95 protein-coding genes and 8 tRNA genes (1 of these 103 running past the window's edge) are annotated in these 112,375 nt (G+C 48.8%); 58 read left to right on the forward strand and 45 right to left on the reverse strand.

The genetic code is table 11. From position 1 onward, the window contains the following. The 7 genes from D515_RS13305 to D515_RS13335 all read right to left on the reverse strand — a co-directional run. On the reverse strand, positions 1-1,076 hold the 5' portion of the coding sequence (locus D515_RS13305; protein ID WP_002539197.1) for a multicopper oxidase domain-containing protein. 394 nt of this gene lie to the left of the window's left edge; 1,076 of the gene's 1,470 nt are visible here — the first part of the coding sequence; the start codon lies at positions 1,074-1,076; its stop codon lies off the left edge, out of view. A 218-nt stretch (positions 1,077-1,294) separates the two neighbouring features. After that, positions 1,295-2,482 (reverse strand): M20 metallopeptidase family protein, encoded by a 1,188-nt coding sequence (locus D515_RS13310; RefSeq protein ID WP_002539198.1) that lies wholly within the window; start codon positions 2,480-2,482, stop codon positions 1,295-1,297. Continuing rightward, the gene (locus D515_RS13315; RefSeq protein WP_002539199.1) at positions 2,483-2,932 is read right to left on the reverse strand and encodes a hypothetical protein; all 450 of its coding nucleotides are present in this window, start codon (positions 2,930-2,932) and stop codon (positions 2,483-2,485) included. It lies immediately after the preceding gene. Between the two features lie 3 nt (positions 2,933-2,935). After that, a complete protein-coding gene (locus tag D515_RS13320) occupies positions 2,936-3,760 on the reverse strand; it encodes a DUF3100 domain-containing protein (protein WP_002539200.1) in 825 nt (274 codons plus the stop codon). Between the two features lie 299 nt (positions 3,761-4,059). Beyond that, positions 4,060-5,376: an ABC transporter substrate-binding protein gene (locus tag D515_RS13325; RefSeq protein ID WP_002539201.1), complete on the reverse strand. Its 1,317-nt coding sequence runs from the start codon at positions 5,374-5,376 to the stop codon at positions 4,060-4,062. A gap of 10 nt (positions 5,377-5,386) precedes the next feature. Beyond that, entirely contained in the window at positions 5,387-7,360 is a 1,974-nt protein-coding gene (locus D515_RS13330; protein WP_039850096.1) for a methyl-accepting chemotaxis protein, read from the reverse strand. A 378-nt stretch (positions 7,361-7,738) separates the two neighbouring features. Further along, positions 7,739-8,494 (reverse strand): hypothetical protein, encoded by a 756-nt coding sequence (locus D515_RS13335; protein WP_002539204.1) that lies wholly within the window; start codon positions 8,492-8,494, stop codon positions 7,739-7,741. Positions 8,495-8,813: 319 nt separating this feature from the next. Between D515_RS13335 and cysB the strand changes: the two genes are divergently transcribed. The 3 genes from cysB to D515_RS13350 all read left to right on the forward strand — a co-directional run bounded on the left by cysB (position 8,814) and on the right by D515_RS13350 (position 11,801). Continuing rightward, positions 8,814-9,788, forward strand: coding sequence for an HTH-type transcriptional regulator CysB (gene cysB, locus D515_RS13340; protein WP_002539206.1), 975 nt, complete (start codon positions 8,814-8,816; stop codon positions 9,786-9,788). An 81-nt stretch (positions 9,789-9,869) separates the two neighbouring features. Then, positions 9,870-11,078 (forward strand): methyltransferase, encoded by a 1,209-nt coding sequence (locus D515_RS13345; RefSeq protein WP_002539207.1) that lies wholly within the window; start codon positions 9,870-9,872, stop codon positions 11,076-11,078. After that, positions 11,079-11,801 (forward strand): sulfite exporter TauE/SafE family protein, encoded by a 723-nt coding sequence (locus D515_RS13350; RefSeq protein WP_002539208.1) that lies wholly within the window; start codon positions 11,079-11,081, stop codon positions 11,799-11,801. It abuts the gene before it with no gap. A gap of 65 nt (positions 11,802-11,866) precedes the next feature. On the opposite strand, the gene D515_RS13355 is transcribed toward D515_RS13350, so the two are convergent. Both D515_RS13355 and D515_RS13360 read right to left on the reverse strand, forming a co-directional pair. Further along, positions 11,867-12,754 (reverse strand): DUF3943 domain-containing protein, encoded by an 888-nt coding sequence (locus D515_RS13355; RefSeq protein ID WP_002539209.1) that lies wholly within the window; start codon positions 12,752-12,754, stop codon positions 11,867-11,869. A 149-nt stretch (positions 12,755-12,903) separates the two neighbouring features. Beyond that, positions 12,904-14,091, reverse strand: coding sequence for an aromatic amino acid transport family protein (locus D515_RS13360; protein WP_002539210.1), 1,188 nt, complete (start codon positions 14,089-14,091; stop codon positions 12,904-12,906). Positions 14,092-14,365: 274 nt separating this feature from the next. On the opposite strand from D515_RS13360, the gene D515_RS13365 reads away from it, so the two are divergent. Continuing rightward, positions 14,366-15,622: a CinA family nicotinamide mononucleotide deamidase-related protein gene (locus D515_RS13365; protein WP_002539212.1), complete on the forward strand. Its 1,257-nt coding sequence runs from the start codon at positions 14,366-14,368 to the stop codon at positions 15,620-15,622. A gap of 49 nt (positions 15,623-15,671) precedes the next feature. Here D515_RS13365 and glsA read toward each other — a convergent pair whose 3' ends face one another. The 6 genes from glsA to D515_RS13395 all read right to left on the reverse strand — a co-directional run bounded on the left by glsA (position 15,672) and on the right by D515_RS13395 (position 22,934). After that, entirely contained in the window at positions 15,672-16,610 is a 939-nt protein-coding gene (gene glsA / locus D515_RS13370; protein WP_002539213.1) for a glutaminase A, read from the reverse strand. Continuing rightward, on the reverse strand, positions 16,607-18,166 hold the full coding sequence (gene gadC / locus D515_RS13375; protein WP_002539214.1) for a glutamine/gamma-aminobutyrate antiporter GadC: 1,560 nt from the start codon (positions 18,164-18,166) through the stop codon (positions 16,607-16,609). The genes glsA and gadC overlap by 4 nt, the downstream gene beginning before the upstream one ends. Before the next feature lie 72 nt (positions 18,167-18,238). Beyond that, complete coding sequence (gene gad / locus D515_RS13380; protein WP_002539215.1) at positions 18,239-19,618, reverse strand: glutamate decarboxylase; 1,380 nt, start codon at positions 19,616-19,618, stop codon at positions 18,239-18,241. 226 nt (positions 19,619-19,844) lie between these two features. Beyond that, a complete protein-coding gene (locus D515_RS13385) occupies positions 19,845-21,131 on the reverse strand; it encodes a TRAP transporter large permease (protein ID WP_192815509.1) in 1,287 nt (428 codons plus the stop codon). A 9-nt stretch (positions 21,132-21,140) separates the two neighbouring features. Further along, positions 21,141-21,611 (reverse strand): TRAP transporter small permease, encoded by a 471-nt coding sequence (locus tag D515_RS13390; protein WP_002539218.1) that lies wholly within the window; start codon positions 21,609-21,611, stop codon positions 21,141-21,143. 324 nt (positions 21,612-21,935) lie between these two features. Continuing rightward, positions 21,936-22,934 (reverse strand): C4-dicarboxylate TRAP transporter substrate-binding protein, encoded by a 999-nt coding sequence (locus D515_RS13395; protein ID WP_002539219.1) that lies wholly within the window; start codon positions 22,932-22,934, stop codon positions 21,936-21,938. A 263-nt stretch (positions 22,935-23,197) separates the two neighbouring features. Here D515_RS13395 and D515_RS13400 point away from each other — a divergent pair, with 263 nt between their 5' ends. Together D515_RS13400 and D515_RS13405 are read left to right on the forward strand one after the other, a co-directional pair. After that, the gene (locus D515_RS13400) at positions 23,198-23,920 is read left to right on the forward strand and encodes a glycerophosphodiester phosphodiesterase family protein (protein ID WP_002539221.1); all 723 of its coding nucleotides are present in this window, start codon (positions 23,198-23,200) and stop codon (positions 23,918-23,920) included. Between the two features lie 32 nt (positions 23,921-23,952). Then, on the forward strand, positions 23,953-24,684 hold the full coding sequence (locus D515_RS13405) for a DeoR/GlpR family DNA-binding transcription regulator (protein WP_420835373.1): 732 nt from the start codon (positions 23,953-23,955) through the stop codon (positions 24,682-24,684). A gap of 63 nt (positions 24,685-24,747) precedes the next feature. Here the strand turns inward: D515_RS13405 and D515_RS13410 are convergent, their stop codons facing one another. The 5 genes from D515_RS13410 to ubiG all read right to left on the reverse strand — a co-directional run bounded on the left by D515_RS13410 (position 24,748) and on the right by ubiG (position 30,332). After that, positions 24,748-25,038, reverse strand: a complete 291-nt coding sequence (locus D515_RS13410) for a 2Fe-2S iron-sulfur cluster-binding protein (protein ID WP_002539225.1) — start codon at positions 25,036-25,038, stop codon at positions 24,748-24,750. After that, complete coding sequence (nrdB, locus tag D515_RS13415) at positions 25,035-26,168, reverse strand: class Ia ribonucleoside-diphosphate reductase subunit beta (protein WP_002539226.1); 1,134 nt, start codon at positions 26,166-26,168, stop codon at positions 25,035-25,037. The genes D515_RS13410 and nrdB overlap by 4 nt, the downstream gene beginning before the upstream one ends. Before the next feature lie 67 nt (positions 26,169-26,235). Beyond that, positions 26,236-28,515, reverse strand: coding sequence for a class 1a ribonucleoside-diphosphate reductase subunit alpha (nrdA, locus tag D515_RS13420; RefSeq protein ID WP_002539228.1), 2,280 nt, complete (start codon positions 28,513-28,515; stop codon positions 26,236-26,238). 401 nt (positions 28,516-28,916) lie between these two features. Continuing rightward, positions 28,917-29,573 (reverse strand): HAD family hydrolase, encoded by a 657-nt coding sequence (locus tag D515_RS13425; RefSeq protein WP_002539229.1) that lies wholly within the window; start codon positions 29,571-29,573, stop codon positions 28,917-28,919. Between the two features lie 45 nt (positions 29,574-29,618). Beyond that, on the reverse strand, positions 29,619-30,332 hold the full coding sequence (ubiG, locus tag D515_RS13430) for a bifunctional 2-polyprenyl-6-hydroxyphenol methylase/3-demethylubiquinol 3-O-methyltransferase UbiG (RefSeq protein ID WP_002539231.1): 714 nt from the start codon (positions 30,330-30,332) through the stop codon (positions 29,619-29,621). Between the two features lie 712 nt (positions 30,333-31,044). Between ubiG and gyrA the strand changes: the two genes are divergently transcribed. Beyond that, positions 31,045-33,678, forward strand: a complete 2,634-nt coding sequence (gene gyrA, locus D515_RS13435) for a DNA topoisomerase (ATP-hydrolyzing) subunit A (protein WP_002539234.1) — start codon at positions 31,045-31,047, stop codon at positions 33,676-33,678. A 255-nt stretch (positions 33,679-33,933) separates the two neighbouring features. Further along, a complete protein-coding gene (gene serC / locus D515_RS13440; protein WP_002539235.1) occupies positions 33,934-35,016 on the forward strand; it encodes a 3-phosphoserine/phosphohydroxythreonine transaminase in 1,083 nt (360 codons plus the stop codon). Between the two features lie 58 nt (positions 35,017-35,074). Here serC and D515_RS13445 read toward each other — a convergent pair whose 3' ends face one another. Then, complete coding sequence (locus tag D515_RS13445; protein WP_039850110.1) at positions 35,075-35,830, reverse strand: MBL fold metallo-hydrolase; 756 nt, start codon at positions 35,828-35,830, stop codon at positions 35,075-35,077. Between the two features lie 303 nt (positions 35,831-36,133). Here D515_RS13445 and D515_RS13450 point away from each other — a divergent pair, with 303 nt between their 5' ends. The 9 genes from D515_RS13450 to pyrF all read left to right on the forward strand — a co-directional run bounded on the left by D515_RS13450 (position 36,134) and on the right by pyrF (position 45,538). Continuing rightward, positions 36,134-37,513, forward strand: coding sequence for a uracil-xanthine permease family protein (locus D515_RS13450; protein WP_002539237.1), 1,380 nt, complete (start codon positions 36,134-36,136; stop codon positions 37,511-37,513). Positions 37,514-37,684: 171 nt separating this feature from the next. After that, positions 37,685-38,785: an ion channel gene (locus tag D515_RS13455; RefSeq protein ID WP_002539238.1), complete on the forward strand. Its 1,101-nt coding sequence runs from the start codon at positions 37,685-37,687 to the stop codon at positions 38,783-38,785. Positions 38,786-38,888: 103 nt separating this feature from the next. Next, positions 38,889-40,172: a 3-phosphoshikimate 1-carboxyvinyltransferase gene (gene aroA, locus D515_RS13460; RefSeq protein WP_002539240.1), complete on the forward strand. Its 1,284-nt coding sequence runs from the start codon at positions 38,889-38,891 to the stop codon at positions 40,170-40,172. A 165-nt stretch (positions 40,173-40,337) separates the two neighbouring features. Beyond that, positions 40,338-41,024, forward strand: a complete 687-nt coding sequence (cmk, locus tag D515_RS13465) for a (d)CMP kinase (RefSeq protein ID WP_002539241.1) — start codon at positions 40,338-40,340, stop codon at positions 41,022-41,024. Positions 41,025-41,127: 103 nt separating this feature from the next. Further along, positions 41,128-42,798, forward strand: coding sequence for a 30S ribosomal protein S1 (gene rpsA / locus D515_RS13470; protein WP_002539243.1), 1,671 nt, complete (start codon positions 41,128-41,130; stop codon positions 42,796-42,798). 75 nt (positions 42,799-42,873) lie between these two features. Beyond that, positions 42,874-43,155, forward strand: coding sequence for an integration host factor subunit beta (gene ihfB / locus D515_RS13475; RefSeq protein WP_002539244.1), 282 nt, complete (start codon positions 42,874-42,876; stop codon positions 43,153-43,155). 220 nt (positions 43,156-43,375) lie between these two features. Continuing rightward, complete coding sequence (locus D515_RS13480; RefSeq protein ID WP_002539246.1) at positions 43,376-43,660, forward strand: LapA family protein; 285 nt, start codon at positions 43,376-43,378, stop codon at positions 43,658-43,660. A 6-nt stretch (positions 43,661-43,666) separates the two neighbouring features. Next, entirely contained in the window at positions 43,667-44,836 is a 1,170-nt protein-coding gene (gene lapB / locus D515_RS13485) for a lipopolysaccharide assembly protein LapB (RefSeq protein ID WP_002539247.1), read from the forward strand. A 6-nt stretch (positions 44,837-44,842) separates the two neighbouring features. Beyond that, the gene (gene pyrF / locus D515_RS13490; RefSeq protein ID WP_002539249.1) at positions 44,843-45,538 is read left to right on the forward strand and encodes an orotidine-5'-phosphate decarboxylase; all 696 of its coding nucleotides are present in this window, start codon (positions 44,843-44,845) and stop codon (positions 45,536-45,538) included. Between the two features lie 57 nt (positions 45,539-45,595). Here the strand turns inward: pyrF and D515_RS13495 are convergent, their stop codons facing one another. The 6 genes from D515_RS13495 to pspF form a co-directional block, all read right to left on the reverse strand. Further along, the gene (locus D515_RS13495) at positions 45,596-46,402 is read right to left on the reverse strand and encodes a peptide ABC transporter ATP-binding protein (protein WP_002539251.1); all 807 of its coding nucleotides are present in this window, start codon (positions 46,400-46,402) and stop codon (positions 45,596-45,598) included. Then, complete coding sequence (locus D515_RS13500) at positions 46,386-47,396, reverse strand: peptide ABC transporter ATP-binding protein (RefSeq protein WP_002539252.1); 1,011 nt, start codon at positions 47,394-47,396, stop codon at positions 46,386-46,388. The genes D515_RS13495 and D515_RS13500 overlap by 17 nt, the downstream gene beginning before the upstream one ends. Continuing rightward, positions 47,396-48,283: a putrescine export ABC transporter permease SapC gene (sapC, locus tag D515_RS13505; protein ID WP_002539254.1), complete on the reverse strand. Its 888-nt coding sequence runs from the start codon at positions 48,281-48,283 to the stop codon at positions 47,396-47,398. The genes D515_RS13500 and sapC overlap by 1 nt, the downstream gene beginning before the upstream one ends. After that, the gene (locus D515_RS13510; RefSeq protein ID WP_002539255.1) at positions 48,270-49,232 is read right to left on the reverse strand and encodes an ABC transporter permease; all 963 of its coding nucleotides are present in this window, start codon (positions 49,230-49,232) and stop codon (positions 48,270-48,272) included. The genes sapC and D515_RS13510 overlap by 14 nt, the downstream gene beginning before the upstream one ends. Before the next feature lie 3 nt (positions 49,233-49,235). Continuing rightward, a complete protein-coding gene (gene sapA / locus D515_RS13515; RefSeq protein ID WP_002539256.1) occupies positions 49,236-50,855 on the reverse strand; it encodes an ABC transporter substrate-binding protein SapA in 1,620 nt (539 codons plus the stop codon). Between the two features lie 111 nt (positions 50,856-50,966). Beyond that, positions 50,967-51,977 carry a phage shock protein operon transcriptional activator gene (gene pspF, locus D515_RS13520; protein WP_002539258.1) on the reverse strand — a complete coding sequence of 337 codons (1,011 nt, stop codon included), beginning with the start codon at positions 51,975-51,977 and terminating at the stop codon, positions 50,967-50,969. 186 nt (positions 51,978-52,163) lie between these two features. Between pspF and pspA the strand changes: the two genes are divergently transcribed. The 6 genes from pspA (at position 52,164) to tyrR (ending at position 57,776) form a co-directional block, all read left to right on the forward strand. Then, on the forward strand, positions 52,164-52,829 hold the full coding sequence (gene pspA / locus D515_RS13525; RefSeq protein WP_002539260.1) for a phage shock protein PspA: 666 nt from the start codon (positions 52,164-52,166) through the stop codon (positions 52,827-52,829). 25 nt (positions 52,830-52,854) lie between these two features. Then, positions 52,855-53,085 carry an envelope stress response membrane protein PspB gene (gene pspB, locus D515_RS13530; protein WP_002539261.1) on the forward strand — a complete coding sequence of 77 codons (231 nt, stop codon included), beginning with the start codon at positions 52,855-52,857 and terminating at the stop codon, positions 53,083-53,085. Further along, on the forward strand, positions 53,082-53,468 hold the full coding sequence (pspC, locus tag D515_RS13535) for an envelope stress response membrane protein PspC (protein ID WP_002539262.1): 387 nt from the start codon (positions 53,082-53,084) through the stop codon (positions 53,466-53,468). Before pspB ends, pspC begins: the two co-directional genes overlap by 4 nt. 79 nt (positions 53,469-53,547) lie before the next feature. After that, complete coding sequence (locus tag D515_RS13540; protein ID WP_002539263.1) at positions 53,548-54,942, forward strand: YcjX family GTP-binding protein; 1,395 nt, start codon at positions 53,548-53,550, stop codon at positions 54,940-54,942. An 8-nt stretch (positions 54,943-54,950) separates the two neighbouring features. Beyond that, complete coding sequence (locus D515_RS13545; protein ID WP_002539265.1) at positions 54,951-55,964, forward strand: YcjF family protein; 1,014 nt, start codon at positions 54,951-54,953, stop codon at positions 55,962-55,964. Between the two features lie 273 nt (positions 55,965-56,237). Then, complete coding sequence (tyrR, locus tag D515_RS13550; protein WP_002539268.1) at positions 56,238-57,776, forward strand: transcriptional regulator TyrR; 1,539 nt, start codon at positions 56,238-56,240, stop codon at positions 57,774-57,776. Between the two features lie 17 nt (positions 57,777-57,793). Here the strand turns inward: tyrR and D515_RS25330 are convergent, their stop codons facing one another. Then, complete coding sequence (locus tag D515_RS25330; RefSeq protein ID WP_002539269.1) at positions 57,794-58,264, reverse strand: methylated-DNA--[protein]-cysteine S-methyltransferase; 471 nt, start codon at positions 58,262-58,264, stop codon at positions 57,794-57,796. A 29-nt stretch (positions 58,265-58,293) separates the two neighbouring features. Here D515_RS25330 and rimJ point away from each other — a divergent pair, with 29 nt between their 5' ends. Beyond that, entirely contained in the window at positions 58,294-58,881 is a 588-nt protein-coding gene (rimJ, locus tag D515_RS13560; protein ID WP_002539270.1) for a ribosomal protein S5-alanine N-acetyltransferase, read from the forward strand. Then, the gene (locus D515_RS13565) at positions 58,874-59,479 is read left to right on the forward strand and encodes an HD domain-containing protein (RefSeq protein WP_002539271.1); all 606 of its coding nucleotides are present in this window, start codon (positions 58,874-58,876) and stop codon (positions 59,477-59,479) included. Before rimJ ends, D515_RS13565 begins: the two co-directional genes overlap by 8 nt. A gap of 48 nt (positions 59,480-59,527) precedes the next feature. Here D515_RS13565 and pyk read toward each other — a convergent pair whose 3' ends face one another. Together pyk and D515_RS13575 are read right to left on the reverse strand one after the other, a co-directional pair. Further along, the gene (gene pyk, locus D515_RS13570; RefSeq protein ID WP_039850101.1) at positions 59,528-60,973 is read right to left on the reverse strand and encodes a pyruvate kinase; all 1,446 of its coding nucleotides are present in this window, start codon (positions 60,971-60,973) and stop codon (positions 59,528-59,530) included. A 132-nt stretch (positions 60,974-61,105) separates the two neighbouring features. Next, positions 61,106-61,960, reverse strand: coding sequence for a MurR/RpiR family transcriptional regulator (locus D515_RS13575; protein WP_002539273.1), 855 nt, complete (start codon positions 61,958-61,960; stop codon positions 61,106-61,108). 316 nt (positions 61,961-62,276) lie between these two features. On the opposite strand from D515_RS13575, the gene D515_RS13580 reads away from it, so the two are divergent. The 9 genes from D515_RS13580 (at position 62,277) to D515_RS13625 (ending at position 68,870) form a co-directional block, all read left to right on the forward strand. Then, entirely contained in the window at positions 62,277-63,113 is an 837-nt protein-coding gene (locus tag D515_RS13580; RefSeq protein WP_002539275.1) for an NAD-dependent epimerase/dehydratase family protein, read from the forward strand. Between the two features lie 539 nt (positions 63,114-63,652). Further along, positions 63,653-64,330, forward strand: coding sequence for a TetR family transcriptional repressor PsrA (gene psrA / locus D515_RS13585; protein WP_002539277.1), 678 nt, complete (start codon positions 63,653-63,655; stop codon positions 64,328-64,330). Positions 64,331-64,381: 51 nt separating this feature from the next. Then, a complete protein-coding gene (locus tag D515_RS13590; RefSeq protein ID WP_002539279.1) occupies positions 64,382-66,676 on the forward strand; it encodes an acyl-CoA dehydrogenase in 2,295 nt (764 codons plus the stop codon). A gap of 153 nt (positions 66,677-66,829) precedes the next feature. Further along, on the forward strand, positions 66,830-68,032 hold the full coding sequence (gene fabV, locus D515_RS13595; protein ID WP_002539280.1) for an enoyl-ACP reductase FabV: 1,203 nt from the start codon (positions 66,830-66,832) through the stop codon (positions 68,030-68,032). A gap of 274 nt (positions 68,033-68,306) precedes the next feature. Then, positions 68,307-68,380 (forward strand) — tRNA-Cys (locus tag D515_RS13605). A 4-nt stretch (positions 68,381-68,384) separates the two neighbouring features. Continuing rightward, positions 68,385-68,460: transfer RNA gene (locus D515_RS13610), tRNA-Gly, on the forward strand. Positions 68,461-68,523: 63 nt separating this feature from the next. Further along, positions 68,524-68,600 (forward strand) — tRNA-Met (locus tag D515_RS13615). A 3-nt stretch (positions 68,601-68,603) separates the two neighbouring features. After that, positions 68,604-68,679: transfer RNA gene (locus tag D515_RS13620), tRNA-Gly, on the forward strand. Positions 68,680-68,783: 104 nt separating this feature from the next. Next, positions 68,784-68,870, forward strand: a tRNA-Leu gene (locus D515_RS13625). 116 nt (positions 68,871-68,986) lie between these two features. On the opposite strand, the gene D515_RS13630 is transcribed toward D515_RS13625, so the two are convergent. Next, positions 68,987-69,616 (reverse strand): DUF2238 domain-containing protein, encoded by a 630-nt coding sequence (locus D515_RS13630; protein WP_002539283.1) that lies wholly within the window; start codon positions 69,614-69,616, stop codon positions 68,987-68,989. Between the two features lie 913 nt (positions 69,617-70,529). On the opposite strand from D515_RS13630, the gene D515_RS13635 reads away from it, so the two are divergent. The 4 genes from D515_RS13635 to D515_RS13650 all read left to right on the forward strand — a co-directional run bounded on the left by D515_RS13635 (position 70,530) and on the right by D515_RS13650 (position 76,348). After that, entirely contained in the window at positions 70,530-73,430 is a 2,901-nt protein-coding gene (locus D515_RS13635) for a pyridoxal phosphate-dependent class III aminotransferase (RefSeq protein ID WP_002539286.1), read from the forward strand. Positions 73,431-73,478: 48 nt separating this feature from the next. After that, a complete protein-coding gene (locus D515_RS13640; protein WP_002539287.1) occupies positions 73,479-74,723 on the forward strand; it encodes a carboxynorspermidine synthase in 1,245 nt (414 codons plus the stop codon). 65 nt (positions 74,724-74,788) lie between these two features. Beyond that, a complete protein-coding gene (nspC, locus tag D515_RS13645) occupies positions 74,789-75,922 on the forward strand; it encodes a carboxynorspermidine decarboxylase (RefSeq protein ID WP_002539288.1) in 1,134 nt (377 codons plus the stop codon). 192 nt (positions 75,923-76,114) lie between these two features. Further along, positions 76,115-76,348: a hypothetical protein gene (locus D515_RS13650; protein WP_002539289.1), complete on the forward strand. Its 234-nt coding sequence runs from the start codon at positions 76,115-76,117 to the stop codon at positions 76,346-76,348. Here the strand turns inward: D515_RS13650 and D515_RS13655 are convergent, their stop codons facing one another. Continuing rightward, positions 76,349-77,053 carry a DNA alkylation repair protein gene (locus D515_RS13655; protein WP_002539291.1) on the reverse strand — a complete coding sequence of 235 codons (705 nt, stop codon included), beginning with the start codon at positions 77,051-77,053 and terminating at the stop codon, positions 76,349-76,351. A 637-nt stretch (positions 77,054-77,690) separates the two neighbouring features. Here D515_RS13655 and D515_RS13660 point away from each other — a divergent pair. From D515_RS13660 to D515_RS13690, 7 genes are all read left to right on the forward strand, one after another. Next, a complete protein-coding gene (locus tag D515_RS13660) occupies positions 77,691-79,484 on the forward strand; it encodes a chitinase (protein ID WP_002539293.1) in 1,794 nt (597 codons plus the stop codon). Between the two features lie 430 nt (positions 79,485-79,914). Continuing rightward, positions 79,915-81,375, forward strand: coding sequence for a chitinase (locus tag D515_RS13665; protein ID WP_002539294.1), 1,461 nt, complete (start codon positions 79,915-79,917; stop codon positions 81,373-81,375). Positions 81,376-81,720: 345 nt separating this feature from the next. Next, positions 81,721-82,764, forward strand: coding sequence for a GMP reductase (locus D515_RS13670; protein WP_002539296.1), 1,044 nt, complete (start codon positions 81,721-81,723; stop codon positions 82,762-82,764). Positions 82,765-83,243: 479 nt separating this feature from the next. Then, complete coding sequence (locus D515_RS13675; protein WP_002539297.1) at positions 83,244-83,963, forward strand: hypothetical protein; 720 nt, start codon at positions 83,244-83,246, stop codon at positions 83,961-83,963. After that, complete coding sequence (locus D515_RS13680; RefSeq protein ID WP_039850103.1) at positions 83,941-84,924, forward strand: ParB N-terminal domain-containing protein; 984 nt, start codon at positions 83,941-83,943, stop codon at positions 84,922-84,924. The genes D515_RS13675 and D515_RS13680 overlap by 23 nt, the downstream gene beginning before the upstream one ends. Before the next feature lie 95 nt (positions 84,925-85,019). Continuing rightward, positions 85,020-85,592 (forward strand): hypothetical protein, encoded by a 573-nt coding sequence (locus tag D515_RS13685; protein WP_152442374.1) that lies wholly within the window; start codon positions 85,020-85,022, stop codon positions 85,590-85,592. 380 nt (positions 85,593-85,972) lie between these two features. Then, positions 85,973-86,692, forward strand: coding sequence for a hypothetical protein (locus D515_RS13690; protein WP_002539302.1), 720 nt, complete (start codon positions 85,973-85,975; stop codon positions 86,690-86,692). Positions 86,693-87,243: 551 nt separating this feature from the next. Here D515_RS13690 and D515_RS13695 read toward each other — a convergent pair. Both D515_RS13695 and ppk2 read right to left on the reverse strand, forming a co-directional pair. Beyond that, the gene (locus D515_RS13695; protein ID WP_002539303.1) at positions 87,244-87,492 is read right to left on the reverse strand and encodes a hypothetical protein; all 249 of its coding nucleotides are present in this window, start codon (positions 87,490-87,492) and stop codon (positions 87,244-87,246) included. Between the two features lie 14 nt (positions 87,493-87,506). Then, on the reverse strand, positions 87,507-88,379 hold the full coding sequence (ppk2, locus tag D515_RS13700) for a polyphosphate kinase 2 (RefSeq protein WP_002539305.1): 873 nt from the start codon (positions 88,377-88,379) through the stop codon (positions 87,507-87,509). Between the two features lie 154 nt (positions 88,380-88,533). Between ppk2 and D515_RS13705 the strand changes: the two genes are divergently transcribed. Further along, positions 88,534-89,421, forward strand: a complete 888-nt coding sequence (locus D515_RS13705) for a LysR family transcriptional regulator (RefSeq protein ID WP_039850105.1) — start codon at positions 88,534-88,536, stop codon at positions 89,419-89,421. A gap of 43 nt (positions 89,422-89,464) precedes the next feature. Here D515_RS13705 and D515_RS13710 read toward each other — a convergent pair whose 3' ends face one another. Next, on the reverse strand, positions 89,465-90,568 hold the full coding sequence (locus D515_RS13710) for a calcium-binding protein (RefSeq protein WP_083939905.1): 1,104 nt from the start codon (positions 90,566-90,568) through the stop codon (positions 89,465-89,467). Between the two features lie 235 nt (positions 90,569-90,803). Here D515_RS13710 and D515_RS13715 point away from each other — a divergent pair, with 235 nt between their 5' ends. Both D515_RS13715 and D515_RS13720 read left to right on the forward strand, forming a co-directional pair. Continuing rightward, positions 90,804-91,568 (forward strand): helix-turn-helix domain-containing protein, encoded by a 765-nt coding sequence (locus D515_RS13715; RefSeq protein ID WP_002539311.1) that lies wholly within the window; start codon positions 90,804-90,806, stop codon positions 91,566-91,568. Positions 91,569-91,688: 120 nt separating this feature from the next. Continuing rightward, entirely contained in the window at positions 91,689-93,776 is a 2,088-nt protein-coding gene (locus D515_RS13720) for a VIT and vWA domain-containing protein (RefSeq protein ID WP_002539312.1), read from the forward strand. Positions 93,777-93,839: 63 nt separating this feature from the next. Here the strand turns inward: D515_RS13720 and D515_RS13725 are convergent, their stop codons facing one another. The 4 genes from D515_RS13725 to D515_RS13740 form a co-directional block, all read right to left on the reverse strand. Next, a complete protein-coding gene (locus D515_RS13725) occupies positions 93,840-94,580 on the reverse strand; it encodes an SDR family NAD(P)-dependent oxidoreductase (protein ID WP_002539314.1) in 741 nt (246 codons plus the stop codon). A 33-nt stretch (positions 94,581-94,613) separates the two neighbouring features. Further along, positions 94,614-95,303, reverse strand: coding sequence for a hypothetical protein (locus D515_RS13730; protein ID WP_002539315.1), 690 nt, complete (start codon positions 95,301-95,303; stop codon positions 94,614-94,616). A 182-nt stretch (positions 95,304-95,485) separates the two neighbouring features. Then, on the reverse strand, positions 95,486-96,136 hold the full coding sequence (locus D515_RS13735; protein ID WP_002539317.1) for a response regulator: 651 nt from the start codon (positions 96,134-96,136) through the stop codon (positions 95,486-95,488). 302 nt (positions 96,137-96,438) lie between these two features. Next, positions 96,439-97,809: a cache domain-containing protein gene (locus D515_RS13740; RefSeq protein ID WP_002539320.1), complete on the reverse strand. Its 1,371-nt coding sequence runs from the start codon at positions 97,807-97,809 to the stop codon at positions 96,439-96,441. 232 nt (positions 97,810-98,041) lie between these two features. Here D515_RS13740 and D515_RS13745 point away from each other — a divergent pair, with 232 nt between their 5' ends. The 3 genes from D515_RS13745 to D515_RS13755 all read left to right on the forward strand — a co-directional run bounded on the left by D515_RS13745 (position 98,042) and on the right by D515_RS13755 (position 101,082). Further along, positions 98,042-99,097 carry a TRAP transporter substrate-binding protein gene (locus D515_RS13745; RefSeq protein WP_002539321.1) on the forward strand — a complete coding sequence of 352 codons (1,056 nt, stop codon included), beginning with the start codon at positions 98,042-98,044 and terminating at the stop codon, positions 99,095-99,097. A 70-nt stretch (positions 99,098-99,167) separates the two neighbouring features. Further along, complete coding sequence (locus D515_RS13750; RefSeq protein ID WP_002539322.1) at positions 99,168-99,710, forward strand: TRAP transporter small permease subunit; 543 nt, start codon at positions 99,168-99,170, stop codon at positions 99,708-99,710. Next, on the forward strand, positions 99,697-101,082 hold the full coding sequence (locus D515_RS13755; protein WP_002539323.1) for a TRAP transporter large permease: 1,386 nt from the start codon (positions 99,697-99,699) through the stop codon (positions 101,080-101,082). The genes D515_RS13750 and D515_RS13755 overlap by 14 nt, the downstream gene beginning before the upstream one ends. 88 nt (positions 101,083-101,170) lie before the next feature. Here D515_RS13755 and D515_RS13760 read toward each other — a convergent pair whose 3' ends face one another. From D515_RS13760 to ltaE, 4 genes are all read right to left on the reverse strand, one after another. Then, positions 101,171-103,546, reverse strand: coding sequence for a Lon protease family protein (locus D515_RS13760; RefSeq protein ID WP_002539324.1), 2,376 nt, complete (start codon positions 103,544-103,546; stop codon positions 101,171-101,173). Between the two features lie 179 nt (positions 103,547-103,725). Continuing rightward, on the reverse strand, positions 103,726-104,493 hold the full coding sequence (locus D515_RS13765) for a 3-hydroxybutyrate dehydrogenase (RefSeq protein ID WP_002539325.1): 768 nt from the start codon (positions 104,491-104,493) through the stop codon (positions 103,726-103,728). Positions 104,494-104,587: 94 nt separating this feature from the next. After that, the gene (locus D515_RS13770; RefSeq protein ID WP_002539326.1) at positions 104,588-105,511 is read right to left on the reverse strand and encodes a DUF808 domain-containing protein; all 924 of its coding nucleotides are present in this window, start codon (positions 105,509-105,511) and stop codon (positions 104,588-104,590) included. 69 nt (positions 105,512-105,580) lie between these two features. Next, a complete protein-coding gene (gene ltaE / locus D515_RS13775) occupies positions 105,581-106,591 on the reverse strand; it encodes a low-specificity L-threonine aldolase (RefSeq protein ID WP_002539327.1) in 1,011 nt (336 codons plus the stop codon). Positions 106,592-106,736: 145 nt separating this feature from the next. Between ltaE and D515_RS13780 the strand changes: the two genes are divergently transcribed. Further along, entirely contained in the window at positions 106,737-107,468 is a 732-nt protein-coding gene (locus D515_RS13780; RefSeq protein WP_002539328.1) for a sulfite exporter TauE/SafE family protein, read from the forward strand. 63 nt (positions 107,469-107,531) lie between these two features. Here D515_RS13780 and D515_RS13785 read toward each other — a convergent pair whose 3' ends face one another. Together D515_RS13785 and D515_RS25705 are read right to left on the reverse strand one after the other, a co-directional pair. After that, complete coding sequence (locus D515_RS13785) at positions 107,532-108,575, reverse strand: ABC transporter substrate-binding protein (RefSeq protein ID WP_002539330.1); 1,044 nt, start codon at positions 108,573-108,575, stop codon at positions 107,532-107,534. A gap of 66 nt (positions 108,576-108,641) precedes the next feature. After that, on the reverse strand, positions 108,642-108,938 hold the full coding sequence (locus tag D515_RS25705) for a hypothetical protein (RefSeq protein ID WP_152442375.1): 297 nt from the start codon (positions 108,936-108,938) through the stop codon (positions 108,642-108,644). A gap of 38 nt (positions 108,939-108,976) precedes the next feature. Here D515_RS25705 and D515_RS13790 point away from each other — a divergent pair, with 38 nt between their 5' ends. The 6 genes from D515_RS13790 (at position 108,977) to D515_RS13815 (ending at position 112,235) form a co-directional block, all read left to right on the forward strand. Continuing rightward, positions 108,977-110,260, forward strand: a complete 1,284-nt coding sequence (locus D515_RS13790; RefSeq protein ID WP_002539331.1) for an NAD(P)/FAD-dependent oxidoreductase — start codon at positions 108,977-108,979, stop codon at positions 110,258-110,260. A gap of 114 nt (positions 110,261-110,374) precedes the next feature. Continuing rightward, positions 110,375-110,983 (forward strand): 2OG-Fe(II) oxygenase, encoded by a 609-nt coding sequence (locus D515_RS13795; protein WP_002539332.1) that lies wholly within the window; start codon positions 110,375-110,377, stop codon positions 110,981-110,983. Positions 110,984-111,071: 88 nt separating this feature from the next. Further along, the gene (locus D515_RS13800; RefSeq protein ID WP_002539333.1) at positions 111,072-111,680 is read left to right on the forward strand and encodes an alpha-ketoglutarate-dependent dioxygenase AlkB family protein; all 609 of its coding nucleotides are present in this window, start codon (positions 111,072-111,074) and stop codon (positions 111,678-111,680) included. A 157-nt stretch (positions 111,681-111,837) separates the two neighbouring features. Continuing rightward, positions 111,838-111,911, forward strand: a tRNA-Cys gene (locus D515_RS13805). A gap of 4 nt (positions 111,912-111,915) precedes the next feature. Next, positions 111,916-111,991, forward strand: a tRNA-Gly gene (locus tag D515_RS13810). A 167-nt stretch (positions 111,992-112,158) separates the two neighbouring features. Further along, positions 112,159-112,235 (forward strand) — tRNA-Met (locus D515_RS13815). Positions 112,236-112,375 lie beyond the last annotated feature (140 nt).

The following is a 112,375-nucleotide window of genomic DNA, read 5'->3' on the forward strand; positions in this document are numbered from 1 at the left end:
GGTAACGCAGATGCTAGCGCCTCGAGCGAGCTGTCAACCTTGAGTTCAAGAACAGATTGGCTTTCTGAAAAAGGAATGAGGGCAGCGTTAAATCCGTTGTAGTTCATGGGTAACAGCTTTGCCAGCACCCTCTGGTTTTCGACGGCTGACATATCAACGACGATGTCATTACGTTCTCCAGGTGCCATTTTCAAAGATGTTAATTCTACCGGAGAGGCCAGCAAGCCGCCTTCTGTCGCTATTTTATAGAAAGGTTGGTCGCCTTCCAGATAGAACTCATAAGAGCGGGCATTGGAGCCGTTGAGTAAACGCAATCTGACAAAAGATTGAGGTACCAGCGTGTAGGGGTTGATGGTGCCATTGATCACAAGTGTGCCTTCTCTCAGATCCTCAGGCATATCGTTAGTCGAGTATGGCGTCATCTTTCCATCAACAAAGTTTCTGTCCTGAATGACCAAAGGAATATCATCAACGCCGTAGGTGTTTGGTAGCCCCAAAGACAGTGAATGCTCATCCTCGATAAGATAAAAACCCGCCAGTCCAGAATGAACCTGTTTGGCAGTGGAGCCTTTAAGGTGTGGGTGATACCAGTTAGTAGAGGCCTGTTGCACGACAGGAATGGTTACGTTCCATGTGTCTCCGGGCAGGATTTTGTTTTGTGGTCCACCATCAATCTTTCCTACAACGTGTAAGCCATGACCGTGAATATTCGTTGGTTCATCAAGATGGTTGGTAAACGCAATGGCTGTACTTTCGCCTTTGTACATTTTTATTGTTGGACCCAGATAGCCACCATTGTAGCCACTGGTCTTACTCTTAACCCCGGGATAAAACTCGTGCTCACCTTCTTTGATATCGATGACTATCGGGCCATTTTGAGTTCGGCTGTCAATGAGTGTTGGAATACTCAAGGGTGTTACTGCTGCCGTAGTCGGTGGAGAAGCGCGCAGAGCAGCGCTGGCAGCAATAGCTGCAAAAATCAGTGCGGAGACCAGTAGCATGACTAAGGCCACGCGTCGGCTGGCAAAACCTTTCTGGCGCTTATATGCACCTTTCTTTTGTCTGAAGCAGGTCATCCTTTTCCCTAAATTACTGAAATATGTTTTGGTGGCGGATTATTTAATATCAGACTGCGTTCGTCCATTTAGAGCCTAGCTCAAAAGTGATACAAACAAGAAAAGACTACGGGTTGTCCAGATTTCCACGTCTTTAGGTATAAGAAGTTGTAGATAATAGAAAAAAGGCCAGAGCAAAAAGCATCTGGCCTTTGGTTTTTTTATGGGGGAAGTGAAGATTAGTGGCAGGCGATATGGATAAAAATCTGCGCACCGACTAAGAGGAAGTCGTCATCCACGTAGTAAGGATTTGAGTGCAGGTAATTACAGATGCCTGCCTCTTTGTTACCACTACCGAGGAAGAACATCGCGCCTTTGCGATCTTCTGCTGCATTCACCATCAGGCTGAAATCTTCAGAACCTGTCATTGGGTTGCCGTTAGGATCCAGACGGTCAGCAGGCACGATAGCGCGCGCTGCATCCACCACGCGCTGGTAAGCGTCTGGGTGGTTGATGACTGCTGGGTAGCCTTCGCAAACCATGGTGGTTTTGAAGCCACGGATTTCACTTTCTTTTACGAAAGTTTCAAAGCTGTCTTTCAGGATCTGATCAGTGTCGGCGTCCATTGCGCGGATGGTGCCGCGAGCCTGCGCGTAGTCAGGCACAGCGTTAGGAATGCTGCCGCCGTTGAACATACCACAACCGAATACAGCAGGGCTGAACGGGTTAGTGCGCTTGGCGACGATGTAGTCCATGTCCATGATGATACGGCTGGCTTCGCGGATCGCATCCAGACCTTTCTGTGGGGTTGAACCGTGAGCAGAAACGCCATGAACGTCCAAAGTCCACGCAGAACCATAAGATGACATGATGCCGTTGTTAATTTTTACGAAGCCGTATTCCAGAGCCGCGTCATTGTGCAGTGCATACACTTCCGCGACGCCTTCCATACAACCCAGCTCAACCATTTTGCTGGCGCCCGGAACACGCATGTCTTCTTCCGCCATTTGGAAGATGAAGCGCACGTTGTGTTTCAGTTCGGCTTGGTTTTCGGCCAGGTATTTCGCTGTGGTTAGGATGATTGCCATATGGGTATCGTGACCACAGTTGTGTGAGCGGCCTTCATGGGTCGAACGGTATTCGTTGTCCGTCATGTCGTCCATTTCCAGTGCGTCCATGTCCGCACGGAAGCCAACACGTTTCCACTCAGGGTTTACGGTCAGATCAGCGATGAAGCCAGTGAAACCTTCGTAAGTGGTCAGGCTGTAACCCATCTCAGTCATCAGCGCCTGGCAGTAAGCCGTGGTTTTGAATTCTTCACCGGAGATCTCAGGGATCTGATGCAGGTCACGACGTGTGTTGATGCTGAACTCATGCAGGCCAAGCAGCTTGCTGTCCAGATTGAAGTTTGAGTACTTAGCCGACATTTAGATAATCCCTTTCATTTGGAAGCCGATTTGTGCAATTAAAGACGCGCCGAAGAAACAGCTGGTCGCTACAATCAGGAAGATAACGATAACTTTCCAAGACATCTTTTTCAGCTCTTCCATCTGTCCGCCAACAGACAGACCTGCAAATGCCAGTAGCGGCACACACACAGACAGGAACTGGATCTTACCCACTGATTCCAGGAAGTAAGTGCGAACCGGCGTCTCAGGCAGACAAATCAGAATACCGATAATGGTCGCGTAGGCGAACGTTGGAAGTGAAGAAGGAATGAACTTCTTCGCAACCAGAGAGAGGAACACAATCACAGACATAGCAATGAAGCTGTGTACCATCTCAGTCGGCGCAGTGCCGTTGGTCAGAAATTGGGTAAAGCCAGCCAGTACAATCGCAAGCGAGACCAGCTTCATGTCATTCATAATCACTTTCATGGCTTATTTACCTTTATTGCAAATTTTGTACATCAGCTCAGCCAATGGCAGACCAAGGAAAGTCAGCGACAGTGCGCCCAGAACAGATGACAGCAGGTTAGATGCCGCAGCAATACTCAGCACTTGTTGTGCCAGCGCTGGCTCGAGACCTGATACCAGTGCGCCTGATGCAGCGCTCAGCATTGAGCCAGAACCTACGCCTGAACCTGCAGCCAGTGCCAGTGGGTGAAGACCCGTCAGCGGCGCGATACTGCCCAGTACAGAGAACCACAGGGTGCCGATAACAGAACCACACAGGTAGATAGCCAGTACACCAACGTACTCTGGGCTGCCTGTGCCGAATTTACCCTGTATAACTGCGATAGAAGGCTCACGGCTGATCGATGAACATGCGCCGATTGCTTTGCGGTCGAACTTGAATTTCACCGCCAAAGGAATGGCAATCAGGATTGGAAGCAGGTTACCCAGCTCTTGGAACAGCAGTGGAACACCCGCATCGATGATCATGTCCAGGTTAGGGATAATCATGCCCGCGTATTGGGTACCCAGCACCAGCAGGCAGTAACCCACCATCTTGCCGCAGAAACCTTCTTCTTTCTCAGTGAAGACTTTGCCCCACGCTTTGATCTTGGACTTGGTCCAGTTTACTGACAGTGCCATACCGAACATCACGGCAAACAGCATTGGCAGGATAGAAATAGTGGCAAACCCCAGATCAATCTTCTTGGTACCGATAACAAACTGGGATAGGAAAATCAGTGCGGATACCGCGATGACACTGGTCATGATGACGCGTGCCTGACCGCTTTTGTTTTCTTCTGTGCTCATAGTTATTCAACAGTAAAAGTGGAAATCGACGCTGATTATAGGGAGGGATGAAAAGCGAAACGTGAACAAGATCAACGGTCGGTATCGGGATCTAGATGAAAACTAAATATGATATTCCCTTACGGAATTAGTGGTTATAAGCCGGTAAAATGCACTTAGGTTTGGTGTTGTAACTGTTGGTTTTCAGTGTCATTCGGTAACCGGATTAACCGTCCAGCTCAGCTTGGATAACAAGAGTGGCAAGCCCTAGAAAAAAGAAAACCCGGCGCGAGGGCCGGGTTTGAGTTCGTCAATATTGATTACAACAAAGGCGCACAGTTACAGTTGCCGTTGCCGTTGCCGTTGCCGTTTGAGGCACTTTGCTTGCTTTCTTTCTGAGGCTGATACCATTCCTCAAGGCCATCTTGCAGTTGCTTAGCGGCTTGAGCAGCGCTCATTTGGCCTGTCATCACACCCACGCTGGTTTCCCAAATTTCAAGTTCGAAGTTTGGCTCTCCACGGGACAGAACCTGTGCCGAGTTACGGATGGTCGAATCACACTGGTCGCGCCAGGAGATCATCTCCTGAGCAATCGGGTCTTTCACATCAAAGAAGTGGTTAGATAGCGAGAAGAAGCCAGAGATTTCGTTGGTTAGAAGCTCTGCGAACTCTGCGGTGGTCATCCATTTCAGGAAGGTCTCAGCCGCTTCTGGGTTCTTAGACTTTGAGTAGATGCCCATACCAAGGTCAGTGTGGTCGCTGAAATAACAAGCATCGCCGCGTTTCTCAACTGGTGGCGGGAACACGCCCATGTTGACTTTTCCACGGAAAGTGCCGATATCCCAAGAACCTGCTGGGTATACCGCCGCTTTGCCATCAGCAAACATTTTGATCGCGTCGTTATAGCCGCGCTTATCAAAGTCATCGCCCATGTAGCTTGCCCATTTACCGAGCTCGCGGAAGGTATCGCGGTAAGGTTTACTGTCGACGCGCTCTTTACCGGTTAGCAGGCCATCACGGCCATCTTCACCTTTCCAGTAGGTTGGACCAATGTTCTGGAACCCCATAGTCGCGGCTTCCCATTTGTCCTTGGTGCCCATTGCCAGCGGCAGGTAACCTGCGCGCTTGGCTTTTTCCAGCGCCCAGTAGAAATCGGCTTTGGTCACTGGCTCATTTACGCCGACTTCTTTAAAGATGTCTTTGTTGTAAAAGAAGCCATGAATAACAGATGCCATTGGCAAACAGAACGTCTGTGCGCCAGAGTCCGTCTGCCAAGGTGCCAGAGCAAAACTCGGGAAGTTCTCCATGCCTTCCATTTCGGTCACTTCTTTCAAAAGACCGCGCTCGAAAAGACCCAGCGAGCCATCAAAAGGGCGGCAGGCAATTAAGTCACCCGCGGATTCACTTTTAAAACGTGCTTCCATGTCACCGTTCCACTTGGAGGCATCCAGGTCTGGTGGTGAGCGGTATTCCACTTTGATGTTTGGGTAGTGTTTGTTGAACGCTGGGATGATTTTCTCGTTCCACACTGCGTCATCACTACGCCATGAATCAATCACCAGCGTGGTTTGTGCATTCGCCAGCGTTGAAGCGGCAAAGGTCAGTGCTGCGATAGGCAGCAGGGCTAATTTCTTCATTCTCTGCTCCTTAAACGCGGAAGTTTGCAATCAGGTTTTGCTGGTCTTGGGCCAGGTCTGCCAGCGCTTCACTGCTCGAAGCTGATGCGCGTGCATCTTTCTCTGCTTCGTAGGCAACGTGCGCGATACCGTTGATGTGTTCTGCGACATCATGGCTCACCTTGATCTGCTCTTCGGTGGCTTGAGCAACATGCACTGCCATCTCATGGATAGACTTCATGCGTGACACGATGTCTTGCAGGGTTTCATCCGTCAGGCGCGTCTGGGTCAGACACTCTTCCATTTGCTTCTGACTGCTGCTCATGGTTTCCGCCATACGTGACGCATTACCTTGCAGGTTGTTGATCATCAGCTGGATTTCTTCCGTCGACTGCTGGGTGCGAGTCGCGAGAGCGCGCACTTCGTCTGCAACCACCGCAAAACCACGGCCATGAGAGCCTGCACGTGCTGCTTCAATCGCTGCGTTGAGTGCCAGCAGGTTGGTTTGCTCTGCGATGTCTTGAATCACGTGCAGGATTGAGCCGATGTTGTTGGAGTACTGGTTCAGCTGTTGGGTGTTGTTCACGGCTTCTTCAATGTTGCCAGAGAGCTGTTCAGTCAGCTGACGGCTGCGGGAGACCTGTGAACGACCACTGTTCGCCGCATCGTTAGTGCTTTCTACTTCTGATACGGTCAGCTCAGTAGAGCGGGAGATTTCCTTGGCGCTCACTTCCATCTCAGAAATCGCCGCAGCGACTTGGTCGGTACGGGATTTCTGGTCTTCCACGCGTGACATGGCACTTTCGCTAACGTTCGCCGCGCGACTTGCTTCATCCAGTAGGTGCTGTGCGCCATCGCCGAATTTTGCCAGCGTTTGTGACATGGTGTTCGCCAGTTCATCTATTGAGCGGCTCAGCTCACCGAACTCATCCTGTGCGTTGTAATTCGCACGGGTGCGCATGTCGCCGTCGGTCATTTTGTCCAGCACGTTTCGGATCAGTGCCAGTGGTTTTTGAATACTACGCGTGGTGCTGACGCCAACCCAAAGGCTGACAACAGCGGCAATGGAGGTCATCAGGAATACATAGAAAAACGCTTCGCTCACCGCGGATTCTGCATCTTCACGGCTGCTGGTCGCCAGTTGTTGTGCATACTGAGCGTAACCTTCAAGCTGGCCTTGAATATCATCCATCAAACGGTTTGTGCGTTGGTTCTCTTGCTGGAGACGCGCGTTGATTTGTTGTTGTTGGCTCAAGACATCAATCAGGCCCTTGTCTCCCAATGTTAGGGATTCAACTTTCTTCAGATTGCGTGAGTAACGGGCTTTAACATCATCTTCTACGTTAATCAGCTCAAGGCGTTTGAACGCGATTTCGATGTCCTTTGCCATGGTGGCACGAAGCTTATCAAGGTTGGTGTCTTGATCAGCTCGGCGCAGCATTTTCAGGTCACGGGCAATACCACTGGTAATGAGTTCTGCGCGGTTGTGCAGTGAGCGCTTCACAGAAGCTTTTTGCAAAAGAAGGTTAGCAGCCCACTGGTAGGTATCCTCTAAACGCAGGAATTTAAGATCCAACGCTTCTCGTTCAGCGATCAGCTGGTTGGATTGCTTCTGCAGTTCAATCAATACCTTTGCTTGCTCAAAGTAGCCATTTGACGCCTGAGCGATCGCATTTAGTTGCTGACGTTCAGCGTCAGTTGGGCGGCCCTGTTGAGCAGTATTGAGCGTGTCGAAGAAGCGGCGTTTTTGCTCTTCGAACGTTTGGTCAATCTGACTCGCTTCAGATGGGTCGTTATGAAACGTTCTGACCAACAGATTGGTGTGCATCAACTGAGTGATCAGGTTTCCGGATGCGACCACCATTGGAGTGGATTGGTCGGTGATTTGTTCAACTTTGCCCTGTAGGGTCTTGGCGTTGAACAGGCTAACGCTGCTAAGTAATGCCATTAATACGAACATTAAGACAAAACCTGCAACTGTTCTCTGTACGACGGACAACTTCATTGTTCTCTCACTCTACGACAGTCTGGCGATGGGGATTCAAACACTGCGCGGCATAGCACGGCAGCCTTGAGTCACAACGGCTTCCAAATTTTTGCCTCTAAATAAAGGCTTAGGAGAAACCAAAAAAAAGGCCGGGGATTGTGACATCAAACATTCATATCGGCACACCGTACGTTGTTCTTTAATGAAAAAATGCTATCTGACGCACAAATAATTCGCGGATTAAAATAAATACTGAACAAGTGTATCGAAAGTGATTCTTGTGTGTATGGATTACTGGCCGTTTAGTCTGGAGGTGTATGGGTTTGCGGTGACGAGTGACAGGCACAAAAAAAGCCCCTTGTACGGGGCTTTTTAATAAGAAAGGGGGTTAATGTGTTACCACTTTTTCTTAGGCGCAAACAGTTCGTCCAACTCGTCGCCTTCTTTTTCTTTTGGTTGTTGGGCAGCAGTGGTTTTATTCAGCGCGGAATTGACATCTTCCAGCATAGCGGAGAGGCTTTCTTTCGCTGATTGACAGTATGGGTCATTCTTAGCGCTCACCACATCCAACGCCTTTTTCAGCAATTGTTGGGCAGTGCCCATCTGGCCTTTGATCTTCGCATCGTTTACGCGTTTCAACACATTCTCGATGTTGATCTTCATTTGCATCTGCTCGAGGCGCGAGTTTTCTGCCACGAACGCTTGTGTTTGCATGCGACCTTTGGTGTGCTCAGCTTTGATGACTGCGCGCAGACGTTTGACCAGTTTCAGCATTGAAATCGCTTCGCGATCGCTGTCTGGTACGCGGAAAGAGGTGGACTCTTTGTTTTGGTAAGCCTGTTTGATTTGGTTAATTTGCTGCTGCACATCTGCGATGCGTTGAGGTAGGGAACGATCGCTCTTGTCTATCTCATGCATGGTTTTAAGGGCGTCGAGAATTTTCTGGTTCAGACAAACCAGCAGGGTTCCGCTATAAGGCAGGTTGTGTGCGTTACCGATCAGCTCTTCAGTGGCATCAATAACTGCAATATATTTAGCCATTTCTTGGCGCTTTGATGACTCTACGCGCTGGCGCTGTTGGGCCATGATGTTGTAGCCAACAATAAGACCAAGCAAAATGACGCAGAGGCCAACAATTAAGGCGATATTCATAAGTGAGCGTCGATAATCCCAGTTAAAACGATGACTGCCTAAGATACACGATCTGCAGATAGGGTCATAGTTTGTTAGTACTATTTTCGATCTTAGCTAAATTCTGACGTAGCGTAACCCTTTTCTCCAACTTACTGCGTTTGAACGCACGTTTATTCACAGCGCTATCATTAAGTTATTTCCCACATTCCTTGTTTATAAAGCCTGACCGGACAAGGTATTTTGGGCGCTGTATAAAGGTTACGTGCTATAAGGCTACGCCTCCGCTAATTTTAGCGCTATAACAGCATTAGTCCCATTTATTGCTTGCTGCAACATTATGAAATTACAACAACTAAAATATATCGTCGAAGTGGTTAACCACGACCTCAATGTTTCTTCTACCGCAGAAAGCCTCTATACCTCCCAACCCGGCATCAGCAAGCAAATTCGTTCGCTAGAGGATGAACTGGGTGTGCAGATTTTTGGTCGCAGTGGGAAACACCTGACCAAATTGACGCCAGCAGGCAGCCAGATTGTCGAGATTGCGCGGGATATACTCTCCCGCGTCGACAGCATTAAATCGGTGGCGCAGGAATACACCAATCCAGAGCGTGGCCAACTGAACATTGCAACAACCCATACACAGGCAAGATATGCCTTGCCCGACGTGATTTCACGATTCGTGAAGCGTTATCCGAAAGTGTCCCTACACATGCATCAAGGCGCGCCGAGTCAAATTGCGGATTTTGTTTTAAAAGGTGCGTCTGACTTTGCCATTGCGACGGAAGCATCACATCTTTATGAAGATCTATTGATGCTGCCCTGTTATCACTGGACGCGTTCTTTGATCGTTCGGAAAGATCACCCACTGGCGCAGCGATCTTCTATATCTATTTACGATATTGCTCAGTACCCGCTGGTGACTTACGTGTTCGGTTTTACCGGGCGCTCTAGTTTGGATACAGCGTTCAACAAAGCCAAACTCAAGCCGAATATTGTGTTTACCGCCACCGATGCGGATGTGATTAAAACCTATGTGCGGTTGGGTGTCGGTATTGGTGTGATGGCTCGAATGGCCTATGACAATGAATTAGATAGGGATTTGGTGGCGATAGATGCCAGCCATATTTTTGATGCCAGCACGACACGTATTGGGTTTAGAAGGGGCACTGTCCTTCGCAGCTATATGTATGACTTTATCGAAAGTTTCGCACCACACCTGACGCGAGAAACCATTGAAAAAGTGATGCAGATGAAAGACCCCAACGAGGTCGAGCGGTTCTTCGACCAGTTTGACCTCCCTGTGCGTTAGCCAGCTCTGCATCTTCAGCTTGTTTGGGTATATACTTCGCCTGTTTTTCCGGTGATCCCGCATTGCGGGTGGAGTACTTTCTTGTCAGTGCCCTTCGATGTTCTCTCTGAACGCTTTACTCAATTAGATACTTTACTGTCTGCGCACAAGGCGTTTTGGCAGGGCGTCCCCTTTGATTGTCTCGACTTACCGTGGCGTGAGAGCCACCCAGAACTTTGCGAATGGTTGGATGCACAATCTCTCGATGAACTGGAAAACTGGAAAGCAGACCCTGCAGCGTTGTCCAAGGTGCTCAGCAAATGGCTTCCTGATGCAGAAGCGCTGGTTGGCTTATCTGCAATAACGCCTCAAAATTCTAGTAGTGTTCCTTGTGACGCCCATTGGTCGACTGGCGTTCCCGGCCGTAAATGGTCACAAATCAGCACGTTTACCTCGGCTGTGCATGGTGGAGAGGGAGAGCGTTGGCTGGAATGGTGCGCGGGGAAAGGATATCTCGGGCGTATTCTCGCGGTGACGAAAAATGCCAATGTTACCAGCCTGGAATGGCAACAAGCGCTTTGTGAAGATGGGCAGGCATATGCCGACAAACATAAGCTGCCGATGCAGTTTGTTCAGGGCGACGCCTTTGCAAAAGAAAGCCAACAGCTGGTAGACAACTGTGATCATGCGGTGGCGTTACATGCCTGCGGCGATTTACACGTGACACTGTTACGTCACGCAGTGGAAGCCAAACCGACTTCGGTGTCGATTTCGCCATGTTGCTACCACCTGATCCAGAGCAAGCAGTATCAGCCTTTATCTTCGTTAGCAAAAGCATCCGAATTGTCGCTCACCAAACATGACTTAAAGCTTCCCTTGCAGGAAACCGTGACGGCTGGGCAAACCGTCAGGAACAAACGTTTTATCGAAGTCAGCTTTCGATTGGGCTTTGATGCCCTGCAGAGACGCTTATCTGAAACTGAGAAGTACCTTCCGGTTCCTAATGTACAAAAGTCTTTGTTAAATGAGGGGTTTGAGGCATTCTGCTGTTGGGCTGCTGAACAAAAAGGCATCACTTTGCCAAAAGATGTTCACTTCGATGATTTCCTTAAAATCGGAGAAAGCCGGTTCCACACCGTAGAGAAAATGGAGACCGTTCGGACACTGTTCCGCCGGCCACTCGAAATATGGTTGGTTCTCGACAGAGCCCTTTATCTGACGGAAAACGGGTACCACACTGATATCTCGACATTTTGCTCTCGGGAACTGACACCGAGGAATTTGCTGATTCATGCCATAAGGAAAAAATAAATGGCACTGAGCACGGAAGAACTCGTCTTAATTACGCTGGCATTAAGTGCCGGCGCTTTCGTTCAGAGCCTGATTGGTTTCGGGCTTGCCATTGTTTCCGCCCCTATTCTCATGTTTATCGACCCCTCGTTGGTGCCTGCCGCAGTGACGCTTGTGACGCTTGGACTCGCCATCGTGAATACTTGGCAATATCGCAGCCAGTTATCACTCAAAGGGATTGGCTGGGCGTTCGTTGGGCGTATCCCCGGTACCTTTGTCGCTTCAGCTTTGCTTTTTTATCTCTCCGTAAATGCACTTGAACTCGTGATGGGCGTTGCCGTTCTCATTGCGGTGGTCGCCAGTATCTTCAAATTTGCGGTAGAACCGAACAATAGGAATATGTTCTGGGCGGGGTTTGCTGCAGCCATCATGGGCACGACAACCGGGATTGGCGGGCCACCCATGGCCTTGGTGCTTCAGAAGCTGGATGTCGTTAAACTCAGGGCAACGCTTGCTGGTTATTTCATTTTCAGCTGTGCGATTTCATTAGGTGCACAAGCGCTAGCGGGGTACTTCACCTTGTGGCATTTGAAAGTCAGCCTGATTTCACTGCCATTCGTTTTGTTATCTTCGGTGCTGGCGCTCCGTCTTGCGCCTTTTGTCAGGGCCGAGTGGGTGAGATATGGACTGCTGATCTTATGTGGTTTTGCCGGTATCGCGCTTCTCAGCAAGGGGCTTGCTTAGTCGATTTCACAGATGCAAAAAAAGCCAGCGATAATCGCTGGCTTTTCTTATTGCTCGAAGGCCTTTTAGAACTTCAGGCTGACCTGCATACCAATAAACTGGCTGTCATATGGCGCACCGGCATCTGCTGCGTATCGCGCTGCATCCTGGTTGTTAAACCAAGGGTCGTAGTTCATCCGCACTTCAGTGTCGCCCTGCCACAAATTGGTTACCCAGCCGTGGATATGACCCACAGGGTTTAGCAGGAACAGGCTGACGCCACCCAAGGTGTCCGAACCCAGCACTTCGCCACCGTCTGCGACGATGTTTTGCTCGGTCAGGTACATCCATTCACCCACTGCGGCACCAAACAGCGGTGTCACGATGATGTCCTGAATCGATGGCACTTCCGCGAAAGCTTCAACACCATACTCCCAAAAGAAGGTCGACATAGTGAACGAGTAGAGGAAAGACTCAAACTCTGTGAAACCAGAGTGGCGGGCTGCAGTGTAGTAAACACCGCCAAAATACGGGTGCATCACATAGTTCAGATAATGGTCGTCTTTATCCCAAACTGGGCCAGCAGAGACGTTGTCCCACCACTTTTTACCGAGGTTGGAAAAGTCGCGGTCTTCCGGTGTCCAGTTGGTCACGCTCTCCGGCAGGAAAGTCATCAGGCCAACGGTAGCCACACTCAATCCTAAAATGGTGTAGGTCTGACCCATCAGATAATCCCAGTCTTTACCTGAAGAGGTTGACAGGTATCGAGGTAAGCCTTGCGAACGATACTCATTGACATCGAAAGCGTAGCCAGTGTCTACAGGCTGAGCATTGTCTAACGCCGGCAGCGAATAGGCGCTGGCCGTGTTGTAGTGATATGCCTGCTGTTCGAAGTTGATTGTGGACGCATCGAAAGCGGAAACAGAATGAGTTACAAATAAAGCGGCCGCGGCGATAGTAGAGCGAAAACGCACGTAGGATCTCCCACACAAACAAAATGCCAAACCTCATCACATCGTCAAGAGTGGGGGGCTTGGCATGAAAAAAAGTCGAATTTAATGACGCTGAGTCATTCGGCACTATTCGGTACGTCCTTTAAGAAGAATGCCGAGACAATTGGTTACTACCCGATACCGTGTGCTAATTGTGAGGCAATCACGGAAAGGCCGCCAATCATAGCAATGGAAAGGGCTACTTTTCCACCGAAAACTTGATATTGGTCGCGATTTAAACCTAAACGGCGTACTTTCTGAGCCATCAAAACGGGAAGTACAACTGCCAGAATCACCAAAGCTATTGACGCAAAACCCAGCGCGGTAATGAATCCTTGCGGATAGAACAAAGCGACTAGCATGGGTGGAAGAAAAGTCACTAAACCAGTCTGAAAACGGCCTTTTACCGAAGCTGGGCGCTTTAGCATGTCAGCGATGAAGTCGAAAAGCCCCAGACTGACACCAAGAAACGACGTTGCCAGTGCCAAATCAGCAAATAGTGAGATCGCATTGGCGATGCGAGCTGAATCTACTGCAACACTGATGGATTGAATAAACATCCCCAAATTTGTGTTTTCAGCCAGCGTAGACGCGCCCAAAGCGCCAAAACTCGCAGCTTGCCAGAGCAAGTAAATAACCAGTGGCAGGGCGGAGCCAATCAGCATCACTTTTCTTAATACGTGAATATTGAGCCCGGTGTAAGCCACCACTGACGGAATACTGCCGTGAAAGCCAAATGAGGTGAACATGACAGGAATCGCTGCAATCAATAGCCCTTCCTGCAGTGGCAAGGAAACCAGATTTTGCCCTTCTCCCAAGGGAAGCAGTAATGCAAGGGAGAGCCCAAGAAGCACGACTTTCAGCAGAAACAACCCTCGGTTAATGACATCAACTTTTTGAGTGCCCAACATCACCACGGTTGCCACCAGAACGGTAAACAGAATGATACCTGCGCTCGGTGGTATCGATTCCGTCGCTGCTAATGCGGTCAGTTTATGGTGGAACTGGCCTCCGCCACCTGCAATGTAGGCAGCACAAAGCGCATACAACAGAAACAGAGTGGCAGCGCTCGCCACCCATTGGCCCTTTTTCCCGAGAAACTGTCTGGCGAGACTGTTTAAGGTCGCGTTAGCAGGTGCATGTTGATGAACCTCAAGCATCAGTAAAGCGGTATAGCTCATGAGCATCCACATCGCGATCATCAGAATCAGCGAATGAGTAAATCCCAACCCTGCTGATGCAAGGGGAAGGGCTAACATACCTGCACCAATCGTGGTGCCAGCGATGATCAAAGTGCTTCCTAAAACTTTATTGCGCATAATCGACTTCTTGTAATGATATGTTTACATTTTAAGTGTTGTATAGGGTGAATACTGCTGTAACCCAGCCAGAATATAGAGTTCTGCTTTGCTGTAAAGTTATATGTAATTATTTAAGTACGATTGGTGTAATTTATTATTTACGATTGTGCTGGGGTATCTCTTGCTGTGAAAGTAGGTTGAATTTGAGTCGCATCAGGTGAGTATTTTTTGTGCTTGAACGGGCTTCCTGATAACGTTTGAGTATTAATACAGTCCGAACAAGGAGATATCGGTGGAACACAGCAAACTTCGAGTTGCAATGCTCAGCACTGGTGAGGAAGTGCTTCACGGAGACATCACCGATACCAATGCAGCCTGGCTGTCGAGACGCTGCTTTGAAGAAGGGTTCGCCATGCACCGTCGTGTGACGGTGGGGGATGCTCTGGATGACATCGCCATCGAACTCGTTAGGTGCAGTCAGGTGTCAGATGTGGTGATCGTCAATGGTGGTCTTGGGCCAACCACGGATGATTTGACCACAGAAGCCATGGCAATGGCGATGGATGTCGATCTGGAACTTAACAGTCATTGGTTGTCGGAGCTTAAAAGCCGTTTTGAAAAGAACGGTAAGACGATGCCAAAAAGTAACATCAAACAGGCGATGCTGCCGGAAGGCAGTGAACTGGTGGACAACCCGGTTGGCAGCGCTTGTGGCTTCGCCGCCAAACTCAATGACTGTTTGTTCTTCTTCACGCCAGGCGTGCCAAGTGAATTTAAGCAGATGTTTGACAATGAAATCCTGCCTAGGCTCCAAGAACGCTTTCCAAATACTTACCGCAGGGAAATTAACCGTTTCTACACGTTTGGATTTTCAGAATCTCTTCTGAATGACAAATTTGAGTCTTTAGCGTTGCCAGAAGGTTTCGAGCTGGGATACCGCTCCGCCTTGCCTTTTATTGAGGTGAAAGTGTTCTCCCCTCGCCAGCATTCTGAAATCTCGCTGGTGGCGGACGGTATAAGGAACGTTCTTGGCGATTTAATGGTGGGGGATAACCTCCCCATGCTGGAATCTGTCGGCGTATTGCTTGAAGAGTCGGGCCTCAAGCTTGCGGTTGCCGAGAAGTTTTCCGGTGGTTATCTCACCAATTGGCTGAACCAAGATGACGATACACGTCAGGCACTTGTCCAGTCTTGGGTGTTGAGTGAGTCTACACTGACTGCAGACGGGGATTACAATCCTCTGGCCGCTGTGCTCGCCATGGCAGCAGCTTCCCGCGAAAATGCAGGTGCCAATATTGGTCTTGCCTGCGGAAATCTCGAAGCGGGTAGAGTGGCGCTTGGTTTGTCGTCTCAGGAAGGTGATTGGGGAGTGATCGTGAAGCCGCGTCGCAACCAGACACCGGAGAACTTTCGGATTTACTGCAGCACCATGTTGCTCGACCTACTTAGACGTTATCTAACCGGTCAAAACATGTTCCCGGAGATTGCCTCACTGGTGAAGTTGGAATCGCTTCATATTCCCGTTGAGGAAGTAGAAGACCCTGAGTAATGAAAAAATGGCCTGATAATCAGGCCATTTTTCTGCTCACCTTTCGATGCTATCGGTAGATATTTAGATTGAGTGCTTTTGCCACTTCCGCAATCATCCTCTGCCCACGCACACTGTTGCCGGATTCATCCAAGGGCGGAGAAAATGCCGCGATGCCACATTTCCCCGGCGCAACGGCAAGCAATCCGCCGCCCACGCCACTTTTGCCGGGAAGACCCACTTCAAACGCCCAGTCACCGGAGTAGTCATACAAACCTTCCATGGTCATCTCTGCGAGTAAAGGTGCCACATTGTCTCGAGACATGACCTGCTCGCCAGACAAAGGATTGACGCCTTTGTTCGCAAATGTGGCGGCCAGCACAGCCAGATCTCTGCACGTCACGAGTGTGGAGCACTGTCTGGTGTAAACCTCGCAAGCTTCCATCGGGTCACAGAAACAGTTCCCTGCGGCGTATAGCAGCCATGCAATGCCACGGTTGTGGAAGTTTGTTGTCTGTTCCGACTGGTTGATTTCCTCTGACAGTGTCACGTTTCCTGCGGTGATTCGACGTTGCATGTCCAGAATGCGTTGCCACCTTTGTTCTGGATTGTCTGCTTTCAGGAGGCTGACACTGGCCATTGCGCCCGCATTGACCAAAGGAGAGAGAGGCTTGTCTTGATGTTCACATAAAGCCAATACCGAATTGAATGGAAGGCCAGTAGGTTCCGCTCCAATCTTTTCACGAACCGTTTCGGACCCGACATCTTCCATCAGCAAAGCCAGTGTCACCACTTTGGATATGGACTCAATGGCAAAGCCAAAGTCACTGTCGCCAGCTTGATAAACATCACCATCAGCCGTGACAACGACTAATGCTGCCAATTCTGAAGGAACTGAAGCGAGATAAGGAATGTAACTGGCATTCTCACCACCGGGGAGATCGCGAAACTGATGGTAAGTATCGTTAACCAAAGCCTGAAGCTCGCTAGCGGAAGGGAGATGATTCATTGCGCCTCTCCTTTTCCTTCTCGGTGCATTTCGGTGACAGATTCCGTGTGACGGTCAGAGTGGTTCTCCACACCAGGGTGCACACCTTCTACCTGCCATGTAAATGGCGCAAAGTCAGAGTTCTCGCTCCGCCAGTGCGGCTTCCTCGAGGCATATATCAGAAAAGGAATAATGGCGAACACCAGACTGAGGCCAACAAGGATAGAAATAAAGGTTGTTGGGCTGCCTACGGCAATCTGACTGGGTGGGATAAAGCTAAAAGCAAAGGCAATCGCCGAGCTGGTAAAACCCACCCCGGCAAACACATACAAGCCTTTCTTTCCTCCCGGCACACGATATGGGCGTGGGCGATTAGGTTGACTAAAGCGCAGGTAAATCGCCGCCGAGAACATCAGCATATACAGAGTAAGGTAGATAACCGCGGCTAGCTGACTCAGGATTTGGTAAGCGGCTTCTACCGACGGCAGAACCACGAAGGTAACGGCAAGGAAACTCACAATGATGCCTTGCACCAAGAGAATATGAGTTGCCATGCCGTTCTTGTTGGTGTGTTGCCAGAATCTGGGCATATAGCCCGCTTTGGCGACTTCAAGCAAACCAGTGGATGGGCCTGCAACCCAGGTGACAATGCCAGCCAGCACGCCAATGGCGAGGCAAATCGCCATAATAGGACCGAGGAAACCCAGTCCCGCCCATTTGAACATATCGAAATAGGCCACCAACAGACTTTGGGTCAGGTTGATGTCGGCACTTGGGATCACAAAGGCGATGGCGAGAGTGCCAAGCACAAAGATCACCACAGTACCTAATGCCGCCATACCAATGGCAAGGGGATAAGAACGGGTAGGGTTATCCAGATCTTTAACGTGGATGGCGTTCATCTCCATCCCGGCATAAAAAAGGAAAATACTGGCAGCCAGCACCACATTGTTGAAGTTGGAAAGGTCAGGCACCAAGTCTTTCCATGCCAGCTCAATCTGGATTTTTTCTCCGCTGAACAGAAAGGCAAAGCCAAGCAGTATCAGGATAATGGCGGGAATAATGGTACCAATGATACCGCCCCACTTAGACAGTAAGGTAAAGGCTGCTACCCCGCGAAAAGCGACAAAGGTTGCGAACCAGTAAATTGCGAGCACGATAGCCAGTACAAAGAATTTGTTTTCTGAAAGTGCAGCATCGAAGGTTTGGTCCGGGCCGATAAAGGCCAGCGAAACAGCACCAAACGTCAATGCTGTGGGGAACCAAACGCATACCTGAACGAAAAGCAAGAACATCGCCATAAAGGCGAGCCTTGGCCCAAAGGCTTCACCAACCCAGCGGAATATGCCGCCTTTTTCTGGCCAGCCTGTGGCGAGTTCAGCCGCGACCAACGAGACAGGCACCAGAAAGAATGCCGCAGCGAAGACATAGAAGAACACTGAGCTCAATCCATACTCGGCTTCGGCAGGCAGCCCTCTGAGACTGACTACGGCCACAATATTCATGATCGCGAAGGTAACGACGCTGATTTTTCCTACTTCTTTTGCGCCAACTGAAGAATCTTTTTTGTTATTCATTTGGATAGTCCTTTACCTGTCAGGCTCGCTCTGGCCTGACAGTGGATGATGTAAAGAGCTGTAAGACAAAGATCAGCCGTGGTGGAAAGTAGAAGTCGCACCAGAGTGGACTTGTGGGAATTGCTTGAAGTAGTCAACGCAGCGCTTCAGATCTTCCAGTAGCAAAGCAACCATGTCTTTGCTGACGCCATGTCGGATCATAATGCGTTGAATGACAGTGTCCTGACGATTGCCAGGAAGAGGATAAGAAGCAATTTGCCAGCCTCGCATTCGCATTCGGTCAGAGAGGTCATAGAGGGTAAATCCCCAGTCGCCTTCTTTTAGGCTGTAGCTTAGGGCTGGCAAACCTCCCCGTCCGTCGTAGAAAAGATCGAAGGGCCCAATCTTAGCGATTTCATCTGCGAGCCACTGCGCTGTTTGTAGGCACGAGGATTGGATGCCCTTGTAGCCATCAAAGCCAAGACGAAGGAAGTTGTAGTATTGCGCGACAATTTGCCCTCCTGGCCGTGAGAAGTTCAGCGCAAACGTCGGCATGTTCCCACCGAGGTAATCCACGTTGAACACCAAGTCTTCCGGTAAGTGCTCTTTATCACGCCATACTACCCAACCCACTCCAAGGGGTGCTAGGCCGTATTTGTGGCCAGAGCTGTTGATAGATACCACGCGGGGCAACCTGAAATCCCATTTCAATTCAGGATTAACAAAAGGTGCAATAAATCCACCTGAAGCGCCGTCAACATGAATAGGAATGTCGAGACCGGTTTCCGCTTGGAGCTCATCCAGCTTTTTGGAAATGGTTTCTACCGGCTCGAATACACAGGTGTAGGTCACCCCAAGAGTCGGAACCACCCCGATGGTGTTTTCATCGACGTATTCCGAAAGCTTGTCTGGGTTCATGCAGACTTCGTCGCCATCAAGTGGAATTTCTCGCATTTCCACATCGAAGTATCGGGCGAATTTATGCCAACAAATTTGCACGGGTCCACAAACAATATTGGGTTTATCGGCGGGTTTTCCCTGTGCCTCGCGTTTCGCTCGCCAGTTCCATTTCATGGCTAGGCCGCCCAGCATGGCTGCTTCTGAAGAGCCAGTGGTTGAACAGCCTACCGTTGTGTCACTCTCCGGGCTATTCCAAAGCTTGGCGAGGATATGAACACAGCGGGCCTCGATTTCCGCGGTTTGGGGATATTCATCTTTATCGATCATGTTTTTGTCGATACAGACATCCATCAAATCGTGAACACTGGGCTCCATCCAGGTCGAGCAGAACGTCGCCAAATTCTGGCGCGCGTTGCCATCCATCAACAACTCATCTTTCAACAGTTGGGCAATCAGCTCCGGTGATTGGCTTTGTTGGGGAAGGGAATACTTGGGAAGCTGGGTTTGAGAGAGGGCCTCTTCGTAAATATCTTCTATTTCAGGGTCTTGTTTGTTGGTGAAGTGCAATCCCATTGTCTGCTCCTTATAAGGGTTTTTATTGCAGTCCTGATTGAGTTTTCAACGGTATGGAAAATCCTAGTTGCGCCTTACACGTTGAGACCTGTTTCAGTATTAGATTGCATATTTCTATGAAGTGACTGAAATATGAGATAAGCCGGAGAGAAGTCCTGAATGTGATGTATTTGTGAGCAGAGAATAAAGTGCGCCTACTAGAAAGCGCACTTTAAAGTGAGGAGAATTAGTTAAACAAGTTCGGTAAGAACATGACTAGCCCTTCGGAGAAAGTCAGTAACATCAACACAGCGAACAATGCGCCCAGCAGAGGTGCTGCTTCACGCACAAAGTCGACCATTCTTACCCTGAGTATCGAGCAAACGGTAAACATCATGGAACCAAACGGCGGCGTGACACCACCAATCATAATGTTCACGATAACCACGATACCGAAGTGTACAGGGTTGATGCCGAGGTTCAGCACAGCTGGTAGCAGCAGCGGCGTCAGAATGATCATCGCCGCACCGCCTTCAATGAACATACCGACAACGAGCAGAAGAACGTTGATGATCAGCAGTAGCGCATACTTGTTATCGGTAAGACCAATCAACATGGATGCAACGTTCTGGGGAATTTGTTCCAGAGTCATGTAGTAACCGAAGACCAATGCACCCACGATGATAAACATGACGCTGCTGGTGCCTTGAATGGTTTCCCGCAAGATCTGCACAAAGTGCTGAGGTTTAAGCTCGCGATAGATCAGCAGGCCAATGATGGTACATAACAACACCGCAATCGCCCCGGCTTCTGTTGGCGTAAACAGGCCAAAGCGCATACCCAGAATGATACCGAATGGGATCAGCAGCGCAGGTATGGCTTTCCCGAAATAATGAAAGCGCTCTTTTGCTGAGGCAGGCTTTTCACGGGAAGGCTTGTAGTTACGCTTTTTGGCGATGAAAGCGATGGTGATCATCAGTGACGCTGCCATCAAGAATGCGGGCACATATCCGGCAATAAACATCGAATGCACAGATACGTTCGCGAGCAGCGCGAAGATGATGAGGTTGATGCCTGGCGGGATCACTGGACTGATGCTGGATGAAGTAGCAGTGACAGCGGCAGTAAACGCCACGTCGTAGCCTCGTTTCGTCATCTCAGGAGCCAGTATCTTTGACTGCATGGCAGCGTCAGCATTTGCAGAGCCTGAAATGCCACCCATAAGGGTACTCAGCATGACGTTAACATGCGCTAAACCACCGGTTTTATGACCAATCAGAGAGTCAGCAAAGGCAAGCAAGTTCCGGCTTATTCCCGAATAGTTCATGATTGAACCGACCATAATGAAAAAGGGTATGGCCAAAAGGGGGAATGACGACACGCTGGAAATAAAACGCTGCATCACCAGGCTGACGGGCAAAGAGTCATTGATAAACAGGAAGTACACCATTGCTGACGCTATTAAAGAGAACGCAATGGGGATGTTTAAAAGGAATAAAACAAAAAGAAGTATGATAGGTATATAGATATCCACTGCATTCACCTACTGCGCTTCGTTAGAAGGTTCAGATGGCTTGAGGTCGTCGAGGATGAACCGAACCGTATGAATCGCCATTAATGAAAAACACACAACCAACACCCCGTTGATAGTGAAATATGACATGCCCATGACGGGGGTCACTTTCGTTGAGAGCATGGTGTAGTTGAAGCTCAGGTAAGCCATCAGAATGTTGAGCGCCAAGAGAAAGAAAGAGATCATCAGGCGAAAATATCGCTGCCCTGACGCAGGGATAAAACTCAGAATGACATCAACGCCCATGTGCAGCTTGTGCTTGTAGCAAGAGCTGATCCCAAAGTAGACCGCCCAGGTAAAGCAAATCACGGAAAGCTCTTCACTCCATGGCACGACGAAGCCGAGACCGTAGCGCAAGAAAACGTTGATGATGACTACCAGAACAGTGATAGAAATCGCTATAGAGGCAAGGATTTCCTCTAAGTTGTATATAAATCGCATTACAACTCCAACACATAGAAAAACTCCCCATTAGGGGCTGTTGACCTTTGGTGGTTAAGTTTTGTTCTCGCTATAAGCGTTTTAGGCGCGGCGAGGTGTGTGCCGCCTAGTCATTCTAAGCAAGTACACCTCAACAAAGCTTAAAACGCTTAGAGCAGAACCCTTCGGGCAGCGCTTGTGGGGAATTTCTGCTGCGTTATCAGCTTCTCATGTAGGCCAGCTACACATCGAAGCCTCCGCCTTGCATAAAATCCCCACAAACTGCTGCAAAAATCATCACCAAAGGTCAACAGCCCCTAGAGAAAGCGGGGCGCTAAAAGGTGTTTATTTTGATGCGCGGATTTTCTCCAGCTCCGCGTTAATGGTCGCGTGAACGCCTTCGCTCCAGGTAGGGAACTGGTTGTAAACTTCCGCGGTCAGCTTGTTGAACGCAGCCGTGTCAACATCGTTGAAAGTCACGCCTTGTTCTTTCAGCTTCTGAGTGTACTCTTCGTCAAGCTTAATCAGTTGCTCAGTGTTAGATTCCGCACCGGCAACGATCTCTTCCATCACGATGTTTTGCTGTTCTTCAGAAAGCTTATCCCAAACGCTTGGCGAGATATAAAGACCAACGGTGCCTAGGAAGTGGCCTGTCTTAGACATGTTTTTAGCAACTTCATAGATTTTTGTTGAGTACATGGTCAGGATTGAACCTTCCAAACCATCTACAACACCCTGCTGAACACCGGCATAAGTTTCTGGGAATGGGAGAGCTGCAGGTGCCGCACCCATTGATTGCAGTGTGCTGATAAACAGCTGGCTACCAGGAACACGGATACGCATGCCTTTCATGTCTTCCGGCGTTTTGATCTCTTTATTGGTGATCATATGACGGAAGCCAAAGATGTAATCGGCATTCAGTACCTTGATACCTTTCTTCTCAACCTGTGCAGTCAGATCGGCTACGTAATCTGATTTCATCAGCGCGAGATATTCATCGTAATTGTTGTAAAGCATAGGGCCAGCCAGCGCTGCGAAATCTGGCACATAGTCACCGAGGTAGCTCAGATCTTCTACCGCAATCCAGTTCGCGCCGTTTACTACCTGCTCAAGGTTGTCTTTGTAAACAGGAAGCTGACCGCCAGGGAAGACTTTGATATTGACGCTGCCGTCTGTACGTTCACGAATCTTGTCCGCGACTTTAATCAATTCTTGTGTCAGCAGTTCATTTTGCTGAAACACAAGGCTCATGTTGATGTTCACTTTATCTGCAGCTAGGGCATTCGAGGCCATGCCGAAGATCGCTGATAGGGAAAGTACAGTTCCAAGGAGTAATTTTTTCATTCTGTTGCCTTTAGTTCTTAGTGAGGTCCATTTTTTTACCAAGTGCACTTTGGCTTTATGTAATAGCGTTTCTGTAATTATTGTGAGGTCGCTCGAATAACGATACGGTATTACGAGAATGTTTCAAATGAACATCTTTATGTTCGTTCGAATGTTGTGATCATGTTAACAGCTCGCTTTTTGTTAGCTTGAGTCTTCAGGTATACGCTGTGCATTCTTGGTTTTGTGGCGTGTGAGTACTAGTAATTTCAAATGAACATCTTATGGAAGGGAAAATGATAATTGGTCATCGAGGTGTGGCAGCCATCGCACCCGAAAATACCTTAGCTGGGATCAATGCGGCAGCGGACAGTGGCCTGAATTGGGTAGAATTGGACACCCAGCTTACCGCTGACGATGTGCCGGTATTGTTTCACGATGAAACAGTCGACAGATGTACAGACGGAAAAGGTCGATTGGATAGCTTTTCGCTTGAGCAACTGACGTTGTTAGATGCGGGCGCATGGTTCAACGAACAGTTCCGTGATGAATGCATTCCAACATTACACCAGACGCTTACACTCTGCGGAAAAAGGGGGATGGGCGTCAATCTCGAGATAAAGTGTTACGAAGAGACAGATGTAGCCTTGTTGGTTGAAAAGGTCGCAGAGGTAGTGAAGGAAACCCAGTTCCCTGTAGATCAGCTTTTATTATCAAGCTTTTCCTTGGCGGCTATAAAGTGTTGTGCCGAGATGCTGCCGGACTATCGGGTGGGACTTATCACAGACCAAAGTTCACCAGACTTTCTTTGTGACATTGAGGACTTAGAGCTATTCAGCATTCATTGTGACCAACGTACTCTGACGGGCGAATTGGCAGAGGCCATTACAAAAAAGGGCTACCAGCTAAATATATGGACCTTAAATGATGCTGGAAGGGTACAAGACTTTCTTAATAAAGGGGTCACTCACATCATTACGGATGACCCAGAGATATTTTCGCCATAAATGGACTTTTGATGATAGTGGGGACGATTTCTATGACACCTAGACAAAGACAAATCCTCGATTATCTAAAAGCCAATGGGAATGTGCAGATTGAAGAACTGGCAGAGATGTTCTCAATCACCACCCAAACTATTCGGCGCGATGTGAACTGCCTTTCTGAGCAGGGATTGGCGCGCCGGGTTCATGGTGGCGTTAGCCTTCCTGCTATTTTGACGAACACGACCTACCAGTTTCGTTTTCAGCTTGAGTCTGAGATAAAACAAAGACTGGCGAAGAAGCTAGCAAGCCATATTCCTGAAGGCTCTACTGTGTTTTTGGGAATAGGCACGTCTATGGCTTACATTGCGCAATGTTTGGCTCAATACGAGAAACTGCGTATTGTGACAAACAACCTTGAGGTCGAGAAGGTGCTTCAGGGAAACCCCAATGTGGATGTTTTCTTAGCAGGTGGGTTAGTGAGAAGCCAGCATCAGGATGTGGTTGGGCAAAGTGTTTTGAGGTTCTTTGAAGATTTCGAAGCTGACATCGGCATTGTCGGTTGCGGCTCGGTCACCGGCAGTCATTTTGCTATGGAGCATGAGCCCATCGAGGCGGAAATATCTAAAGCCATTATTGCGAATTCTCGGGAAACTTGGCTGTTGGCAGATGCCAGTAAATGGGGCAGGTTTGCGTCATCTAAGGTAGCAAGGTTGTCTGATTTCACTAAGGTATATACCAACCAAGATTCACTGCCATCAGATATTGCTGTGTGTGATGTGAAATAGTATTCCGCGAGGCAGATATTCAGGTGGTTTGACTGTAAGAAGAAAAAGAAGGCCGCGACCGAGTCAGAGGTTCGCGGCTTTTTTTGCTACAAAAGAAACTTGGTAATCGAATTCCAGTGAGACATCTTCACTGGGGGTCGAGCGGCACGTCAGGATCTCACCGGCGGCGAGGTATGCCATCGCGTCTTCCTGAGCAACATTGCCTTTATCTAACTTGCAGCGACAGGCTCCACAAACACCATTCCTGCATTGGAATTCGGGCTGCAGACCTGCTTGCTCGAGTTGCTCAAGCAGAGGCTGGTGGGTGTTGCCCACCAGCGTTTGTCCGTTCACTGTAATAGCGATTCGGCTCATAGTTCGAAATCACCCAGATCGTCGATATCAACGTCGTTGTCGATTTGGCCAACCAGGTAAGAACTGATTTCTGCTTCCTGTGGAGCAACCTGAACGTTGTCAGAAGACAACCAAGCATTGATCCAAGGAATAGGGTTCTGGCTCGCGCCTTGGTAAGCAGGTTTAAGGCCAACAGCTGCCATACGCAGATTCGTAATGTATTCCACGTACTGGCACAGAATGTCTTTGTTCAGGCCAATCATTGAGCCGTCTTTGAATAGGTATTCTGCCCACTCTTTTTCTTGCTCTGCCGCATCTTTGAACAGGTCAAAACAAGTTTGCTCACATTCTTTAGCAATCTCCGCCATTTCTGGGTCGTCGTCACCGGAACGCAGAATATTCAGCATATGCTGGGTGCTGGTCAGGTGGAGTGCTTCATCACGGGCAATCAGTTTGATGATCTTGGCGTTACCTTCCATCAGCTCGCGCTCTGCGAAAGCAAACGAACAGGCAAAGCTTACGTAGAAACGAATGGCTTCCAGTGCGTTAACTGACATCAGGCAGACATACAGTTTTTTCTTCAACTCGCGCAGAGACACGACAACAGTTTCGCCGTTAACCGTGTGTTCACCCTCGCCTAAACGATGGTAATCGCTGGTGGCTTTAATCAGGTCATCGTAGTAACCCGCGATGTCATTCGCTCGCTTGATGATGTGCTCGTTCACCACAATGTCATCAAACACCAGTGCCGGGTTGGTCACGATGTTACGGATGATGTGGGTGTAAGAACGCGAGTGAATGGTCTCTGAGAAAGACCAGGTCTCAATCCAGGTCTCCAGTTCTGGAATAGAAACCAGCGGCAACAGTGCCACATTCGGGCTGCGGCCTTGGATTGAATCCAGCAGCGTTTGGTATTTCAGGTTGCTGATGAAGATGTGTTTCTCATGCTCCGGCAGCTTGTTGTAGTCGATGCGGTCACTGGAGACATCGACTTCTTCGGGGCGCCAGAAGAAGGAAAGCTGCTTCTCAATCAGCTTCTCGAAAATTTCATATTTTTGCTGGTCGTAGCGAGCAACGTTAACCGGCTGACCAAAGAACATTGGTTCTTTGAGTGCGTTATTGTTTTCTTTAGAAAAAGTGCTGTAAGCCATTGCCGTAAATTTACCAATCAGGTTGAAACTTCAAAGAGGGAGCTAATGCTCCCTCCAAATTCTTTACTTAGATTTTGCAAGCGCCGCCTGCGCAATCATCATCTTGTGCTGCGAGATCTTTCTGCGCATCGTCTGCACCGTCACGGGTGTTGTGATAGTACAGGGTTTTCACACCGAGCTTATAGGCAGAAAGCAGATCTTTGAGAAGCAGCTTCATTGGTACCTTGCCACCAGCCTGTTTGCTTGGGTCGTAGTTGGTGTTGGCAGAGATTGCCTGATCTACGAACTTCTGCATCAGACCAACCAATTGCAGGTAACCGTCGTTTGATTCAATGTTCCAAAGCAGCTCGTAGTTGTCTTTGTACTTGTCGTACTCAGGAACCACTTGCTTGAGGATGCCATCTTTAGACGCTTTCACTGATACGTAACCGCGTGGTGGTTCGATCCCGTTGGTTGCGTTAGAGATTTGCGAAGACGTCTCTGAAGGCATCAGCGCTGACAGCGTTGAGTTACGCAGACCGTGCTCCATGATCTCTGAGCGAAGCGCATCCCAGTCATAGTGCAATGGCTCATCGCAGATCGCATCTAGGTCACGCTTGTAAGTATCGATTGGCAACAAGCCTTTCGCGTAGTTGGTTTCGTTAAACGAAGGACATGCGCCTTGCTCTTTCGCCAGACCAACAGACGCTTTCAACAGGTAGTACTGAATCGCTTCGAACGTACGGTGAGTCAGGCCGTTTGCACTGCCGTCAGAGTAACGCACGCCATTTTTCGCCAGATAGTAAGCAAAGTTGATCACGCCTACACCCAGTGTACGGCGGTTCATGGTCGCTTTACGCGCTGCTGGTAGCGGATAATCCTGGTAATCCAGCAGTGAGTCCAGAGCACGGATAGTCAGGTCAGCCAGTTCTTCCAGCTCGTCCAGCTCTTTAATTGCACCCAGGTTGAATGCAGACAGCGTACACAGTGCAATCTCACCCTGATCGTCTTCAACGTTGGTCAGTGGTTTGGTTGGCAGCGCGATTTCCAGACACAGGTTAGACTGACGGATCGGCGCAACCTGAGGGTCAAACGGGCTGTGAGTATTACAGTGATCCACGTTCTGAATGTAGATACGACCTGTTGAGGCACGCTCTTGCATCATCAGCGAGAACAGCTCTACCGCTTTACGGGTTTCACGCTTGATGGATGGGTCGTTCTCGTACTGAACGTACAGGCGTTCAAATTCTTCTTGGTCTGCAAAGAACGCGTCGTAAAGTCCCGGTACATCTGATGGTGAGAACAGAGAAATGCTCTCGCCCTTGATCAGGCGGGTGTACATCAGTTTGTTGATTTGAACACCGTAGTCCATATGGCGAACACGGTTCTCTTCAACACCACGGTTATTCTTCAGAACCAGCAGGCTTTCTACTTCACGGTGCCACATTGGATAGAACAGGGTCGCTGCACCACCACGCACACCACCTTGTGAACAACACTTCACAGCTGTCTGGAAGTATTTGTAGAAAGGAATACAACCAGTGTGGAAAGCCTCGCCGCCGCGGATTGGGCTACCCAGTGCACGGATACGACCAGCGTTGATGCCGATACCGGCACGCTGACTCACGTAGCGAACAATCGCACTCGCCGTTGCGTTGATAGAATCCAGACTGTCATCACACTCAATCAGTACACATGAGCTGAACTGACGGGTTGGGGTACGCACACCAGACATAATTGGTGTAGGCAGAGAAATCTTGAACAGAGACACTGCATCATAGAAGCGGCGGATGTAGTCCAGGCGGGTCTCTTTCGGGTAGTTGGCAAATAGACATGCTGCAACCATAATGTACAAAAACTGTGCACTTTCGTAGATTTCACCAGTAACACGGTTTTGTACCAAGTATTTACCTTCCAGCTGTTTCACCGCAGCATATGAAAAGTTCATATCGCGCCAGTGATCAATATAGCTATCCAGAATGTTCAATTCTTCGGCAGTGTAGTCTTCAAGCAGGTGCTTATCATACTTGCCCATATCAACCATTTTGCTGACATGATTAAGAAGTGTTGGTGGCTCGAATTGGCCGTAAGCCTTCTTGCGCAAGTGGAAAACCGCTAAGCGGGCAGCCAGATACTGGTAGTCTGGGGTCTCTTCAGAGATCAGATCGGCAGCCGCTTTGATGATGGTTTCATGAATGTCTTCAGTTTTGATACCGTCGTAAAATTGAATGTGAGAACGGAGTTCGACTTGTGATACAGAGACATTGTCGAGGCCTTCAGCGGCCCAGGTGATGACGCGGTGGATTTTGTCGAGATCTATGTTTTCCTTAACACCACTGCGCTTTTGGACGGTAATTTGTTGGTTCATTTATCTTGTTCCCGGTATTTCCTTGCCTGAAGACCTGTTTTTGCAAAATTTCACAAATTGCAAGGATGATTTGTGATCAATATTAAACTTATGGCGTAGTCATCAAAACACTATATATAGGGTCTACGCTCGACTTGAGTAACAAGATAGTGGTGAGGCGGAGATAATGCAAGTTCCCCCTGAGACAGGTGTCTGTGGATATCTTGGGGATGGGAATTGTTATGTTAGTGCTTACTCACTGTTTTATCCCAAGTAAGGCAATGGTATAGAAAAAATCAACGATTTTTACGGTACGAAATGAAATAAAAAAAAATATTATCCTTGATTGGAACGCCCATCAATGCATCCATTTAAGGTGCTGAAAAGTGGTTATTTTCTGTTCTGGCGCTATGTGATTGGGATCAGAATAATGACAGAATTTCTACAGGTGTGTTAAAAATCTGATCGGCCTCCCATTCGGTTGGCTGATCGGTCTCGCCGATATATCCCCAAGCGGCGACAGCAGACATCATGTTGGCCGCTTTGGCAGCCACAATGTCATTCTGTATATCCCCAACATATAGGCATTTTTCTGGTTCGATAGTCAGAATCGACGCACCGTGCAGTAACGGCGCGGGGTGGGGCTTCGCATGTGGTGTAGTGTCGGCACAGACAATGGTTCTGGCCTGTAAGAGCAAAGGGAAGTAGGGAAGGAGCATTCCAGTCAGAAACCCCGGCTTGTTGGTCACAATGCCCCAGGGGATCTGTCTCTCGGTGAGTTGTTCCAGTAGTTCAACCACACCACTATATAGTGTGGTTGTGGTACAAATATTTTCTGCATAGTGCTCGAGAAAGGAAAGTCGCAGTTGGTCGAGGTCTTTTCCTTGCAGCGCATCGCCAAAGCCCGTGCGAAGTAGGCCTCTGGCACCGTGACTGGTATTGGCCTGAATCTGGCTTTTAGAAAGAGGAGGGAGTCCGTGATCTTTCAAAACACAGTTTGCGGCGTTGGCCATATCCGGCGCGGTATCCAGTAAGGTGCCATCCAAATCAAACAGAACTGCTTCTACGCTTCCTTTCATTAATTTTCCTTGTTCAGGTTTTGGCGCTGCAAAATAAAGCCCGGATTATTCCGGGCTTTGAGTATGTACGATGTAGTTCACGTCCACATTACGTGGTGACAGCCAGTATCGATCCGTCAGCGGGTTGTAATGTAACCCTGTCATGTGCTGTTCCTGAAGCGGGGTGTAGTCGATCATCTTCAGCAATTCAGAAGGGCGGATGAACTTGTTATGGTCATGCGTGCCTTTAGGCACAATCTTCATCACATGCTCGGCACCGACAATCGCAAACAACCAGGATTTAGTATTGCGGTTTAGGGTAGAGAAGAATACGTGACCGCCTGGCTTTACCATCTTCGCGCAGGAAGCAATCACAGAAGCAGGATCGGGTACATGCTCCAGCATTTCCATGCAGGTCACCACATCGTAATGGCCCTGATGTGCTTCAGCATGTTCTTCGGCGGTAGATTGTACATAAGAGACTGTCGTGCCTGTTTCCAGCGCGTGCAAACGTGCCACCGTTAGCGGCTCTTTGCCCATATCGAGGCCTGTTACATCGGCACCTTCTCGTGCCATGCTTTCTGCCAGGATACCGCCACCACAACCCACATCGAGTACTTTCTTACCAAAAATCCCGTCGCTTTTCTCAATCACATAGTTGAGGCGAAGGGGATTGATTCGGTGTAAAGGCTTGAACTCACCTTCCAGATCCCACCAACGGGAAGCCATGTCTTCGAATTTTTGAATTTCCGCCGGATCGACGTTGAGTTGGGTTGTCATCTACATCTTATCCCTAAAATTTTTTTCTATTATACCCGTTTTGATTGCCATTGCAGGTGGAAGATTCATTGCTAAATACAGCAAGGTTGAAGTCTTTATGCTTTGAATGTTACTACCGTTGATCGATAGATAGAGATTGAGCGAGGAGATCACAGAGCCGGAGGCAGACCCCCGGCGAGATTGGAAAAGTCGTGGTTATCGTGTTGGAGAAAAGTTAAGCGGCATTGGTAACGGCAACAGCAGCCAGAAGCCCTAACAAAGTGTATTTTCCAACAATGATGGCCATACCCACAGCATTGATAGCTTGATGTAACATAGCGCCCCCTGATTTTTCTTAGCGACACTTTTTTGTGTCATGGGTATTTTCCCCTACAAATATAGGGGATACTGAGACCAGGTTCCCATTGTACTTTTCCTTCCTTTATTACATCTGGATCCGTGAAGTGGGCAGTTTTCTCTTCTTATATGCGGTTTCACGACCTTTTGATATGAAAAAAGACGCCTGAGCGTCTCTCAGGCTTTCTAGCAAAATTTGCTGGTTCCACCCTGCCATTGAGCGTTTTTTGGCCCTGTCGTGCGTTAGAGCGCCAAAATAAGAGTAATTCGTGATTTATCTCGGGTTTAGGCTGTGACTCTTTGCCTGCTTTTATGGTATTCTCACCGTCTTGCACGTAGTCATTTTTGACATACTTACCTGAGGGATATTGGCTCCATGAGCGATCTTGCTAAAGAGATCACGCCCGTCAACATTGAAGAGGAGCTGAAAAGCTCATACCTCGACTACGCGATGTCAGTTATCGTGGGTCGTGCTCTTCCAGATGTGCGTGATGGTCTGAAGCCTGTACACCGCCGCGTTCTTTTCGCGATGAATGTACTTGGCAATGACTGGAACAAAGCATACAAAAAATCTGCGCGTGTTGTTGGCGATGTGATCGGTAAATACCACCCACACGGTGACAGCGCTGTTTACGACACCATTGTTCGTATGGCTCAGCCGTTCTCACTGCGTTACATGCTGGTCGATGGCCAGGGTAACTTCGGTTCGATCGACGGCGACTCAGCGGCAGCAATGCGTTATACCGAAGTTCGCATGGCGAAAATCGCCCACGAACTGCTGGCTGATCTGGATAAAGAAACTGTCGATTACGTTCCGAACTACGACGGTACTGAACAGATCCCAGAGGTAATGCCTACCCGTATTCCTAACCTTCTGGTGAACGGTGCGTCCGGTATCGCCGTAGGTATGGCGACCAATATTCCTCCGCATAACCTGACAGAAGTTATTAACGGTTGTTTGGCGTACATTGAGAATGAAGACATCACGATTGAAGAGTTGATGACTCACATTCCAGGCCCAGACTTCCCAACTGCTGCAATGATCAATGGCCGTAAAGGCATTGAAGATGCTTACCGCACTGGTCGTGGCAAGATTTATCTGCGTTCAAAAGCAGACATCGAAGTCGAGAAGAACGGTAAAGAAACCATCATCGTTACCGAAATCCCTTATCAGGTGAACAAAGCGCGTTTGATCGAGAAGATCGCCGAGCTGGTTAAAGATAAGAAGATTGAAGGCATTAGTGCGCTGCGTGATGAGTCTGACAAAGACGGTATGCGCATTGTTATCGAATGTAAGCGTGATGCGGTAGGTGAAGTTATCCTCAACAACCTGTACGCACAAACTCAGCTTCAAACCTCTTTCGGTATCAACATGGTTGCGCTGGACAATAACCAGCCACGCCTGTTTGGCCTGAAAGATATGCTGAAGTGCTTCGTGAATCACCGTCGTGAAGTGGTGACACGTCGTACTATTTTCGAACTGCGTAAAGCACGCGACCGTGCCCACATCCTTGAAGGTTTGGCTATTGCACTGGCGAATATCGATGAAATCATCGAGATGATCCGCAATGCACAAACCCCAGCGATTGCGCGTGAAGAGCTGCAAAACCGTGGTTGGGAATTGGGCACTGTAGCCGCAATGCTGGAAGCAACCGGTGTTGATGCTGCACGTCCTGAGTGGCTGGAAGACGAGTTCGGTGTTCGTGACGGTAAGTACTACCTGACTGAACAACAAGCGCAAGCTATCTTGGATCTGCGCCTGCACAAATTGACAGGTCTCGAGCACGAGAAGATCCTGGATGAATACAAAGAGCTGCTGGCACTGATCGGCGAGCTGATGTTCATTCTGTCCAGCCCTGAGCGCCTGATGGAAGTGATCACCGAAGAGCTGACTGCTGTTCGTGATGGTTTCGGCGATGAGCGCCGCACTGAAATCACAGCTGCAAGTGCTGACATCGACATCGAAGATCTGATCAATCAGGAAGATGTTGTTGTGACCCTGTCGCACGAAGGTTACGTGAAGTATCAGCCTCTGACTGACTACGAAGCGCAGCGTCGTGGCGGTAAAGGTAAGTCAGCGACTCGCATGAAAGAAGAAGACTACATTGAGCGTCTTCTGGTCGCGAATACACACGATACTATTCTGTGTTTCTCAAGCCGCGGCCGTATGTACTGGCTGAAGGTTTACCAATTGCCTCTGGCATCACGTACTGCTCGTGGTAAGCCGATCGTTAACCTGCTGCCTCTGGAGCAGGATGAGCGCATCACTGCGATCCTTCCTGTTAAAGAGTACGAAGAAGACAAGTTTGTCTTCATGGCAACCGGTGACGGTACTGTGAAGAAGACGCCGCTGACTGATTTCAGCCGTCCTCGAAGCGCAGGTATCATCGCAGTGAATCTGCGTGAAAACGATTCTCTGATTGGCGTTGATATCACTACTGGTGATAACGACATCATGCTGTTCTCGAAGTCTGGTAAAGTTGTTCGCTTCAACGAAGGCCAGGTTCGTGGCATGGGCCGTACTGCGGCTGGTGTTCGCGGTATCAAACTGGCAGAGGGCGACAAAGTTGTTTCTCTGATTGTTCCTCACAATGACGGTGATGTTCTCACGGTAACTGAAAACGGTTACGGTAAGCGTACTGAGCTTGTTGAGTACCCAGCGAAGAGCCGTGCAACCCAAGGTGTAGTCTCGATCAAGGTTTCTGAGCGTAACGGCTGTGTAGTTGGTGCGGTTCAGGTAGAAACCGGTGATGAGTTCATGATGATCACCAACGCAGGTACGCTGGTGCGTACCCGTGTGGCAGAAGTCAGCCAGGTTGGCCGTAACACCCAGGGTGTGACGCTAATCCGTACCTCTGAAGACGAGAAAGTGGTTGGCCTTCAGCGCATCGATGAGCCTGATGAAGAGTTACTGCCATTGGATGAAGACGGTGACGTTGACGCAGAAGCGCAACCAACTGCCGAAGCACCATCAGAAGACTCAACAGATGGAGAAGCGACCGAGGAGTAATTCCTGGCCTGCATTCATCAATCTGAAAAAAACGCAGCATTCGCTGCGTTTTTTTTATTCCCTTTTTAATTGTGTCGTCATTAGATCAACACTTTCCGTTCCAATCGCTTGCGAAAGGTGATAAAACAAAACGAACAACAATTCATCACGGCTTCTCACTGCCCCCATTTGCGGGCGTTGTCGGGAATGGATTTCCTCAGTGACAAAATTAGAAAGCCATAAATAAGCGATTTAATGCAGGAGCATTCAAAAATCATGGAAAAGGTATATAACTTCTCTGCTGGCCCGGCGATGTTGCCGGAAGCGGTTCTGGAAAAAGTACAGGGTGAACTGACTAACTGGAACGGCTTGGGTACTTCCGTCATGGAGATTTCCCACCGCAGTAAGGAATTTCTGGCTGTTGTTGATGACGCCGAGAAAAACCTCCGTGAACTGCTGTCTATTCCTGATAACTACCATGTTCTATACGCACAAGGCGGTGCCCGTGCGCAGTTTGCTGCAGTGCCAATGAACCTTTTGGGCAGCAACACCATTGCTGACTATGTAGACGGCGGCTACTGGGCTGCAAGTGCAGTAAAAGAAGCTAAAAAATACTGCACACCTAACGTGGTAACAGTAAAAACGGAAATCGATGGCAAACGCGCGATCTTGCCTGCGAAAGACTGGAAATTGAGTAACGATGCTGCGTTTGTTCACTTCTGTCCGAACGAAACCATCGATGGGATTGAAATCCGGGATTTGCCAGAAACAGACAAGCCAATCGTGGCAGACATGTCCTCAACGATTCTGTCTCGTCCTATCGATGTGTCCAAGTACGGGGTGATTTACGCGGGTGCGCAGAAAAATATCGGTCCTGCTGGCATCACGCTGGTGATTGTTCGTGACGACCTGCTGGGCAAAGCGAAAGACTTCCTGCCGAACGTACTGAACTACACCACGTTGGTAGACAAAGAGTCTATGTTCAATACGCCACCGACATTTGGTTGGTATTTGGCGGGTGAAGTATACAAATGGCTGAAAGAGCAGGGCGGTGTGGAAGCCATGCAGAAGAAGAATGAAGAGAAAGCTGCGTTGCTTTACGACTTCATTGATGGTTCTGACTTCTACGTGAACAACATCCATGCTGACAACCGTTCTTTGATGAACGTGCCTTTCCAGTTGGTGAATCCTGAACTGGATGCGAAATTCCTGGCTGAATCAGATGCGCTGGGTCTGAAGGCGCTGAAAGGTCACCGTGATGTGGGTGGTATGCGTGCATCTATCTACAATGCGATGTCTTTGGAAGGTGTTCAGGCACTGGTTGCCTTTATGAAGGACTTCGAAGCCAAAAACGCGTAATAAGCCAAGTTTGCGCTTACCACCGCGTTCTAAAAGCCGCCGTTAATCGGCGGTTTTTTTATGCCGCTTTTTTGAAAATTGCACGCCTGACTTTCGCTTTCACCGAGCGCCAATGGGTGATTGGGCGGTTCGGTGAACGCGCTCTCAAATGAGCGATAATTTCTTCCGTCAATTCAATTTCACCACCATGGGCAAGCCAGACGCCTCGAGGCTTTAGTTGTACGATTTTATCGACCGACGCTTTGTAGCGATTAGGGTAGAAGACGGGAAAAGGCGGAATGTAACGTCCTTTGACTGTAACCATTAAGTCGGCCACGTAAACACGATGTGTCGGTACATGGTATAGAGACAAATCGCGATCGGTATGCCCTTGGGTAAAAAGCGCTTTCCATTCAGTAAAGCCGGGCAGTGGCTCTTCATCATTCAACATCACATCTGCTTTCAGCTTTCTGTTGTACCAAATGTTTTTTGCTGGCTGGCCTTTCCGTTTGGCCACCCACTTTGCCAAAAGTAAGTCGCTCCAATGCATCAGCACACCATCCACTCCTTGATACCAATCGCCTGGGACGTTGGCTATGGCTATCTGACAGCCCGATAACTCTCGAAGTTTTACCGCACCACCTGCGTGGTCGGGGTGCATGTGAGTGACGACGACTAACTTCAGATCATTTAAAGAGCGGTTCAGCTCTTCGGTGATGAACTTGCAAACTTTATCAACGTCAGCCCTGCTGCACCCATCTAAGAGCAAGAGTCCATGATGATGCTCAGCAAGGTAAATGGATTGAATGTAGCCGTCTAACTGGTGCAGTTTGATCAGTGTCGACACGTGGGACTCCTCTCTCATCAGACCAGTGAGAGTATACCCATTCGTATCAATTTTTCTGCATATTTGTAGTTGAAGTGTTAAATCAGAGCAAAGCGTAAGCACTTGACGCAAACGGTTTCCGCAACCGATTGCTTTTGGTTTTTTCCCGGATAGAATGGCGCGAAATTTCCTTCAGCCCAATCACTTAACTGATTGAATGCTCTGAGTAACAGCAATCACAGAGAGAAGCATTCCATCAACTGCTCTACCCATTCAGCGTATTGCAGCGAGTGAGTTTAAATAGGTATAACAATGAGCTCTCAGCGCCCATCAGAAAACGCTCGTCCATCGGAACTCGTCTATCGATTGGATGACAGACCACCCTTACCACAAACACTTTTCGCTGCTTTCCAACACCTTTTAGCTATGTTTGTCGCAGTGGTGACGCCCTCTTTAATTATCTGTCAGGCACTTGGGCTTCCTACGAGTGACACCAACACCATCGTGAGCATGTCACTGTTTGCGTCGGGTATTGCCTCGTTTATCCAAATCCGTACGTTCGGTCCGTTGGGATCGGGGCTACTTTCCATTCAAGGCACCAGCTTTAACTTTCTGGGACCAATTATTGGCGCTGGTTTGGCGATGAAGGCAGGCGGTACGCCAACGGAAACCATGATGGCGGCGATCTTCGGAACCATTATGGTTGCTTCCCTAACTGAAGTTTTCCTTTCACGTGTGCTGGAACATGCGCAGCGTATTATTACGCCGCTAGTATCTGGTATCGTCGTTACCCTGATTGGCTTGACGCTGATTCAGGTGGGTCTAACCTCGATGGGTGGCGGTTATGCCGCGATAGAAAACGGCACCTTCGGTGATCTGAAAAATCTGTTGTTGGCGGGTTCAGTACTGGCTGTGATCGTCTTTTTGAATCGTATCGATAACCCTTATTTGCGTGTGTCGTCGATTGTGATCGCGATGACTGTCGGCACAGTGATCGCCTACGCGCTGGGTATGGTGAATACAGCTCCATCAGAAGATGTTGCCTTTTTTGCCATCCCACAGCCGATGCAGTACGGCATCTCATTCGACTTTGCGCTACTTATTCCTCTGATCATCGTCTTCTTGGTGACCTCGTTGGAGGCAATTGGTGACATTACGGCGACTTCGGAAACATCCGAGCAGCCAGTGTCAGGGCCGATTTACATGAAACGAATCAAAGGTGGTGTATTGGCGGACGGCGTGAACTCGGCATTGGCAGCGGTATTGAACAGCTTTCCTAATTCTACGTTTAGTCAGAACAATGGCATTATCCAGTTAACAGGTGTTGCAAGCCGTTATATCGGTTACTTTGTAGCGGGTATGCTGGTGATTTTGGGCCTGCTGCCCGGGGTAGCAACGCTGGTTCAACTCATTCCAGAACCCGTACTTGGCGGTGCAACCATCGTGATGTTCGGTACCATTGCTGCATCGGGTATCCGTATTATTTCCCGATGTGAGCTTAACCGTCGCGCGATTCTCATCATGGCGCTTTCATTCTCAATGGGCTTAGGTATCGCTCAGAAGCCAGAAATCCTTCAATTTATGCCTGAGTGGATCAAAAACATCCTGTCATCTGGCATGGCAGCGGGCGGTTTGACCGCCATTATCCTGAATCTGGTGCTACCACCGGAAACTGCCTCAAAAGACAGCTAAGCGAATCTTGCCCAAAGGGTAGTGGTGGTCATGCATATCGCCGCTATCCTTTTCTCCAACCTCCAACCTCCAACCTCCAACCTCCAACCTCCAACCTCCAATCTTTGACCTCGGATCGTTTTCTTGTTTTTTCTGGCTTGTCTCTATACTGAGAAAAGTGGAGGTACAGTTATGTCGAATCGTTCTGAATCACTTGACCTGAAAGGTGCAGACATGGAGTCGCAGATAGAAGGTACGCAGGGAAGTGAAAAGGAAAGTCACGCCGGCCATACTACCGACAACCCCGAGCAAGAAGTCATGACATGCCAATATCAGGATCCTGATGGCGCAGCTCATTGCTGTCATGAGCCCGCAGGAGAATCGGGTTTTTGTTTCTGGCACGATGAAAATGCGTCGAAAGACCAGCCGGATGTGAAACAGAGGCTGGAAGAGTTCGCCAAGCGGGGTGGTCAGCTTAGAGGTATTGTGTGTAAACGTGCCAACCTCGTTGATGTGAATTTGGTCAAGCATGGCCCGGGTGGCGGCTATGACCTCAGCTACGCGAACTTTTACCGCTCGAACATGACTAACGCCCACCTGTTCAACGCTAAGTTTGATAACGGCAGCTTGATGAAAGCAGACTTGCATGACGCTAACATTCACTGTGCTAGCTTTCTAAAGTGCAACTTGCTTGGTGTGAAACTCACTGACACCAAGATTGATAACATCAAGATTGGTGACACTTTACAGCAAGAAGTGGAAGGGCGGGTCGCAGAGAAAAAAGGCGATATGGAAAAAGCGCTCGACCTCTATGAGCAGTCTGAAGAAATTTACCGGGATTTGCGCAAAGCATCAGAAGCTCAGGGGATCTTTACCATGGCGGGACATTTTCTGCAGAAAGAGCTGACGATGCGCCGTTATCAAATGCCACTTTTTTCCACGCAGCGCGCCATGTCGAAAACTGTGGATCTGTTTTGTGGTTATGGGGAAAGCCCTATCCGGGTCGTGTTTTTCTCGCTCGCACTAATTTTACTGTGTGCCATGATTTACTTCTTTACGGGAATCCAGTTCTCCGGAGAATATGTCGGCTTTCAGCAGTCTCAAACATTTGAAGGAAACCTGATTGCGTTTTTTGACTGTCTTTATTACAGCGTGGTGACCTTTACGACACTCGGCTATGGTGACTTTATACCGATTGGAATGTCGCGGTTGGTCGCTGCATCAGAAGCATTCACTGGAAGCTTTACGATAGCCTTGTTCGTTGTGGTTTTTGTGAAGAAAATGACCCGTTAGATTCCAAAAGACCAATTGATCTTTAAAAGCAGCAAAGGGTAGCCCCGGCGCTGCTTTTTCGTTACTCTCGAGGTACGAAAAATTAAGGATTTATTTTGTTCAGATGGAGCAGTTGACGTTACAACCCATTTCTAAAATTAACGGTGAAGTGAATCTTCCCGGTTCTAAAAGTGTCTCTAACCGCGCGCTTTTACTTGCTGCGCTGGCTAAGGGCACGACCCGCCTGACCAACCTGCTGGATAGTGATGATATTCGCCATATGCTCAATGCATTGAGCAAGTTGGGCGTAACTTATCGTCTTTCAGCCGACAAAACCGAGTGTGAAGTTGAAGGTCTGGGCGGTGCATTTAAAACGTCTGAACCCCTCGAACTATTTCTAGGTAATGCAGGTACTGCGATGCGCCCGCTGGCGGCGGCGTTATGTCTTGGCGAAGGTGAATACGTTTTGACGGGTGAGCCGCGCATGAAGGAACGTCCGATCGGACACCTGATTGATGCGATGCGTACTGTCGGTGCAGACGTGACCTATCTGGAAAATGAAAACTATCCACCTCTGAAAATCATCAGTCAGGATATCCAGGGTGGTGATGTAGAAATTGACGGGACGATTTCAAGCCAGTTCCTTACCGCGCTTTTGATGACGGCTCCGCTTTTCAGTGGCGATACCAATATTCGTATCAAAGGCGATCTGGTTTCCAAGCCTTACATCGACATTACTCTGCACATCATGGCGCAGTTTGGTGTTGAGGTTGCGAATAGCGATTACCAGACTTTCCATGTGAAGGGTAACCAATCATATACTGCGCCGGGTGATTTCCTGGTCGAGGGCGATGCTTCATCTGCTTCTTACTTCTTGGCTGCTGCGGCAATCAAAGGCGGTGAAGTCAAAGTCACGGGAATTGGTAAAAAGAGCGTGCAGGGTGATGTGAAGTTTGCTGATGCGCTAGCTGCCATGGGCGCTGACATTGAGTGGGGCGATGATTACGTGATTGCCCGCCGCGGTGAGTTGAAAGCCGTCGACCTGGATTTCAATCATATCCCTGACGCAGCGATGACCATCGCTACAGCAGCGCTGTTTGCGGAAGGAACCACCTCTATCCGCAACGTATATAACTGGCGCGTTAAAGAAACGGATCGCTTATCAGCGATGGCGACTGAACTGCGAAAAGTCGGTGCAGAAGTGGAGGAAGGGGAAGATTATATCACCATCACCCCGACACCAAATCTGCAGCATGCAGAGATTGATACCTACGACGATCACCGTATGGCGATGTGTTTCTCGCTGGTGGCATTGAGTGATACGCCAGTGACCATTAATGATCCGAAATGTACCTCTAAAACCTTCCCTGACTACTTCGACAAGTTGGCATCATTGTCGGAAAGTTAAAGAAACAGGTTGGAATGAACAGACAACAGGTCAGCGATTCGCTGGCCTGTTTTTTTTGCCCAGACTTCCCTATAATACGCCACCGATTCTATGGAGTAACTTGCAGTGAGCTGATGAGTATTTATCAACTAAGTTGCTCTATTTTAAAACGATCTGGAGAATTATATGTCTACCCACGCACCCGTAATTACTGTTGATGGCCCAAGCGGTGCCGGAAAAGGTACCCTTTGCATGCTGTTAGCGGAGAAGCTGGGCTGGCATTTGCTCGATTCAGGCGCAATTTATCGCGTACTTGCGCTGGCTGCGATTCATCATGGTGTTAACCCAGATTCGGAAGATGCTTTGGTTCCTTTGGCTGCCCATTTAGATGTACAGTTCAAGGCGGAAGGTGAGTTGGTAAAAGTGATCCTCGAAGGTGAGGATGTGTCCAGCGAACTGCGCAAAGAAGAAACGGGTATGGCGGCATCTAAAGTGGCGGCTTTACCGCGCGTCCGCGAAGCTTTGCTGCGTCGTCAACGTGCATTTGCCGAAGCCCCCGGATTGGTAGCTGATGGTCGTGATATGGGCACGGTTGTTTTCCCGAAAGCGGAAGTGAAAATCTTCCTGGACGCAAGCGCTGAAGAGCGCGCCCAGCGCCGCATGAATCAGTTGCAACTAAAGGGGTTAGATGTTAACTTTGACCGCCTTTTGAGCGAAATTCAGGAACGTGATGATCGTGACCGCAACCGAGCAGTCGCACCATTGCGTCCCGCAGACGATGCTTTAGTTTTGGATTCCACCTCTCTCAACATTGAGCAGGTGCTAGAGCAAGCATTGTCCTATATTGAAAGTAAACTTACCGTTGCTTCTTAAAAGCAGCGGGTTTAACCGTTGGTCGCAAGGATGATGACTGACATTACTATCAACCCCACGTGGTAGGACACCCGTGGTAGTTTAAATATTGAAGATTAAATTAATGACTGAATCTTTTGCTTCACTCTTTGAAGAATCTCTTAAAGAGCTAGAAACCCGCCCAGGTGCGATCGTTAAAGGTACTGTAGTTGCTATCGAGAACGGTTACGTTCTGGTTGACGCAGGCCTGAAATCTGAATCTTCTATCCCAGCTGAGCAATTCAAAAACGCGGCTGGCGAGCTAGAAATCGAAGTTGGTGCTGAAGTAGACGTAGCACTGGACGCGATTGAAGATGGTTTCGGTGAGACTCAACTGTCTCGCGAAAAAGCGAAGCGCCACGAAGCTTGGATCCAACTGGAGAAAGCTTACGAAGAAGCTGAAACTGTTATCGGTGTTATCAACGGTAAAGTTAAAGGCGGTTTCACTGTTGAGCTGAACGGCATCCGTGCGTTCCTGCCAGGTTCACTGGTTGACGTACGTCCTGTACGTGACACTGCTCACCTTGAAGGCAAAGAGCTGGAGTTCAAAGTTATCAAGCTGGACCAGAAGCGCAACAACGTTGTTGTTTCTCGTCGCGCAGTTATCGAATCTGAAAACAGCGTTGAGCGTGATGAACTGCTGGCTTCTCTGCAAGAAGGCATGGAAGTTAAAGGTATCGTTAAGAACCTGACCGACTACGGTGCATTCGTAGATCTGGGCGGTGTTGACGGCCTGCTGCACATCACTGACATGGCTTGGAAACGCGTTAAGCACCCATCAGAAATCGTTAACGTAGGTGACGAGATTCTGGTTAAAGTTCTGAAGTTCGACCGTGACCGCACTCGCGTATCACTGGGTCTGAAGCAACTGGGTGAAGATCCATGGGTAGCAATCGCTAACCGTTACCCAGAAGGTCACAAACTGACTGGTCGCGTAACCAACCTGACTGACTACGGCTGCTTCGTTGAAATCGAAGAAGGCGTTGAAGGTCTGGTACACGTTTCTGAAATGGACTGGACTAACAAGAACATTCACCCATCTAAAGTTGTTAACGTGGGTGACGAAGTTGAAGTTATGGTTCTGGACATCGACGAAGAGCGTCGTCGCATCAGCCTGGGTCTGAAGCAATGTAAAGCTAACCCATGGCAGTCGTTTGCAGAAATGCAAAACAAAGGCGATCGCGTAACTGGTAAGATCAAGTCAATCACTGACTTCGGTATCTTCATCGGTCTGGACGGCGGCATCGACGGTCTGGTTCACCTGTCTGACATTTCTTGGAATGTTGCTGGTGAAGAAGCAGTTCGCGACTTCAAGAAAGGCGACGAAATCTCTGCAGTTGTTCTGCAAGTAGATGCTGAGCGTGAGCGTATCTCTCTGGGCATCAAGCAGATGGAAGAAGACCCATTCAACAACTACCTTGCTGACAACAAGAAAGGTGCGATTGTTAAGGGTAAAGTAACTGCAGTTGACGCTAAAGGCGCAACCGTTGAGCTGATCGAAGGCGTTGAAGGTTACCTGCGTGCTTCTGAAGCATCACGTGACCGCGTTGAAGATGCAACTCTGGTTCTGGCTGTTGGCGACGAAGTTGAAGCGAAGTTCACCGGTGTTGACCGTAAGAACCGCGTAATCAACCTGTCTGTTCGCGCGAAAGACGAAGCTGAAGAGCAAGAAGCAATGGCAACTCTGAACAAAGCTGACGAAGCTTCGTTCGGTAATGCAATGGCTGACGCGTTCAAAGCTGCGAAAAGCGAATAATTAATGTGAAGTGAGGGGGAAAAATTCCCCCTCTACAGTTATACTGTTGAGAAACATACTAAAAGCGGGGTGATCATGACCAAGTCTGAGTTGATCGAAAGACTATGTAGTCAACAAACCCATCTTTCTGCCAAACAGGTAGAAGATGCCATCAAGGAAATCCTTGAACACATGGCCACTACACTCGAGGAAGGTGACCGAATCGAGATTCGTGGTTTTGGTAGTTTCTCTTTGCATTATCGCGCTCCTCGCGTTGGACGCAATCCAAAAACGGGAGACAAAGTTGAGCTCGACGGCAAGTACGTCCCTCACTTCAAACCGGGCAAGGAGCTTCGCGACCGAGTCAACATTAGCTGATTCGATTCCGAATAAAAAAACGGCATGCTATTCGTATGCCGTTTTTTTTATGTCTATTGCAATGGTCTGACAAGCCAAATTGCTGCATAATCACATATATACCCAAATCTCCTCTTCTAGGCATGGCAGTTGCCGAGGGGGTTTAGGTATAAGAGTCCGGTAAGTGTTTGATGCAACATGTTGAGCATCTTAGGCCGGAGATAATAATGAGGGAGTGACTGTGAAGATTATTGGTATCGTATTACTCGTCCTGTGTTTTCTTATCACACTCGCCCTTGGTGCACAGAATCAAGAAGTCGTGAACTTCAATTATCTGGTGGCACAGGGAGAGTTTCGATTATCTCTACTTTTGGGCGTAGTCTTTGGCACTGGTTTTGCGCTTGGCTGGCTGATTTGCGGCATGCTGTATCTGAAAGCGCGAATGTCTGCAGCCATGCTGAAAAAGCAGGTAAACAAGCAGCGCCAGGAGTTGGACAAACTGCGTACGGACCCTGTTAAGGAATAAGCGTAAATGCTAGAGCTGCTGTTTCTGTTGCTGCCAATTGCCGCCGGTTACGGTTGGTATATGGGCAATAGGAATGCTCGTCATCGTCGACAGGATCAGTCGCATCATCTATCAAGACAGTATGTCGCAGGTCTTAACCTGCTTTTGTCAGACCAGTCTGACAAAGCGGTGGACCTTTTTATAGAACTGCTCCAAGTCGATAACGAGACGATAGACACCCACCTTGCTCTCGGTAACCTTTTCCGCTCCCGCGGAGAGGTAGACCGCGCTATTCGCATTCACCAAAATCTGATTGCCCGTCCCAACCTCACGCTAGACCAGCGCAATCTTGCCCTTCAACAGCTTGCCAAAGATTACATGGTCGCTGGCTTTTTCGACCGCGCAGAAAAAATATTTCATCAGTTAGTTGATGAACCAGACTACAAAGAGTTTGCGTTGCAGCAGCTTCTCGCCATTTACCAGCAAACCCGTGAATGGGAAAAGGCGATCGATATTGCCAGCAAGCTGGTTAAAGGCGGTAAGAGTAAACTCAAGCGCGATATCTCCCACTTTTACTGTGAGTTGGCAATGCAGTCGATGGGTGATAATGACGAGAAAGGTGCCCGCCAGCTTCTAAAGAAGGCTCTGGCAACGGACAAAGCCTGTGTACGCGCTTCGCTGATGCTGGCTCGTCTGGATATTGGCAATGAAGATTATAAAGATGCAGCCAAAGTGCTCGAGCAAGTGCTTGAGCAAGACCCTGACTTTGTCAGTGAAGCGTTGCCTCTACTAGAAAAATGCTACAGCGAAATGGGCAAAGAAATGTCCTTGGTTCGCTTCTTGAAAAGCTGCATTGAAAAAAATACCGGTGCTTCGGCAGAACTGATGATGTCAGACATTATCACTGACCATGAAAATGCTGCCATGGCACAAAGCTTCCTCACCCGCCAGTTGACGAAAAACCCCACGATGAAAGGCTTCCACAAACTGATGCAGTTGCATGTTGAACAAGCAGAGGAAGGCCGTGGAAAAACCAGTCTGAATACGCTGAAACATCTGGTTGAGGAGCAACTTAAAGTGAAGCCACACTATCGTTGTCGAAAGTGTGGCTTTTCGACCCATTCGCTTTACTGGCATTGTCCGTCCTGTAAAGGGTGGGGGTCGATAAAACCGATACGAGGCCTAGACGGAGAATAAGTAGGAATGCAGGACCCTAAAGTAATTGTTGCATTGGATTACCCAAACATTGATCAGGCGCTGGCGTTTGTTGATCGCATTGAGCCAGGTAGCTGCCACCTGAAAGTGGGTAAGGAAATGTTTACCCTGTATGGCCCTGACTACGTTCGTAAGCTTCATGAGCGTGGACATACTGTCTTTCTGGACCTTAAGTTTCACGATATTCCAAACACCTGCGCGCGTGCAGTTGCCGCAGCAGCAGAGCTCGGTGTTTGGATGGTGAATGTTCACGCCAGTGGTGGTGAGCGAATGATGGTGACGGCGCGTGAAGCGCTTGAACCATACGGTAAAGATAAGCCAATGCTGATTGGTGTGACAGTACTAACCAGCATGGAACAAAGCGATTTGGCGGGTATAGGCATTAGCCGTGAACCTCAGGATCACGTGATGTCACTGGCGACGTTGACTCGCAACAGTGGTCTGGACGGTGTGGTTTGTTCAGCGCATGAGTCTGCGATGCTAAAGAATGCCCTTGGTCAAGAGTTCAAACTGGTCACGCCAGGCATTCGTCCTGCGGGAAGCGATGCTGGCGATCAACGCCGCATTATGACACCCGTTGAAGCCGTGACTGCAGGCTCTGATTATCTGGTGATTGGTCGCCCAATTACGCAGGCGGCAGACCCAATGGCTGTGCTGACGGAAATCAATGCCTCTTTGGCGTAAAAACCAGCCGTTTTAGAACAGTAAGTAAAAAGCCCTGCAATGCAGGGCTTTATTGTTTCAGGCGGTATTGTAGCGGGATCGCCTGTCGAGCGTGGGCGCAGTGAAATGGCTTTCAATCAACCTTTGCGTTAAGGCATGCTCAGGTGCTGTAAATACCTGTTGTGTGGTCCCCGCTTCTACCACCTCACCGTTTTGCATCACCATCACTTTATCAGCCATATGTTTTACCACGCCCATGTGCTGAGACACGTAAACATAGGAAAGCCCCATCAACTCCTGCAACTCTAGAAGGAGGTTGAGGATCTGCGAACGCATAGACATATCCAATCCGTTCAAAGCCTCATCAGCAACAATCACACATGGCTGAAGAATGAGCGCCCTGGCTAGCGATACACGTTGCTTTTGGCCGGTCGCCAGCATTTGGGGATAGAAATAAGCATGTTCTGGGAGCAAACCCACCTGACGTAGCGTATCGACAACACGTCGTTCACGCTCTTGCGGCGTCATGTTGGTGTTTCGTTTAAGCGGTGCTTCCAGGATTTGGCCTATCTGGTTTCTCGGATTCAATGAAGTATTGGGGTCCTGGAAGATCATTCTGATAAGTTTGCAGCGGGTTTTGTAATCATTCGCCTCCAGAACTTCGCCATTCACGCGAACTTCGCCACCTGATGGAGACACAACACCGGCAAGCATTTTAGCCAGTGTGGACTTGCCTGAACCGTTCTCGCCGATAAATGCCAGAGTTTCCCCGGCTTCAAGCGAAAATGACACCGGCTTTACCGCCTCAATCACCCGCTTAGTGAAAAGGCCTGTGCGGTATTGATAGTTTTTACACAAGCCATCGACTTCAAGCAGTGCGGTCATGCTTTTTGACTTCCATATTGAGTGGGAAATGACAGGCGAATTTGTGATTTTTCACTTTACGTGTCCGCGGAACCTCAACACATTTGCGTTGGGCGTAAGGACATCGAGGGCCTAGCCGACAACCAATTGGCAAATGCTGCAAAGGCGGGATAGAGCCCGGCAAAGCCTCCAGCTTGCTCTTATGTGGAATATCCAGACTGAAGTCTGGCATCGCACGGAGCAGCGCGTCGGTATAGGGGTGATGAGGAGCCTGCAGGATTTGTTTTCGCCCTGCTGATTCTACGGATTGTCCGCAGTACATTACCGTAATTCGGTCTGCCCACTGGGTAACCGTTGTCAGATCATGGCTGATCAGCAAAATCGTCGTATTCGCTAACTGGTTGGTACGACTGAGCAGGCGAAAGATTTGCGCCTGCGTGATCGGATCCAGATCGTTGGTTGGCTCGTCCGCGATGAGAAGGCGCGGGCGGTTGGCAATCGCCATTGCAATCATCACCTTCTGACATTCACCGTCGGTTAGCTCATACGGATAACTTTTCATGATGCGCTTGTGGTCTTTGATCCCCACTTTGTGCAGCAGCGCGATGGACTGTTGTTTACGCCATGAAAGCCTTTGCCACCAACTTCCACTGAACGAGCCTGAAGGTATCGCTTCTTCTAACTGGTAACCCACTTGCTCCGAAGGATCGAGGCAGGTTGATGGTTCCTGGAAAATCATCGCAATATCTTTGCCGACCACGTGGCGTCGTTCTCTGGCGGGCAGAGCAAGCAAATCGATATCACCAAGACGCAAACGGTCTGCAGTCACACGCCAGTTATCTTTGGTGACGCCACAGATGGCTTTGGCCACCAGACTCTTACCTGATCCGGACTCGCCCACCAAACCACGGATTTCACCTTCACTAATGGTCAGGCTCATGCGGTCTACTGCTTTCACCAAGCCTTGAGGCGTTTCAATTTCTATCGTCAGGTGTCGAATATCTAACAACGGCATTACTCTGTCCCCGCGTTAATCGCCTGCGTGATGCCATCACCGACGAGGTTGACGACAAGTACACTTATCATGATAGCCAGTCCTGGCAGGGTCACTGTCCATGGTGCAGTGAACACCAGTTCGATTGAATCACCCAGCATTGCGCCCCACTCTGGAGACGGCGCCTGCGCGCCAAGTCCCAGAAAACCAAGCGCAGCAATATCCAAAATCGCAACCGATATGGCACGGGTTAACTCCGTACTGAGTGTGACCAGAATATTCGGTAACACAGAGTGGTAGAGCAGATAGAAACTGTTCGCACCATCCAGACGGGCAGCAAGGATATATTCCTTCTCCATCTCAGCATGTACAGCGGTATACACAGCACGTATAAAACGCGGGATCAGTGCCAGCCATACAGCCAGTAAAATGCTCATCTCTCCGGGGCCTTGGAAAGCGACCACGATAATTGCCAGAAGCAGCGAAGGGATGGTGAGCACGGTATCCAGAAGGTGATTAAGGAAACTGGATTTCAGGCCAGAGGTCATCCCAGCGAGAATACCAATAAGCACGCCTAAGATACCTGCGGCCAGAGCGACAAGAATGGCATAGCCAAAGGTCAGGCGAGAACCTTCAATCAGGCGGGAAAGCATGTCCCTGGTCAGGTCGTCGGTACCAAGGAAATAGTCAACGGTGCCTTTGGTATCCCAAGAGGGCGGCATCAGCAGCTCACCGGTTTGAAATTGTGCACTGTAAGGGGCGATCCAAGGCGCAAGTATGGTCACGAGAACCAGGATGCACAGACACCAGAAACCGAACACTGCAAGTGTATTTTCCCTAAATGCTTTCCATGAGCGCTCAAGTTGCGTTGGGATGCGCTCTTCTAAATAAACACTATTTGAGGGCATACCATTCCTTCCTTGCCAGCGGGCTGATCGCTGCACCGGTCAGATCAGAGAAGATGTTCGCAATCAGTACGACACTGCCGACTGCAAGTACTCCGGCCTGCACCGCGACATAGTCCTGGAAGCTCAGCGCGTCCAATAGCCAGGTACCAATGCCCGGCCAGTTGAAGACGGACTCAGTAATGATGGCAAAGGTCATCATGGTAGAAATCTGGATGCCGAACTTAGGAATGATGGGTGGCAAAGCGTTTTTCAGTACATGGCGCATCACGATTTCTGATTTAGACAACCCTTTGGTCGCCGCGGCTTTGATGTAGTTTTGACTCATGACTTCTGCGACCGAATCGCGCAACAACTTGATGATTTCAGTCGTCGGCGCTACCGCCAGCACCAGTGTAGGCATGATCAGGTGGCGGATAATATCTTCCAGTGCCTGACTGCGTTGAGGGTGGTTAGACAACAGCACGTCAACGAAGGCAAAACCTGTTACGGTCGGGATCTCAAACAGCAGGTTGTAACGGCCAGAAACAGGCAACCAACCCAGGTACAGAGAAAACACCATGATCATTAGGATAGCCATCCAGAAGATTGGCATCGAGAATGTCACCAGCGTGAGCGATGAAATCACCATATCTGCTGAAGAACCGCGACGAATCCCAGCCAAGGTGCCAAATGGAATACCGAGAACCAACGCGAGGATGAAAGCAAAAAAGCACAGTTCTAAAGTGGCAGGAAATACCCGTGATAAAGATTCCGTAACGGGTTGACCATTGGCTGCGATACCAAGATTGCCTTGCATGAGTTCACGTAGGTAGTGCACCCAACCCGACCAGAATTCGTATTGATTAAACACCGAAAGCGGGTCGAGCTTCACGATGTTGTAGCCGATCATTGTCAGAATCAGCAGGGTAATAATGAAAAGATTGAGCCGGCGAATAGCATAGATCAACATAGATCAGCGGCTCCTGGATACGTTAGCAAAAGATTTGTCTCCAAACGGGCTTAACGTGATGCCCTGAAGTGACGCATTTCGCGCCTGATAGTGAACACCGTGTGCCAATGGAATCACCGGCATACGGTCATTTAGAATGCGTTGCGCCTGTATATATAAGTCCCGACGTTCATTGCGCTGTTCAATCTCTATAGCAGTGTCGAGAAAGCGGTCAAAGTAGCGATTACACCAGTTGGAAAGGTTCCAGCCAGTAAATTTGGCATTACAGGAGAGCAATGGCCTCAGGAAGTTATCCGGGTCGCCGTTATCTGCAATCCATCCGGTTAACACCATGCCCAATTCGTTAATATCGTCCCTGAGCAATTTCCTGTTGATGTCTTCCAGCGCAATGATATTCACTTTGATACCAATCGGCGAAAGATTCGCTTGAATCAACTCTGCCGTTTTCCGTGGACTTGGGTTATAGGCTTTCGGTGTTAAAGGAACGATCAGGTCGACTTCAAAGCCATGTCGGTAGCCGGCTTTCGCCATCAGGCTGAGGGCAAGTTGCGGGTCGTAAACCGCATTAGACTTTTCGTTATAAGCCCAAGACATCGGTGGCAACATGCCGTTAGCGGGTGTGCCTGTACCGTAGTAAACCGATTGGATCAGTGTGTCGCGGTTAATGGCCAGACTAATGGCTTGCCTAACTTCCAACTCAGAGAGAGCGGGGTGACGGGTGTTGAGTGCGAGAAACGCCACATTCATGCCTGTCTGCGAGGCCAGTACAAAATCGGGATTGTTTTCAATAACGGAAAGTTGGCTGGCAATGGGCGATGAAAGCACATCACATTCGCGGGTGATGAGTTTACTTAGAGAGCCCGTACCGCGGTTACTAATGTCGTAGGCGATTTGCTCCATAGGTGCTGCGCCATTCCAGTAACCCCAGTGCCTTTTTAGTCGAATGAAGCGATGAGGTTCATACTCATCCAGATAGAACGCGCCAGAACCCACAGGGTGTGAGTCAATTTCCCCCGGTGTGCCTTTTGTTAAAAGGTGCTCTGCATATTCTGCTGAGTGAATGACCGCATAGGTGGTCGAAAGTGTCGACAGGAATGACACATCGGGTCGAGATAGGACAAATTTCACCGTGTAATCATCGAGGGCGATAACATCGTCAACCAATCCTGCGAAATCCATACTTTCAAACCACGGATAGTCGCCACCTGAGACATTGTGAAAGGGATGCTCAGGGTCGATCAACCGCTTAAAGCTGAAAACGACATCCTCTGCATTTACGCCACGATGTGGAATAAACCAGTCCGTAACCTGAAAGCTGGCGCTCTGGCGAAGATTGAAGATATATTCTTTGCCATCTGGGCTTACTTCCCAGCTCTGAGCCAGCATGGGCACAGGTTTATAGGTTTGTGAATCAAGCTGAAGAAGCCGATCGTAGATTTGACTGGAGAGCGCATCAGCAGTGAGGCCGCCATCGGTCAGCTGTGGGTTAAAGGTGTTCGGTTGACCCGGGCCGCAATAGATGAAACCACGGTTACGCGCAGCGTTATCGGAGAACGGGTCTTCACATCCTGCTAAAAAGAGGATGGTTACGCTTGCCAGCAGCAAGCGGCCTAGAGCGCTCATAAGCCAATGATTAGGTGATAAAGTTAAGTGTTTTAATTTACCACTGAAGCAACGGAGTCACCAAGTGGCGGCGTAAATATCTGGGTAATTTCAGAACAATTGGCGAAAAACTTATGCCGAATCGGTGTTTTCCTCACCAACCAGATTGTATTTTCGCAGCAACCCTCTTATTTGATGGTAGCTTAAGCCAAGCAGCTCTGCGGCGCGTCGTTGATTAAAACGTGCCTGTTCCATCGCCTTTTCAACAATTTCCTTCTCCTGATCCTGCTGCCATTGGCGTAAATCGAGTGGGAAGGTGATTTCTGATTTCGACTCCGCTTTCTCACCAGGCTTTTCGTTTCTCCAGGGCGCTTTGAATGGGTCGAGTTGAATGTCTTCGGAATCAATCTCGCTGCCTTCGTCTGCGTGACGGTATATGGCCCGTTCTACCACGTTTTTCAGCTCACGTACGTTACCTGGCCAGCGATAAGTGTTGAGTAGTTTCACGGCTTCCGTAGAAAAGCCGGAAAAGTAGCTGTAACCGAGTTCACGACACATCTTCAGCGCGTAATACTCGGCGAGAAGCAGGATGTCTCCCTGACGTTCTCGCAATGGCGGAAGGTGGATAACATCAAAGGCAAGCCTGTCGAGGAGATCAGCGCGGAACTCCCCGTCATCGGCCATCTGGGGCAAGTTCTCGTTAGTCGCGCACACCAGCCTGACATCCGCGCTCAGCACATCGCTGCCACCCACGCGTTCATATTCACCGTATTCGATGACGCGAAGCAGTTTTTCCTGCACGCCAAGTGGCGATGTCGCCAGCTCGTCCAGAAACAAAGTCCCACCTTCAGCCCGTTCAAAGCGGCCTTTGTGTTTTCCTTTCGCGCCACTGAAAGAGCCGGCTTCATGGCCAAACAGCTCAGAATCAATCAGGCCTTCACTCAGTGCTGCGCAGTTCAGGCTGACCAGCGGGCCGTCCCAACGGCGTGATAAATAATGCAGGCGCTTGGCGATGAGTTCTTTACCCGTACCTCGCTCCCCCAGAATAAGAACTGGGCGGTCGAGCGGAGCAAGACGGGAGACATGATCGAGGACGGAAAGGAAGTGATCGGATTCGCCAATCAGGTTGTCAGGTTTTTGCATGGTGAAATTTGCCAACTGTTAGTTTATTTCATCATACCCTTATGAATAAAAAATGCACGCAATGTGTTAACTTGTTGTAATTTATAGGATATAAAAGTTGGCACGGGGATTGATATATATCTGGCAAATGAGGTTTTTCCTCACCTGTAAGCGCACAGAGCGCATTCGGCAAAAAGGAGCATCACAATGGGTATTTTCTCTCGCTTTGCAGATATTGTTAACGCTAACGTCAATTCACTGCTGGATAAAGCAGAAGATCCACAAAAAATGGTTCGCCTGATCATTCAGGAAATGGAAGACACACTGGTTGAAGTTCGCACTTCCTCAGCACGTGCGCTGGCAGACAAAAAAGAACTGGCGCGTAAAATCGAAGGCATTGAACGTCAACTGACAGATTGGCAGGAAAAAGCGACACTGGCCCTTCAGAAGTCTCGTGAAGACCTGGCTCGCGCGGCACTGATTGAAAAGCAAAAAGTGCACGATGTCCTGCTGACCCTCAAAGAAGAGTACAATCTGGTCGAAGAAACTATCGGTAAACTGGGTAACGAAATTGCAGAGCTTGAAACCAAGCTGGCAGAAACCCGCGCCCGTCAGCAAGCACTGGTAATTCGCCGTGAAGCGGCAGGCAAACGCCGTGATGTTCGTCGCCAACTGGACACTGGTCGCACTGATGAAGCGCTGGCAAAGTTCGAGCAATATGAGCGCCGCATCGATGAGCTGGAAGCAGAAGCAGACAGCTACAGCATCGGCAAAGGCAAACGTCTTGAAGACGAATTTGCAGACCTGCAAGCGCAAGACGAAATCGAAAAAGAACTTGAGCGCATGAAAGCGGAACTTAAGGATAAAGAATAAGCCCTCGCAAAGGTAAGGAGTAGGCATGTCAATGGCGTTTCTTTCAATTCCACTGGTGGTGTTTTTTGTATTCGTTGCACCACTGTGGTTGTGGCTCCACTACCGAAGTAAACGACAAGTTGGTCAGGGTTTGAGTGGTGATGAGTTTGAGCAATTGCAAGCCCTGGCAAACCGCGCGGAAGCTTTACAGGACCGCATTCATTCTCTGGAGCGCATTCTTGATGAGGAAGCGCCAAATTGGAGACATAGACAATGAGCAAAACGTTGTATCGTGATCCTGTAAACGGGAAGATCGGTGGCGTTTGTGCAGGTGTCGCCGATTACTTCGGGATGGAAATCTGGTTAGTGAGGATCCTGACTGTGACGGCATTTCTGATGGGACTGGGCTTTTTCGTTATCGTGGCATACATTGCTGCCATGCTCATCCTTGAAAAAATGCCGCCGGAAGAGGCAAAACGGACTTTCCATTACAAAGAACATCATGTGAAACAAAAACCTTGGCAACAAGGTAAATCAGCAAGCCAATTGCTGGCTGATATTGATAATGAAATGGGAGAGATGGAGCGGGACGTTGGCAAAATGGAAGCGTACGTGACATCAAAAGAGTATGAACTAAATCGACAGTTCAAAAAGCTCTAAACAAAGCAACAATAGTTATTGTGTCCTCATCCCCCGCTTTTATCGCGGGGGATTTACCTTTTGAGGGGTGCTGCTATTTATGAATTCAGTGAAACGTCAGGTGAATAAATGGGTGAGTCGTAGTCTGGACAGGCACGTTCGTCTTGCCGTGACTGGACTTTCCCGTGCAGGTAAAACCGCGTTTATCACCTCACTCATCAATCAACTGCTGCACAGCGCGACCAATCCGCGCATGCCTTTGTTTGCGCCCGTCCGCGAAGGACGTGTTCTCGGTGCGCGACGTGTACAGCAGAGTCAGCTGCATATTCCTGCCTTTGACTACGATCTTGGCATTCAATCATTGCGCGCGCATCCGCCAACATGGCCTTCTCCAACGCGCGATGTCAGCGAGATCAGACTGGAAATCCGTTATCGACCTGAAAAAGGGGCGATGAAGTTATTGCAAGATACCGCAACGCTGTATCTCGACATCGTTGATTATCCCGGAGAATGGCTGCTTGATTTGCCACTGCTCTCCATGAGTTTTGATGAATGGTCGCGTAAACAAAGTGGCATCTTGACTGGCAAGCGCAAAGAGCTGGCAGAGGCTTGGCTGGAAGCGCTCGACAGCTTCGACCCATTGGCAGACGCGGATGAAAAACTGATCGGCGAGATAGCGGCGAAATTTACCGCTTACCTTCATGCCTGTAAGGAAGAAGGGGGGCTGCATTGGGTGCAACCGGGCCGATTTGTGTTACCGGGTGAATATGCAGGCGCGCCCGTGCTTCAGTTTTTCCCATTGGTTGGCAATAAGTATGGTGAAAACCAACTGGCGAATGCGCCTAAAGGCAGCAACTACGCCATGCTGAAACAGAGATACGATTACTACTGCCAGCATATTGTGAAAGGCTTCTATCAAGAGCATTTCTCTAAAGTCGATCGACAGATCGTGCTGGTGGATACCTTGCAACCACTCAATGCAGGCCCAGCGTCGTTTAACGATATGCGAATGGCGTTGGAGCAGCTAATGCAAAGCTTCCGCTACGGAAAAAGCGGTTTGCTGCGCCGACTCTTTGCACCGCGCATCGACAAGATACTGTTTGCGGCGACCAAAGCTGACCATGTGACGCCAGACCAGCACCCGAATCTGGTTTCTCTGCTCCAGCAGCTGATCCACGAAGCTTGGCAAACAGCGGCATTTGAAGGCATTGATATGGAGTGTGTCAGCTTGGCGTCGATTCAGGCGACAGAGCCCGGCATGGTAAACCATCAGGGTGACACCATGTCTGCACTGCGCGGCACGTTGGAAAATGGCGAGCCGATGTTGATGTACCCGGGCGATGTGCCGTCGAGGTTACCGGGCGAGGCTTTCTGGCAGGATAACCAATTCGAGTTCCGTCAGTTCCGTCCGCAGCAAACCGATGTGGATGAGCCATTACCACACATTCGCGTGGACAAGGCGCTGCAATATTTGCTGGGCGACAAACTGAGGTAGGAGGCGAGATGAACGATTATAAAAAAGCTGTCGTGTTTGATGAGCCTGAAAAACAACAGGATGAATCGCCTGAGCTGACGTTTCAGCGTCAATTTGAACAGGACAACACTTCGTTTGCTGTCACCAGCATAGAAGAAGAAAGTGATGCCGAGAAGGCACTGGAAGCGACGTTAACCTCTCCGAGAAAAAAGCGTTGGGGATTGCGAGCGCTCGCCGTTGCAGGCATTGGTTTGGTTGGCTGGCAAACTGTCGATTCTGTATGGACAGCAGTACAGGTCGGAGATTGGCTGACTGTCGGCTGGAGCGGTTTTGTCGCCGGTATCGCGGCGATGGGCATAGGCGCATTGGGGCGGGAATTTCTGGCACTCCGTCGCCTGAAAGGCCGACAGGATGAACGCGAGGAAGTCACTGCCATCATGGCGGCTGAAGGCATTGGTAAAGCCAAAGGCGTTTGCGAGAAGCTTTCCAAACAGTCAGGGGTTGAACTGACGGCCGGTTATGATAAATGGCAGACGTCGCTGGCGGCGACGCATAATGACCGGGAAGTGTTCGAACTCTACGACCAAATGGTAGTGACAGAGCAAGATGCCCGTGCCAAGAAAATGGTGACCAAGTACGCCTCAGAAGCTGCGGTCATGGTTGCCCTCAGCCCATTGGCTGTGGCTGACATGTTGTTGGTGGCGTGGCGAAACTTCAGGCTGTTGGAGCAAATCTCCAAAGTGTATGGCGTAAAGCTGGGCTACTGGTCGCGCATTCGATTACTCAAGTTAGTGCTGGCTAACATGGCGTTCGCCGGAGCCAGTGAAGCGATCACGGATATTGGTACGGATCTGCTGTCCGTCGATATCGCAGGCAAGCTTTCGGCAAGAGCTGCGCAAGGGCTGGGAGTTGGGCTGTTGACGGCAAGACTCGGTTACAAAGCCATGTCTGTGATGCGCCCACTGCCTTACATTGGCACCAAAGCACCGAAGCTGTCTGACATGCGTAAGCAGTTACTTACCAAACTGACCCCTGGGAACTAGGGTTTGTAGATCTTTGGTGATGATTTTTGCAGCGCCAATGGCGCTGTTTTCCTTTTGCAGGGAGAGGATTAGCTCTCTCACGTTTTCATGGGCACCGCTTGACTCAATCGCTTGAGAGGCGCACACTCCTTTCACTGTCAACAATTCCTGACACTTTTTTATACAGTTAATTGAGTATGTCACGCTCTCAGGGATTATGGCGACTTTTCAAATCAACGTGGCTGACACCGAAAGATAGGATGCCGTCAGCCCCACTGCATACAGGACACTACCGTGAGATTACAGGTCTTTTGCGAAGATCGACTTGGATTAACCCGCGAACTCCTCGACATTCTGGCGCGTCGCAACATTGACTTGCGTGGTATCGAAATCGACCAAGTTGGCATTATCTATCTCAACTGCCCCGAAATAGAATTCGAAGAGTTCAGGCAACTGATGTCCGAAATCCGTCTTATCAGCGGCGTGACTGATGTACGGAAAATTCAGTTCCTACCCGCTGAGCGTGAACATCGCGAGCTGCGAGCACTGCTCGAAACACTGAGCGATCCGGTTTTCTCCGTCAATCTTAGCGGCAAAGTTGACATGGCGAACAAGGCCGCATTGCGTCTGATGGGCAGTGAAGAATCTGACTTGATTGGCGAAACGGCCAACAGCGTGTTTCCTGATTTCAACTTCACCCATTGGCTAGAGCGCGATAACGCCGGTCAAATTCACCGTCAGGTTGTGCTTTCAGGCATGGATTACCTGATGGAAGTGATGCCGGTTTATGTCACTGACAGTGAAGATAAAGATGTGCTGGCCAGTGCAGTAATTCAGCTTAAACAAGTTTCCATGAACCATCTGCCAACCACCTTATACCGCACGCCGGGTGAGCATGGTTTTGAGCACTTGGTCGGTCAATCCAGCAAGTTCCGCACTTTGGTGAATCAGGCGAAGAAGTTCGCGACGTTGGATGCACCGCTTCTGATTCAAGGGGAAACCGGGACAGGCAAAGAAATGCTGGCGAAAGCCTGCCACCAACGCTCTCACCGAGCTGAGCATCCGTTCCTGCTGGTGAATTGTGTATCCATGCCGGACGATGCGGCTGAAACTGAGCTTTTTGGCTGTGCGCCAATGGAAGGACGAGAAGGCAAGAAAGGCCAGCTCGAGCAGGCTGATGGCGGAACTGTGTTCCTCTATGAAGTGGGTGAAATGAGTCAGCACCTGCAGATTAAACTGCTTCGATTTATGCAAGATGGCACCTTCCGCAGGGTGGGCGAAGAGAAAGAGATTAAGGTTGATGTGCGTGTGATTTGTTCGACGCAGAAGAATCTGTCTGAACGCGTCGCCGCAGGGCAATTCCGCGAAGATCTATATTATCGACTGAATGTTCTTTCTCTGACAGTGCCACCACTTCGTGAGCGTCCCTCTGATGTTCAACCGCTGGCAGAGCTGTTCCTGAATCAGTTTGCTGCTGAGTTGGGGCAAGAAAGACCCATGCTACAACAAGGCGTTTTGGAACTGCTGAACCAATACTCATGGCCGGGTAACGTCAGACAGCTTCGGAATGTGTTGTTCCGTGCGATGACGCAAATCGAAGAAGGTTGCCTGACCAAAGATGACATCCAGTTGCCAGAGACAGAACAAAGCGCGTTCCTAACGGAAGAAACGCTGGAAGGATCGCTGGACGACATCATGAAACGCTATGAGTCGGGGATACTGTCGAACCTTTATCGCAGTTATCCTTCGACCCGCAAACTGGCGAAGCGTCTCAGCGTTTCCCATACCGCCGTAGCGAATAAACTCCGCGAGTACGGCATTGGCAAGAAATAGAAAAAATGGCGACTGTATCAGTCGCCATTTTTTTCCATAGTCAGGAGCTTTTGCTTTATCTCCAGACCATAGCGATATCCAGTGAGTTCACCATCGCTGCCGATCACGCGGTGGCAGGGGATAACAAGGGGAATAGGATTCACATTGTTGGCCATCCCAACCGCTCGACAAGCTTTTGGATTGCCAATTTCCCTTGCAATGTCAGCGTAAGACCTCGTTTCCCCATAAGGAATGCCACGAAGAATTTGCCAGACTTTGTGCTGGAATTCCGTGCCGTCGGGGGCGAGAGGGATGTCGAATTGAGCCCGTTCCCCGTTGAGGAATTCGAGAATTTGCTTCTTAAAAGGGGCGAGGTGCTTAGGGGAGTGCTTCCACTGTTTGCAGGATTCAACAGGATGATGAAGGCATAAAGTCAATTGTCTCAACCCTGACCCATCAGCCAGTAAGTGAATTTTCCCCAGCGGTGATTCAAAGCTATCGTAATACATAACAACGACACAGTTGGATAGGAGGCGAATTGTCAGTCGAAATTATAAACCCATTCCCGCAATTACGTATTGATAATCTTATCATTCGTGCGATTCAGAAGCCTGATATCCCACTTATCGTGAATTATTTTCAGGTTAATCGCCAATACTTGACACCTTGGGAGCCGTTGAGACCAGACAGCTTTTTCACTTATGAAGGTTGGGAACGGCGCATCATTCAACTAACCGAATTGCAACGTCATGGGCTGGCGTATTACTTCATGATTTTCGAAGAAGGAAGCGATGAAGTTTGCGGGGTGATCACATACAACAACATCATGCAGTTCCCTTTTCACGCCTGTAATGTTGGCTATTCGCTGGCTGAGTCAGCGCAAGGGCGGGGTATTATGCGTCGGGCGCTTAAAGCAACCAACCAATGGTTGTTTGACAACCTCAACATGCACCGTGTGATGGCTTCTTACATGCCAAGAAACAAACGCAGTGAAGCCGTGCTTCTGGCAGCAGGATTCAAGAAAGAAGGTGAAGCCAAAGACTACCTCCTGATTAACGGGAATTGGGAAGATCATATCCTTACCTCTGTCATCAACACCAACTGGGTAGCGTCCACCAATGAATGAAACATCGGCATTTGAAAGGCTGGAAAAGCAACTGGCATTGATTGTCGAGATGGATCAACTCAAAGCCGTACTAAGACGAACTCGAATTAAAAGTGACAACGACCGTTTGGAGAATTCTGCTGAGCACAGTTGGCAGGTGGCTTTGATGGCACTTTTGTTAGAAGAACACGCCAATGAGCCGGTGGATGTCGCGAAAGTGGTGAAAATGCTGCTGCTCCACGATGTGGTGGAAATCGATGCGGGAGATACCTTCGTTTACGATTTGGAAGCCGCTAAGCTTCAGCCTGAGAAAGAGCTGAAAGCGGCGAAGCGTATTTTCGGCATGCTGCCGGAAGATCAGCGAGATGCGCTCATGGCCCTATGGTTAGAGTTTGAAGCAGGTGAAACGCCCGAAGCGCGGTATGGTAAGGCGCTGGACCGCATGTTGCCCATGCTGCTCAACTATCACAGTGACGGGCAAAGCTGGAAGGAGCATGGTGTGCGCTACGATCAGGCACTAAGCATTAACAGCAAGATTGAAAAAGGCTCTGCACTGCTGTGGGAAAAAGTACAAATGATGCTGAGTGAAGCTGTCGACAAAGGGTGGTTGAAAAAATAATCCCGGCAATCGCCGGGATTTCTCTGTTTGCAATGAACCAATTGCCCGTTAGGTCACCGTAATCATTCGCATGGTGTTGGTTGCGCCTACATAGCCCATCACATCACCTTGAGTGAAAATCACGACGTCCCAAGGCTTGAGATAGCCTTTCTCTTTCAGCAAAGCAATGGCTTTATGCGCCACTTCTGCGCCAGCGCCAGTGTCACTTTCGAAATAGACTGGTGTCACGCCACGATAAAGCGCTGCACGCGACAGCGTGGACTCATGTTGGGAAAGAGCAAAAATGGGTTTACCCGAACTGATACGAGACATCATGAGAGCTGTTTTGCCAGATTCTGTCAGTGAGACCATGGCTTTCACTTTCGGCATGTGGTTTGCCGCGTACATGGTTGCCATAGAAACCGTTTCTTCAATCAGTTCGAACTCTTTGTTTAAACGGTGGTTGGAGACGTTAATTGATGGCATCTTCTCTGCGCCAATACAGACTTCCGCCATGGATTTCACGGTTTCCAGTGGGTAATCGCCTGCTGCGGTTTCAGCAGAAAGCATGACAGCATCGGTCCCGTCCAGCACGGCATTTGCCACGTCCATGACTTCCGCCCGCGTTGGCATCGGGGCTTTGATCATCGATTCCATCATTTGAGTTGCGGTAATCACACAGCGGTTCATTGAGCGGGCGCGGCGGATAAGTTTCTTCTGTACGCCGACAAGTTCTGGATCACCGATCTCCACACCCAGATCACCACGAGCCACCATCACAGCATCAGAAGCTTCAATGATGTCATCAATGTTCTCATCTGTAGCGACGGTCTCCGCCCGCTCTACCTTGGCAACCAAACGGGTATCAAGGCCTGCATCACGTGCTAACGAACGGGCCAGACGCATGTCATCGCCGTTACGCGGGAAAGATATCGCCAGATAGTCCACATTGATTTTTGCAGCAGTGAGGATGTCCTGTTTGTCTTTATCGGTCAGAGCGGGTGCTGATAAACCGCCACCTTTCTTGTTGATGCCTTTGTTGTTGGAAAGGGGGCCACCTACAGTGACTTCCGTGTGGATACAAGTACCGTCTACCGAAATGACTTTCAGCTGAACGCGTCCGTCATCCAGCAGCAAGATGTCATCTGGAACGACATCATTCGGTAGGTTCTTGTAATCGATACCGACGCTTTCTTTGTCACCTTTTCCCGGCTCGAGCGCAGCATCCAACACAAAGCGATCACCGACCGCCAGCTGAATTTTGCCATCCGCGAAGGTGGATACACGAATTTTAGGCCCTTGTAGATCACCGAGAATACCGACATGACGCCCGAGCTTCGCAGCGATAGCCCGAACCTTATTGGCACGGTCGATGTGGTCTTCAGCGGTACCGTGAGAGAAGTTCATTCTCACCACGTTCGCGCCGGCAGCGATGATTTGTTCCAGCATACCTTCCTTATCGGTAGCCGGGCCCAATGTAGTCACGATCTTTGTTCGACGTAATATCTCAGACATGAAAGTCTCCTGAGTAAAAATGCATACGAAAGAGCAATAAGGAATTATTGATATTTGTATTTATATAAAGAGTGTAGATGAGTGGGCGTAAGAGAAAGAAAAAGGGCAGACTTTGCGTCTGCCCTTTAAAGTTTATGTCAGTGATTCTTTGTTGAATCGAGAGTCCTTAATGGCCTCTTTCACACGTTTGAGGTTTTCGCGGAACCCTGGACCACGGCGCAGTGTGAAGCCTGTTGCCAGAACGTCAATAACGGTCATCTGAACCACACGGCTTGCCATTGGCATGTAGATGTCAGTGTCTTCCGGTACATCCAGCGTAATGGTCAGCGAACAGACTTTGTCCAGCGGAGAGCCTTTCTCGGTAATACCGATAACGGTCGCGCCGTTTTCTTTGGCTAAAGTCGCAACGTCTACCAGCGATTTGGTTCGGCCAGTGTGTGAAATGACGACCACAACATCACCGTCTGTACAGTTAATGCAGCTCATGCGTTGCATGACAATGTCGTTGAAACAGACGATGGGAATGTTAAAGCGGAAGAATTTATTCTGCGCATCGTGGGCAACGGATGCTGAAGCGCCCAAGCCGAAGAAAGAAATTTTCTTAGCTTGAGTTAGCAAATCTACTGCCCGATTGATTTGGTGGGCGTCGATGCTGTTTTTCGCTACATCCAGGCATGCCATCGTCGATTCAAAGATCTTCGAGGTGTAAGCGTCTGCGCTGTCATGTTCTTCAACATTACGGTTCACGTAAGGTGTACCGTTTGCCAGGCTTTGCGCCAGATGAAGTTTAAAATCAGGGAAGCCTTTCGTGTCTAGCCTGCGGCAGAAACGGTTTACTGTAGGCTCGCTGACATCAGCCATTTTGGCGAGTGTCGCGATGCTGGAATGAATAGCAGTCTGAGGAGAAGCGATGATCACTTCAGCGACTTTCCTTTCCGACTTACTAAAGTTTTCAATATTTTTTTGTATTTTTTCTAGGGTGTTCATTCAGATTACCGCGTTGCTTCCGCTGTCTGTTTTGTCAGTCTTTCCTGCCTAAAATCACTGGCGGTAAGGTCTGACGCTATTGGGTGAAATATTTCGACGTCCAACGATGTTATAGTCGAGTCTAACGGTTGGAGTCGTTTAATAACATTTTAACCAAAAAATACCTTCAAAAAATTTGTATTCATTCACGCTTTTAGTTGCTTAATTACACAATGCCGAAGCTTTTTTTCACCAAATGCGAAACGGGTTCGGTTTCTTGTGGCACGTCTCGAATGAATCAAGCGTAGAAATGAAAATGGCTTACAAGGAACTTTCGATGTCGAAACCATATAAAACAGTTTCAATAAGCGGATGTGGTTGGCTTGGTCTTCCTCTCGCGGAACATTTGCATCAAGTTGGATATTCGGTCACTGGTAGCAAACGTAGCGTTGCGTCTCTCAACGAATTGGAATTGAAGCACATCAATGGTGTGGTGTTCGATATATTTAGCGAGAAACACGACCCGTCATCACAACCTCTTTTTGAAAGCGATGTTTTTGTGGCCAACATTCCGCCCGGCAGACGAACAATCGATGGAAGTGTGTTCGTTAATGCCATGAAGAGAATGGTGGATGCCGCAAAGTCTGGCGGCGTGAAACAATTCATCTTTATCAGTACCTCTTCGGTCTACGGCAGTGTCACAGGGTTAGTCACAGAAAAAACAGTCTGTGAGCCCAACACAGAATCTGGGAAAGCCCATCGTGAGATTGAAGATTATGTATTCGCTGAGTTTGGTGATCGTGGCGTTGTGCTGAGACTGTCGGGCTTGATTGGTGATGAGCGTCATCCTGGAAAACATCTCGCGGGCAGAGAAAATGTCAGTGGAGGGTTGGATCCAGTAAACCTTGTTCATCGTGACGATTGTATTCAGGCGGTCAGTGCCATTATTGCTCTGCAAATCGGTGGCGAAACTTTCCATCTCAGCGCCACCGATCATCCTACTCGTTCAGCATTTTACCGTTGGGCGGCTGCAGGACTGGGTTTGCAGGAACCGCAATTTATTGAAGACGGGGGTGAAGGGAAGGTGATAGTTGCTGATCACACGCTGCAAACGTTGGGTATGACGCTGAAGTATCCGTCGCCATTTGACATGCCATTGCCGACGTTGGGGTAAATGGCAGCATAAAAAAAGCCCGCTTCATCTGAAGCGGGCAACATAAATGTTTTTTAAGCAGGAGTAAGAAAAAGCAGCAGCATCTAGCGATAAGTTGGAAGTCATGTGTGGCGGCCAGCTATACATTAAAAAGGCACTTATCCGCTATCTACATACATTCAGACTGGGCCATTTTCATTTAGTTCAAAAAATTCGAAAAAAATTTTCTCTCTCCAAAATCCCCAATCTCTGACGCCAGACGAAAAAAAGCCCGTACTCAAAATCAGTGTACGGGCTCCAGAAGAATAAAAACTTCTAAGAAAAAGCAGTGGCATTATATGTGACCTGATGAAGTCCAGATTGTTCCCCAAAGAATCGATTTTTTTCTCACATTTGAGTGTGACTGAGTGCCGTTTCAGCGAATGGTATTAATTTACAGACGCTTACATCCAACAGATTTTTTTCGTGGCAAGGACAACTTTTTTGATGATTGTTTAGGGGTTGTTATTAATGCTAACGGGATGTAAAGTTAAACAAGTGTTTAATACGGGTGAATAAAAATGGCTGGGAAAGGCGAAACCAAAGGAAAAATTCTCGATGCTGCGGAGCAGTTATTTGCTGAGCATGGTTTCAAAGAGACCTCTCTTCGCACCATCACGAGCAAGGCTGGGGTAAACCTGGCGTCGGTCAATTATCACTTTGGTGATAAGAAGTCGCTTGTGCGTGCCGTCCTCGCCCGTTATCTCGAACAGTTTATGCCACAACTGGAGCAAGAGTTGAGGCTGCTTTTAGTGAAAGATGACATTTCAATGGAAGAAGTGTTCGCGTGTACCAAGCGTCCACTATTAGGGTTAGACACTTTCCGCCGCCATGGTGCTTCCACGTTTATGCAGCTTATCGGCCGCGGTTATACCGATGTTCAGGGCCACCTTCGTTGGTTTATCACCACCCGCTACGATGCTGTTTTGAAGCTTTTTACAGAAGCGGTGATAAAAGCCAACCCATCACTGAAACCTGAACATGTGTTTTGGCGACTTCACTTTACGCTGGGCGCGGTGATTTTCACCATGGCGTCTAACGTTGCACTCAGTGAAATCGCTGAGAATGACTTTGGTTCCAATGTGACGACTGAAGACATTCTCGACCGATTGATCCCTTATCTGGCAGCAGGTGTGGACGCACCGACCAGTCAGGAATTGTCTCTTGTGCCAAGCGGCGTGCCGCAAAGTGCAGGATAAAGCTTAAAAATAATAAAAAATTAACGTGTTACAAATACAAGGATCTGAATCATGAGCTCTCAACCATCACTTAGAAGACGTTATTTAAGCGACCCTGCATTTAAGTTTTTCAAGAAGGTTCTTCCGCCGCTGTCTGAGACAGAACGTGAGGCGATGGAAGCTGGCAGTGTATGGTGGGATGGCGAACTGTTCGCCGGTAATCCCGACTGGCGTAAGTTGCTGCAGTATCCAAAACCACGTTTAACTGACGAAGAAAAAGCGTTCATGGAAAACCAGCTAGAAGAACTGCTGGGGATGCTGGATGACTTTGAAATCGTTCAGGAGCGCAAAGACTTACCGCCTGAAGTGTGGGAGTTCCTGAAGAAGGAAAAATTCTTCTCGCTGATCATTCCAAAAGAGTACGGCGGTCTCGAATTCTCTGCCTATGCGAACTCGACCATTGTTTCACGCATCGCCACGCGAAGCTTGAGTGCAGCGGTGACTGTGATGGTACCAAACTCTCTGGGCCCAGGTGAGCTATTGACTCACTATGGCACTGAGGAACAAAAGAACTACTGGTTGCCGCGTTTGGCAAACGGTCAGGATGTCCCATGTTTTGCGTTGACTGGCCCTGAAGCGGGCTCAGACGCGGGCTCTATCCCGGATAAAGGCATCGTATGTATGGGCGAGCACGAAGGTAAAGAAGTGCTGGGTATCCGCCTGACGTGGAACAAACGCTACATCACGCTAGCGCCAGTCGCCTCTGTGCTTGGTCTTGCCTTTAAATTGCATGACCCAGAAGGTCTGTTAGGCGACAAGGAACAACTCGGTATCACTTGTGCGTTGATCCCAGCGGATCACGAAGGTGTTGAGATTGGTGAGCGTCACAACCCGCTGGGTTTGTCGTTCATGAATGGCCCAACGCGTGGTCAGGATGTGTTCATTCCAATGGAGTGGGTCATCGGCGGTCAGGACTACGTGGGTCGAGGCTGGCGTATGCTGGTGGAATGTCTCTCAGCAGGTCGTGGTATTTCACTGCCTGCACTGGGCACCGCAGTTGGTCACCTGACGGCACGCACGACAGGTGCTTATGCTTATGTTCGTAAGCAGTTTGGTATGCACATCGGTAAATTCGAAGGTGTGGGCGAGGCGATGGGGCGCATTGGTGGTTACACCTATATGCTCGAGGCAGCGCGCACACTGACCACGACTTCTCTGGATATGCATGAGAAGCCGGGTATTGTGACCGCCATTGCCAAATACCACATGACTGAACTGGCGCGCACCATCCTGAATGATTCGATGGATATTCATGCCGGCCGTGCAATCCAGTTGGGGCCTTTGAATTATGTTGGTCACCACTACTTTGGTATGCCTGTGGCAATCACAGTAGAAGGGGCAAACATTCTGACCCGTAACCTGATGATCTTCGGACAGGGTGCGACACGTTGTCACCCATACGTGTTGAAAGAAATGGAAGCGGCGGCAGAGAAAGATGAAGCTAAAGGTGCAGAAGCGTTTGATTCACTGCTGATCAAACACATTGGCTTTGCCACTAAGAACGTGCTGATGTCTTTCACCAATGCATTTACTCGCTCAAGCTTTAACAAATCACCGGTATCGGGCGAAACGGCGGCTTACTATCGTCAACTGTCCCGTATGAGCCGTGCGTTGGCAGTTACAGCCGACGTTGCCATGTTGACGCTGGGTGGTGAACTGAAACGCCGTGAAATGCTGTCAGCCCGCTTGGGTGATGTACTGAGTCACCTATATTTGGCGTCTGCAGTATTGAAGCGCTACGAAGATGAAGGTCGTCAGCAAGCTGACCTGCCATTCGTTCACTACTCACTGCAACACTGCTTGAACAAGTGTGCGGAAGCGTTTGGCGGCGCGTTCAACAACTTCCCGCAGAAAGGTGTTGGCTTCTCACTGCGTGCGATTTTGTTCCCACTGGGAATGCACTACAAAGCACCATCAGACAAACTGGCAACGCAAATTGCTGATTTGCTGATGACTCCAGGTGCACACCGCGAGCGCCTGACGCACCTTTGTTATGTCGGCGACAAAGCAACTGACCCGGTAGGTATCATGGAGCGCGCTTTCGAAGCCATGGTGGCGGTTAAGCCGCTTGAGAAGAAAATGGCAGTTGCGGCAAAAGAGAAGAAAATCCCTGCGAAAGGTTTATTGTCCGAGCGTTTGGATGCTGCCCTTGAGCAGAATGTTCTGACCCAAGAAGAAGTCGACCAAATCAAGCACGCTGATGGGCTGCGCTACGAAGCGATCCAGGTGGATAACTTTGACCCTTCATGGTTCAAGTCAGAATCTGAGTCTGTACCGGCTAGCTCGAAGAAAGGCAAAGCTGCATAACAGCAGATTTGTTCTCAAAAACGCCGCAACTGCGGCGTTTTTTCTTGCTAACACCTCCAACCACTACCCGAAATCGGGGTTTTGCGACAAAAACAAGTGCCAAAACAAGATGAAGTATTTATCCTAAGCCCAACTTTGAAAGGAAGGTTGAATATGATCATCAAACCGAAAATTCGCGGATTTATCTGTACGACTACCCATCCAAAAGGATGTGAAGCTAACGTAAAAGAGCAAATCGAATACACCAAAGCCCAAGGCCCAATTGCTAACGCACCAAAACGTGTACTGGTAGTAGGTTCATCTAGCGGCTATGGCCTGTCATCGCGCATTGCTGCTGCGTTTGGCGGCGGTGCAGCGACCATCGGTGTGTTCTTCGAAAAGCCAGGCACGGAGAAAAAGCCGGGCACAGCGGGTTGGTACAACTCTGCGGCATTCGACAAATTCGCCAAGGAAGAAGGTCTCTACTCAAAGAGCCTGAACGGCGATGCATTCTCTGATGAAGCGAAAAAGAAAGCGATCGAGCTGATTAAAGAAGATCTTGGTCAGGTTGATATGGTGGTTTACTCATTGGCTTCTCCAGTTCGTAAACTGCCAAAAACAGGTGAAGTGGTTCGTTCATCACTGAAGCCAATTGGTGATGTTTACACTTCTACAGCGGTAGACACCAACAAAGACCAAATCATCGAAGCCAGTGTTGAGCCTGCAACTGAGCAGGAAATCAAAGACACGGTTACCGTAATGGGTGGCGAAGACTGGGAACTGTGGATTCAAGCTCTGTCTGACGCAGGCGTGCTGGCTGACGGTTGTAAGACCGTAGCTTACAGTTACATCGGTACTGAGCTGACTTGGCCAATCTACTGGGACGGCGCATTGGGTCGTGCGAAGATGGACTTGGATCGCGCAGCAGCGGCACTGAACGACAAGCTTTCCGCGACTGGCGGTACTGCAAACGTAGCGGTACTGAAATCGGTTGTGACTCAAGCGAGCTCAGCGATTCCAGTGATGCCTTTGTACATTGCTATGGTGTTCAAGAAAATGCGCGCTGAAGGCGTTCACGAAGGCTGTATGGAGCAAATCTACCGCATGTTCAGCCAGCGCCTATACAAAGCTGATGGTTCAGCAGCAGAAGTAGACGATAAAAACCGTCTGCGTCTGGATGACTGGGAGCTGCGTGACGACATCCAGCAACACTGCCGTGACCTGTGGCCACAAATCACTTCAGAGAACCTGAAAGAGCTTACAGACTACGTGGAATACAAAGAAGAATTCCTGAAACTGTTCGGCTTCGGTGTTGAAGGTGTGGATTACGACGCTGACGTTAACCCAGAAGTGGATTTTGACGTTCAGGCTATCTAATCAGTCATCTGAATTTGAACAAAATGAAGCCAGCGATCATTCGCTGGCTTTTTGTTTTGAGCGTTTGCAAGCCGCGCACATAAGGGCTGCGATGAAAAATGCCAGAAATTTTTGCTAAAAGTTTGATCAATGTGGCTGATATTTATCAGATTTGCTCGATAAAGAAGCAAACAAACCAAAACGCCGAAATTAGTGCGTGACAGCCCAAAAAACTTATGTAGAATGCCAACCCGTACCGCAGAGGAAGGCAACTTACTGAAGCGGGAGAAACGAAGGCGCGTTGGCAGAGTGGCTATGCAGCGGATTGCAAATCCGTGGACCTCGGTTCGACTCCGGGACGCGCCTCCATGATGCGACACTAGCTCAGCTGGTAGAGCGCAACCTTGCCAAGGTTGAGGTCACGAGTTCGAACCTCGTGTGTCGCTCCAATCTCTTTTAAGGGATTGAGAAATGGGAATCGCTGTCATCGTACTTGAACGGTGAAATACGGACGCGGGATGGAGCAGCCTGGTAGCTCGTCGGGCTCATAACCCGAAGGTCGTCGGTTCAAATCCGGCTCCCGCAACCAATTGCGACACTAGCTCAGCTGGTAGAGCGCAACCTTGCCAAGGTTGAGGTCACGAGTTCGAACCTCGTGTGTCGCTCCAAATTTTTACTTTCGATTCATCGGAAGTGTGATATGCAAGGAACCTTGCATGTCGCCACAAATTATTTGCAGATGGTGCCTATCATCGCAATCACAGAATTGCGTGCCCTGGTGGTGGAATTGGTAGACACAAGGGATTTAAAATCCCTCGACGTTCGCGTTGTGCCGGTTCAAGTCCGGCCCGGGGCACCATTTAAATTAAGGCCTACAAGCACAAGCTTGTAGGCCTTTTTCTTTTGGTTATTTCTCGGCAGTAAAGTGAAGGGGGCTGCTCCGATTTTCTGTCGCAGTTGCCACCTACTTCCCGGTCACTGACCGCTGATGGGCTCACGCGTGTTAAGCTTCGCGAGTTGTTTGTCGTGTATCTTGCCTAATAGAACCAGCGATGTGATCGCACCAATCATCGCCAGGAACATATCTGATTGCGTGTCCCAAACGTAGCCTTGAGTGCCAAGGAAAGCTTCAGCAGACTCTCCAGACATAACGGCAACCCACCACTCGATAAGCTCATAGAACGCACTGAAAGCCAAACAGAACGATACGATAAAGAAATTGCGCCAGCGTGGTGAAGGTATCACTGAGTTTCGAATCAATATTTCACGAGCCACTAAGGCAGGAATGAAGCCCTGCGCAAAGTGACCCACTTTGTCGTAGTTATTGCGTGCGGTATTGGTTATCTCTTTGATGTAATCAAACAGCGGGACTTCTGCATATGTGTAATGCCCACCAACCATCAAAATCACGCAATGAACCAGAATAAAGAAGTAAGTGACTTGGGTGAGCGGAAAAGACTTTCGGGTCATCGCTAGAGCGACAAGTGCAATAAGCGCTGGCGCCACTTCAAGGAACCAGGTGAACTGATCTTTTGGGTTGATTGCCGACCAAATAAAAACAGCAAAGAAGATAGCAAGCCAGATTGTTGAGTTTGCTTTGTTCATTTAGATACCTAATGTTTTGATAACAGTCACTTACCTACACGTGTCAGCTAGCTTAGGCTATTCGCGTAGTGGGCGCAAAGTATTGGTAAGTCTGATGACTTTGACCTGAGATTGATGTAACCACCTGATATGTCACAAGAGGACTCTTGGCGTTGGGCAGAATGACACAAAAGCCGATATCTGGTTTACCTCTCCCCCAAAAATTGAGTCCCTAAAAAGCTGCCAATTAGCATCATTATCGAGAGTGCTATTCCCCCTATTTTTCAAGTAGCCAGCACAACTAACTTGAATAGATTTCTGGACTCGTTCGGTAAGGCTGAATAGCCACAATTGGTAACAGATGTAACCGAAATAATCGAAATTTAACTGAATGGAAAAAAACGCTTGAGTTCAAAAAAGCGACTATGTTACCTTGCGCGACAATCTCGAACGTAGAGCTTTTCGAGACATACGCGGCGCAATGTTGAAGAAGTTGTCGTCGCACCGTAGGTACTAGGAAATGGTTTTCTAGTAGAAGGGCATTAATAGAGCTGTCTGGCTTCAACGAAGTCGGGGCATATTGAGGAACCCAACAGTGATTATGTATTACCTCCACTTCAGCTTCGTTTTACCAAACTGCAGTATTATTACTGAGCCTTGATCAATCCGATCATCAGAGACGCTTTTCAAACGTTTTAAAGCTGTTCCCCCACGACTTGATCGTGATGCTTTGCCGTACTTGTTTTAGCGCGCTCAAACACACTTAGGTTTCCGCTGATATCACACGAAGTGATTCGACGGGTATTTCCCGATGACTCGGGGGTGTGCTCCACGACTTACCTGCTGATTTCCCGATAACGCCCGCTTTGGTGTTAAGGGTTGCTACACGCAAATTCGGCAGTGACGTAGTGGTGAACATGGAAGATCAAGAATAATGATTAACTTTCCTACTGAAACTCAGGACAAATTGGCAGTTAGCCCGGTTCCTGTTTTACAAGGCCTTCACGACCTGACACCAGATGAGTTGCTACTGAGTCAGGAACACTACGAATCTGAGGTTCGTTCTTATCCTCGCCGTCTACCGGTCGCTATTGCTAAGGCAAATGGTGTGTTGGTGGAAGACAGCCGTGGTCAGGTTTACCTGGATTGTCTGGCGGGTGCTGGCACCTTGGTGCTTGGCTACAACCATCCTGAAATCAATCAAGCTTTGATTGAACAGCTTCACGCGGGTATTCCCTACCAAACGCTGGACATTACAACACCAGCGAAAGATGCATTCATTCGTGAACTGATGGCTTTCCTTCCACAGGACTTTGCAGAAAACGCCAAAGTTCAGTTCTGTGGCCCTTCTGGCGCTGATGCCGTAGAAGCAGCAATTAAACTCGCCAAACAAACCACTGGCCGTAACACGATTGCCGCGTTCCATGGTGCTTACCATGGCATGACTAACGGTACCATGGCGCTGATGGGCAACCTCGGCACCAAAGCGCGTCGCCAAGGCTTGATGGCTGATGTTCACTTCCTGCCATTCCCATACGACCTGCGCTGTCCTTATGGCTTGCATGGTGAGCAAGGCGCGCGTCAGGGCTTGCGTTACATTGAACGTATGCTGGCTGATGACGAAAGTGGTGTGCAGAAACCTGCTGCCATTATCGTTGAGCCGGTACAAGGTGAGGGCGGGGTGATCCCAGCGCCAGCATTCTGGTTGAAAGAACTGCGCCGTATTACCCAAGAGCATGGCATTCTGCTGATTTTCGATGAAATCCAATGTGGTATCGGTAAAACTGGCTCTCACTTCGCGTTTGAAGATTCAGGCATCACACCAGACATTCTTTGTCTTTCAAAAGCTGTCGGTGGCGGTTTGCCTATGTCGCTGCTGGTGTTCGATAAAGAAATCGACACCTGGCGTCCAGGTGAACACACAGGTACTTTCCGCGGCAACCAGCTGGCCATGGTCTCTGGTGCGAAAGCGATGGAAATCATCCGTCGTGACAACCTCGCAAACCAAGCGGCAGTGACGGGTGAATATCTGCGCCGTGGTCTGGAAAAGATTGCTGAGAAAACGACTTGCATCGCGGAAGTTCGTGGCAAAGGCTTGATGCTGGGTGTTGAGATTTGCGACCCAGAAGGCACCAAGAACAAATTTGGTGAACCTGAATCAGCCCCGGAACTGACTGTTGCGATTCAGCGTGCGGCGCTTGAGCGCGGATTAATCATTGAAAAAGGTGGACGCGACGGTTCAGTACTCCGCTTCCTGCCGCCAATCATCATCACTTTCGAGCAAATCGACTTCGCGCTGAAAGCGCTGGAAGAGGCGATTGACTCACTGGTTGAACCAAAACCTGTTTCGCAGCCAATGGACAGCATTCAACAAAGCTGGCGCGAGCACTTCATTCATGTCGGCAAAAACGGCGCTGACGGCTTTGAGTCGGCCATGAATCAAAGCACCTTGGCACTGAAGAAACTGTTTGAAACCACAGACTCGCCATACAGTGGCCTCGACCCTATGGTGCTGCAATCTCAAATCCGCCGCGCGCAATTGGGCGAAAACCCTCAGCCGCTGACGGATGTGATTGATGAGACGACGGACTTGATCGGTAAGAATTCCATCATCGTCCAGCATCCTCATTGCATCGCGCACCTGCATACCCCGCCAATGCTGCCTGCTGTGGCTGCAGAAGCCTTTATCACTGCGCTGAATCAGTCAATGGATTCCTGGGATCAGGCAAGTGCGGCGACCTTTGTAGAGCAAGAAGTCACAGACTGGCTGTGCAAGCGTTTTGGCTTTAATGAGCAATCAGACGGTGTGTTCACCAGCGGTGGTACCCAAAGCAACCTGATGGGTCTGCTGATGGCGCGCGACCACATCATCAAGCAAACCAGCGGTCATGATGTGCAGAAAGATGGCTTGCCGGAATATGCTGACAAACTTCGTGTGATCTGCTCAAAGAACTCCCACTTCACCATGCAGAAGTCAGCGTCATTGTTGGGTCTGGGTGAAAATGCTGTGGTCTGCGTCGACACCTATACCGATGGTACCATCAGTATCGAATCTGCTGAAGAAGCCGTGGAATCACTGAAAGCTGAAGGCCTGATCCCGTTTGTGATCACTGGCACTGCCGGCACCACGGATAACGGCTCTATTGATGATCTGGACGATGTGGCTGATCTGGCTGAAAAACACGGTCTGTGGATGCACGTAGATGCGGCATACGGCGGTGCGTTGATCCTGAGTCGCCACCACGCACGCCTCGAAGGTATTGAGCGTGCTGATTCCGTGACGGTCGACTTCCACAAAATGTTCTTCCAACCAATCAGCTGTGGCGCTGTGCTGCTTAAAGACAAAGCGCACTTTGGCTATATCCGTCACCACGCAGATTACCTGAACCGCGAAGAAGACGTGCTGCCGAATCTGGTGGACAAGTCTATCGCGACAACCCGCCGTTTTGATGCGCTGAAAGTATGGATGACGCTGCAAAACGTTGGCCCACAGGCGCTGGGTTCCATGGTCGATCACCTGCTCAACCAGACGCAACAGGTTGCCGATTTGGTGAATCAGCGCCCAGACTTTGAACTCTTGGCTGTGCCTTGTCTGTCTACCGTTCTGTTCCGCTACACCGGATCGAACAAAGGGATGGATTTGGACTCGCTCAACAAGCAAATCCGTTTGGATGCCTTGGTACAAGGACGCGCTGTTGTGGGTGAAACCGTGGTGGATGGCAACGTTGCCCTGAAATTCACGCTGCTCAACCCTTGTCTGACTTTGAACGACTTTGAGCAACTACTCAACGAACTTGAAACGCTGGGCGGCGAAATCGCCAAGCAATCTCTCTAATTTTTTTGCTGGGGGATTTGCCCAGCAGTTTTTTGAAAGGAATTTAACATGGCAGTTCTACAAATTGGTGCAGGTGGTGTTGGTTGGGTTGTTGCGCATAAAGCCGCGCAAAACAACGATGTATTCGGTGACTACACCATTGCATCCCGCACAGTAGGGAAGTGTGAAGCGATCATTGAGTCAATCAAAGGCCGCAACAACCAGAAAGATACCAGCCACAAGCTGGAAGCCCGTGCGGTTGACGCCGATGATGTGGAAGCGTTGGTTGCGCTAATCAACGACGTGAAACCGGATCTGGTGATTAACGCCGGTCCTCCATGGGTCAATATGACCATCATGGAAGCGTGCTACCAGACTAAAACGTCTTATCTCGACACCTCTGTTGCTGTTGACCTGTGTTCTGAAGGTCAGCAAGTGCCGCAAGCTTATGACTGGCAGTGGGGTTACCGCGAGAAATTCGAACAAGCAGGTATCACAGGTATTCTTGGGGCGGGCTTCGATCCGGGCGTAGTCAGTGTTTTTGCTGCATACGCTAACAAGCACCTGTTCGATGAAATCGACACTATCGACGTGATGGACGTGAATGCCGGTGACCACGGCAAAAAGTTCGCGACCAACTTCGACCCAGAAACCAACATGCTGGAAATCCAGGGTGACTCTTTCTACTGGGAAGACGGCGAGTGGAAACAAGTGGGTTGTCATACCCGTATGATGGAGTTTGATTTCCCGCTGGTCGGCAGCCACAAGGTTTACTCTATGGCGCATGATGAAGTGCGTTCACTGCAAGAGTTCATCCCAGCTAAGCGCATCGAATTCTGGATGGGCTTTGGCGACCGTTACCTGAACTACTTCAACTGCATGCGCGACATTGGCCTGCTGAGCCCAGACCCAGTCACTCTGGGTGATGGCACTGTAGTTGAGCCATTGAAAGTACTGAAAGCACTGCTGCCTGATCCAACATCTCTGGCGCCGGGTTACACAGGTAAAACCTGTATCGGTACTTGGGTTCAGGGTAAGAAAGACGGTAAGCAACGCAGTGTGTTCGTCTACAACAATGCTGACCATGAAGTGGCTTACAAAGATGTTGAACACCAAGCGATTGCTTACACCACAGGTGTTCCTGCTATCACTGCAGCTCTGCTTTACTTCAAAGGCGAGTGGAACGGTAAGGGCGTGTTCAACATGGAACAATTGAACCCGGACCCATTCCTGGAGCTGATGCCGTCAATTGGTCTGGATTGGGGCGTTGAAGAACTGTCGCCGAGCGAGCCAGTTATCAACATCCTGAAATAAGCGCGACTTAAGTGAATGCCTGCATGACAGTTTCTGTTGTGCAGGCTTTTCTGTAGAGAAAGACCATGAATCCAACAGAATTGAAAACCCCTTATTTTCTGATTGAAGAAGATAAGCTGATTGAAAACCTTGAGAAAGCGAAACGCCTGAAAGAGCTCTCTGGCGTCAAGCTGGTACTGGCACTGAAATGCTTCTCTACTTGGGGCGTGTTCGACATCATCAAACCTTACCTTGATGGCACCACCAGCAGTGGTCCTTTTGAGGTGAAATTGGGCTACGAAACCTTTGGTGGCGAAACCCATGCCTACAGCGTTGGTTACAGCGAAGATGACGTGCGTGAAGTCGCGGATATCTGCGACAAAATGATCTTCAACAGCCAATCTCAACTGACGGCGTATCGCCATTTGGTGGAAGGCAAAGCCTCGATTGGCCTTCGCTTGAACCCGGGTGTCAGCTACGCAGGTCAGGATCTCGCGAACCCAGCCCGTAAGTTCTCTCGCCTGGGTGTCCACTTCGATCAGATCGATCCTGAGATTTTTGCGTCACTCAATGGCGTGATGTTCCATATGAATTGTGAAAACAAGGATGTGGATGCGTTTGTCGGCCTGCTTGATGCCATTTCAGAGAAATTCGGCAGCTACCTCGATAAGCTTGAGTGGGTAAGCCTAGGTGGTGGTGTCTTCTTTACCTGGCCGGGTTACGATATCGAAAAACTGGCAGCTGCACTGAAAGCGTTCGGTGAACGCCATGGTGTGCAGCTTTACCTGGAACCGGGCGAAGCCATCATTACCAAAACGACAGACCTGGTTGTTACCGTGGTGGATATCGTCGAAAACGAGATGAAAACCGCGATTGTAGACAGTGCAACCGAGGCGCACAGATTGGACACGCTGATCTACAACGAGCCTGCTTCCATAGGTGAAGCAAGCGAGAATGGCGAGCACACATATGTGATTGGCAGCTGTTCTTGCTTGGCGGGCGATCAGTTCTGCGTGGCGAGTTTTGACGAACCACTGAAAGTCGGCCAACGTCTGCACATCTTAGACAGCGCAGGCTACACCATGGTGAAACTGAACTGGTTTAACGGCCTTCGTATGCCATCGGTTTATTGCCAACGCAGCAATGGCGACATCCAGCTCTTAAACGAGTTTGACTATCAGGATTTCAAACGCACGCTGTCGCAATGGTCAGTGAAGTGATTTTGCAATCACCCATATCGGGGAGCTTCGGCTCCCTTTTTTAATACTCGTTTCTTCTGATTTTATGAATCGTGTCAGAGTGTCAGCTTTTATTGCTTGGAAATTGCACTGAAACTGACTAATGATCCGACCATCACGCGGATTTATCGAAACACGCTGAGCTATTGGCGTGTTGGCTCAGGAGGAGCAAAAATGGACGCACTGCTATTTGTCATCATCATTGTTGCGCTGGTTGTTGGAACACGGACACTGAAAAGCTACTTTGCCTACCGGGCACAGGTGCGTGAATTCGAAGCGAACAAAGTCGAAGAGGGGTCAGGGGAGTTAGTCGCTGAAATTGATGCGCTTAAAAACCGCATTGAAGTACTTGAAAAGCTGGTGACTGATCAAGGGTACGAGCTGGACAAAAAGATCCGCGCACTTTAGTTACTTCATTGCCATGTAGTGTTGCCTTTCCTCCGCGGTCATTTTTTCAATGGCATAGCGCAGCATGGTTCTGGGCATAACAGAACCATGCTTATCCAAAAACGTGCGAAGCAAATGCAAATCTCTTTTCCCTAATTCCCGCAACATCCATCCGCACATTTTGTGTATCAAATCCTCTTTATCCTGCAGCAGCGTTTCCGCCAGCTTGATGGTGTCGTCAAACTGATTCAGCCGAATAAAAGGGAAGGTCGCCATCATGGCGATGCGCCTTTCCCAAAGGCTGTTTGACTCTGCCAGTGAATAGAGAATGTCGCGCTTTTTATCGACCAGATAGCCCCCTACAATATGGTGAGCAGAGCTGTCGACCAAATCCCAGTTATTGATTAGGCGAGTGCGGGAAAGGTAAAAATCAAAAATGACTTTTTGGAAGTCAGGATCCGCTTTTTTGAATTGCTCGGAAAGCATCACCAGCGCCAACAGTCTGATTTCATGCCATTCACTTTCAAGCAGTACGGAGATGGTTTTGAGTGAGGCAGCCATATGGCGTTTGGCTAATGCCCTGACAACCGGCACACGGATCCCGATGAACTTATCACCTTCCGCATATTCTCCCGGCCCGGATTTGAAAAATCGACCTGAGTGTTCAGCGATCTTTTCGTCACCAAGCTGTTTGGCTTCCTCAATGATTTGATGCGCGTCAGTCATGTCCTTCCCTCCAACAGGGACATTATAATGTCCAAAGCGCTAGCCTACTGATAAATTGGAAAATTTCGTCTGAAAAAGATGACATGGATTCAGTTTATGATTGCCCTCACCATACAGTGATTAACTTGCTTTACTTCAAAAAATAACCCTACAACGCACCATGAATTATCAAGATTTAGCCATGTAGCATCCAGTCTGACATTTCTCTGCTGGATACTTGTCGAGTCTTATCATGCTTGATGCATATAGTTGATGCGGCAGAAGAATTTCGCTTTCCGCAAACATGTTGCGGAGCGAGGAAATCGCTAAATACTCAGGGGCTGTTGACCTTTGGTGGTTAAATTTTGTTCTAGCTATAAGCGTTTTAGGCGCGGCGAGGTGTATGCCGCCTAGTCATTCTAAGTAAATACACATCAACAAAGCATAAAACGCTTATAGCTGAACCCTTCGGGCAGCGTTTGTGGGGACTTTCTGCTGCGTTATCGGCTTCTCATGTAGGCGAGCTACACATCGAAGCCTCTGCCTTGCATAAAACCCCCACAAACTGCTGCAAAAATCATCACCAAAGGTCAACAGCCCCTCAGAAGTAGAAGCGAAATAACCTGCCAACCAATTATTTTGATAAGGACTTTAGAAGATGAAACAGACCGCTTTTCTAAGCGCGATGATCGCTGCTACCGTTGCTGCGCCAAGTGCGATGGCAATGAACCCGCAGCCTGATCCGCAAAACCCAGAAGGTTATGTTGTCACCCGGGCAGAGGTGCAAGCCGCAGAGGCCACACAAACCCAAGATCCGATGTACACCATTTGGGCGCAGGCACTGCGCACACGCACCAACGACGTGGTGGAAGCGATTTTACCGGGCGCAGCCAGTAACCCTGAAAACGTCAAACGTGTCGAGCGTGTTTTCCCAGAATCTGATTGGGATTTCCTGACCCAAATGGCAGCACCTGAATATACCTATACCCGATTCCTGCGTGCGATTGGTAAGTTCCCTGCGTTCTGTGGTGAGTACACAGATGGCCGTGATTCTGATGCGATTTGTAAAAAATCGATTGTGACCGCCTTTGCGCACTTTGCTCAGGAAACTGGCGGCCACATAGCCAAAGACAATTACTGGGACAATCCACTTGGTCTCGAAGAGTGGCAACAGGCGCTGGTGCATGTGCGTGAAATGGGTTGGTCAGAAGGGCAGGCAGGCTACACAACGGGCTGCGGACAGAATGACTGGCAAAATAAGCGTTGGCCATGTGCGGCAGGGCAAGGCTATTTCGGCCGTGGTGCGAAGCAGCTTTCTTACCATTTTAACTACGGTGCATTTTCTGAAGTCATGTACGGTGGCGACGCAACCAAGCTGCTTAACGAGCCCGGTCTGGTGGCAGATTCCTGGCTGAACCTGGCTTCGGCAATTTGGTTCTTCCTCACGCCACAAGCCCCGAAACCAGCGATGCTGCATGTGATTGACCGAACCTGGGTACCTTCACAGCGAGAGTTGGATGCCGGTATTGGCTATGGCTTTGGTACCACGATTAACATCATCAACGGTGGTATTGAGTGTGGTGAACAGAACAAAGATAAAGGCCAGCCGGTTAACCGTATCCGTTACTGGGAAGGGCTAGCGAAACATTTCAATATTCCGATTGAAGCAGATGAAACCAACACCTGTTGGCAACAACTACCTTACGGAAGCCTGAACCTGCAAGGCGCAACTGATGTGCTTTACACCAACTGGGATGGTAACTGGAAATACTATGCTAATCGCCCGGGCGGTTATTCGTTCGAGTGTGAACTGGTAGGTTACCAAACCGCATACTCAGCGTTGGTAGAAGGCGACTACGAGAAATGTGTCAGCAACTTCTATGAATCCCATGCGGGTTGGCCTGTGGTTCGTGTTGTTGAAACCATTGATACCAATCCGGGAGATGGCTCAAACCCAGGGGATGGCTCAAATCCGGGTGATGGTGGTACTCCGTCGGATAACACCTGGGATGAAAAAGCCGTTTACCTAACTGGTGACCGCGTAACGATTAACGGCGTGACATACGAAGCCAAATACTGGAATCAGGGTGTGAACCCAGAAACAGCAGGTCAGTGGGGCGCTTGGAAAGTCGTTGCAGGTGATACGACTGGTGGTGGTACATCAACTAACCCAGACACGGGCACCAACCCAGATGCAGGGAGTGGCTCTGGTACAGACACAGGTGGTGATACCGGAACGGGTGGTGATGCAGGCACTGGCGGCGATACCGGCGGTTCAAATCCTGATACGGGCACCACGCCAGATCAGGGTGAAACCACTTGGAGTGCGAGCACAGTTTACTTTGGTGGGGATCAGGTGCTGGTTAACGGCGTCACCTACCAAGCGCGTTACTGGACACAGGGTGATGACCCAGCTTCCGGTGCGCAATGGGGACCTTGGAAAAAGATTTAAACGTACTCTGTAACCAAGCCGCGTCCAGCAGGACGCGGCTTGTCGATAAAAACTATCCTGTTTTAAATGACCTGCCTCGCAGAACAAACCTAATATTAATTGCCAAAAATTTAGTGCATTGTGTTGTGCTTTCTTGTTGATACAAGGTTCGTGGTCAAAAAATCAATGCACAACAAATGTACGCGTCTCACTTTTCGTCGGCGCACCATTCATTCTGACATTTCCGCCCTCAATAGTTGTCGTCTTGTGTATTCATGCATGCATATAGTCGTATTGTCCGCGCTATCAATAAAAGATCTCTAAATCGCCACGGGTTACAGCGAATCGCTGAGAAAATCAGCGCTGAACGGTAACGCGCAAAGAGCAAAAAAGCGCGAAGCAGGCACGTCATAAAGACGGTTGCAGAAAAAGTTTTGATAAGGAATTTAAGATGAAACGAACGGCTTTATTTACTGCCATGTTCGGCGCGAGCTTCTTCGCTCACAGCGCAGTGACCATGGACCCTGTACAAGACCCAAATAACGTGAACGGGTTTGTTGTTTCCCAGTCTGAAATCAAGGCTGCGGAAGATGCGTTAACGTTGGACCCAATGTACGACACCTGGTCACAGGCACTGCGTACTCAGCCAAACTCTGTGGTTGATGCAATTTTACCTGGAGCAGCAACCAACCCAGAAAACGTGAAGCGTGTAGAGCGCGTTTTCCCAGAAACGGACTGGAACTTCCTGACCCAAATGGCCGCACCGGAATACACTTACACCCGCTTCCTAAAAGCGATTGGTAAGTTCCCGGCTTTCTGTGGTGACTACACCGACGGTCGTGATGCAGATGCTATCTGTAAGAAATCTATCATCACCGCATTTGCGCACTTCGCGCAGGAAACTGGCGGCCATATTGCAAAAGACAACGTGTCTGACAACCCGCTGGCGCTTGAAGAATGGCAACAGGCTCTCGTGCATGTTCGCGAAATGGGCTGGGCAGAAGGGCAGGAAGGTTACACCACAGGTTGTGGTCAGGATGACTGGCAAAACCGTCGTTGGCCTTGTGCAACAGGTCAGGGATACTTTGGTCGTGGTGCAAAACAGCTTTCCTACCATTTTAACTACGGCATGTTCTCTGAAGTGATGTTTGACGGAGATGCCACGCGCCTGCTGAATGACCCAGCACTGGTGGCAGATTCTTGGTTGAACCTGGCTTCAGCAATTTGGTTCTTCCTCACGCCGCAAGCACCGAAACCAGCGATGCTGCACGTAATCGACCGTACCTGGAAACCTTCGCAACGTGAAATTGATGCAGGTATCGGTTACGGCTTTGGTACCACAATCAACATCATCAATGGTGGTATTGAGTGTGGCGAGCAAAACAAAACCAAAGGCCAGCCAGTTAACCGTATCCGTTACTGGGAAGGCTTGGCAGCGCACTACCAAATCCCTATTGAAGCTGACGAGAAAAACACCTGTTGGCAGCAAACGCCATTCGGCAGCCTGAACCTGCAAGGCGCTACCGATGTGCTTTACACCAACTGGGATGGTAACTGGAAATACTACCCGGATCGTCCAGGCGGCTTCTCGTTCGAGTGTGAGCTGGTGGGCTTCCAAACCGCGTACTCTGCGTTGGTACCGGGTGACTACGAGAAGTGTGTAACTAACTTCTATGGTTCACACGCTAACTGGCCAACCGTACGTGTTGTCGCTGATGCAGACAAGCCTTCTACCGGTACTCCGGGTGGCGGCGGTGAGCCAGTAGACCCGAATGCATGGGATGCAGGTAAGGTTTACAACACAGGCGATCGCGTGGTCGTTGGTGGTGTGACTTATGAAGCAGTTTACTGGACGCAAGGGGATGATCCACTGCTGAGTGAAGCGTGGGGACCTTGGAAAAAAGTACTGTAAGGACGAATAAGTCTTAAAAATCAGCCGCGTGTTTCGATAGGGAATGCGCGGTTTTTCTTTTTATATCAGTAAGATAGATTAAGAATCTGGCTTGATGCTAAAGAGGGGAAAAGCGGTTTTTTGAGGTTGTAATCTGTCAAAAGGTATCACAAAAAAATTATAAATATCAGACTTGCCTGAAAAATTTCTGTGCCTATAATGCTGAAAACCGGAGCGTCTGCCAACGCTCCGGTTTTTTTGTGCCTGCTTTCTGGTCACGTAATGAACAATCTGCCAATTGATTCATACGTGGGAAAGCAATCTGTCCGAAAGGGCACATTGTCTAAATGATGTAAGGAAAGACAAATGCGTATCGAACAAGACTTGAAGTTGGGTTTCAAAGATGTACTGTTTCGCCCGAAACGTTCTACCCTAAAAAGCCGTTCTCAAGTTGAATTAACCCGCGAGTTTACCTTCAAGCACAGTGGCCGTCAATGGTCTGGTGTTCCTGTTATCGCTGCAAACATGGACTCTGTAGGTTCATTTGATATGGCGAAAGCTCTGGCTGAACACGGCTGTATGACAGCGGTTCACAAACACTACACGGTTGAAGACTGGGCGGCGTTTGTCGCTGGTGCAGATGCGAAAGTGCTGAACAATGTGATGGTATCTACCGGTACGTCTGAAGCCGACTTCGTAAAAACCCAGGAAATCATGGCGCTGTCAGATGAGCTGATTTTCATCTGTATCGACATCGCTAACGGATACTCTGAGCACCTGGTTGAGTACGTTGAGAAAGTGCGTGCTGAGTTCCCAGACAAAGTGATCAGCGCAGGTAACGTAGTGACCGGTGACATGGTTGAAGAGCTTATCCTTGCTGGTGCAGATATCGTGAAAGTAGGTATCGGCCCTGGTTCTGTGTGCACGACCCGAGTGAAAACCGGTGTAGGTTACCCACAACTGTCGGCCATCATTGAGTGTGCGGATGCAGCGCACGGTCTTGGCGGCCGTATCGTCGGTGACGGCGGTTGTGCCTGTGCTGGTGACGTTGCAAAAGCGTTCGGCGGCGGTGCAGATTTCGTGATGCTGGGCGGTATGCTGGCAGGCCACGAAGAAAGCGGCGGCGAAGTGATTGAACAAGACGGTAAGTCGTTCATGAAGTTCTACGGCATGTCTTCACAATCAGCGATGGACAAGCACTCTGGCGGCGTGGCTAAGTACCGTGCAGCAGAAGGTAAGACTGTTATGCTTCCTTTCCGTGGTTCAGTTCACAACACCATTGCAGATATTCTGGGTGGCGTGCGTTCAACCTGTACTTACGTAGGTGCGGCGCAACTGAAAGAACTGACTAAGCGCACGACTTTCATCCGCGTGCAGGAACAAGAAAACAACGTATTCGGTAAAGAGTAAGTTGTTCGCATAGCGAAACCGCTAAAACAATCGTAATTTGAAAACGCCTCTTTTTGAGCCGCGCCTTCGAATGAAAGGCAAGCCAAAAGAGGCGTTTTTGTATTTTGGAGTTGATGCTGGTTTGGATTGACTCCTTTTCGTGCTAGGCCGAGCTGCTCTAGCTCGTTCTTGCCCCAAAGTGAGCCAGCATCATTTTTGATGAGTTGTTTAAAAGCCTCCTATTCACCCTACTTTTTGTAATCCGAAATATACTTTTCCACTGTTGATACACACAGTAAATGCAAAGGTGTCGTATAATACCTATGTAGCCCCATTTTAGGGTGTTTTCACAAGGCCATTTTTAGCACCGCGAGAAAGGGATTTTAAAACATAGGGAAAGCTACTTTAAAAATACAGTGGCTTGTTATTGTTGGACACAATGGGGTGTTTAAGTACACCACTTTGGTGTCCAATACACTGTTAGGCTCCAGGATTTAACCTTGTACGATAACAAAAATAAATATGCTGAACTCAATGACCTAATTAATCAGTTAACATGGTCGCAATCGTGCGGTGAACAATATTGCTGGGGAAATATTGTTATTGATACTGGCAATTCTCAGCAGCGTCAGGCAATTAATGAATCGTTAGATTACTTGTCCAAAAATATGCCGGAGATTGCTAGCTTTATAGGAAAAAATGTAAAGAATATTGTTCTGTTGAACTCAGAGTCAGGTGAGTATCATGGATTTTCTAGAGGTGATGAGTTTCAAACCATATTTCTTTACAATGTGGAAAGTTTATCTTCAGATCCTCATATTTTATCGGCCGGGATCATTCATGAATCAATCCACCAAGAAATCTTCAGGATAGAGAATAGTGTTAGCTATTTTTTATCAGAAGCTCTATTGGGTAATGAATATAAAGTTAATTCACCATGGACAGGAAATGAAATTCATATAAATAGCTTTGTTCACGCAGCTCATGTCTGGTTTGGTCTATATCATTATTGGGATAAGTATTTATTTGTAAAACCGGACCCATACGATAACTCTTTAGCGCAACAACAACGTTCTAAGTTATTGCAGGGTTTTGACAATGACCAATATGGTGAAATCAATCTATTTCTAAAAAACAACAACCAACATAGAGCTATGTATTCAATCTTGAAACTAAAAAAAATCATGGGAGATAAAAATGAAAAAAACAGAAATGATTAGGCTTGAGGACCTAGTTCCTCATGAGTCTTCAGCGACCCAAGAAAGGATTAAAAAAATTGGCGTCAAATGGAGCGAGCCAATAGTAGTTAAACCAATTCCAAACACGAATAAGTACGCAATATACCAAGGGCATAACCGAGCAAAAATCGCACAACAGTCAGGGGTTTCCGATATTGAGGCGATAGTTGGAACTCCAGATCATCTAAGAAGAAATATTGATATATATTCAATGCGAATCAAAAAAAATCCACAAAGCCCATTAAGTGGATTGGCTATATCAGCTGATGATCTAGGCCGAAAAAACCTTTTTTATCAAGAGGCGGATAATTTCTCAAAAGCTCCAATATTAAATACTCACCGGGGTACCATCATTAAGGTTGATATTTATGTGAAATTTGATGATGAAATAAAAGTATTTAAATCTCTCCCTCAGAAAGGTGGCTTTGGAGGGTTAATATTCGACCCCACTATTATAAACGCCATATTCCAGACTGAATATGTAAACCAGTCCAAGGTGGCTGAAGTTTGGGGGGATGAAAGTATCCTAGACGATAGGGTTTTACCCGCTTATATAGAGTTAGGTAAAAACGGGGACGAATGCAGAGGAGGAGGATTTGCGTACGACGTCTCATTCAGAGTCGAAGAGGGTGACAACTTTGTATGTCCAAAAGTAACAGCTAGGCCTACCGTTGTAGATGTACATACCCATGTTATTTATCCTGATGGAAACTATTGGACTGGAAGTGTTTTCAATGAAATAGAAAACACTTCCGCTATTATTTGGTCAGATAAGTTAGCGAAAGGCTTTTTAGACAAAGACAAAGCGAATGAGTTTTTCGGTAAGGATTGGTGGAACACTCCTTCATCTCTACTTTTCTCTCGAAATGGGATGAAATCTGGCTGCTTACATGTACATCATTCTTGTGGAAGTACTTGCCATGGAGGCGGGTGTTTAGTGTAAGCCTAACAAGTGGCTGTTGTCGGACGAGCCTGTGCTACGCTCAGGCTCGCCGCAAAGCCAAGCGTTATAAATATTAATCGGTTAAGGCATTGAATTTGAAGTTTAAAGTATTGTTAGCATTATGTTTTCTGGTTCTTGTTGCTCCAATCGTATTTTACATTTATCAATTTGGTTTTGGATTATGGAGTGAACATTCTGATTGGGCTTCAATGGGGAGCGCATTGGGAGGTCTATATACTCCAATTCTTGCACTATTGACTCTGGCCGTCTTAGTGAAACAGTTACAAATTCAGGCGCAATCTCGTGACTATGAACAAAGAGAAACCTCTCGAAAGTTGGTTTTTGATATGGTTGAAAAATTCGCACAAAAAGTAGAAGAGCGTTTAGATGATGAGCTGAGATATAATTTATATGTGCTGTCTGAAATGCCCAAAGCGCATCCTGATTCTGATGCTCTTAAGTCTGGTTTGATGGATATTTTTACCCTATGGACATCTATCCGAGCCTATACTAAAAATTATTCAAAACGAGAACCTCAACTTAGCGTTGATCTGTTGGCTATTCCCGTTCTCCATCTTGATTTTCGAGTTTGTTATGATCTAGAAAAGGCATACATTACCCATATATCTGAGTTTGCCGACGAAGTCGCCTTTTACCAATTTGATTGATGTGCTGGGGCCATATTTATAACACATATGAGCCCTTCTCCGGTCAACAGGCAATATCATTCTTTTGGCTGCGCCAGCAGCCAATGCTCTCGAGCTAAGCCATCTAATTCGCCTTCCCCAATCTGAAGTTATCCGAAATAAACGATTTAGAGCACCACCCTTAACACATTTCTGTCGAGACTTGTGTCAGGCCGATCTATTCTGATACATTGATGCCCTTCTTGCGTTTCAGAAAGCAAACTCCATCAGTCTCACTTCAAGAGCTTTGAGTAAGTTCTACAATTGAGCATGCGAATATGTATAGTTAAATACGATGGACAGCTAAAAATCCACATGTGCCAGAAATATCAAGTTGGTTTTTTATTTTAAGGAAATATTCAATGGCTAATTTTGAAGTTGAGAAGCCATTTCTCCCAGTATACATAGATGCGGTTTTAAGTTTAAAGGCAGCTTCAGAAACCGAAGATAATGAAATACGACGGATTTTAGTAAAGTCGGCTATAATACATTGTTCATTTGCAGTAGAAGCACTTGCAAACAATGCAATTCAGTTCTTGAACTTTTCCAAACACCTTTCAAACTCAATCGATAAACTTGACCCCATCGCAAAACTAGAGCTCTTTTCTCTTCAAATTCGCAAAAAAGAATTTGAAAGGGGGGATAAAGCATTTCAAGTTCTTTCTGCACTGATTTCTGTTAGGAACTCATATGTACATCCAAAGATAAGGCGTAGAACAGTTAGCTTGCCTGATGGGGAGGAAATTAACGAGTTACAAGAATTCTGTCTTGATGAGAACTCTGATACTACCAATGATATTTTGCGCCTATCACGCAACCCAGAAAGCTGGCGTTACGAGGATGCACTTCGGTGCATACGCCTTTTAACTGAATCGTTTGACTACATTTTGATTAGGGTTGTTGAGCTCGAAAAGAACTCATTGATGTGTATGTTCTATAACCATTTAACCATTAATGACATATCTGGCATAGTAATTCCAGAAAATGACAAATGGTTAAATTGGCTCAGTGAAAAAGAGAATGTAGTACCTGATTTTTACATGAACCATATTAAAGTAAGGGCTGATAAGTTAAGGTTCTGAGTGATTTTACTTCAGTAAATTAAAATATATAAATAAAAAAGCCCAATTTCTAAATTGGGCTGAATATATTTAGTTTGGAGTAGAGCGGTAATGCTCCCTAACTTTTGTTCCATCTGAACGAATGTGCGCTGGAACATGGACTTTCTTTTTACCTTTTTGCGTCTTGGCCATTTTCAACCTTCTTGATACAAAATAGCAGTCCGTTTTGCTTTTTCGCCTAGGGCTCCATGGCTGAATCACAATATATAGACAAATGCTCACAAGAAAACACCACATGTAGCCTTGCGGGCTTTTGCATTGTAAAAGTGCGATAGAGTTTGCAATTACATGAGTTTTCACTAGCTTAACTTATCCAAAGCAGGCTGTTATTGGGGCGATTCCTAACTCACTTCTGTCCAAAAACGCACCAGAGCTAAAAGGCAAACCCAGAAAGTTCAAAGCCAAAAATTTGTCGAAGAGTCCAAAACCAAAAGCGCCACTTCGGATGAAGTGGCGTTTTGCTTTGAAGTTGGCGTTAGCCTTTTTTCTTTTTGCTGATCTTCTTAGCTTTCTTAATCGCGGATTTTTTTGAAGCCTGCTTTTGGGCAACTTCCAGCGATTGGGCGGCTTTTAAAGCCTTTTTCGCCTCTTTCAGTTTTTTTCCCAGTTCTGCTTTCACTTTTTTCCGCTGCGTGAAGTTTTTCTACCGCGTGTTTCACCGCGGCTTGTGCGGCAGAGGTCGTTTCTGATGCCTGTTTGGCTTCTTCTGAGCATTGCTGAACCTTGAGCTTTAATTTGGCGACACTGACTTTCTTACTCATCTTTATTCCTTTTCTTAAGGCGCTTTAACAATTTGTGAATCCAAACGATTCACGACATCCATATCTTTGCCGGGGTAATCGAGCTGGCTGAGGAAATGACGCATACAGTTGAGGCGTCCGCGTTTCTTGTCATCGGAAAGAACCACTGTCCATGGAGCGTCTTTGGTGTGGGTATGGAACATCATGGTGTCTTTGGCTTTGCTGTAGTCATCCCACTTGGAGAGTGAGGCCAAATCGACTGGGCTTAATTTCCACTGCTTAAGTGGATCGTTTTTGCGTGATTTGAATCGGCGGAACTGTTCTTCCTGACTCACGGAGAACCAATACTTGAATAGCTTGATACCACTGTTGGTGAGCATGCGCTCTAGCTCCGGAGCCTGTCGTAGAAATTCGAGGTACTCGTTGTCGTCACAAAACCCCATCACCTTTTCAACGCCTGCTCGGTTGTACCAGGAGCGGTCAAACAAGATGATTTCGCCCTTGGTTGGGAGGTGTTTGATGTAGCGTTGGAAGTACCATTGGTTGCGTTCTCGGGCATTGGGTTTTTCCAATGCAATTACATGCGCCCCTCGGGGGTTGAGGTGTTCCATAAAACGTTTGATGGTGCCGCCTTTGCCCGCTGCGTCACGGCCTTCAAACACAATGACAATGCGCTGGTTGGTGTCTTTTACCCAACCCTGCATTTTCAGCAGCTCTATCTGAAGTTCATGCTTGTTTTTCTCATACTCCACCACGTTCATTTTTTTGCTGTAGGGGTATTTGCCGTCGGCATTCCATGCAAGGTTTTTCATTTTCTTATTCAGGTCGTATTGGAAAGAGTGGTTGTTATTCACTTCGATACCGGGGCTGGCATGATGGGTTTGAGGCACGTTTTGATGCTGCGTCATATTTTCCACTCCTTCTTGGGTTTGTCGCTGAAATAACCAGCAACTCCTTTTGTCTATATATTGAGAAATATGTCAGTTAGGTTAATTATGCATGACGGCTTGGTGTAAATTAAATGTTATTAATCTATGACATTAATAACTAAAAATTATTGCCATGAATTTAACCCAGTTGAAACTTTTCAATGAATTAGCGCGGGAGTTGAGCTTTGTGAAAGTGGCGAAGCTCAATCACATCAGTCAGCCTGCCGTCAGTGTGCATATCAAGAAACTGGAGCATGCGCTTGGCCAGCAGTTGCTTTCACGTACCTCGCAAACCACGCAGTTGACGCCGGAAGGCTTGCTGATTCTGGAAGACGTGAAAGAGATCCTGCGGCTGTGCGAGAACATCAAGGTTCGGTCTAATTATCATCAAGGCGTGATGGAAGGACATGTTCGTGTGGCGGCAATACACAGTGTGGGTATGTACGAATTGGGGGATTTCCTCGCTTCATTTATGAAGGCGTTTCCCAATATTCGGGTACACCTTGAATATCGACACAGTGAAGAAATATATGAAGATATTCAAAAAGAAAAAATCGATGTCGGCATTGTTGCCTATCCGCAAAATAGACCCACCATCGAGGCAATTCCTTTTTCTGAAGATCAATTGGTTTTAATTACCGGAAATAAACACCGACTCTCCCATAAAAAGTCCATTTCTTTATCCCAACTTGAGCAAGAGCCTTTTATTGCCTTTGGGGAAGGCATCCCGACCCGGGTGGCGATAGATGCGTTGTTAGGGAATAACAAGGTCAATGTGGATATTCGCATGACACACAACAATATCTACACGCTGAAAAAAGCCGTTGAAGCAGAAGTTGGCGTGGCGATTGTGCCATCGGCAACGGTTGGTGAGGAAGTGGAAAGAGGCTCGTTGAAACGCATCAAGTTAAATGTGGAAGACACAAGGCGTCCGATCTCTGTGATCCGGTTAGCGGGAAGAAAGGGAAGCGCGCCTGTTAACCTGTTTGTTGAACGGCTTTTGGCCTTTTCGAGAGGATAAAAAAAGCCGCATGATGCGGCTTTCTTAGGCGTTTTTGACACAGTTAGATGGTGGTGAAATCGAACATGTCTACGGTGACATGATTCGCATCAAACTGCTTCAGTGTGATGACGGTGTTATCGCCATCGAAGGTGATCACTGTGGATGCACCGACCTGTTCCGTATTGATTTGACTGAAGCGTGTGACCAGAGAACTGTCGATCTCAATGGTGTCCTGGAAGCGGTTGAAGTCCTGAATGGTGTCGTGACCGTCATTATTGCGGAAGACGAAGACATCCTTGCCCAAGCCACCAATCAGGTAATCATCACCATTGTGACCCATGATACGGTCGTTACCATCTTGCCCAGCGAGTTTATCGTGACCAAGACCGCCCATTAGGATGTCATGCCCAGCCCCCGCCCAGATGGTGTCGTTACCGTCGTTGCCACCTAAATAGTCATTGCCGTTCTGACCGCGAATGATATCGTCACCAGTGCCACCTTTAATGTTATCAGCACCTTCACCACCATCAATTTCGTCATTATCAGCGCCACCATCAATGATGTCGTCGCCAGTGCCACCGAAGATACGGTCATCGCCCAGGCTTCCGCGCAGGGTGTCGTTACCTTCACCGCCGATAATCCAGTCGTTACCGCGCGCTCCACCAAAGTTATCGTCACCGGCACCACCGTGGAAGTAGTCATCACCCCAACCACCGTCGCCGTAATCGTTACCATAACCACCTTGGATGTAGTCGTTGCCGTCACCACCCCAGATGCCATCGTCACCATCACCACCAGCCAGTAAGTCGTTGCCTGCGCCTGCCCATTGGGTGTCGTTGCCGCTGTCGCCCCAGAGTTGGTCATCACCTTCTCCGCCGCGTTGAAGGTCGTGGCCGTCACCCCCCCAAAGGACGTCGTTCCCTGTGCCGCCGTTGAGTTCATCGTCACCCGCGTCACCGAACAGAATGTCGTTGTCTGCACCGCCATAAAGCACATCATTGCTATCACCACCGAACAGGCGGTCATCACCGTTTTCACCGTGCAAGATATCGCTGCCTTCCTGACCATAAAGGAAATCGTTCCCGTTACCGCCATACAGCACATCATCACCTTCGTTGCCTTCTAAACGGTCATTCCCTTCTTCACCGTAGAGAAAGAAGGGGATCTGGGTTGGCGCTTTTCAAGGTTACGCAGTTTCTTCTTTGTTCGGCAATAGAAGCGGCTCAGGCAAAAACAGTAAGGATGAAATTAGTATGAAAATTAGAGAATCTTAAAGTTGCATATGCTTATATACAGAAAATCTTCTCTTTTATGGGAATTTCTTTGCACCTCCAAGCGGACATGCGCTTGGCTTTTATCTTGAATGCGCTTAACGTTGTTGAGTCATCAAGGAGGAAACAATGTCAGAGTGTGAGCAGGTCATTCAAGCGCTTAAAAAACAATTAAAATCACGGGGTGTGAACTATCAGGATGTCGCCAAAGCGCTCGGTCTGAGTGAAGGGTCAGTAAAACGGCTTTTTGCCAACGGCGGCAGCATGAGTCTTGAGCGTTTGTCTGCGGTGTGTAATTTAATTGATTTAGAAATGACCGCGCTATTTAAGCTCGCTGAAGAGGAAAGCCAGAACCTTTCTTCGCTGACTTGGGAACAGGAAGAGCAGTTAGTGGCGGACAAAGCTCTGTTACTGGTGGCTGTTTGTATTACCAATGGGTACCGTTTCGAGCAGATCTTGAGCCAATACAACCTGAACGAACCTCAGTTGATCCAAAAGCTGGCGCACCTTGATCGCATCAAGGTGATTGAGCTGATGCCGGGAAATCGCATCAAGCTTAAAATATCTCCCTCCTTCTCTTGGATTGCGGGCGGTCCAATTCAACAATTCTTCCAGCAACAGGTGATTAAAACCTTTTTCCGCACTCACTTTTCCAAAGATGATGAAAAGCTGGTGATGTCGACCGGGTTGATGTCTCTGCCGACCAATTACAAATTTCAGCAGCGCATTCAGCGTTTGGTGAAAGAGTTCTATGAGTCGTGCAACAGCGACAGTGATTTATCTATGCAGGAACGCCATGGTACTTCCATGGTGATTGCGATGCGCCGATGGACATTTCCGCTTTTCGATGAATATGAAAACGAAGACGGTTCAGGAAAAAGTAGCGCGGGGTAATACCCCACGTACCACAATCTGCCACTTTGCCTGCCATGCTTGGTGGCACCGATGCCTTCATGCAACCTACTGAGCAACGGGAGAACGACTCTCCGATGACAGAAGGTAAAGGAGGCTATCATGCTGAACCGACCGAAACTAATTTCACGCATTGCCGTCTGGGGCATGTTTGTTGTCACCGCGCTCGTCGCAGCGTTTTCATCAAAGGTGTTGGCTGCAGGGCTACTTAAACCCGTCAACAGCCAATACCAAGATCTCCAAATTGAATCCCACCATGTTGATGTTGCCATTCAGGATGGCTATGCCACCACCTCGATAGAACAGACGTTCTACAACCCAAACAATGTTGAGCTGGAAGCCCTGTATTCCTTTCCTGTGCCGCAAAAGGCGGTAGTTGGGGAATTTATCTATTGGATTAACGGTTCGCCGGTGATTGCAGAAGCGGTCTCTAAAGAGAAAGCCCGCAAGATTTACGATGACCAAAAAGCGCAGGGCAATGCCACGGCACTGACAGAAAAAGACGAATACAGAACCTTTGATATGAGGGTGTACCCGGTGCAGCCTCAGCAGAGCGTAAAAGTGAAGCTGGTATATATGCAGGACGCATTGTTGGATCACGGTATCGGGCGCTATGTTTATCCGTTGGAAGAAGGGGGTGTGGATGAAGCCAAAAGCAGCTTTTGGACGCGCAATGACAAAGTGGAGCAGGACTTTTCGTTCAATGTGACACTGCGTTCGTCATATCCTGTTGATGGTGTCCGGTTGCCAGCGCATCCGTCAGCGGTGATCATGCAAGAAGCGGATGGTGAACACACTACGTGGAAGGCAAATATCAGCAATCATATTGCCAATTCGGTGCAAGAAGGGGAGACACAGCAAGCGGTAAATACTTCAATGCGACTGGATCAGGATATGGTTTTCTACTGGCGCTTGCAGGATGGTTTACCCGGCCGTGTTGATATGGTGGCCTACCGCGACCCAGAAAACTCGAAACGCGGTACTGTGAAGCTGACATTCACGCCAGGTGACGACCTGACCCGCGTAACGCAAGGACGTGATTGGGTGTTCGTTCTGGATAAGTCAGGTTCCATGTCCGGCAAGTATTCCACACTGGTGGAAGGTGTCCGCCAGGGATTAGGGAAGTTGCCGTCTGAAGACAGGTTCCGCGTCGTGATGTTTGACAGTAATACCTATGATCTCACCGGCGGCTTTGTGGCGGCTAACCCTGCGAATGTGAGCAAAGCACTGCAGTCCGTTGAGCAGGTTGAACCAAGTAATGGCACCAATCTCTATGAAGGCATGTCGGCTGCAATCCGTAAACTGGACGACGATCGTCCGACCGGGATCGTATTGGTCACCGACGGGGTAGCCAATGTAGGTGTGACCGAAAAGCGCCGCTTCTTCGATTTGATGGAGAAGCACGATGTGCGACTGTTTACCTTCATCATGGGCAATAGTGCCAACACGCCGCTGCTGGTGCCGATGACCAAGTTGTCGAACGGCGTGGCAACGTCAGTATCTAACGCGGATGACATTATTGGCCACTTGATGAACATCACTAGTAAGTTAACGCATCAGGCGTATCGAAACATCCAACTCGATATTGACGGAGTGAAAATCAAAGACCTGACGCCGGAGCAAATCAGCAGCCTGTATCGCGGGGAACAACTGACCGTATTCGGACATTACTTCAAAGGCGGTGAAGCTGATATCAAGCTCACCATGGATATTGCGGGTGAGTCCCGTGAATACCGCACCAAAGTGATGTTGCCTGATTCTGCAACTGTGCATCCTGAGCTTGAGAGAATGTGGGCGTTTTCAGCGATTCGCGACTTGCAGGAGCAAATGGATTATCTGGAGCAAAAAGACGGCGACAAAGAGCAGGCTATCGAAGACATCGCACTGGAATATGGTTTGCTGACTGATTACACCTCGCTGCTGGTCGTGGAAGAAGAGGTCTTCCAACAACTGGGCATAGAACGTAAGAATCAGACGCGGGTCCTCAAAGAGCAAAGTGCCCGTGAGGTGAAAAAGAATAAACCCGTCGAACCAACCCGAGCTGATAACAATCAGCCAATGTTTACCCAACCGGCACCGACCCATTCCGGCGGTGGCAGCAGTGGCGGTAGTATGAACATCCTGGTCTTGTTGAGCATGGTTCTGTTAGGTGTCGGCCGTTTGGTGATGGTAAGAAAAACGAGCCAATAAAAGCGGAACTAATGAAACGAAAAGAGGCTGCAGATGCAGCCTCTTTGTTTTGTTCTTTGAGGTTTAAGTCAGGCTCAATCCGCCGTCGATAACCAGAGTGTGTCCCACAATGTATTTCGCTTTGTCTGAACTTAGCCAGATGATCGCATCGGCAATTTCTTGAGGTTCGGCAAAGCGTTGGCATGGCACCTGACTCTCGACTGTCTCTTTTAAAGAGGTTCCCATTTCTTGCTGCTTTTGCTCCCAGCGAGGCGTCCAGGTGACGCCCGGCGCGACACTGTTGACGCGAATCCCTTTGCGGATTGCCTCCACCGCGACAGAACGTGTCATCCCTTCAAGGCCATGCTTGGTGCCGGAATACATGGCGGCATTTGGCGTCGGGCGAATGCCGTTCACTGAACTGACATTGATGATGCAGGCACCTTCCCGCATCAGAGGAAGTTCGTAACGCAAGCAAAGCGCAGGCACCCAATAATCGCTGATCATGGTGCTGTAGAGTGAATCAATCGGCAGACTGGCATAGTCTCCACGCGATTCAATCACTGGAGAGGCGTTGTTAACAGCGATATCAATATGGCCATAGTTCTCGCGAATGTAGCTGAAAAACCGGTCAACTTGGTGAACGTCTTTTAAATCTAAAGGTAGGTAATCGACCGCAGAGAGTTCCGGATACTTTGCCAGTGCCTGATTCCATTTTTCTTCGTTTCTGGAACAGGTAATAACCTTGTAGCCCGACTGATGGTAGGAAAGAACTGTTTGAAGACCAATACCGCTGCTGCCGCCAGTGACGAGGACTATTTTCATGCGCGCTCCGGTTCCTGCGTGGGTGTTGCCTGGCTAGCGGTGCGTGAAAATATCGTCCACCATTATCCGCTGTGTGGTGCGAACATGTTTTTCCGCTTCATGTTCTTCATGGAACTGCTGTTCGCCAAGCATGATGAGAATGTCAAAGAAATACCGTACGCTACCTCTTTGATTATTCATTGTTTTAAGCATAGCATCGCTAAAAATATCTGGCGCTGTATGGGTCAAATCCGAGGCGATTTTTCCGATCTGTTGGCAACAATAAACCGTTCTTGTGCGGTCTGCCGTGTGCGCGTAACTGACGCACAATGACCACTCTTCACTGCGTAATGCATCCCAAATGCCATTGGCGACCTCAAGGCGGTCATTGATAGGGGTATTCGCTAGCGACCGCAGGTAAAACTGACGTTTCTTCCTCTTCATTTTCTTCATGACCCGATCCGACGTGACATACGCCTTCGTCAGTACCGGCATTGAAATCATATAGATAAACAGGGTGCCAATCAGGGTTGCGATGAAGAATACGTCGGTGGTGAGACCGAAGTAGTAACAGGAAAGGGTCGTGATCACCGCAAACAACATAAAAGCCGTAGAGATCATAAGTCTCGCGTACCATTTTGCGGTGGTGACATAACTTGGCGCTTGTTGATTAAGAGACTGAAACGACACCCCTTCGAAACCGAGTTTGGGATATTCAGGGATAGGGAATTGTTCTTGGTCCATTAACAACCCTCCATCATTCAGTTCAATAAGTTTCTATAGATTACTTTTTTCGGCAGGAAATTCGTTAGCTTTAGTCAAAAAGTGAGAGGAAAAACCATCAAAGAATCCGCGCGTTATTAGCAACTGGCACGGATATTTTGAGTGCCTATTCCAAGAGTTGCTTGGATTGGCTTCCTGAATGATTAATGCTCGGTTTCTCCTTTGACCCAGCCTTGCTCGATAGCGTATTTCACTAGGCCTGCCGTTGAGGTTACGCCCAGCTTTTTCTTCACCCGCAGTCGGTGGGTTTCTACAGTGCGCACGCTGATGTTTAATTCTCGGGCGATGGTTTTATTGCAAGCGCCATTGGCGATGAGCACCAACACATCTTTTTCCCGTGGGGTAGGGACGTTGTCTTCGTGTTCTCTGTTTTCCATTTGGCTCATGCTTTCCATGAGCGTTTCAGAAACGCCTGCACTGAAGTAAGAGCCGCCGCCAGCAATGATGTCGAGCGCCTGTACCAGCTCTTGTGATGAGACATCTTTCAGGACATAACCTTTAGCGCCGCCACGCATGGCAGAGACAATGTACTCTTTGTTATTGTGCATGCTGAGGATCACAACCTTGATTTCCGGTGCTTTCTCCCGCAATTCACTTAAGACTTCAAGACCTGTTTTCTTTGGCATGGAGATATCGGTGAGCAGGATGTCCGGTCTTAATGCCAAAGATTGCTCGATAGCGGATTCACCATCACTTGCGGCACCAATAATGGTGAACTGGGGCTGCTTGGATAAGCGCTCCATCAATCCGTCCTGCAGCAGGACATGATCGTCGGCAAGTAATAACGTGGTCATGAGTTTCTCCTTGTGACTCTTAGGGGCTGTTGGCCTTTTGTGGTTAAATTTTGTTCTAGCCATAAGCGTTTTAGGCGCGGCGAGGTGTGTGCCGCCTAGTTATTCTAAGCAAATACACCTCAACAAAGCATAAAACGCTTAAGGCAGAACCCTTCGGGCAGCGTTTGTGGGGAATTTTTGCTGCGTTATCGGCTTCTCATGTAGGCGAGCTACACATCGAAGCCTCTGCCTTGCACAAAACCCCCCACAAACTGCTGCAAAAATCATCACCAAAGGTCAACAGCCCCTAGAAACATTCCGCTTTAGACTGCAATCGGAACAATGGCCCGCACTTCCGTTCCTTGGTCTTGCAAGCTGCTGATAGAGAAGGTGCCATCAAGGTTCTCGATGCGTTCTCTCATATTCTTTAAGCCCATCGACTGGCTGGTGTTCGACACTCTATGTTCTTCGAATCCGATGCCGTCATCAGCGACGGTGAGCACGATTTCACCTTCTTCTTCCTGCAAAATCATGTCTACGGCTTTCGCTTTGGCGTGTTTTTCTGCGTTGTGAAGCGCTTCCTGAGCAACACGGAACAAGGTGATTTCAGCCGATTTCGACACGTTTCTCATGTCCAGATGATGCTCAAACAACACTGTCATACCAGAGCGCTGCGAGACTTCTTTGGCGAGATCTTCCAATGCTACCAATAGCCCCAAGTCATCAAGCAATGCAGGACGTAGGTCTTTGGATATTCGACGAAGCTCGCGAACGGCTTCGTTGAGAGTCGATTGGCCTAATGCGATGTTCTCTTCCCGTTCTTTGTCGGTTCTGGCTTCTTTGATGTTATCGAGGCGGTATTTCACTGACACCAGAATCTGGTTAATACCATCATGCAGTTCCCTGGCGACACGGGTGCGTTCTTCTTCCTGTGATTCAATCAACTGACGGTTAAGAGCTTGCAGCTTTTGGTCGGCCAGTTCTCGGGCATTGATGTGAATGCTGGTGGCAAGGCTTGCCATGATGCCAATGGTGATCACCAACGCAATCCCCAGACCGATAAAGGTTTTGCTGATGGTTTCGTCAATTTTGCTGTGAACAGATTCGACCTGAATCTCGATGTCATCGATATACACACCGGTTCCCACCATCCAGCCCCATTTATCGAGCCCAATGGCGTAGCTGAGCTTTTTAACTTGCTCTTTACGGGAAGGTTTGTGCCAGTAGTAATCCACAAAGCCACCACCTTGTTGGGCAGTGTGGATCAGTGCCTGAAGGAGTTTAAAGCCTCGAGCGTCTTCTACTTCCCATATGTTTTGGCCGACGAGTTCGGGTTGATAGGGAAGCACAAGGTTAGTGCCATCGTAGGTGTATGCGAAGAAATAGCCATCCTCGCCGTATGTGAGGTTATTCAAAATATCGATGACTTGCTGTTTAGCATCTTCATCATTTTCGCCAGCGGCATCATAAACCGGAGAAATAGATGCGCGAGCGAGTTCTACGTATTTCAGCAATTCTTGTTTCTTGGACGCCAGCGTTTCCGAGCGAATGAGATTAGCCTGATTCTTAGACAGACTATCTGACTGAATGACTACCAGCCCGATAATCAGACCAAACATCAAGAGCAAAGGAAGCATTGCCAGCACCAGCAATTTCATCCTGATCGGCATCGTCATGCCTGATAATTTTGTCACTATCACTCCGTTAGCTTCGTAAAAAATCGCTTTGCTACGTAGAACTACGTACAGCGATTACGCAATGCTATGGACGCTAAGTCCGTTTTCTACCTGATATTTTTTTATTTGTTGCAGGCATAGTCTAGATGGTAACAACTTTTTAACAGCGTCAATGTGCTCTAAACCTCAACCCTACATGCAGCATTTTTATACATCCTAAATAGTGAAGCTGCGCACCAAGGAGTGGACAATGAAAACGTCAATCTCGACCCCTATTAAGGCAATCGCTTTAGCAACACTTTGTTTTTCAGGCTCAGCGCTGGCTGACAAAGTATTGCTAAAAACGCCTATTGCTTTCGGCACTCACTTACCAGCGCTTGGCACCCCAATTAAGTGGGTCTCCGAACGCATTCAGCCTGTGTCAGGCAACACCATCAAAATGAAAGTCTACGAGCCGGGTAAGCTGGTGGCGCCACTGGAAATTCTTGATGCGGTATCCAGCGGTAAAGTAAATTCTGGGTACGCGACCGCAGGCTACTGGCAAGGGAAAATGCCGGCAGCGGCCTTGTTCTCTGCTGTGCCTTTTGGCCCTGAAGCACCGGAATACATGGCATGGATGTTCTACGGCAACGGCCTGAAACTGTATCAAGGCATGTATGACGAGGCGGGCTACAACGTGAAAGTCTTGCCTTGTGCGATCATTTCACCTGAAACATCAGGTTGGTTCAAAAAACCTATCGAGAAGCCTGAAGACTTGAAAGGTCTGACGATGCGCTTCTTTGGCCTCGGTGGTCAGGTCATGGAGAAACTTGGTGTCGGCACGGTTCAACTTCCTGGTGGCGAGATCTTCGGTGCGCTGGAAAAAGGTGCCATTGACGCGAGTGAGTTCTCCCAGCCAGCTATCGACCAGCGTTTGGGCTTCCACAAGATCGTTAAATACAACTACTTCCCAGGCTGGCACCAGCAGGCCACCATGTTTGAACTCCTGATCAACAAAGACACCTGGAACAAGATGGACGAAGATCAGCAATCTGCTGTTGAAACACTGTGCCTGGCTTCAATGACGAACTCGATTGCCGAAGGTGAAGCGATGCAGTTTGAAGCCATGCAAAAAGCGCAGGAGCAGGGTGTTGAACTCCGCTACTGGAATGAAGAAATGCTGAACTTGTTTGAATCTACCTGGCTGGAAGTGGTGGAAGAGCAGAAGAAAGATCCTTACTTCGCAAAAGTATGGGCTGACATGTCTGACTTCCGTAAGAACTACCAGATCTGGGAATCGAAAGGGTTCCTGCCGCGCGGTCAATAACAGGCTGTGTGGTTTTTGGGCAGCAGGATGCTGCCCACTTTTCCTTTTTCTATGGGTGTAGGAGTTCGTTATGACCCAGCCTTCTCACTCACTCCCTGCTTCACCACTTGCAGACAGCATTGAGCATGTCGTCCGGGTTGTCGGACGCACACTGGCTTGGAGCTATTTGGTTCTGGTTCTGGTAATCATCACGCAGGTAGTGCTTCGAAAAGTTTTCAACAATGGCCAAATTGCGCTGGAAGAGTTGCAGTGGCACCTCTATGCCATCGGCGTGTTGTTTGGTTTGTCTTATGCCGAGATCACCGGAACGCACGTCCGGGTCGATATTTTCTATCACCGCTTTTCGCAGAAGACAAAATCCTGGATAGAAATTATCACTGTGCTGTTCTTCGTCTGGCCGTTTATGTACGTCATCTTCATTCACTCTCTCGATTTCGTGTACGAAGCTTGGCGGGTGAATGAGCGTTCCAATGCGCCGTCCGGTTTGCCTTGGCGATGGTTGATCAAATCTGCGATTCCATTTAGTGCGGCTTTGTTGGCTTTTGCCAGCCTTGCCCGATTGCTCCGTGCTGTGGCTTACCTGAGAAAAGGAGGTTCGCATGGAAGCGAATGAGATTCTTATTCTGGCGATGTTCGGCAGTTTTATTGTGCTGCTGTTTATCGGTATTCCAGTAGCATGGGTATTGGGCGGTGTGGGCGTGGCGTTTGCCTTCATTGGCTATTACAGCGATATCTACCTCGACACTTGGACAGGGTTGGATTTCACCACCCTTGGGCTTGTGGTTAACCGCCTCTACAAAATCATGGACAACTGGATATTGGTGGCCTTGCCGATGTTCATTTTCATGGGGAACATGCTGGATAAATCCGGTGTGGCGGATCGCTTGATGCATGCGATGCAGGCGCTGTTTGGCCGCGTACATGGCGGTTTGGCAATTACCGTGATGGCAATTGGTATCATCCTCGCTGCGTCGACAGGGATTATCGGTGCATCGGTGGTGTTGCTGGCGACCATGTCTCTGCCTGCCATGATGAAGCAGGGTTATAACCTTCCATTAGCACTGGGTACCGTCGCCTCTGCAGGCACACTCGGGATCTTACTGCCGCCTTCTATCATGCTGGTGATAATGGCGGATCAGCTGGGGCTTTCAGTGGGCGATCTCTTTATGGGTGCCATGTTCCCGGGCTTGATGCTGGGCGCGATTTATATTGTGTACCTGTTGATCATGGGCGTGGCGAAGTCAGATTCCTTGCCGTTACCGGAAGATGCCAAAGGCGTTGATTGGGCAGTCATCAAAGATGTAGCCAAAGCGATTGTGCCAACCTTCATGCTGATCATTGTGGTGTTAGGCTCTATCTTTGCGGGGATAGCGACACCAACGGAAGCTTCAGGTGTGGGTGCATTCGGTGCGATTTTGCTGGCGGTTTACTACAAACGTTTCTCGTTCGCGGTGCTGAAAGAAGTGCTGCTCGACAGCTACAAAACCACCGCTTATATCTTCGCGATATTTATTGGTGCGACCTGTTTTGCATTAGTGTTGCGTGAACTTGGCGGCGACGAGTTTATCGAAAGTGCCTTTGAAGCCTTGCCATTTGGTCCTTACGGCATTGTGGCTTTCATTCTGTTGGTGATTTTCCTGCTGGGTTTCTTCCTCGACTGGATTGAAATTACCCTGATTGTGCTACCGCTGTTAGCACCTGTGGTGTTGGGATTGGATTTGAGCATTGGTGACTATCCGGGGCTGGATAATCCAGAGTTGGTTTGGTTTGTAATGCTGGTAGCGATGGCGTTGCAGACGAGCTTCTTAACGCCACCCGTCGGATTTGCTTTGTTCTACCTGAAAGGCGTATGTCCACCGGAAGTGAAACTGATGGATATCTATAAGGGTGTGATTCCTTTCATTATCCTTCAGCTGCTGGCTTTGGTGATGCTGGTGTTTTGGCCGAACCTGGTACTCTGGCTACCGTCGATTGCTTATGGTTAATCTGGGCTAACCAACACAGTTCAACAAATCCTTGCCACAAAGAAAAAGCCGACTTTTCAGTCGGCTTTTTACTCATTATCTCATGCGATTAGGCTTTTGAACTTTTCTTTCTGAGTGCATCCAGCTTTTCCGCGGCTTTATGCATTACAGTATCCGGCTTGAACTTGCCTTTGCTGTCTGGCTTACCTGCGGATATGCCGGTGAACAGTTCGATGGCTTCGCTCACATGATCAATCGCGTAGATGTGGAATTTCCCTTTTTCTACAGCATGGATGATGTCTTTACGCAGCATCAGGTTATGCACGTTAGAGCGCGGGATAATCACCCCTTGCGTCGATTTCGGTCCCTTGATGGTACAAACATCGAAGAAGCCTTCGATTTTCTCGTTAACACCACCAATCGGCTGAGCCTGGCCAAACTGGTTCATCGAACCCGTGATAGACAAATCCTGACGCAGCGGTACACCTGAAATTGCAGACACAATGGCACAGAACTCCGCCATAGAAGCGCTATCGCCATCTACTCCACCGTAAGACTGCTCGAACGTAATGCGTGTGGTCAGTGGGATTTTTGCTTGCTTACCAAGCAAAGATGACAGGTAGGCAGTCAGAATCATCACACCTTTTGAGTGAATACTGCCACCCAGCTCAACGCTGCGCTCGATATCCAGCACCGCACCATCACCAAACGAAGTTGTTGCAGTGATTCTGTTAGGTGCTCCAAAGCTGAAGTCGTTGGTTGCCAGCACAGACAATGCATTCACCTGACCGACGGCTTTGCCTTTGGTGTCAATCAACGTGGTGCCTGTGGTGAAGCCTTCCATCACGTGGTCACGCAATCGGCTAACGCGCATATCGCGGCTCGCCAGTGCCTTTTCGACGTGGGATGCACGGATGATGTTGGCATTGCTGACTTTGGCCTGATAGTTGGATTCGCGCAGCAGGTTGGCAATGTCAGCAGAGTGCAGGGAAAGCTTATCCTGATCGCCGGACTGACGGCTGCTGTGCTCAATGATCCGGCCAATAGCACCTGGGTCGCAATGCAGCAGATTGTTGTCATGACAAATGCTGGAAATGAACATGGCGTACTTCATTTCGCTATCTTCATTGCGCGGCATGTCATCTTCGAAATCGGCGGTTACCCTGAACAGCTCGCTGAACTCTGCATCATAGTGTTGCAGCAGTTTGTAGGTGTGATAGTCACCAAACAGGATGATTTTCACATCCAATGGAACTGGCTCTGGCTCAAGCGAGATAGTGCCGCTGAGAGTGACTTCGCGTTCGAGTGAACTCAGCGAAGCTTTACGCGAGCTCAGTGCGCGCTTCAATCCGTCCCAAACGTAAGGGCGCTCAAGAACTTTCACCGCATCAATCAGCAGCACACCACCGTTTGCGCGATGGATGCTGCCCGGGCGGATCAGCGAGAAGTCAGTGAACACCGTGCCTTTGTAGGTGGCGTTTTCTACGTAGCCGAAAATATTGTGGTACGTCGGGCTATCTTCCACGATCACCGGTGGCACTTCTTCTTCCTGCGCGACCAACACATTAACCTGATAGCGACGCGGCAATTTCTTATCCAGCGCGGCATAGGCGAGGGCGGCTTGCTCTTCGCTTTCCTGCAGGAAGATATCGAGGTTTTCCAGCACATCGCCCTGCATTTCTTTCAGGTATTTCTTCACCTGAGGCAGGTCAGAATAGGACTCGATCAGCTTCACCATGTGATGGGAAATGGCTTCGGTAGCAATTTCTTCATCCAGCTTTTGCTGTTTCTCAGCGTAGGTTTCTTCCCATTCGGTCAGCTTACGCACCAATCCGCGGAGCTGGATTTCCAAATCGCGAATGGCCTGATCGAAATGCTCCTGTTCTTTCTGAGAAAGAGCGTCGAAGGTTTCTTCGGTGTGCGGCTCTTCGCCATTCAGGGCAATGAACTGATAGTCGCCAGAGGTGGTGATGGAAAGACTCACACTCTGCAGTTTGGCTTCCTGACTGAGCTCTCCCAAGGCACCTTCCTGCATCTCTGTCAGGCGGTTTTTGAGTGCATCAGCGCGGGAGTAATACATTTCGTTGTCAAAGGCGAGCTGCAGGGACTTCCCCAGACGTCCCATCATTTTCTCAAGATCTTTTTTCAGCTTGAGACCGCGGCCAGCTGGCATTTGCAGCACTTTCGGTACGCGGGAGTCCTGGAAGTTGGCGACATAACACCAGTCATAAACCGGATGGGTATATTGCCAATGGCGGCTGAGATAGCGCATCACCATGGTGCGCTTGCCAAGACCGTTCTGGCCGACTGCGTAAATGTTGTAGCCTTTTTCCTTGATTGACATCGCAAACTCAACGGCCTGACGAGCGCGATCCTGCCCCACGATCTCTTCGAGTGGTTCAAGATGCTTGGTAGATGAAACGTCGAGTTTGGTCAGTTGTGAAGTGCGATAGAGCATGTCACTGGTTAATGGCTGATGTGGCATAGCGCTCTCCTTTCACTGTGTTTCTCATAAAACTCAGTGTAGCGCCGTTAACTTACTGATTTTGAGCTAAAGAATCGCAGACGTGTTGGCAATGTGGACTGGCGCACTTTATTCACTGGTTTATGGTGAACAAGTGCGCAAAAAGTAGTCGATATGGTTCAGCTTTTGGGAGCGAGGAATCAGTGTGCTGTCCAACCGCCGTCGATGGTAATGGCCTGTGCCGTGATGTTCTTCGCAGCAGGAGAGCAGAGAAAAAGGGCGGTTTCGGCCAGTTCACTCAGATCAATGAAAGCTTTTTTGGGCATCGGTTTAAGCATAATCGTGTTGATCACTTCTTCTTCCGTGATGCCGTGATTCTGCGCCTGTGCCGTGATTTGATTTTCCACCAGCGGTGTTTTTACGTAGGAAGGGCAAAGTGTGTTGATGGTGACATCATGCTCTGCACTTTCCAGCGCGATGGTCTTGGAAAAGCCCAGCAAGCCATGTTTCGCTGACACGTAGGCGGACTTATACGGCGAGGCGACAAGGCTGTGAATGGAGCCAACATTGATGATTCGCCCAAAGTTGCGTTCGTACATGGAAGGGAGAAAGGCTTTGGTCAGCATGGCTGGGCCGCATAGCAAAATGTCGATGATAAGACGCCATTTGTCCTCGGGGAATTGCTCGAGGGCAGAGACAAATTGTATGCCTGCATTGTTAACGAGAACATCGACAGGGGCATCAACACGAGAAGGCGCAGAGGTCAATTGTTCGGAGTTAGTGACATCCAGTTCTACGCCCCGAACATCCACATCGAATTGGCTTTTCAATTTACTGACGGCGTTATCCAGCGCTTCTGCATTGATATCTGAAAGGGTGATCTTGTGACCCGCCTGCGCAAAACCCTGCGCCATGCCAAAGCCAATTCCACTTGCACCACCGGTAATAAATACATGTTTTGCCGTCATTTCCGTTCTCCCTAACGTTGGCTGGTTTATCCAACGTTAAGGGTAGTTAAAAATTCAGGCAATCCGTAGTAGTACGCAATTGCGGTGTTTAATCTCAGGATTTAGATGGTTTTAATTTGCTGGCAACACTGAAAAGTCCAACGATAATCAGCCCTGCAACCAATCCAATCAAACCATTGAGTAGAGTTGGTACCAGCGCAGAAATCACCGTGCCCACTGTCGGTATCAGCGCTGTTTCCTGTGCGGCGTCTGTAATGAGTTCAGATAGCACATGAACGCCGTGGGTGAGGATGCCACCGCCCACCAAGAACATCGCGATGGTGCCGACAATAGACAGCCCTTTCATCAGGTAGGGCGCAAAAGAGAGCAGACCGCGGCCTACGGCTTGTTTGATACTGCCTGCTTTTTGGCTGAGATAAAGTCCGGCATCATCGATTTTGACAATCACTGCGACCAAACCATAAACGCCTATCGTCATCAAAAACGCGATGCCGAATAGGGTGACAACTTGGGTGAGGAAGGTGGCTTCTGACACGACACCTAGCGTGATGACAATGATTTCAGCAGAGAGGATAAAGTCAGTCCGTATCGCGCCTTTAATCTTTTGCGCTTCGTATTCTGCGGCGTCCAGCGTAGCGGTATTGAAGTCCTGCGCTTCACCGGCAGGGTGGTTTTCTTTTTTGTGAAAGAAGGTATGCAGTACTTTCTCAGCACCTTCGTAACAAAGGAAAAGACCGCCGAGCATAAGAAGGGGGGTGATCAGCCAAGGTGCAATAGCACTAATAGCGAGGGCCGCGGGAACGAGTATGAGTTTGTTGAGGAAAGACCCTTTGGCAACGGCCCAGACGACGGGTAACTCCCTGTCGGCCTTGACTCCGGAAACTTGTTCGGCATTCAGGGCAAGATCATCTCCCAATACACCGGCAGTTTTCTTCGCGGCGATTTTACTCATGACAGAGACGTCATCCAGAATCGTGGCAATGTCATCAAGCAGTGTAAGAAGGCTGGCTCCTGCCATGGTCATTCCTCTTTTATCTATACAAAAAGAGGCGGAAAACCGCCTCTTTCTTCGTTAATTCAAAAACGCTTAGAGCTGTTTTTCTATGGCTGCGAGCAGCGTATCTATGTCAGATTTTGTCACGTCTTTGTGAGTCACAAATCGCATCGCCTTGTGAGAAGGCGAGAACAGAATCCCCTGTTCTTTCAACGCCGAAGCAATCGCGTGAATGTCGATATGCGTTGCAACGTCAGCGTAAACAATGTTGGTTTGAACCGGGTAGATAAAGGTATTGAATCCCGGAATCGCACCGAGATTTTCAGACAGATAACGGGCGTTGTCGTGATCATCTTTGAGACGTTCGACATTTTCAGTCAGGGCAATCTTACCCGCAGCTGCCAAAATACCAGCCTGACGCATGCCACCACCGACCATTTTACGCAGTCGACGTGCACGCTGAATGTAGTCAGCATCGCCCAATAACAGCGAGCCAATTGGCGCACCCAGACCTTTTGACAAACAAATGGTCATGGAGTCGAAGTGCTGGCTGATTTCTTTGATGTCTACGCCCAATGCCACGGATGCGTTGTAAACACGTGCGCCGTCCAAATGAAGTTTCAGATTATGTTGATTTACGAAATCCCGGGCTTTCACCAGGTATTCCAAAGGCAGTACTTTCCCGCCGATAGTATTTTCTAAGCTAAGGAGCTTGGTGCGCGCAAAATGAGAGTCATCTGGCTTCACCGCTGCCGCGAGCTTTTCAAAGCACAGGGTTCCGTCTTTGTTGTTTTCGATGGGTTGAGGTTGAACAGAGCCAAGAACCGCTGCGCCGCCTGCCTCATACTTGTAATTGTGCGCTTGTTGACCGCACAAATATTCGTCACCACGGTCACAATGTGCCAGAATACCCAGCAAGTTTGCTTGGGTGCCTGATGAGGTAAATACCGCTGCCTCAAAACCGTGGCGCTCAGCAGCCCACTGCTCCAGTTCATTGACCGTTGGGTCGTCACCATATACGTCATCACCCACGGGCGCATTAGCCATGGCTTCGCGCATTTTTTGATCCGGCTGTGTCACTGTGTCTGAGCGAAAATCAATCATTCTTATCTGTCCTGATTACAACTATGATCGAGTAAGCAGATTACTCCTGATTGAAGAAAAAGTAATTACAAAACATTGGAATCATCCCACTCGTCTATATCTTGAGCCACGGAATGGGCGACGGTAAAACAAGGAAATTATGCCCATGGAATGGTCTTGGCTGTTCATCTCTTTAGCTTGTCTGGTCACGGGTTTTTCCAAATTCTCCGTTGGTGGATTAGGGCTGGTTATTCTCCCGTTGATGATGCTCGCTTTCCCGGGTCCAGAGGCGTTAGGTGTCATTGTCCCGCTATACCTACTTACCGACTTCATCGCCGTCCTGACTTATCGGAAAAACATTAATTGGTCTGTTTTAGCAAGACTAATCCCTTTTGGTGCAGTCGGTGTGGCATTAGGCACCGTTGTGCTTGGTAACATTGACGCGCGAACCTTTATGACAGTACTGGGGCTGCTTATTTTCGCGTTGCTGGGGCTTTCGATTTGGTTGGACTATCGTCCGCTTCCTATTTTTACCAACCGTTACGCAGCAAGTGTAGCTGGGATGCTATGTGGTTTTGTTGGGGTGTTAGCCAACGCGGCAGGGCCGTTGATGGGATTGTTTCTTCTTGAACAGAAAATGGAGAAGTCTGCTTATGTGGCAACCCGTGTTTGGGCCTTCATGACACTAAATATTATGAAGCTGGTGGGCTTGGTGTACTTGGGCTTAGTCAATGCGGAGACGTTACAGGGGAGCGCAGTTGGCTTACCTGCTCTGTTCATTGGTATGTTCTTTGGCTATAAATTCTTTGCCCGTATCTCGCCAGAACAACTGAAAATGATTGTCCGGGGAGCGATTTCGCTAAGTGCTGCACATATGCTGTTTTTCAAATCGAATTGAATACAGTAACAAAGCAGAAAGCCGCGGCAATGACCGCGGCTTTCTTATTTCACGAAAAGCGAATTAGCTTTTTAGCAGTTGCCAGTAACGGTTGTAGATGCTGACAGCTTCACCCACATCGTTGGTGAATTCGCCTTTTTCAACATCTTCGTCTGATGGGAAAATCACGTTGTTCTCGGTGTATTCCGCAGACAGTTTTTCTTTCGCACGCTTGCTTGGTGCTGGGTAACCCAGCTCTTCGACCATCGCTGCTTGGTTTTCAGGGCGGTACAGGAAGTCGATGAACTTATGTGCCAGGTCGATCTTCTCAGCGCCCTTTGGAATGATGAAGTTATCCATCCACAGGATTGAACCTTCGTCGGGGTACACAAACTCGATGTTCTCCATCTCAGCTTGTGCCAGGTATGCGTTACCGTTCCACTGTTGACCGATACCGACTTCGCCAGTTACAAACGGTACGTGCGGCGCATCTGAGTTGTAAACCACGACATTTGGACGCAGATCTTTCAGCATTTCATACGCTTCTTTGATCTCGTCTTCGTTGGTGGTGTTGATACTGTAGCCTTTGGCTTTCAGTGCCATGCCGAAAACATCTCGCACGTCGTCGAGCAGCATGATTTGGCCTGCGAACTCGTCGTTCCACAGATCAGCCCATTTAGTGACATTGCTGCCATCAACGATGTCGCCGTTGTAACTGATAGCCGTCACGCCCCAGATGTAAGGCAGGGAGTAGTCATTGTTTTTGTCGAATGGTTGACCCATCAGACCAGGAATAATGTCCTTAACATGTGGGATTTTCGATTTATCGATTTTCGCCAACATGCCTTCGTCGCTCATGCGCTGGATAAAGTATGTCGATGCAAACGCAAGGTCATAGCCTTTTCCATCAAGCAACTTCAGCTTGGTATACATGGATTCATTGTTTTCAAACGTTGAATAGTTAACTGAAACATCGTACTCCTTTTCAAACGCCTTAATCACACCCATTGGCATGTACTCGGCCCAGTTGTAGATATTCAGTACTTCATTGTTTGCAGAAACGTTGAAAGAAACTGTTGCGGTAAGTGCGATGCTTGCCGCTTTCACCCCTTTAAGATATTGGTTCATTTGGTTTTATCCTTAAGTGGCATACCCAAACTACCTTAAGGCACAGGCAGATTTCCTTCCTCTCGCCTACGTGTCTTGCTTATAGCGTGATGGGGAGTAGAACCATTTACTCGCCTTCCACCATGCCCCTCGCAAAACCTGTCTTTTCGCTGAAAAAGCGCCTTGAGGTAGTTTGGGTAAATACCAAGCTGAAAAATGAACGCGCATCATCAAAACATTTGTCCCCTCTGTCAATGAGAATCCCTTTGAAAAGGTAACAATTTGTGCGCCGCGCACAGCATCAACGAACGCGGTTATTTTTGAGCTTGGTGAAGGGGCAAGAATCCCTTGCTTGGAATGTGGCTTAGTGCGAATATTCGCCATCTTTTTAATTAACCCTTTTATCAGGATTTAGTCGCGAAATGGCGAAAGAACACGGGTATATCGATAGCTACTATCAAGCAACGGCAAATGTTTTGCCTGAACAGCCAGAGTTAACCAGTGATATTCAAGCTGACGTTTGTATTATCGGCGCGGGTTTAACGGGCACGAACGCAGCGATTGAACTTCGCAAGAAGGGCATGAGTGTGGTGGTGTTGGAAGGCCAACGCATTGCGTTTGGTGGTTCAGGTCGTAATGGTGGTCAGGCGCTGGTGGGTTACTGTCTGGGTCTTCGCGAAGTTGACGAAGAGTACGGCCCAGAATGGGGCAAGCAGCTTTGGGATCTGTCCGTTGAATCTATCGATATCATTCGTGAACGCATCAGCGAGTTCAACATCGATTGTGACTTCCAGGAAGGTTACATCGAACTGGCGTTGAACAAAGGTCAGGAGAAAGAACTGAAATCCTGGCATGAGCTGAAGCATGGCCGTTACAACTATCCGGTTGCCGAGTGGTGGGACACTGACAAGATTGAGCAGGTAGCGAACACCCGTCGTTACTTGGGCGGCTTATTCGACCCAAACAGTGGTCACGTTCACACTCTGAACTACACGCTGGGTTTGGCGCAAGCGGCTATTTCAGTTGGCGCGGAAATCTATGAAAACAGCCCGGTGGTCAAACTGGAAAAAGGCGCAGGGTTTAACACGGTAAAAACCGCAAAAGGCAGCGTGAAAGCAAAACAGGTTCTGTTGGCTTGTAACGCCTACCTTGACGGCCTGCACCGCAAGGCGCAATCAAAAGTGCTGCCTGTGGCTTCTTACATTGCTGTGACTGAGCAGCTTGGCGATCGTCAGCCAATCACTAACAAGATGGCGATGTCTGATCTGAATAACTGTCTGGATTATTTCCGCCCGACTGCTGACGGACGCATTCTGTTCGGCGGTGTGAACCATCCGTTCAATGGCGAGTATTCAGACAGTCAGGAGCGTCTGCGTCAACGGATGCTGAAAGTGTTCCCACAGCTGGGTGATGTGAAGATGGAATATCACTGGGGTGGTCTGTTTGCGGTGACCCGTAGCTACATGCCGGAAATCTCGCATTTGGGTAACGATATCTATACAGCACATGGCTACACTGGTCATGGCGTTGGTTTGACCAATATCGCAGGCCGCGTTGTTGCTGAAGCAATGGCAGGGCAGGCAGGACGTTTCGATGTGTTCTCACGTATCGATCACGGCTGGATCCCAACGCCGAAAGTGTTGCGTAAACCTGCGCTCGCGATGGCGATCTGGAAAGCCAAAATGGAAGACGCTCTAGCGAACTAATGGCACATCCATCTCACGATTAGATTTTTAAATCCTTTCCATAAAATCTGTGATTTGAAGCAGCACTAGCACAAGGGGTAGATTCGCTACCCCTTGTATTTAGAGGTGCTGACAATGAACACAGATAAGTTATTAGATGCACTTCATACCCAAGGTTGGTACGTGTGGGATGATTTCCTGAATGCAGAAGAAGTAGAACGACTTCGTGATGCTATTCCTGAAAGCATGAAACCTGCTGGCATCGGACGACACCTGCAGCACCATACCAACAAACAAATCCGTAGTGACAAGATTTCCTGGCTGGAACGCGGAAAGCATCCTGCCTCGGACGATTTTCTCTCTCGAATGGAAGCGATAAAGAACGACGTCAACCGCCACTTCTTTTTGGGTTTGTTCGAGTATGAAGCGCACTTCGCGCGTTACGACATCGGCGATTTCTATCAAAAACACCTCGATACTTTCGAAGGCCGTTCCAACCGCCGTTTAACCACGGTGATGTACCTCAATGATGAGTGGGCGGATGAAGATGGTGGCGAGATTGTGATTTATGATATCAACGATAGTCATCTCAATACCCTCTGGCCAAAAGCAGGACGTTTACTAGTGTTCCTGTCGGAAGAGTTTCCCCATGAGGTACTTCCGACCAACCGAGAGCGTTACAGCATTGCAGGCTGGTTCCGTGTAAACGGAATGCGCGGCAACCGCGTCGATCCATCTCGATAGAAACTATTTCGTTGTACCGTTTTATCTCGCTCGATTGTTGGGAGGTAAAACGGTATCTTCATCTCACACAAGCAATAGCGGAGGTGAGATGTTTCAGGGCGATCTTTTTCAGCAAACAGGATGGATAGACATTCCCGACGGGAAACTGTTCTGGGAGCCTGAGTTTATTCCTACCAGCATCGCTTCTGATATTTTTCACCATCTCTCCCAATCTCTTCCTTGGGACCAGCTTCCCATCAAAATGTTCGGCCGTGAAGTGCTGCAACCTCGAATGCAGGCGTGGTTTGGTGACGCCTACTCATATTCAGGGCTTCACCTGAAGGCCGCACGTATGCCTGAATCATTACTTTCATTGAAGTCTCAATGTGAGCAAACGTCTGGTATGGCTTACAATTCTGTGCTCGCGAACCTTTATCGTGATGGACAGGATTACATGGGGTGGCATCAGGACAATGAAACGGAGTTAGGTACTGAGCCAAGTATCGCTTCTCTCAGTTTTGGTGAAACCCGACGCTTTGTTCTTCGTCATCTTCAAACCGGAGAAAAACGGGAATTTGAATTAGGTTCTGGTTCTCTGCTGATTATGGCGGGCAAAACCCAGACTTATTGGCAACATGCAGTGCCGAAAACCGCAAAACTTAGGGGGCCGAGAATCAACCTCACTTTCCGGAATATTAACTTCTTAGCGAAATCCTGACCAAAAAAGGCTCGATATGGTCGATTTATATCGACTTTGCCGTGAAATTGAGCGAAGGAACTTTTTTTTCAAAATTAGTGTTGACTAGATCACGTGAATCCGTAGAATGCGCACCGTACCGCAGAGGAAGGCAACTTACTGAAGCGGGGCAAACGAAGGCGCGTTGGCAGAGTGGCTATGCAGCGGATTGCAAATCCGTGGACCTCGGTTCGACTCCGGGACGCGCCTCCATGATGCGACACTAGCTCAGCTGGTAGAGCGCAACCTTGCCAAGGTTGAGGTCACGAGTTCGAACCTCGTGTGTCGCTCCAAATTCAAAGCTTTCGATTCATCGGAAGTTTGATACGCAAGGAACCTTGCCAAGGTTGAGGTCACGCCTAAGCCTTGAAGATCGGGAACCTCGTGTGTCGCTCCACTTTCTCTTAAGGGATTGAGAAATGGGAATCGCTGTCATTGTGCGAGAACAATGACATACGGACGCGGGATGGAGCAGCCTGGTAGCTCGTCGGGCTCATAACCCGAAGGTCGTCGGTTCAAATCCGGCTCCCGCAACCAATTATTCGGACAGTTTGGGTGTTTTGTTTTGACATAACCCTCAGGCCGTCGACGGAAGCGCCGCCCGGATAAAATCCGGCTCCGCAACCACATTTGGTTTATTCGGCTTCGCCGGATAACATGCGACACTAGCTCAGCTG

Origin of the sequence: Grimontia indica (assembly GCF_000333895.2) — a bacterium.
Lineage (GTDB): Bacteria > Pseudomonadota > Gammaproteobacteria > Enterobacterales > Vibrionaceae > Enterovibrio > Enterovibrio indicus.

Bases quoted from the DNA above. Each gene is read 5' to 3' on its own strand.
- D515_RS13310 (WP_002539198.1), bottom strand. From the start codon at position 2,482: ATGTCGGCTAAGTACTCAAACTTCAATCTGGACAGCAAGCTGCTTGGC.
- D515_RS13315 (WP_002539199.1), bottom strand. From the start codon at position 2,932: ATGAAAGTGATTATGAATGACATGAAGCTGGTCTCGCTTGCGATTGTA.
- D515_RS13320 (WP_002539200.1), bottom strand. From the start codon at position 3,760: ATGAGCACAGAAGAAAACAAAAGCGGTCAGGCACGCGTCATCATGACC.
- D515_RS13325 (WP_002539201.1), bottom strand. From the start codon at position 5,376: ATGAAGAAATTAGCCCTGCTGCCTATCGCAGCACTGACCTTTGCCGCT.
- D515_RS13330 (WP_039850096.1), bottom strand. From the start codon at position 7,360: ATGAAGTTGTCCGTCGTACAGAGAACAGTTGCAGGTTTTGTCTTAATG.
- D515_RS13335 (WP_002539204.1), bottom strand. From the start codon at position 8,494: ATGAATATCGCCTTAATTGTTGGCCTCTGCGTCATTTTGCTTGGTCTT.
- cysB (WP_002539206.1), top strand. From the start codon at position 8,814: ATGAAATTACAACAACTAAAATATATCGTCGAAGTGGTTAACCACGAC.
- D515_RS13350 (WP_002539208.1), top strand. From the start codon at position 11,079: ATGGCACTGAGCACGGAAGAACTCGTCTTAATTACGCTGGCATTAAGT.
- D515_RS13360 (WP_002539210.1), bottom strand. From the start codon at position 14,091: ATGCGCAATAAAGTTTTAGGAAGCACTTTGATCATCGCTGGCACCACG.
- glsA (WP_002539213.1), bottom strand. From the start codon at position 16,610: ATGAATCATCTCCCTTCCGCTAGCGAGCTTCAGGCTTTGGTTAACGAT.
- gadC (WP_002539214.1), bottom strand. From the start codon at position 18,166: ATGAATAACAAAAAAGATTCTTCAGTTGGCGCAAAAGAAGTAGGAAAA.
- gad (WP_002539215.1), bottom strand. From the start codon at position 19,618: ATGGGATTGCACTTCACCAACAAACAAGACCCTGAAATAGAAGATATT.
- D515_RS13390 (WP_002539218.1), bottom strand. From the start codon at position 21,611: ATGCGATTTATATACAACTTAGAGGAAATCCTTGCCTCTATAGCGATT.
- D515_RS13395 (WP_002539219.1), bottom strand. From the start codon at position 22,934: ATGAAAAAATTACTCCTTGGAACTGTACTTTCCCTATCAGCGATCTTC.
- D515_RS13400 (WP_002539221.1), top strand. From the start codon at position 23,198: ATGGAAGGGAAAATGATAATTGGTCATCGAGGTGTGGCAGCCATCGCA.
- D515_RS13405 (WP_420835373.1), top strand. From the start codon at position 23,953: ATGACACCTAGACAAAGACAAATCCTCGATTATCTAAAAGCCAATGGG.
- D515_RS13410 (WP_002539225.1), bottom strand. From the start codon at position 25,038: ATGAGCCGAATCGCTATTACAGTGAACGGACAAACGCTGGTGGGCAAC.
- nrdB (WP_002539226.1), bottom strand. From the start codon at position 26,168: ATGGCTTACAGCACTTTTTCTAAAGAAAACAATAACGCACTCAAAGAA.
- nrdA (WP_002539228.1), bottom strand. From the start codon at position 28,515: ATGAACCAACAAATTACCGTCCAAAAGCGCAGTGGTGTTAAGGAAAAC.
- D515_RS13425 (WP_002539229.1), bottom strand. From the start codon at position 29,573: ATGAAAGGAAGCGTAGAAGCAGTTCTGTTTGATTTGGATGGCACCTTA.
- ubiG (WP_002539231.1), bottom strand. From the start codon at position 30,332: ATGACAACCCAACTCAACGTCGATCCGGCGGAAATTCAAAAATTCGAA.
- gyrA (WP_002539234.1), top strand. From the start codon at position 31,045: ATGAGCGATCTTGCTAAAGAGATCACGCCCGTCAACATTGAAGAGGAG.
- serC (WP_002539235.1), top strand. From the start codon at position 33,934: ATGGAAAAGGTATATAACTTCTCTGCTGGCCCGGCGATGTTGCCGGAA.
- D515_RS13450 (WP_002539237.1), top strand. From the start codon at position 36,134: ATGAGCTCTCAGCGCCCATCAGAAAACGCTCGTCCATCGGAACTCGTC.
- D515_RS13455 (WP_002539238.1), top strand. From the start codon at position 37,685: ATGTCGAATCGTTCTGAATCACTTGACCTGAAAGGTGCAGACATGGAG.
- aroA (WP_002539240.1), top strand. From the start codon at position 38,889: ATGGAGCAGTTGACGTTACAACCCATTTCTAAAATTAACGGTGAAGTG.
- cmk (WP_002539241.1), top strand. From the start codon at position 40,338: ATGTCTACCCACGCACCCGTAATTACTGTTGATGGCCCAAGCGGTGCC.
- rpsA (WP_002539243.1), top strand. From the start codon at position 41,128: ATGACTGAATCTTTTGCTTCACTCTTTGAAGAATCTCTTAAAGAGCTA.
- ihfB (WP_002539244.1), top strand. From the start codon at position 42,874: ATGACCAAGTCTGAGTTGATCGAAAGACTATGTAGTCAACAAACCCAT.
- lapB (WP_002539247.1), top strand. From the start codon at position 43,667: ATGCTAGAGCTGCTGTTTCTGTTGCTGCCAATTGCCGCCGGTTACGGT.
- pyrF (WP_002539249.1), top strand. From the start codon at position 44,843: ATGCAGGACCCTAAAGTAATTGTTGCATTGGATTACCCAAACATTGAT.
- D515_RS13495 (WP_002539251.1), bottom strand. From the start codon at position 46,402: ATGACCGCACTGCTTGAAGTCGATGGCTTGTGTAAAAACTATCAATAC.
- D515_RS13500 (WP_002539252.1), bottom strand. From the start codon at position 47,396: ATGCCGTTGTTAGATATTCGACACCTGACGATAGAAATTGAAACGCCT.
- sapC (WP_002539254.1), bottom strand. From the start codon at position 48,283: ATGCCCTCAAATAGTGTTTATTTAGAAGAGCGCATCCCAACGCAACTT.
- D515_RS13510 (WP_002539255.1), bottom strand. From the start codon at position 49,232: ATGTTGATCTATGCTATTCGCCGGCTCAATCTTTTCATTATTACCCTG.
- sapA (WP_002539256.1), bottom strand. From the start codon at position 50,855: ATGAGCGCTCTAGGCCGCTTGCTGCTGGCAAGCGTAACCATCCTCTTT.
- pspF (WP_002539258.1), bottom strand. From the start codon at position 51,977: ATGCAAAAACCTGACAACCTGATTGGCGAATCCGATCACTTCCTTTCC.
- pspA (WP_002539260.1), top strand. From the start codon at position 52,164: ATGGGTATTTTCTCTCGCTTTGCAGATATTGTTAACGCTAACGTCAAT.
- pspB (WP_002539261.1), top strand. From the start codon at position 52,855: ATGTCAATGGCGTTTCTTTCAATTCCACTGGTGGTGTTTTTTGTATTC.
- pspC (WP_002539262.1), top strand. From the start codon at position 53,082: ATGAGCAAAACGTTGTATCGTGATCCTGTAAACGGGAAGATCGGTGGC.
- D515_RS13540 (WP_002539263.1), top strand. From the start codon at position 53,548: ATGAATTCAGTGAAACGTCAGGTGAATAAATGGGTGAGTCGTAGTCTG.
- D515_RS13545 (WP_002539265.1), top strand. From the start codon at position 54,951: ATGAACGATTATAAAAAAGCTGTCGTGTTTGATGAGCCTGAAAAACAA.
- D515_RS25330 (WP_002539269.1), bottom strand. From the start codon at position 58,264: ATGTATTACGATAGCTTTGAATCACCGCTGGGGAAAATTCACTTACTG.
- D515_RS13565 (WP_002539271.1), top strand. From the start codon at position 58,874: ATGAATGAAACATCGGCATTTGAAAGGCTGGAAAAGCAACTGGCATTG.
- pyk (WP_039850101.1), bottom strand. From the start codon at position 60,973: ATGTCTGAGATATTACGTCGAACAAAGATCGTGACTACATTGGGCCCG.
- D515_RS13575 (WP_002539273.1), bottom strand. From the start codon at position 61,960: ATGAACACCCTAGAAAAAATACAAAAAAATATTGAAAACTTTAGTAAG.
- D515_RS13580 (WP_002539275.1), top strand. From the start codon at position 62,277: ATGTCGAAACCATATAAAACAGTTTCAATAAGCGGATGTGGTTGGCTT.
- psrA (WP_002539277.1), top strand. From the start codon at position 63,653: ATGGCTGGGAAAGGCGAAACCAAAGGAAAAATTCTCGATGCTGCGGAG.
- D515_RS13590 (WP_002539279.1), top strand. From the start codon at position 64,382: ATGAGCTCTCAACCATCACTTAGAAGACGTTATTTAAGCGACCCTGCA.
- fabV (WP_002539280.1), top strand. From the start codon at position 66,830: ATGATCATCAAACCGAAAATTCGCGGATTTATCTGTACGACTACCCAT.
- D515_RS13630 (WP_002539283.1), bottom strand. From the start codon at position 69,616: ATGAACAAAGCAAACTCAACAATCTGGCTTGCTATCTTCTTTGCTGTT.
- D515_RS13635 (WP_002539286.1), top strand. From the start codon at position 70,530: ATGATTAACTTTCCTACTGAAACTCAGGACAAATTGGCAGTTAGCCCG.
- D515_RS13640 (WP_002539287.1), top strand. From the start codon at position 73,479: ATGGCAGTTCTACAAATTGGTGCAGGTGGTGTTGGTTGGGTTGTTGCG.
- nspC (WP_002539288.1), top strand. From the start codon at position 74,789: ATGAATCCAACAGAATTGAAAACCCCTTATTTTCTGATTGAAGAAGAT.
- D515_RS13650 (WP_002539289.1), top strand. From the start codon at position 76,115: ATGGACGCACTGCTATTTGTCATCATCATTGTTGCGCTGGTTGTTGGA.
- D515_RS13655 (WP_002539291.1), bottom strand. From the start codon at position 77,053: ATGACTGACGCGCATCAAATCATTGAGGAAGCCAAACAGCTTGGTGAC.
- D515_RS13660 (WP_002539293.1), top strand. From the start codon at position 77,691: ATGAAACAGACCGCTTTTCTAAGCGCGATGATCGCTGCTACCGTTGCT.
- D515_RS13665 (WP_002539294.1), top strand. From the start codon at position 79,915: ATGAAACGAACGGCTTTATTTACTGCCATGTTCGGCGCGAGCTTCTTC.
- D515_RS13670 (WP_002539296.1), top strand. From the start codon at position 81,721: ATGCGTATCGAACAAGACTTGAAGTTGGGTTTCAAAGATGTACTGTTT.
- D515_RS13680 (WP_039850103.1), top strand. From the start codon at position 83,941: ATGAAAAAAACAGAAATGATTAGGCTTGAGGACCTAGTTCCTCATGAG.
- D515_RS13690 (WP_002539302.1), top strand. From the start codon at position 85,973: ATGGCTAATTTTGAAGTTGAGAAGCCATTTCTCCCAGTATACATAGAT.
- D515_RS13695 (WP_002539303.1), bottom strand. From the start codon at position 87,492: ATGAGTAAGAAAGTCAGTGTCGCCAAATTAAAGCTCAAGGTTCAGCAA.
- ppk2 (WP_002539305.1), bottom strand. From the start codon at position 88,379: ATGACGCAGCATCAAAACGTGCCTCAAACCCATCATGCCAGCCCCGGT.
- D515_RS13705 (WP_039850105.1), top strand. From the start codon at position 88,534: ATGAATTTAACCCAGTTGAAACTTTTCAATGAATTAGCGCGGGAGTTG.
- D515_RS13715 (WP_002539311.1), top strand. From the start codon at position 90,804: ATGTCAGAGTGTGAGCAGGTCATTCAAGCGCTTAAAAAACAATTAAAA.
- D515_RS13720 (WP_002539312.1), top strand. From the start codon at position 91,689: ATGCTGAACCGACCGAAACTAATTTCACGCATTGCCGTCTGGGGCATG.
- D515_RS13725 (WP_002539314.1), bottom strand. From the start codon at position 94,580: ATGAAAATAGTCCTCGTCACTGGCGGCAGCAGCGGTATTGGTCTTCAA.
- D515_RS13730 (WP_002539315.1), bottom strand. From the start codon at position 95,303: ATGGACCAAGAACAATTCCCTATCCCTGAATATCCCAAACTCGGTTTC.
- D515_RS13735 (WP_002539317.1), bottom strand. From the start codon at position 96,136: ATGACCACGTTATTACTTGCCGACGATCATGTCCTGCTGCAGGACGGA.
- D515_RS13745 (WP_002539321.1), top strand. From the start codon at position 98,042: ATGAAAACGTCAATCTCGACCCCTATTAAGGCAATCGCTTTAGCAACA.
- D515_RS13750 (WP_002539322.1), top strand. From the start codon at position 99,168: ATGACCCAGCCTTCTCACTCACTCCCTGCTTCACCACTTGCAGACAGC.
- D515_RS13755 (WP_002539323.1), top strand. From the start codon at position 99,697: ATGGAAGCGAATGAGATTCTTATTCTGGCGATGTTCGGCAGTTTTATT.
- D515_RS13760 (WP_002539324.1), bottom strand. From the start codon at position 103,546: ATGCCACATCAGCCATTAACCAGTGACATGCTCTATCGCACTTCACAA.
- D515_RS13765 (WP_002539325.1), bottom strand. From the start codon at position 104,493: ATGACGGCAAAACATGTATTTATTACCGGTGGTGCAAGTGGAATTGGC.
- D515_RS13770 (WP_002539326.1), bottom strand. From the start codon at position 105,511: ATGGCAGGAGCCAGCCTTCTTACACTGCTTGATGACATTGCCACGATT.
- ltaE (WP_002539327.1), bottom strand. From the start codon at position 106,591: ATGATTGATTTTCGCTCAGACACAGTGACACAGCCGGATCAAAAAATG.
- D515_RS13780 (WP_002539328.1), top strand. From the start codon at position 106,737: ATGGAATGGTCTTGGCTGTTCATCTCTTTAGCTTGTCTGGTCACGGGT.
- D515_RS13785 (WP_002539330.1), bottom strand. From the start codon at position 108,575: ATGAACCAATATCTTAAAGGGGTGAAAGCGGCAAGCATCGCACTTACC.
- D515_RS25705 (WP_152442375.1), bottom strand. From the start codon at position 108,938: ATGGCGAATATTCGCACTAAGCCACATTCCAAGCAAGGGATTCTTGCC.
- D515_RS13790 (WP_002539331.1), top strand. From the start codon at position 108,977: ATGGCGAAAGAACACGGGTATATCGATAGCTACTATCAAGCAACGGCA.
- D515_RS13795 (WP_002539332.1), top strand. From the start codon at position 110,375: ATGAACACAGATAAGTTATTAGATGCACTTCATACCCAAGGTTGGTAC.
- D515_RS13800 (WP_002539333.1), top strand. From the start codon at position 111,072: ATGTTTCAGGGCGATCTTTTTCAGCAAACAGGATGGATAGACATTCCC.